The following is an 89,334-nucleotide window of genomic DNA, read 5'->3' on the forward strand; positions in this document are numbered from 1 at the left end:
ACTCATGTTCCACTCGGATCAGGGCAGCCAATATGCCAGCCGAGTGTTCCGGCAGCGGTTATGGCGCTATCGAATGCAGCAAAGCATGAGCCGGCGGGGCAACTGTTGGGACAATGCGCCAATGGAAAGGCTGTTCCGCAGCCTCAAATCAGAGTGGGTGCCTACGATGGGCTACCGCAACTTGCCCGAAGCAAAGAAAGATATCGGTGACTATCTGATGGGTTACTACAATTACCACAGGCCTCACAGCTACAACGGCGGGATCGCCCCTGCGGTGGCCGAAGAAAAACCTAAATCACTGTCCGGTATTAGTTGACCACTACAAACCTCCGAGACTTAAGCCCCACCAGGGCAGCAAGCCCACAGAAACATCCAGGCTAATCACCGCCAGACGACCAGAGAACAGCAAGGGGCCACCAACACAGCCTCCATCACCCTCAACCGAGCATCATCGCGGCAGACTCAGCTCTGAAATATGGTCAGCCCATCGCTGCAACCACACCCGGCACTCAGCCTCATAGCTGTGCAGGTCATAGGTCCCCTCAATACCCTTTCGTGAGTGCCCCAAGACAGCTTCAGCCACCTCGCTGGGGCACCTCATTCGGGCCAGGCCTGTCCTAACTGTGCGCCGCAGGTCGTGGGGGGACCAGTCAGGAATGGACGTTAGCCAGAGCTGAGCAGCCGTGTAACTCCGACCAGATTTGAGCTTTTCGGGGTTCTTCAGGTGCCATTTCGTCTCGGTTAGCGACTTTTGCTGGATTGGCTTCCTGGTGCGAGTTGACGGGAAAGGGTACTTATCCGTAGTCAGCTTCAACTGGCTCAGAAATTCGATGGCCTGTGTTGGCAACTGAACGTATCGCTCCGCTCCATTCTTTGAGTCACTCAAATGCCAAGTACCCGCCTCCAGGTCGATATCCTTCCACTCAGCGTTACACACCTCCCCTGTCCGGCAACCAGTCCAAAGAGTAAACCGCATGACATTCTTCTGAGTGGTGGAGTAGCCCGAGCCTGGCAACCAAGCCAGAACAGCCGCCAACTCTTTATCAGAGAGCACCCGCCGGCCCTTGTTGGGACTCATACGGATCCTGGCCGTCTTCAGACTAGCCTTAGCCAACCATGCAGGGTTCGGAAAGTCGTCTGGCAAGCGCTCAAGCCCAATGGCGTACTCATAGGCAGCGACGAACTCCCTGAGTACATTCCCCGCCTGAACGCGGGCCCCTCGATCCAAGATCTCCTTGATCAGGTCGACCACATCCTTGCGCTTCACCTCCGCCGCCGGCCTCTCCCCGAGCACCCGGACGACATCGTTGTACAAGGTTCTGCGGACCTCCCACTGCCCTTTTGGCTTTCTGGCACCAGGAACCCGCTTTTTCTCACCTGTTCTGGAATCAGTCACCGAACGGTCCTCGATCACCTCCGTCAGATACTGCTCAACCAGATCCGTCACCGTATAGGCAGCAACGGCTTCAGCCTCTGCCTGTGCAGCCTTGGCTTCTTTCTCCGCCTGGAGCTGACGGTCCCGTTCGGCTTTGGGGCAAATCCCTTTTGCCCTCAGCTCCTTCATTTTGGAAAGCTCAAGGCGAGCTTCGGCAAGCTTCACCCCAGGGAAGTTACCGATCTTGACCTGAACCAGCTTTCCCGTCTCCGGGCTTAGATAGCGATAAGTGAAGGTTTTCAGGCCCGACGAGCCGCAGCTGACCCGCAGTCCCGCGTTCTCAGCACCATCCGTTTTGACCTTGTCACCTGGCCGCATTGCCTCAATGGCACGGACCGATAGTTGCTTACTGCCTTGTTTGCTATGCTCCATCGCTTTGATCCACCAACACTAACGGTTTCAAGCAAATCCCCGCATCGCAGGCTCCGTCTGGCCTGCAAAGGATTTGGTGTAGGTTTTGAGCAGTATATCACCGGGGAATCGGCCCGGCACGAAAACCTACACTAAAATCTACACTTATTTTGCGGATTGGGGTGGATTACCATGGACAAGCACGGACACTACCGGAAATTACACGTTTCGCTAACCACCTGAATTTATAGCGAAATAACAGGAAAAAACGGGCTGAAACGTAGATATGACGCACAACGATTTATCCGCACACACACCTATGATGCAGCAATACCTGGCGATCAAGGCCGAACACCCGGATCAGCTGGTGTTCTACCGCATGGGGGATTTCTACGAGTTGTTCTTTGGCGATGCCCAGAAGGCCGCGCGGTTGCTGGACATTACCCTGACCCAGCGGGGCCAGAGTGCCGGCAAGCCAATTCCCATGGCCGGGATTCCCTACCATGCAGCAGAGAACTACCTGGCCAGGCTGGTGAAGCTGGGGGAGTCCGTGGCCATTGCCGAGCAGATCGGTGATCCGGCGCTGGCCAAGGGGCCGGTGGAGCGCAAGGTGGTGCGCATTGTCACGCCGGGCACGGTCAGCGATGAGGCCCTGCTGGAAGAGCGCCGCGACAACCTGCTTTGTGCCGTCTATGAGGACAAGGGCCAGTATGGCTGCGCCAGCCTGGATGTGGCGGCCGGACGCTTTGTAGTGACCCAGGTGGAAGGCAGCGAACAGCTGCAGGCGCTGCTGGAGCGCTGGTCACCCGCGGAGCTGCTCTATAGTGAAGACAAGTCTCTGCCCGGCCGCTGGGGCGAGAAGCCCGGCAGCCGCAAACGTCCGGACTGGGAGTTTGATGGGGAGTCCGCCCGCCGCCAGTTGTGTCAGCAGTTCCAGGTGCAGGACCTGGCCGGCTTCGGCGAACCGACGCCGGTGGCCATTGCCGCCGCGGGCGCGCTGCTCGGTTATGCCAAGGAAACCCAGCGCGGTGAATTGCCCCACGTGACCGGGCTGGTGGTGGAAAGCTTCGATGACACCGTGGCCATGGACGCCGCCACCCGCCGGAATCTGGAATTGACCGAAACCCTGGATGGCCAGGAGCAGCACACCCTGGCCTGGGTGCTGGACAGCACCAAGACCGCCATGGGCGCCCGCCAGCTGAAGCGCTGGGTGCATCAGCCGCTACGCAACCGCACCACCCTCAATCAGCGCCAGGACCAGATCGACGCGTTGCGTCAGGGCTGGTGTTTCGAGTCCACCCGCGATGTGCTCAACGACATCGGCGACATGGAGCGGATTCTCGGCCGGGTGGCCCTGCGCTCGGCGCGGCCCCGGGATCTGACTAGACTGCATGCCAGCCTCAAGGCCATGCCCGCCCTGATCGGCACTTTGCCCGCCTCCGATGCTTTCTATGAACTGATCGAGCGCATCGGCCAGTTCCCGGAGCAGGTGGACCTTCTCGGCCGGGCCGTCATCGAGAACCCGCCCATGCTGATCCGCGATGGCGGCGTGATTGCCCCCGGATACAGCGAGGAACTGGACGAGCTGCGCTCCATCAGCGAGAACGCCGGTCAGGTGCTGGTGGACATTGAAACCCGCGAGCGTGAGCGCACCGGCTTCTCCACCCTGCGGGTGAAGTACAACAAGGTCCACGGCTATTACATCGAGTTGTCCCGGCGAGAGGCCGATGATGCGCCGGTGGATTACCAGCGCCGCCAGACCCTGAAGAATGCCGAGCGCTTTATTACCCCGGAGCTGAAGGAATTCGAGGACAAGGCCCTGTCCGCGTCCAGCAAGGCGCTAACCCTGGAAAAGCGTCTCTATGAGGAGCTGCTGGAAAAAGTGGCCGCCGACCTGCACCCCCTGCAACGCTGCGCCGCTGCCGTGGCCGAACTGGATGTGCTGGCCGCCCTGGCAGAACGCGCCGAGGCATTGAACTGGGTACGCCCGCAACTGGTGGACGAGGAAGCCATCATCGAGATTGTCGATGGCCGCCACCCGGTGGTGGAGCAGGTGCTGGATGACGCCTTCGTGCCCAACAGCCTGCATCTGGACGATGCCCGCCGTATGGTGATCATCACTGGCCCGAACATGGGCGGTAAATCCACCTACATGCGCCAGACCGCGCTGATTGCCCTGCTCGCCCACCTGGGCAGCTGTGTGCCTGCCGCCAGCGCCCGCATCGGCAATCTGGACCGGATCTTTACCCGTATCGGTTCGTCTGATGACCTGGCCGGTGGCCGTTCCACCTTCATGGTGGAGATGTCGGAAACCGCCAACATCCTCAACAACGCCACCGCCCAGAGCCTGGTGTTGATGGACGAGATCGGCCGCGGCACCAGCACCTTCGATGGCCTGAGCCTGGCCTGGGCGGCGGCAGAGCATCTGGCTCGCAATCTCAAGGCCTTTACCCTGTTCGCTACCCACTACTTCGAGCTGACCCAGCTGCCGGCGCAGTTGCCGGGCATCTACAACGCCCATCTCACCGCCAGCGAACACGACAACCGCATCGTGTTCCTGCACCGGGTACAGGAAGGCCCGGCCAGCCGCAGCTATGGTCTGCAGGTGGCACAGCTGGCCGGGGTGCCGCAGAGTGTGATCCAGCAGGCCGGGGAAAAGCTTCGCGAGCTGGAGGCAGGCAAACCGCTGGCAGCCGCTGATCGCTCAACACCGCCAGCCGCCACACCGTCACCGGCTCCCGCCCAGGCGAGTCTGTTCGCCGAGCCCAGCGCCGTGGAGCACGCCCTCAAGGAACTGGACCCGGATGATCTGACCCCGAAGCAGGCGCTGGAGGCGCTGTATAAGCTGAGAGGGCTGCTTTAGGCCTTGTAGGAGCGCCGCTTGAGGCGCGAACCATTCAGTTATGAGAAGCGAGTTACGGAAACCACAGCGCCTGTCCATGGTTTTTCGCAACTCGCTTCTCGTGACTCAAGTCTCTGCACAAAGGCCGGTTCGCGCCTCAAGCGGCGCTCCTACAGACTATGGGGACGCCCAGTTGTCCTCCGGTAACACTCTGGGCTATTACCTTATATCAAGGCTTTGTTTGCCTGCCCTTGACCATATCGCTAGACTAGCGCCACCCCAAGCGAGACCGCACCGGATGCTGCTATAATTGGCAGTCTGGCGCTGTACAAAGATCAAGACACCTGGCGAGGACAGGCTATGACGTTCGTAGTAGGTGAGAACTGCATTAACTGCAAGCACACCGATTGTGTAGAAGTATGCCCGGTAGACTGTTTCTACGAAGGCCCCAACTTCCTGGTAATCCATCCGGACGAGTGCATCGACTGTGCACTGTGTGAGCCGGAGTGTCCGGTCAACGCGATTTTCTCTGAGGACGAGCTCCCCGAGGGCGAGCAGGAGTTCCTGGAAATCAATGCGGAACTGGCCGAGAAGTGGCCGAACATTACCGAAATGAAAGACGCCCCGGACGACGCGGAAGAGTGGGACGGTGTGCCCAACAAGCGTGAGAAGCTGGTGCGCGAGTGGGAAGGCTAACGCCTTTCCGCTGAGCCGGTGAGGCCACTCGCCGGACTCTGTTTTTCAGACAAAGAAAAAGGGCGGCATCCTGCCGCCCTTTTTTGCGTCGAGTCGTCCTGACCCTTTTGCGCTCACCGCAACTTCCCTGTGTGCTGTCCTTGCTTGTCCCTGTGCCCTTGTCCCTGAACACAAATCCACTATAGCAATGGCTCTCGGCCGTTTGGGTAAAATAAATATCAAAACTCTACTGCCAAAACACCCCGAAAAGCACAAAACCCTTATAAATCATTATCTTAGGAAAAATAAATCGCCTGAAACGGGTTAAATTCGCCTCAAAAAGACTGTTTTTTCCTACAGCTTTGTAAGAGATCTCTTACAAGCGACCACGGAGCACTCATTGATATCCTGGAAATAGCGCTGACCCGCGCAACATGGTGATGCCAAAAGACGCCTACGTTTTTACATTTTCTCACCCGTTTTTACAGCACCCACAGGCACTTACGGTTAGCATTGTTTCCATGAAGTGACGGGCCATTCTTGCCCGGCAGCACTTCAAACAGTATCCCCCCAAGGCGCTAGCAATAGCGCTCACAACCCCCCTCTTCCACCCCCTTATTCGGAAGAGGGTTTTTTTTGTCTGAAAGTCAGGAAAAGCGCTCGGCTCAGACCTTGCGCAGGGCGGTACAGGCTTGTTCAAACGCCCCCTGGAGTCGTGCCAGCAAGTCAGGCGCTTGTCCCAACTCCCCTTCCCGAGCCAGGCTTTCCAGCTGCATGCACAACTCGAATACCTGCACCGCGCCCAGATTCCCGCTACTTCCCTTGAAGCTGTGCGCCTGACGGCGCAGAACCTCCTGATCACCGGCGGCCTGGGCGGCCTGCAAGGCGGCAAGCCGTTGTGTCCCGTCCCGGTGAAAGGAGTCCACCAGCATCTGGAAATCCTGGCCCATCACGTCCTGTAGTTCCTTAACGACCTCGTCGTCGAGAATCGCTGAATTTTGCATACTGGCTCCGTCGTCCTTTACGGGAGGCAACCCTAACGATTAATCATGAAATCTTATGTGGACTACCACGAAAATCCAGAAGAATTTAGTAGAGATGCACACTGACTCTACCGGCTTCGCGCCACCGCCAATGCCGCATTCAGTCAACGGCTGGCGGTATCCTGGGCAAAACACCACAGCGCTGGGCACGGATTACGTCATCATGGGTATCCACGTCCCACAGGGTCGGCAGGCGTGCCACCCGCTCTCCCGGAAAACAGGCGACGCTGTCGGCCAGGGCATGCTCGCCGCCAAAACGAACCCCCCGGAAGCGCTGGCGTTGCCACAGATTCTGCCGGGAACTGCCAATTAACACGTAGCCGCCATCCTCGCTGGGACCGAATACCACCGGCGCCGTCTCCAGGGCAGTCAGCGCCTGTTCGAAATACTCCTGGCCCAGTACCGCGCAGTCACTGCCGATCAGTAACACCCGGTCCGCTTGCGACAAGCCCATATTGAGCGCGAGGGCCATCTTCTCGCCCAGGTCGTCACCCTGTTGCTGATGACAAGACCAGCCATTGCGCTCCGCCAGATTCTGTAGCTCCGTGTCCGGCTGATCCAGCCACAGCTCCACCCGCCCCGGAAAACGGCAGGCGGCGGCAATGGTGCGGGTCAACAGGAAGCGATACAGCTTCAGCGCGCCCTGTTCGCCGAACTGGGGAATCAGGCGGGTCTTTACCCGGCCGGCCTGCAATGCCCGGGCGAAGAGAATCAGCAACGGCTGCGACCGCGGCTCAGGGCTCACCATAATAATCCCGATACAGTTGTTCCGGCGGCGCCCCCCGCCAGTAGCGGTAACGAAGGGACCACATCAGCCAGATGGTCGGCCAGGCTCCCCGGGTATCCCAGCGCCGACTGCTGGTGATCAGCGGAGGGCGCAGGCAATGGGGTCGGCCCGTTTGCTGCTTCAACAAACGGCTCAGGGCGATATCTTCCATCAAGGGTTGGTCCGGGAAGCCACCGGCGGCAGCAAAGAGGTCGCGGCGGACAAAAATACCCTGGTCCCCGGTGGCAATAGCAGTGATCCGGGAACGCAGATTGATCATGGCGCCGATGACCCGGTAGAGGAAACGCCGACCGCTCAGACGCACATCAAAGCGGCCCCATCCGGCAGCTGCCGGCACACCTGCCAGTGATTGCCGCTGGGCAGGCCCCAGCTGGCTATCCGCATGCACAAACCACAGCCAGTGGCCATTGGCCTGTCGGGCACCGGCATTCATTTGCCGGGCCCGGCCCGGTTCACAGAAGACCACCCGGTCCGCCAGCCCACGGGCAATTTCCACACTGGCATCGGTACTGCCACCGTCTACCACCACCAGCTCATCACCAACCTGCAGGGCATCCCGGAGCATGGTCAGGGTAGCGGCCAGGCTGCCGGCTTCGTTGCGTACCGGCACGATCACAGTGACAGTGACTCCGGTCACCCCAGAGCACCACCGCAACTGCTGCCGGCACCGGCGGTGCAGCCAAAGCAATGGTCCGCCACATAAATGGGTTCCCCTTCCAGGTCATGGTCCAGCAACACGGAAAGATGTTGATGCCCATCATGATGCCCCTGGGGCATATCCAGCATCTGGTTGAAGTCGCAGTCGTACAGGTAACCCTGGTAGTCCACACTCACTGTGGCCCGGCACATCACTGCCGGCAGGGTGTCGCGGTTGAAACTGTCGCGCAGCAATTGCATGTAATCGTTGAACTGATTGTGGGCCAGCAGTACGGCACCGAAACGGCTGATGGGCATATTGGTGATGGTCAGCAGACTGTTGAAACGCAACCCGAACCGCTCATCCAGTTCCCGCTTGTAATCCGCTTCCAGCACCGCCTGGGGCGGCGGCAAAGAAGGGCCGGTAGGGTTGTAGACCAGATCCAGCAGCAGCCCATCGCTGCCATAGCCCAGGGCATTGAGCCGGCGAATCGCCTCGATGCTGCCCTGATAGACGCCTTTGCCACGCTGCTTGTTCACATTCTCTTCCAGGTAACAGGGCAGCGACGCCACCACATGCACCTTGTTGTCCGCCAGAAACTGCGGCAGATCTTCGTAACCCGGCTCCAGCAAAATGGTGAGATTGCAGCGATCAATGACCTCCACATCCATGGCTCTGGCCTGTTCCACCAGGTAGCGGAAATGGGGGTTCATCTCCGGTGCCCCACCGGTGAGATCCAGCACCTGGATATGGCGAAGGCGGATCACCTCCAGCACCATGTCCACGGTTTCCCGGTCCATCAATTCCGTGCGAGTGGGGCCCGCGTTCACATGACAATGCACGCAACTGAGGTTGCACAGATACCCCAGGTTCACCTGCAAGATGGACGTGGCATGGCGCCGCAACGCGGGAAAGTCGGTGCTGCTGCGCACCAGTAAATCGTGGGTATCCTGCATACATCACCTGTCTCAATTTCTTCAATGCTAGCAATTGGATGCGGCGTTGTCGCAAAGGTTACGTGAACGCAGCAAGCACCACGCGACATGTCAGACGTCAGACGTCAGACGTCTGACGGAATTTTGACTGTTTGCCCCCTCAGGACTGGCACCACGAGTCAAAGTCCTTACAATCGTCACTGCTTCAGCCCCGGTAGCTCAGTTGGGTGAGGTCGGGGGTTTCCAAAGCGTGCTTTGGCCGAACGAACGCGAAGCGGATATCGCCGCTTTGCCGGCGCCCGGAGGGCGAGTAAGCGCCGACAAAATAGCCGCTTGCGGCCCGGAAACTGGCACCGCCACTAAAAGTCCTTACAATCGTCACTGCTTCAGCCCCGGTAGCTCAGTTGGATAGAGCAAGCGCCTCCTAAGCGCTAGGTCACAGGTTCGATTCCTGTTCGGGGCGCCATTTCCTTTCTTTCCTGTTGAATACCGGATATTGCCTGCGTTAAGGGCCATAAGACCCTCTTTTACATATCAGTGATTTACCCGGTGGAACGGCTGCTCTAGATTGAGGGTTCCATTTGGGTACGAGAAGGATCTTGCTGATGAAACTCCTGGGATTGCTACAACTGGCCCTGGCAATTTATGCCATCGTGATGATCATTCAATCCAGCGCGGAAACCCTGCACAAGGTGCTGTGGGTGTTGCTGGTACTGATCTTGCCACTGGTCGGGCTGATTATCTGGGCGCTGATGGGGCCCGGTTCGCCGCTGAAGCGTTAGCAACTTCCTGCTTCTCTTCCGGCTCCTGCCAGCTCTTTGGAGTCTGGTAGTAGCCGTGGGAGATGCCCTGGAAACGCGGCAAATTCACCACCCGGCGCAGACGCCGCAGTGAAAAATACGGAACATCCCGCAAAATGATGTTGGCCAGCCAGGCCGGTATCGCCCCACCCGGATCCAGTATCACTTCAATGGTGACCTTCACTTCCCCCGGCGACAGCGGCTCGAACCGGTAATAGCCTTCCATCTGCGGCATACGCACATAATCGGACTGCTCGGGGAACGCCTTGGGATTGAGGGAAAACGGCATCACCAGGTCATAGCTATCCGGCTCCTGATAGAAGGTGACTCGCAGGGGCGCATCCCGATCCTTCACCGGCCAGGGCAAGCGCGTGGTCACATAGACATCCCGCTGGTACGGCGATGCCCGGTGCAGGTCGCGAATTTCCGAGACCATGTGCATGAAGGAGGCGACCGCCTGGTAATCATCCATCAGCGCACCAATGGCATTGAAATCCGCCACCGGTACGAGACCCACGCCTCGAAAGGTTTTCAGGCGCGAGGTGTCGTCGTCCTGCCGATACACCTGGATACCATCCCGATCGGTGACCAGTACCCATTTTGCCGTGTCCGCCATGGACAGGGCAGATCCGCCCAGCAGGAGCAGGCCGAGTAAATACCGTTTTATTATCATTCTGTTTCCCTGACGCATCCCCACCGCCGCACTTGAGACAGTCCGGCGAGTGATCACTTTATAACCTGCCAGACAGCGCCAGACCTGCCTGACGAAGAAAAATGTGACATAGACAACCCGAAAATGCGACTTGTCGCACAGCCGGTGCGCTGGAAACGCCGCTGACTGGTGCGTCATGGCACAGGTTCAGATCAAAGATAGGGTTCCATGAGATGCGAGAGGGCGTTGCGCAAACGACGCCAGGGCGCCATGTCGCGGAAATGCTCCGACTCCATGCGGGTAGACAGCAGGATATGGCGATCCAGCATCTTGTCCACCCGGGTGGTCAGGGTGGCGCTGTAACACTCCAGATCGAATTCGAAATTCAGGCGCAGGCTGCGCGCATCCCAGTTACCGGACCCGAGCATCAGCCAGTGCTGATCCACCGTCATCATCTTGCTGTGATCAAACGGCGGCGGCGACAGATACAGCTCGGCCCCCTCGCCCACCAACCACCGCAACGCATGCAGACTCGCCCAGTTCACCATGCGCAGGTTGCTCTTGCTCGGTATCACGATCTGCACCTGCACGCCTTTCAATATCGCCATTTGCAGGGTGGCCATAAGGGTCAGGTCCGGGACGAAATAGGGAGTCACAATGCGGATGCGCCGCTCCGCGCTGCCAATGGCCGCCAGCAAGGTAAGCCGGCGCTTATCAAAATCCGCATCCGGACCGGCGCTGATACCTCTCGCCTGCACATCGCCGACCAGGGCCGGACCACGATAGCTGGTTTCCAGCACTTCCCCGCAGGTGAATACCCAGTCGGCCGCGAAACTGCGCAACAGCTGACCCACCACCGGCCCTTCGACCCGGGCATGCAGATCGGTGGTGCGAGCGGGTTTGTGCAGGTAGCCGGCGCGAATATTCATGCCCCCGGTAAAGCCCAGAGCGCGATCCACAATCATGATCTTGCGGTGGTTTCGCAGATTGATATACGGCATGCGCCAGGGCGCCAGGGAGTACAGAAACCGCTGCACCGGCACCCCGCGCCGGCGCAGGCGCCAGACCACCGATGGCAGGGAGTAGTGGGCGCCCACGCCATCGATCAGCACCCGCACCTTTACCCCACGCTGGACGGCGGCAGCCAGGGCATCCACCAGGGGTTTGCCGGCCGCATCATTGCCGAAAATATAGGTGGCCAGATAGATGCTCTCGGTGGCGTTTTCAATGGCATCCAGCATGGCCTGATAGGTTTGCGGGGCATCCAGCAACGCCAATTCGTTGCCATCGGTAAGCGGCAGGTGCGTCAGGCGCCCTACCAGACGGCTGAGGACCTGCAGGTGTGGCACGGTGGGCACCGCCTCTGCGGCCACCCGCCAGCCGTCATCGCTGTCGATCAACCCGCCAGTCAGTTGCCGGGCGCGACGCTGAATACGATTGACCCCCAGCATGAAATACAGCACCGCACCCAGCACTGGCACCAGCCACACCAGGCCGGTCCAGGCGGCGGCGGCACGGGCATCGCGCTTGTTCTGGGCCACATGGGCGGTGACATAAATCGCCAGGAAAAGGCTGATGGCCGCAGCCAGATAGGGCCAGAACGGCTCCAGCACCGCCAGCCCCTGATCCCAACGGCTTTTCCAGAATGTCAGATCCAAAGGTTTTCAGCTCCGTATCCACCCGTAGCCTGCCGGGACCGCATGCCCCCAGGCTGGCAATATTGCGTCAACATAGCATATCCCCCCGGGCCCCGTTTCCGGGAAAAAACCCAGTCAGATCAGCGGTTTTGCGCTTTGCGGGCCAAGTCACTAAAATACGCCCTCTTTTGGAACGCCGGGTGGCCTCGCTGGCCCCACGCCTGCCCCGAAAATCGCTGGGTAGCGTCATGTTCCAGGTCCTCCGCGTCACCTCGTGGACGCACGTAACAGCGGGCACATGCCCAATTTCAGCGCCAGCCACCGCTGGCCATCAGCAGCAGTAGCACAAAGACAAGTCCTGCTGGTTTAGCAACCAGTGTACCGGTGTTGACGCCAGTGTCGTCATGCCGGCGCATGATGAGGAGCGATACCATGCCCGAAACCAATGCCGTCATTCCGCTGCATCAGAGCACGGAAACGCAGTTTGAAGAGCCGCGCCGTTTCAAGGTATTCACCGCGCGCCAGCTCGACAAGATCGAGCCACTCAAACGCCTTGACGACGAGACCCGCTTTGCCATGGAAGTCGTTGCCAATGTGCTGCCTTTCCGGGTCAACGAGTACGTCATCGACGAACTGATCGACTGGGACAAGGTGCCCAATGATCCCATCTACCAGCTTACCTTCCCGCAGAAAGGCATGCTGGCCCCGGAGCATTTCGACAAGGTGGCCGAGGCCATGCGCGGCGGTGACAAGGCGGAAATCAAGGCCGCCATCGCCGAAGTCCGTGACGCCCTGAACCCGCACCCCGCCGGGCAGATGGAACACAACATGCCGGAAGTGGACGGCGAGAAAATCGACGGCGTCCAGCACAAGTACAACGAGACCGTGCTGTTCTTCCCCAGCCAGGGGCAGGTGTGTCACAGCTACTGCACCTTCTGCTTCCGCTGGGCCCAGTTTATTGGTGACAACGATCTGAAAATCGCCACCAAGGAAGCCGGCCAGCTGAAGAAGTACATCCAGGCGCACCCGGAAATCACCGATGTGCTGATTACCGGTGGCGATCCGCTGGTCATGAAGACCAAGAACCTGCGCGCCCATATCGAGCCGCTGCTGGAACTGGAACAGATCCGCACCATCCGCATCGGTTCCAAGGCGCTGACCTTCTGGCCGCAACGTGTGGTATCCGACGACGACGCCCAGGATCTTCTGGATCTGTTCCGGGAAGTGCAGGCCAGCGGCAAACACCTGGCGCTGATGGCTCACTACAACCACTGGCAGGAACTGGAAACCGACATCGCCCGGGAAGCGGTACGCCGGGTCCGCGCCACCGGCGCCGTGATCCGCGCCCAGGGCCCGCTGCTGGCACACATCAACGACAATGCCGATGACTGGGCCCGCCTTTGGCAGACCCAGGTCGAGCTGGGCATCATCCCCTACTACATGTTTGTGGAACGGGACACCGGTGCCCGTCGTTACTTTGAAGTCCCGCTGGCCAAGGCCTGGCAGATCTACCGTGATGCCATGAAGCAGGTCTCCGGCATCGCCCGTACCGCCCGTGGCCCAAGCATGTCCAGCCACCCGGGCAAGGTGGAAATCCAGGGCGTTACCGAAATCAACGGCGAGAAAGTGTTCGCCCTGCGCTTCATCCAGGGGCGTAACCACGACTGGGTTCAGCGTCCCTTCTTCGCCAAGTACAACGAGGACGCCACGTGGCTGAATCATCTGGAACCGGCCTTCGGCGAAGAGAAATTCTTCTTTGAAGACGAGCTGGCAGAGATGGAAAGCGAGTAACGATCAGTGAATAGTTAACAATGAACAGTTAACAGCGACGCGGTTGAAGTGTCGTGCTGTTGTAGACGTAAGAGGCCGCGCCCGGACATCTAGCGCGGCCTCTTGCGTTGCGAAACAGGAAAGTCAGCGTCGCGAGCTGTTAACTGTTCATTGTTAACTATTCACTGCTTCCCCTTACCGCTAAATGACAGCAATAATGAATTCACTCAACTCAAGGAAAGTCCGATGAAAAAAATCTTCGCCAGCGCATCTGCCGCCGCCCTGCTGACCGGCTGTCTTGGTCAGAATGCCCTGTTCGATACCGTGCAGGACTGGAATGCCACTGCCACCAACAATAAATTCGTCAACCAGGGCATTTCCTTTGTGTTCTGGTGGGTACCGGTTTACGGCCTGTCTCTGCTGGGCGACATCATCATTTTCAACTCCATCGAGTTCTGGACCGGCACCAACCCGATCAGCAAGGAAGGCGCCAAGGTCGCCGGCACCACCGAAACCGTGACCGACGGGCTGGGCAATGAAGCCGAACTGACCTACCACGCAGACGGCTCCATCACCGTAGTGGCCGCTGAGGAAAGCTACACCCTGATCAAGCAAGGCGACCAGGTCATCAAAGTGCAGGACGACAAACGCGAAGTGCTTGGCTCGGTGATGATGTAACCCCCCCACAGGAGCCATGCCCCGCATGGCTCCTGACCTATCCAACACGCGATTAAAGCAACCGCGACAAGGTCACCAGCGCCTGTTCCACCCGGTTGTCCCACTTCACGGCGCAGTTCAGCCGCAGACAATTGGCGAATTTTCCGGAGGCGGAAAACAGCGAACCGGGCGCAAAACTCACCCCGGCTTCCAGTGCCTTTTCCATCAGCTCGGTGGTATCCACCTCCCCCGGCAATTCCACCCACAACACGAACCCTCCCGCAGGCCGGCTCACCCGGGTCTGCTGCGGAAACAGTTGCGTCACCCGCTCGGTCATTCGCACCACACCCCGGGCGTGCTCAGCGCACAGCTGGCGCAGGAACCGGTCGTAATGGCCCCGCTCCAGATAGCGTGCCAGCACCAGCTGTGAGGGTGTGGCCACCGATACCGTATTGATGAATTGCAGATGCTGGGCCTTTTCCCGATGACGCTCCGGCGCCACCAGCCACCCCACCCGCAGGCCCGCAGACAGGGTTTTTGACGAAGATGAACAGTAATACACCAACCCATTCTTGTCCCAGCTCTTCACCGGGCGGGGCCGGGGTCCGCTCAGCGGCAGATCCCCGTAGATATCATCTTCCACCAACGGCACCTTGTGCTTCGACAACAGCGCCAACAGGGCCTGTTTGCGTGCGTCGGAAAGCCTGACCCCAAGCGGGTTGGAAAAATTCGACACCACCACACAGGCCGATACCTTCCAGCGCTCCAACGCCAGGGTCAGGGCTTCTAGGGAAATCCCCTCCACCGGGTCGGTGGGAATTTCCAGTGCCTTCAGGCCCAGCGAATCGATCACCTGCAACAGGCCATAATAGGTGGGCGATTCAATCGCCACGGTGTCGCCGGGTTGGGTCGTCAGCTTGAGCGCAATGGCCACGGATTCCTGGCAGCTATTGGTAATCAGCACATCCTCCGGGCTCACCTCACACTGCAGCCCCGCCAGTCGCCGGGCAACCTGGGTGCACAGTTCCGGCGCCCCGGGCGGAAAGGCATAGCCCACACAGCGACGTCGCTCCTCGCGCAGCACGCTGTGAAACATCCTTTCCATGGTGGCCACCGGCATATATTCCGGCGCCGGCACCGCCGCTCCCAGGTTCACCACCGACGGGTTATTCACACTCTGCAGTATCTGCAGCACCCGCTCCTGGCCGGTAATCCGTCGCGGCCGCCGACTTGCCGTGGTCACCCGGGGGGCCTCGCGCACCACCGGCGGCTGGCGCACGTAGTAACCGGATCGTGGACGGGCTTCCAGCACACCACGCTGCTCCAGCTCCCGGCAGGCATTCACCGCCGTGGACACACTGACCTGTTGCTGTTCCGCCAGCACCCGCACCCCGGGCAGGCGACTGCCCACCGGGTACACCTGATCCCGGATCAGGACCTGCAGACGATCCGCCAGGCTTTGATACAACGTCATGAGCTCCACACCCGATACAGTTTTTCGCATAACAACCAGTACAGATTGCTCTTCTTACAATCTGTACCGCTTCAATATTATTTTCTTATATCTGTATTGATATGCGTTGTCCACCTAGTCTGTTGAACCATCTTCAGAAAAGAAGGATCGCGTCATGTCGACGGAACAGTTAGTGGCACTTATCGGCTTTGTTGCCGTGATGACCGGCACCCCCGGCCCCAACAACCTGATGCTTATGGCATCCGGTGCCAACGCAGGCTTCCGCCGTTCCTTGCCGCACATTCTGGGGATTGCCATCGGCTGTCAGGTAATACTGGTGTGCGTGGCGCTGGGACTCGGCCAGCTACTGACCCGCTTCCCGCAGGCCGTTACCGCACTGCGTGTGGGCGGCGCCTTGTACCTGCTGTATCTGGCCTGGCAGCTAGTGCGCACCCGCGACCTGAAAAGTGATGGCTACAACGCCAAACCGCTCACCTTCATGCAGGCCGCCCTGTTCCAGTGGGTCAATCCCAAAGCCTGGATGATGATTCTCACCGGGGTAGCCACCTTTACCCAACCACAGGAATTCACCTTGAGCGTGGCCATTGTGGCCGGCACCTTCCTGATCGTCGGATTACCGCTGATCAGCAGCTGGAACCTGTTTGGCGCGGTGCTGAAAAACTGGCTGCACCGGGGCCGGCGCCTGCGCGCCTTTAATCAGGCCATGGCGGTGCTGCTGGTAGCGTCGCTCTATCCCACTTTTGGCATCAAGCCCAGCCAGGCCAGTGAAGCCGATACCCCGCCAGCGCAAGAAAGACAGGAAACACCGCAACCGCAAAAGCGTGAACGACTTAACTGGTGGATGAGCGTGCTGTAGCGATTCAGTAGTGAGTGACGAGGAGCGAGTTGCGAAAGTCAAAACCTTCAACCGAAGAATGGTTTTTGCTTTTCGAGACTCGAAACTCGTTACTCGCCCCTGCCACCCAATTATTTCCCCACAACAAAACCTGGCCACCTTCGTGCTTTAGCATCCCCTCCTTTACCCCACATGTGGCTAGCTGTTGTAGCACGGCAAGCGCTTCTCCCTTAGGCTAGACCCTTTCGCACAAACGCAATTTCGCGCAAGGAATGTCCATGCAAAACGGGCTGATGGTGCTGCACGGCAACCGTCTGGAAACCCTCACCGAGCTGGTGGCCGACTGGCTGCAGCGTGAGCCACTGTCACCACTGGAAACGGAAACCTTCCTGGTGCAGTCCAACGGCATGGCCCAGTGGCTGAAACTGCAACTGGCGGATGCCCTGGGAATCAGCGCCGGTTTTCAGTTTCAGATGCCTGCCCGCTTTTTATGGAGTGCCTATCGCACCGTCCTTGGCGAAGACCAGGTGCCGCGCACCTCACCCTTCGATAAATCCCGGCTGCTATGGCGTCTGTACCGGTTATTGCCCACGCTTCTCAATAACGACCATTTCGGCCCATTGCGGCATTTTCTCGCCGACGATGTGGACGGTCGCAAACGCCATCAGCTGGCCGAGCGGCTGGCGGATCTGTTCGATGCCTATCAGGTCTATCGGGCGGACTGGCTGGCGGACTGGGAAAACGGCAACGACCGTCTGCGCAAGGCCCAGGATCGCGACGCTTTTGATGAGTTTCCCAGCAGCCAGCTGTGGCAGGCGCATCTGTGGCGCGCCCTGCTGGCGGACATGGATGACAGCAAACAGGGCCTCAGCCGCAGCGCCATCCATCGGGATTTTATCGCGGCACTCACGCAACAACAGCAACAGGGCACGCCACCGCCGGGCCTGCCCCGCCGCCTGATCATCTTCGGTATCAGTGCCCTGCCCCAGCAAGCCCTGGAAGCGTTGGCGGCGCTGAGTCAGCACTGCCAGATCCTGATGCTGGTACAGAACCCCTGCCAGCATTACTGGGCGGATATTGTCGAAGACAAACAACTGCTGCGCCGTCAACTGGACAACCGCAAACGCCACCTGACCGCCCTGCCGGAAAATCGCGTCAATCCACTGCTGGCCGCCTGGGGCAAACAGGGCCGGGACTTTATCGGCCTGCTCTACGACCACGACGACCCGGAGAGTTATCGCAGCGCCTTCCAGAATCAGATCGATCTGTTTGAACACCACGAACCGCAAACCTTGTTGCAACAGTTGCAGCAGGACATTCTCGATCTGGGACCCTTGCCGGCGCCGGACCAGCGCCCCTCTCTGGCGATCGATGGCTCGCTCAGTTTCCGCATCGGCCACAGCCCCCAGCGGGAAGTGGAAATTCTGCAGGATGAATTGCTGGACCGGTTCAGCAACGACCCGAGCCTGCAACCCCGGGACGTGATCGTGATGGTGCCGGACATCGAAGCCTATGCGCCGCACATTGATGCAGTGTTCGGCCGACTGGACCGGGACGATCCCCGCTATCTGCCCTACACCCTCAGCGACCGCAGTGCCGGGGCCGCGTCCCCCCTGGCCCAGGCGGTGGAATCCCTGCTGCACCTGCCCCAGTGGCGCTTCACCGCCACCGACATTCTCGACCTGCTGGATGTGCCCGCCGTGCGCGAACGTTTCGGCATCGACGAAGGCGACCTGCCGCAACTGGCCCGCTGGATCGACCAGGCGCGCATTCGCTGGGGCCTGAACAGCCAGCAGCGCAAGACCCTGGACGTGCCCGGCTTCGAACAGAACAGCTGGGCCTTCGGCCTGAAACGGATGCTGGCCGGCTACCTGCTCGGCGACGGCCCGGCCTGGATGGGCATCGAACCCCTGGACGAAGTGGCCGGGCTGGGCGCAGAGCTGGCCGGGCGCCTGTCGCGCCTGCTCGATACCCTGGAACACCACTGGCAACAATCCCGTCAGGACGCCAGCGCCAGGGAGTGGCAACAACGCTTCACCCGGTTACTGGATGACCTGTTCGCCCCGGTGGACGAAACCGACCAGACCCTGGATGCGGGCCTGCGCGACGCCCTCAACGACTGGTTGGCGGCCTGCGCCGAAGCGGATTTTGACAGCGTCCTGCCTCTCACCGTGGCCCGCCGCCCGCTGCTCGATGCCCTTAACGCGGAAAGCCTGTCGCAACGGTTCATGGCCGGGCGCATCAATGTCTGCACCCTGATGCCCATGCGCGCCATTCCCTTCCGCCATGTCTGCCTGCTCGGCATGAAGGACGGCGACTACCCCCGTCAGCAGCAGCCCATGGATTTCGATCTGATGCGGCAATGGGGCAACTATCGGCCCGGCGACCGATCCCGCCGAGATGACGACCGCTACCTGTTTCTGGAAGCCCTGCTCAGCGCCCGGGACAGCCTCTACATCAGCTGGACCGGCCGCAACGTGCGCGACAACAGCGAACGGCCGCCCTCGGTGCTGGTGGCGCAACTGCGCGACCACATCAACCAGCGCTGGCAGACCGATCAGGGCGAACCGGTGGATGCCCTCACCGTGGCCCATCCGCTGCAACCGTTCAGCGCCCGCTATTTCTTTAACACCGACCAGGATGGCGCGAACGATTCGCTACACACCTATGCCAACGAATGGCGCGCTCTCCACGATGGTCAGGCACCTGCTGTCAGCAATGATCAGCCCCTGCCGCCACTGGACAGCGACGAGCCGATTACCTGCGCCGCCCTGGGCCGTTTTCTCAAACAGCCGGTGGCGCATTTTTTCGAGCAGCGCCTGAAGGCCCGCCTGAAACAGCAACGCCAGGTACTGGATGACAGCGAACCCTTTGCCTTCGACAGCCTGCAACGTTTCCAGCTCCAGGACCAGTTGCTCAGCGAGGCCCTGCGTGCCGGTCCGGAGCATGCCGGCGACGCCATGGCCCACACCCTGGATCGCCTGTCCGGCAGTGGCGATCTGCCCCTGGCGCCCTTTGACGAAGGCAGCCGTGACAGCCTGCTGATGCCCCTGTCGCAGCCACTGGAACACTACTTTGCCCTGCTCGCCGAGTGCGGCACACCGCAACCGCAACAGGAAATCCGTCTTAACGCCGGGCCCCTGCAGATCGAAGACTGGCTCACGGACTTGCGTGGCTCCGCAGCGAATAGCCAGCGTCTGGTCCTGCACACCGGCAAGCTGAAAGAGCGCTTCGACAAACTCACCCGGGACTGGACTCTGCACCTGGCCGCCTGCGCCGCCGGGTTCCCGTTAACCACCCACGTCCAGGGCCAGGATGGCCGCATTACCCTGCCCCACCTGAACCGCAGCGACGCCCAGCACTGCCTGGATCAACTGGGCCATGCCTGGCAACAGGCCCTGTGCGAGCCCCTGCCCATCGCCTGTGCCACCGCCTTTGCCTGGCTGAAAGGGGAAGAAAAAGACAACGGCGACAACGAGGCACGCAAGGTGTTCGAATCCGGTTTCATGCACACCGGCGAACAGGACAAGGAACCGGCCCTTGCCCGCGCCTGGGCCGACTTCGATGACATGCTGGCTGTACGCCACGACGACGAGCGCGCTTTCGACTACTGGACCGGGCAACTCTATGCCCCGCTCTACCAGCACGCCCAATGGCGTGAACCGGGAGATGACGCATGACCATTGAACGTCCGCTCCCGATTACTTTCCCGCTGCACGGTACCCGGCTGATCGAAGCCAGCGCCGGCACCGGCAAGACCTTTACCCTGGCCGCGCTGTATCTGCGTCTGGTGCTCGGCCATGGCGACGACAATTCTTTCGCGCGCCCGCTCCTGCCGCCGGAAATTCTGGTGGTGACTTTCACCGAAGCGGCCACCGAGGAACTGCGCGAACGGATCCGCGATCGCCTGGCCGATGCGGCGCGCATCTTTGCCGATGCCAATGCAAAAGCCGACGACCCGGTACTGGCCGAATTGCTTAACGACTATAGCGATCCGCAAGACCGGGCCCGTTGTGCCCAGCGTCTGGATGCCGCCGCCCAGTGGATGGACGAAGCCGCCATCTACACCATCCACGGCTTCTGCAACCGCATGCTCAAACAGCACGCCTTCGATTCCGGCAGTCTGTTCAGCCTGGAGTTGCAGGAAGACGCCAGCGACGAACAACAAATGGCGGCGCGGGATTACTGGCGCTCCGTGATCGCCGATTTTCCGGTGAGCGCCGCCAATGCCCTGCAAAGCGATAACCTGGGCAACCCGGATGCGCTGCTGGAGGCCTGTCGCCCCCTGCTCGGTTTGAAAGAAGCGGACCCGGAAGCGTTACCGCAAAGCGTCACACACTGGCTGTCACAAACCGGCCCCCAGGCGGACAAGGACCAACACGCCCGCCAGCAACTGGCCGCCGAACTGCCGGACTTTCTCGAGTGGGTGCGCGCCGCTCGCGACAACAAATGGCTCAACGGCAACAGCTACCGCACCACCAGCCTGCCCGGCATGCTGCAAACCCTGCAACGCTACGCCAATGGCGAATGGCTTAACGGCAAGGCCTACGACACCCTGGCAAAGTTTTCCCATGAAGGCATGAAACTCACCAAGGCCGGCCAGGAACACCGCCCGGACTTTGCCTTCTGCCAGCAGCTGGATGCGGTCATGGAAGGGCGGGCAAATACACAGTTGCCCCGCACCGACCTGCTCGCCCATGCCGCCGCCTGGATCGACCGGCGCGTGGATCAGGTCCGTCGCCAGACCGCCACCATGGGCTTCGACGACATGCTCAGCCGGCTGCACGATGCCTTGAAAGGCGGCAACGGCGAGCGTCTGGCCCAGGTCATCCGCGACCAGTTCCCGGTGGCATTGATCGACGAATTTCAGGATACCGATCCGACCCAGTACGGGATTTTTTCCGCGCTTTATGAAGGGCAAGCCGGCACCGGCTGGTTCATGATCGGCGATCCCAAGCAGGCCATCTATGCCTTCCGTGGTGCCGACGTCTTTACCTATCTGAAAGCCCGCCGGGCCACCGCAGGCAACCACTACACCCTGGATAAAAACTTCCGTAGCGCCGACGCCATGGTCAAGGCGGTGAACCATCTGTTCACCTACAGCCAGACTACCTTTGGCGATGTGTTCATGATGGACAACGCCATCCCCTTTGAAGAGGTTGATGCCAACGGACGCAAGGACGTTCTGTTAGTCGACAACAACGAAAGATCCGGCATTACCCTGTGGGTAGACGAGCAGGAAAAACCGGTCAGCGCCGGCCAATATCGGGACGAGCAGGCGGCACGCTGCGCCAGTGAAATTGCCCATCTGCTTAACGGTGCCGTAAAAGGCGTCACCGGCTTCCAGAAAGCCGACAGCTTCCGGCCCCTGCATCCCAACGACATTGCCATCCTGGTACGCGATCGCACCGAGGCCAAAGCCATCCGCGATGCGCTGATGGAACGGCAGGTGCGCAGCGTCTATCTGTCTGACCAGGATTCCGTGTTTGCCCAGCCGGAAGCCCATGACCTGCTGCTGATCCTGCACGCCTGCGCCACCCCGGAATCCGACACCCGAGTGCGCAGCGCCCTGGCCTGTGCGGTGCTGGACCTGGCCTACGCGGAACTGGATACCCTTAATCAGGATGAAGTGCGCTGGGAAGAAACGGTCGAGCAGTTTCACGGCTATCGCCAACAATGGCAGACCCAGGGCGTGCTGCCCATGTTGCGCAGCCTGCTGATGGATTTTCATGTACCCGCCCGGCTCAGCCAAAGCCTGGACGGCGAACGGGCCCTGACCAACCTTCTGCATCTGGCAGAACTGTTGCAGCAGGCCGCCACCCAGCTGGACGGCGAACAATCATTGATTCGTTATCTGGAAGACACGGTTGAAGAAGGTCGCGGCAGTAGCAAGGAAAGTATCCTGCGACTGGAAAGTGACGACGACCGGGTCAAGGTGATCACCATCCACAAGTCCAAGGGCCTGGAATACCCGCTGGTGTACCTGCCCTTTATCTGCAGCTTCCGCCCGGCGGACAAGAACAAGCCGCCGCTGCGCTACCACGAAAACGATCATCTCAATGTGTCGCTGGAGCCGGATGACGATGTCGAAAACAAGGCGGACCACGAACGACTCGCCGAAGACATGCGTCTGCTCTACGTGGCCCTGACCCGCGCCTGCCACACCTGCACCCTGGGAATCGCGCCCTATATCAAGGGCCGCGGCAAACAGAACCAGCTGGAGAAAAGCGCCATCGGCCGTTTGCTGTTCGGCAACGGCGTGGCCAACGACGGCCTGCGTGACGCGCTGGTGCCGGTAGCCCATGAGGCGGTGTCCATCATCGCCGCACCGGACAGCAGCACAGAAAGCTATCAACCCCAGGCCGAAGCGCGGACCCTGCGCACGCCGCTGGTTCCTGTGGCCCGGCAACGGCAACCTTGGTGGATCGCCAGCTACAGTGCGCTCAAACAGGTACAGGAAATCCTGGCCCCGGCGGATCCGCGCGGCGATCAACTGGCCGAGCAGCAGGATGACACCGTTGTCGATGATGCCGAGCCCCTGCCAGACAGCATCCATGCCTTTCCCCGTGGCGCCGCACCGGGCACCCTGCTCCACGACATTCTCGAACAGGCCGCCAACCAGCGGTTCACAGAGACCCTGGCCGACCCGGCCGAGTTTGAAGCCAGCGTGGAAGAAAAACTGCAGGCCCGGGGCTGGCAGGATTTTGCGGGCGTGATTCGCCACTGGTGGAAGCAGGCAGTCACCACTGCCCTGCCGCTGGAGAACGACAAGATCGCCCTCAATTCCCTGCACACCTATGTGCCGGAACTGGAATTTCTGTTCCCCGCCCACCAGGTCAACGTGGCCGAGATGGACACCCTGATTCGCCAGCACATCCACCCACAGCACTCGCGCCCGCGACTGGAAGCGGACACCCTGAACGGCATGCTCAAGGGCTTTATCGATCTGGTGTTCGAACACGACGGCAAGTACTACGTGCTCGACTACAAATCCAACTGGCTGGGCGTGGATGACAGCGCCTACACCCTGGACGCCATGACCCACGCGGTGCTGGAAAAACGCTATGAAGTGCAATACGTCCTCTACCTGCTGGCCCTGCACCGCCTGCTGAAAAGCCGCCTGGCGGATTATGATCCCGACCAGCACCTGGGCGGCGCCGTGTATGTGTTTCTGCGCGGCCTGCAAGGGCCGGCGGCGGGCACGGTGTTTGATCGACCGGACACGGCATTGGTTGAAGCGCTGGATGCGATGTTTGGAGGGAACGAATGAGCGCGATGACAAACCATCTCAACGCATGGAGCGTCTCACCCTCTCCCCCAACCCCTCTCCCCTCAAGGGAGAGGGGAGCTAACCATGCCCCCTTCTGGAGGGTCCCCTCTCCCTTGAGGGGAGAGGGACAGGGAGAGGGTGACGCTACGAAGCGCATTGCTATCCGGCCTCTCAATCGGCCAATCGCCAGGAGAGTTCATGCAATCTGACCTGTTCTCCGCCCTCACCTGGGAAGACGCTCTTCTCCTGCTGCGCGACAACAATCTGCTGCGCGATCTGGACGTGGCCATTGCCCGTTTCCTTAAGCAGCAATGCCCGCAGGCAAGCTACGAAGTGCTGCTGCTCGCCGCCTTCACCAGCAATCAACAAGCCAGCGGCCATCTCTGTCTGGACCTGAAAAACCGGGAACTGGCCACCCAGCTGTGGGGCACCAGCCCACCGCCGGAGCTGGTCACCCTGCTGCCCGGCAAACCGGACGACTGGCTGCATGATCTGCAACACAGTCCGCTGGTCAGCCAGAACGGCAGCACGCCGTTGGTGCTGGATGGCAGCCGCCTTTACCTGCGCCGTAACTGGGCCCGGGAAGTGGCGGTGGCCGAGGCCATCGGCCAGCGACTGGCCACGGTCAGCCCCTTGCCTGCCGAGCGTCTGCGCGACGCCCTGGCCCGATTATTCCCGAACGCCGGCGAGCAGACCGACTGGCAACAGGTGGCCTGCGCCCTGGCCAGCCGCAGTGGTATTGGCATCATCACCGGCGGTCCGGGCACCGGCAAAACCACCACCGTGGTTCGCCTGCTGGGGCTGCTGCAAAGCCTGGCCATGGCGGACAACCAGCGTCTGCGGATCCGCCTTGCCGCTCCCACCGGCAAGGCGGCGGCACGACTCACCGAATCCATCGGCGAACAGGTGCAACAACTGGACGTGGACGTCGCGGTACGCGACGCCATCCCCACAGACGTGACCACCCTCCACCGCCTGCTCGGCACCCGCCCGGACAGCCGTCACTTCCGTCACCACGCTGACAATCCGCTGCATGCAGATCTGGTGGTGGTGGACGAAGCCAGCATGATCGACATGGACATGATGGCCAGCCTGCTGGAAGCCCTGAGCCCGCACACCCGGCTGATCCTGCTGGGCGACAAGGACCAGCTGGCCAGCGTGGAAGCCGGCGCGGTGATGGGCGATCTGTGTCGCCATGCCCACCAGGGCCGCTATCAACAACGCACCATCGATTTCATCAAGGACACCTGTGGCGCCGACATCAGCGACTATCAGGAAACCGACCAGGCGCCGGGCAACGCCCTGGCCCAGCAGACCGCCATGCTGCGCACCAACTGGCGCTCCAAGGACAGCCCCGGCATCGGCGAACTGGCGCGGGCGGTGAACGACGAAAACCTGCCCCAGGTACGCAAGGCGTTTCAAAAATACGGCGACAGCCTGCATCGCCACCCCCTGCGCAGTGATGACCGGCAACTGGAAACCCTGCTGCTGAACGGCAGTGGCAATCAGGAAGGTCTGCGAGCGCTGTTTCAGGCGGTGGCGACACCACCAGCGCAACGGCCAGCATTCGATGACTGGGCCGCCGGACTGCTCAAGCAACTCACCCACCAGCAATTGCTCAGTGGTTTGCGCAGCGGGCCATTCGGGGTGGAACAGTTGAACCAGCGCATCACCCGTCACCTGCAACAACAGGACCTGGCCCCGGAACGGGAGTGGTATCCGGGCCGCCCGGTAATGATGACCCGCAACGATTATCAGCTGGGGTTGATGAACGGCGATTTGGGTCTGACCCTGCCGCTGCTGGAAAAGAGAAATGGCAAACCGGAGTTACTGCTGCGCGTCGCCTTCCAGTTACCCGACGGCCGCATCAAGTGGGTTCTGCCCAGCCGCCTGGACGGGGTGGAAACCGTCTATGCCATGACCGTGCATAAATCCCAGGGCTCGGAATTCCGGCATACCCTGCTGGTGCTGCCTGATGCTCCCCATCCGCTGCTCACCCGTGAACTGATTTACACCGCCGTCACCCGTGCCCGCGATCGTTTCACCTTGCTGGAATTCGGCAAACCCACAGTGCTGGACAGCGCGGTGAAAAAACGCACCTGGCGAGCGTCGGGCTTGGCAGAGCGGCTAATGTAGGAGCGTCGCTTGCGGCGCGATTAACAACGCTGGAATCGCGCCGCAAGCGACGCTCCTACGGCAAACGACAACATTGGCTCAATGTATTTAATTGCCCGGTGAATAAATGCCTCGGGAGGAATATAGACTGTAGGAGCCATGCTCGTACCCCCAGGGGATCTACGACATGCGAACCGAGCCCTAGCGAGGAAAAAAGCAGTTAGCCGTTCGCCATGCAAGCATAGCGCCTACAAACAGAACCCTTGGTCGAAGAGTGGGCAGTAACCTTCACCGATGACCCTAAAAAAAACGGGATGCCGAAGCATCCCGTTTTTTGTTTCCCGAATCACGCGGTTACTTGAACTGCGCTTTCTTCTCTTCGGTTTCCACGATGATTTCCGCACGACGGTTCTTGGCGCGGCCTTCGCGGGTGCTGTTGTCCGCTACCGGCTTGTTCTCACCATAGCCTTCCGTGCTGATACGATCGCCGCTGACGTTGAAATCTTTCATCAGACGGTCTTTCACGGACTGGGCACGACGCTCGGAAAGGCCCTGGTTATAGTCCGCCGGGCCGGTGCTGTCAGCATGGCCTTCCACGCGGATATGGCCCTGCTCACCCCCGTTCAAACGCTCTGCCACACCGCGAATCTCATCAGTAAATTGTCCCTGAATCGTATCGCGGTCAAAACCAAAGTAGATCACCGAGGTTTCGCGCTGCTCCAGGCTCTCATAGACCTGACAACCATCCGCATCCACCACCGCACCGGAGGCGGTGTTCGGGCAACGGTCACGGTCATCGTTGACCCCATCACCATCGCTGTCACCGGTTACCACTTCAGCCGGGGTAGCCGCTACCACCTCATCGTCAGCGCTGTCGTCGCTGTCGTTACTGATACCAAACGCCAGATTAAGGCCCGCATACACCTGACCTTCCCAGTACTCGCGGTCGGTACTGTAGGCGTGACGGGTACCCAGATCCAGAATCACATGCTTGAAGAAGGCACGCTGAACACCCAACTCGACCCCCGTCATCAGCTCGTCATTCTTGTCACTGTTGGGGTTATTGAGACTCTCAATGTACTGCTCCCCCACATTGATACCCGCATAGGGCTCAAAACCGAGGAGACTGGTATCGTTAAAGTGATAACGACCGCTGACAAAGTAGTTGGTCATGTCCACACGACGACCGGAATCGTATTGGCTTTCCGCATCGCCTTCGACCTCGTCATACCAACCCTGCACAGACCAGTTGGGATGGAAACGCCAGCCCAGCTGACCGCCATAAAAAGGCACATCATCCAGACCGTCGACACCATTGCCGATCACGTCGTTATCGTAAAAAGTGTAATAACTGGCATGCCCACCAATATACCCATAACGGTCCGGAACATTTTCTCCGGCCATGGCGAGGGGGGATAGAAAAAGCGGGATCGCCGCACTAACACGCAAGATCGTTTTCATGGCAGAGTTCCTTCAAAGTTGCTCCCTGTTATTCTGCAAATGTAACCACAAGGTGAAGGAACCCATAGCCCAGAGAGGGCGCTGAGTGCTTGAATTTACTGAAATTTAACCACTCTCAGACAAAAGATTACCAATGGATTAGGGATTTCGTCTCAGTTAGAACGTTCGCTCCAATGCTGTTTATATAGAAATACTTTTTTATATTTTTATGGGAGATATCAAAACATTTCGGGAAGGATCCACTCATTCACATTGAGTGGATCACAATTCTTCCCTCCCGCTCCGGGCTCACTTTTCCGGTGAGAACGAGCCGGGATTCATCCCCCCGAGGAACACCGGTATTTACTTGGTGACCCACTGGCCATCGGGAGTCCGCACATAATCTCCAGCGTCGGTTTTATCGATGGCTTTCTGCCCGGCCAGTCGCGCCACCTGATCCAGGGTAATACCGTTCTGTTTGGCGATGCGTTCATAGGCATCACGGCGTTTCTGGTTGATATCCGCCACCAGCTCCACGGCGGCCGGGGTCGCCTTGACCACGCCCAGATACCCGTCCGGTTGTTCACCAACCATGCCCTGACTTTTCGCCGCATCCAGATCCAGTGCAAACGCTGCCATGCTCAACAGCAAGGCCAGGGTGGCCATCAGAGTTTTTACAATTTTCATCATCCCTACTCCTAAAACAGGTCGCTGTCTTCGCTGAACAACTGATCGATATCCTTTTCCACCTTGAGGCGGATTTCATGGTCGATCTTCACGTTCAGGTTGATGGTGATGGGTTCCTCCGGGGCTTTCAAAGCCACCGTCGGGGTGCAGGCAGGCAACAGGGTCACCGCCAGCAACAAACCCGGCGCGAGTGTTTTCATTGTGCATTCTCCGTGCGCAGTTTCTCGGTGATGTCATCGCCAATACGCAGGCTGCGCATCAGCACCAGCATGTTTTCCCGATGGGTGTAGTTAAACACCACCGGCAGATTATTTCTCTGTGGATTCACTCCCTTGATGGTCACCGCCGCTTCCAGCCAGCCCTCCCGGTCCATGTTCATGCGGGCCTGAAAATCCGGGATGGTCAGCACGCTCAGGCTTTCCAGTGCCAGTTTTACGGCCTGGTTGGAGCTGGCCATGGATTGCACACTGGACGACGGCGGGATACGCAGGGACAGGGTTTCCTCATTGGCCAGCCGGGCTCCGTCCACCACCATAAAATCCGTGCCCAGTTGCAGGGGCACATAGCCGCCAACACGCCCATCCAGAAACACCGCCGGCGGATTCTGCAAGGCGGCCACCTGCTCCAGATCAATGCGGGTAATCACCACCGGCTGGGGACGTGATGATGGCCAGTCCAGCGCCGGCGAACGCAGGGAGCCGCCCAGCAACTCCGCACGGATATCGGTGAACTGCCATTGGCTGAGATCGCTCTCCATCTGCAAGGACAGGTCGGTAATGGGCGTACCGATATCCAGGATACCCGCCGTCACCGGCCCCGCACTCTTCAGAGACACCGCCCCATCACGATAGTGCCCTTCCAGGGTGCCCTGAATTCCCCGGGCCGTGACGCTGCCCCAGTCCACTGCCGAATCGGCCAGACGCATTGTGCCCTGTGCAGACAGGGTATCGCCCCATTGCCAGTGACCTTCACCGGAGAGGGAGCCTTTACGGGGAGTCATGGCCAGGCCTTGGCCCATGGCCGGAATCAGTGGGCTATGGATCTGGAAACGGCCCTGGGGCGTCTCGCCGGCCAGGGAGGCCTGTGCCGTCAGCTCACTTTGCCAATCGGCAATCGCCAGCCTGGCGGTGACTTTTTTGCCTGTCAGCCGGGCGTTGCCTGACACCACCGGCAGCCGCCAGCGGGCAGCCAGCAAGCCGCCACTGCGCAGTTGTAACTGCCCATGGGCCCCGGCCGTGTCCACCGTTACCGGGCCACGGGTAGTCACGGTGAGCGGCCGCAACAGCACCTGCTCCACCAGCCCTTCGCTGATCGAAAGCCGGCTGCCATCCGCCAGCACCACAGCATCCTGCTGCAAATGCCACGGCACCTGCAGGGAAACCTGGCCACCCCGGTCGTAGTCGGGAAGGGACGAGGTGGCCGACAGGGTGCCCTGCCAACCGCTTTCCCCTTGCCGGAACGACAGGCTGCCATCAAGCGGGTAACCGGCGTACTGACCTTTCAGAGTTGCCCTGGCGCCATAGGGAGCCCGTTGCAGGGTTTTCAGGGGCAGCCGAAACGCCAGATGGTCGTCACCGTTCCGCGCGTCGAGGGTGATGGGTTTTCCCTGCAAACCCTTGCTGGCGGCCTGACCCTGCCAGTGGCCCTCCTGCTGAAACCCTTGCCATTGCCCCTGCAGTGCCAGCGCGCCCTGCCACTGCCAGTGCTTGCCCTGCCATTGAAGCCGGCTGGGGTTGGCCTGCAGGCGCAGATCCTGATAACCCAGCCACAGAGGCAGTTCCACGTCGCCATCCTCCGACATGGGCACTTGCAAGGGTTGCTCCCAGCGGGCGGAAACCTGTTCCGGCAATGTGAGGCTTGCCGGCGCCAGGGTCAGCCGTCGATCCTTCCACTGGAAATCCACTTGCCCATCCAGCTCTGGCCCCTCCAGCACGACCCGGCCAGCGCCCTGCTCCACGGAGTCCTCGTCACTGCCAGCGAACACATGAATCTGCCCTGGCGGTCCTTGCAGTTGCAACTGCCCCCGGGCTTGCCACAGATCAATGCCCTGCCCTTGCAGGGATAACGGTTCCGGGATCGCCAGCTGCCATTGTCCATGGACTGCCAATGGCTCCGTCAGACGCATCTCCGCCTGCCACTGCGCACCGGTAAAACGGGCCTTCATCGCCAGGTCCGCTTTTTGCGGCTGCGATTGCAGGCCCGCGTCCTCCAGGGTTGCACTCAGTGTGCCGGCGGGTTGTCCCTGCCAGACACCCTCACCGTCAAGCCGCCATCTGCCTTTCCCGTCCGCGAGCCATTCATTCAACGCACCGTTGCCGGACACCGACCACTGCCCGTCACCGCGCTCATAGTCCGCCTGCAGGTGACTGGCCGTGCTCTCCACCGTTAACGACCAGTGCTGTTGTTGCTGCCGGGCCGTTACCTGCAACGGTGGCGGCACCACTCCGCCGATTTCGGGAGCCTGCATCGCGTCGATGGAAAGCAGGAAGGGGGGCGTCCAGGGCAGGGATTCCGGCAACACAGCACCGTCATCGTCCGCGCCGCTGTCACAGGCGGCGACAGTGACCGTGCCCATGTGGACGGTGACAGGAAACAGATCGCTCAGGACCAGATCTGTACCGGCAAGGGGCGCGCAGCCGTCCGGTTGCCAGCGCCACTGCGCCAGGGTCAGGCCGTTATGCCAGCCCGGTTTCCCCACACGCAAGCCCTGGCTATACAGCCAGCCAGCGACAACCAGTGCCAGAATCAGCACCAGCAGCAATGCATAACCAAGGCCTCGAAAAACAGGCGGAAAAAATCGAACCATAACGGTTAGAGCCAGCGCAGCGATAATGGTTCGATAGTGGTGGCTTGGCGAGGTTGTGGCAACTGCCTACCCCCTCCCGTTGGAGTCTTGCTCGCAAGGCGAAGGGGTTGGAGTTGCTTCGGGGCTTCGCCTTGCGAGCAAGGCTCCAACGAGTGGCGTGCGGGGTTATGGTGTTGAAGAGGCGCCTTCCATCACCGCCTGATGCAGCACCAGCGCCATGGCGGCCACGCGACTGGTGGCATCCACGGACAGTGTGGCACCGGTGATGCCATCCACGTCGCCGGACAGGGTATCGTCATCATTGAGTGTCATGCCTCGATACTGACGACGGAAAAAGGCCTCATGCACTTCGCCGCCACGGGGCTCCCGGTACACCAGAATTTCCAGATCCACGATGCCCTTCGGCCCCACGGCCACGCCCACCGTCATGGGCATGTCCTTGCTTTTTTCGTCGATGATCCAGGCACTGGTGGTATCGGTATGCCAGTAGCGCAGGCGCAGGCCCCGGTAGGGGTGGCCCAGCACCTTTGTCACTCGCTGGCGCAGTTCGCCGCGCAAGGGCAGCAACCCCGGTTGTGGCGAAGCCGAGCCAAACACCTGCTGCAGAAAGTCCGGCTGACTGAGATGACGGATCTGTACCTCATAGGCCGGCAGAGTTGCCGCCAGCCCGAGCATCAGTAGCAGTGCGATGACTCTTGGCATCAGTTAACCAAGCGCTCCTTGTCCAGCAACGCTTCAATCAGGAACTGGTTGTAAGTGCCTACCCGTTTGCCTTCCAGCCGCGCATTGGCCTCGTGATAAAGCGGGTTACGCTCCAGGCTCTTTGGCAGCATCCATTGGGCCACCGTGGCACCGCTCATGATCCAGGCGTTGTTGAACTTCTGCCACCAGCCATACTTCATTTCAAATTCATCACGAATGCGCGGCGGCAGATTGGCGGCGGTGACCTGCTCCTGCACCCATAACGGGAAGATCATCCAGACGGAGCGCGGGTCGAACAGATCTTCCTTCAGGCGAATACCGTTTTCTTCCACGGTAAGCTGGGGGCTGGCCCACATGGCGCGGTTGTATTCCATGAAGGCATTCCAGTCTGCTGGCAGGGCCGGTTCCGGCACACCGAACAGCATGGCAAACAGCTTGGTTTCTTCGTAGAACTGGTCCTTCTCTTCCCGGGTCAACTCGCCTTCCATTTTCTCGTACATGTAGGCCAGGGTTTCCCACAGGGTGGCATGGACCCAGATCATGGCCGCCACTTCATTGGCCCGGTATTCGCTGCCCCGTTTGAAAGCCCCGGAATCCATGGGCACTTCGCCTTCGATTTCTTCGTGGATATCACGCACCTGATTGGCCGACGTCATCACCTGGGGCATGCTGCCGAACACCATGGTGCCCACATGCTGGAAGGTGCGACGGGCGCGGCCCAATGGGTCATCACGGACCACCGAATGTTCGTCGATACTGGCGGTGACCCAGGGGTGGGCCAGTTGAAGCAACAGCGCCCGGCCCGCACCAAAGGCGCCGGGCATGCCCGCCCGGGACAGTTTCCACATCATGGAGTCCGGCCCGTACAGGCCCACCCGGGCATCCGGTATCTTGCCGTGAATCTTCACCAGCTGCCGACAGAAAGCCGCTTCATCCACCCAGCGGGGGATGGGTGGGCTACCGTCGCTGGGTACCAGTTGGCGCACCGCGTCCTGTCCGGCGCTATTTTCCGGCTCTGCCTCAAGCTCGGTGGGCGACACATTCTGGCCGCAGGGATGAGTCAGGTAAGCCGTTTCAGCGCGTACCATGTTCAGCGTGAAGGAACCCGGCTCGCCCTTGAACGTCACTTCTGACGGCAACAGATAATTCTGCACCGCCATGTATTCCTGGTAGTCGATATCCCAACCGGCTTCCTCAATACGGTCCACCCGGTCCAGGTCTTCCTGATACACCACCGCATCGGCGGTGGCCGGCAAACCCCGCAACCAGTAAGACAGATTGCCGGCACGAATATGCGCCTGCAGATGTTCGGCCACTTTCATGGCCTCCGCCCCGCCGATCACATCCACCGTTTCACTGTCCGGCTCGTAGACGTTACCGTGAATGATGACTTTGGGTTCGCCCACCGGCTCATCCATCAGAATGGACAGGGCGTACTCCTCACCGATTTGCCGAAAGGCGAAATAGCTTTTGCTGACGGTACTGTCTGCCCGCAGAACAAAGCGGCCTTCCACTTCCCACTCGCGCATGTTTTCCGCCGATTCCGGCACGAAGTGGGATGCCTTGAACGCCGAGCAGCCCTGTAGGATCAGTAGCATGCCCAGCAGGATCACCTTGCTGTATTGCAGCGTTATTCTTGTCATGGTCGTGACCCTTTATCGTTATTGGTATGGTTTTTAAAAATCCTGCCACTTTTCCCGTAGGGTGCACTGAGCCTGAGGCGAACTGCACCATATAGGCTGTAGATCGGTGCAGTTCGCCTCAGGCTCAGTGCACCCTACGTTTCAAGCTAGGCGGTTTGTCGCAACGCTTTCTTGTCGATCTTGCCCACCGAGGTGAGCGGAATAGCATCCAGGAAGAACACTTCTTTCGGCACCTTGTAGGGCGACAGGTTTTCCCGGCAGAAACGGTCCAGCTCGGTCTTCAGGTCGGTGTCGCTCCTGTCGCAATCCGCGCTGCGCTCCACATAAAGCTGCACGATGTCATTCCCTGGCCGGTCGTTATCCGGGCGGCCCACCACCGCGCACATGGCGACCCAGGGCAGGCTCTGCACCTTGCCTTCCACTTCCACGGAAAACACCTTGTAGCCGCCCACAATCAGCATGTCCTTGCTGCGATCACAAACACGCACAAAGCCGTCGTTATCCATCACGCCGATATCGCCGGTGTGCATCCAGCGCTTGCCGCCGATTTCCTCCAGGGCCTTTTCCGTGGCCTCCGGCATGGCCAGATAGCCCTGCATCACCTGGGGACCGGCCGCGATGATTTCGCCGGGTTCGCCCAGTGGCATTTCCTTACCGGTGTCCACATCCACAATGCGCACCTCGGTGCCCGGCAGGGGAATACCCACATGGCCTTCCTTGAAATGAGAGGCCGGGTTGAGGGTGATCACCGGGCTGGTCTCGGTCATGCCATACACTTCGCAGAACTTGTTTTTGCCGATCACACTTTCCAGCCGTTGCACTTCTTCTTTGGCAAAAGGCGCAGCACCGGAAATGGCCATGCGCAGGCCGCTGAAATCCAGCCCCCTGAATGTCTCGTTGGCACACAGCATCTGGTACAGCGCCGGTACTGCCGCCAGCACGGTGGGCGTGCGCGCGGTCATTTCCGCCACGAAGTGATCAATGTCGCGGGGGTCGGGAATCAACAAAAAGGTGGAGGCGGTGCGCAGGGCGTTGAACACCACCGCCGCGCCGCCGATATGAAACAACGGAAACGCGGAAGCCACGGTTTCCTCGCCGGTGCGATACCCGTAAAACACATTGGCCTGCAGGTTATTCATAAACAGGTTGCGCGAAGTCAGCCGGGCCCCCTTGGGCAGGCCCGTGGTGCCGCCGGTGTACTGCAGGTACAGCACCGAATCCATATCCACCGGTGTGGTCACCGGTTCGGCGGTGTCCGGCAGATGATCGTGCAGGGAGATCACCGACACGCCTTCGTGTGTCTCTTCCAGGGCCTCCCCCTGCCCGGTGATCAGGTCCATGGGACCAGAGACGATCACCGTGCTCAGCGTCGCCACCTTGCCCAACACCGGTGGCACCGAGGTCTGCCAGAACGGCACCAGCGTGAGCAGGATTGTCACCTGGGCATCGTTGGCCTGGTGGATAATTTCCGGCGGCGTCATCAGCGGCGAAATGCTGGTGGTCACCATGCCCAGTCGGGCCGCCGCGATAAAGGCCACCACGTACTGGGGGGTGTTGGGCATCTGCAGCCCCAGCACATCCCCGGCCCTGGCGCCCCGGGCCACAAATAGCGCGGCCATGCGATCGGCCAGCTGATCCAGTTGCCGATAGGTGATTGCCTTGCCCAGGAACACCAGCGCCTCCCGGTCCGGAAACTGTTGGCCATGGTCCCGCACATAATCGCACAGGGTTTTCTCGGGCAACGCCGGCAGGGTGTGCCAGTCGTACCCCAGCGAGGCATAGGTGGACAGCCAGGGGCGGTTATCCGATGTCATAACGGGCACCTTCGGGAATGGTATTGATGTGATAAGCCTCGGGGTGTTGCCTGGCATCGCGGTAGGCCCGACGGGCCAGCGGAATCAGCCGCAGGCTTTTGGGCGTCAGGGCATGCAGCACCCGGTAAACGCCACACCAGGCACGGAACAGTCGCTGGTCCGTCTTGCTCCAGGGGATCTGGAATTTTTCCCGGAACGGATGCGGCAAGGTGGCGCGCAGATTGAAGCGCATGAAACGCCCCATCACCGCCAGAATCAGGCGCCAGACGCCATCGGGGATACGACTGCCCGGCGGCTTGGGAATGTCCAGATAATGGTCCGGGCGCATCAGGTCCTGCACTACCTCGCCCCACTCCAGGCGGTCGCGGATGATGCCGTGGAAATAATCCCAGTAATCGCTTTCCGTGGCGGGCAGATCCTGGTCGCGAATGCCCATCATCTTGCCCAGCTGCCGCCACTCCACAAACATGGCGTGGCGTTGTTCGGTGGTGGGCGACTTGCCCAGCATCTCGTGCATGCGGATGGTGGCGTCGTAACCGGTGATATGCACCCAGCTGTAGGCTTCCGGGTCCAGGGCGAAGTACTTGTTGCCGTGCTTGTCCACGCCCTTGATGGAACGATGCAGGTCGCGCAGCTTGATGCCCATTTCGATGGCTTTCTGCGGACGGGCATAGACGATGGGCCAGAGCAGTTCCGTGGAGCGTTTGGCGCGCCCCCAGGGATCCGTCTTGTAGACCGAATGCTCACCCACCCCGGCATCAATGATCGGGTGGGCCACCTGCAGCACGAAGGCCTGGGGCAGCATCAGGTGGAAACGCCAGGAACCGAAATCCTGCCAGGTATAGGAATCCGGACCCAGGGGTTGGGGGATTTCCCGCTGTGTTTGCGTGGCCGTCTGTGTCATGGCAAATCCTGTCGGTGGCATCCTTTATTGAGTCAAGTAGAAAAATACGTCTCAATCGGTCACACGAACAAGCGCATCACACAGATTTCGGATTTCTGTTTAGATCATTTTGGTCAGGCGGGGAAAGAAAATGTCAGGGGGTGAGCAGCGGCCGCAGGTAGTCATTGGCCCACTGGCGCACCCCGGCTTCGTTGGCGGGATTCATCAGGCCGTCCGGGGACAGCACCATGGACTGGGTGAGCCGCAGCATCAGCTCGGCCAGGGCCTCGGAGGACTGCTTGCGAATGGCCCCCTTCTTCTGCTCCTGGTCCAGTATGCCGGCCATATAGACGCGGAAGAATCCCATCATTTGCCACAGGCGCTGGGTGAGAATGGGCAGGATCGTTTCCGGTTCGGAGGTAAGCAGCCGCTGCAGCAGCGGGTGGCGATGGGCGCGTGTGGTCGCCAACACAAAGGATTCCAGCACCCGCTCCACACCGTTATCGATCTGCGCCAGGTCTGCTTCGATCCGGGCCAGCTCCCGCTGACACTCACGCAGGATCACCACCTGGATCAACTGGTCCTTGTCGGCAAAGCGGCGATAGGCCGTGGCCCGGCCGATACCGGCCTTGCTCGCCACGTCTTCCATGGTGGTACGGCGCAGGCCGAACTCAACGAATAACGCCAGCCCCGCATCCAGCACCTTCTCGTAGGTCTTGTCCCCTTCCGGCACTTGCAGGTTTTGCAGCAAGGTTTTCGATGCGGCGGCTTTGCGTGACATTCAGACTCCCGGTGGCTCCGTGGTGATGTCCATGGCTTATACCGTAAGGCCACCGTGGTGAGCAAATGGGTTTCCGGTTCCTGCCACCGCAACCGGCCCGTTAGGCCGAGCGGGCGATGGCCATCAGATGCACATCCGCATTGCCGAACAGGCCATCCACGCCGGTCACCCGCTTCACATAGTGGCCCACGCCCAGTTCGTCGGTCATGCCCATGCCGCCGTGGATCTGGATGGCTTCCTGGGCGATATTGCGCCCGGCCCGGCCCAGTTGCGCTTTCATGGCATGCACCGCCATGGCCGCATCGTCATGGCCTTCCACGGTTTTCAGGGTGGCGGCCAGCAGCAACGACCGGGTCTGCTCCATGGCGATGAACATGTCCGCCATGCGGAACTGCAGCACCTGGAACTTGCCAATGGGCATGCCGAACTGCTTGCGGGTCTTGCTGTATTCCACGGTTTCATTGAGCAGCACGGACAGGCTGCCCACGGACTCCGCCGACAGGGCCAGCAGGCCCTCATGGAGCACCTGCCGGGCGATGGCATAGCCGCCATGCAATGCACCGATGCGGGCCGCCTCGGCCACCTTTACCTGGTTGAAGCGGATCTCCGCACCCTGGCGACCGTCCACAGTACGGTGGGGCACCCGCTCCACCCCCGGTGCATTGACATCCACCAGAAACAGGCTGAGGCCATCCTGATCACCGGGCTTGCCAGCGGTACGCGCCAGCACCACCAGCAGGTCCGCCTGGTCACCGTTCATCACACAGCTCTTGGTGCCATTCAGTATCGCCTCATTGCCTTTCAGGTCGGCGACCATGGCGGTGTTTTCCAGCGTAAACACCCGCTCGTACTCTTCCGCGGCAAAGGCCACCTGTAGCTTGCCTTCCAGCAAGGCAGGAATTGTCTCCGCCTGCTGGGCCGCGCTGGCCTGGCGCAGAAAACCGCCGCCCAGCACCACGGTGGCAATATAGGGGGCCATGATCAGACCCTCCCCCAGAGCTTCCAGCAGCACCATGGTTTCCAGCGGCCCCATGCCCAGGCCGCCGTGCTCTTCCTCGAACGGCACCGCCAGCCAACCCAGGTCGGCAAATTGCTGCCAGGTGGCCGCATCCAGTGGCATCAGTTTCTTGTTCCGGCGATGGGTTTCCACATCACTGTTGTCACGCACAAACCGCTTGGCGCTGTCCGCCAGCATTTGCTGTTCTTCACTCAACTGAAAATTCATCGTTGTTCTCCATTCCCGGGCGGGGTCATCCCCCCCCTTACCGTTGGAGCCTTGCTCGCAAGGCTCCAACAATATTGTTTACAACCCCAATACCGCCTTGGCGATAATCCCGCGCTGCACCTCATTGGATCCGCCATAAATGGAACAGGCCCGCGAGTTCAGATAATGGGGCATGGCAGTGAGTGCATACTCCGGCCCGATCACCGGCTGTTCCTCGCCGGGCACCAGGGCCTGCGGTTGCCAGATCACACTCTGGCTACCCAGGGTTTCAATGCGCAGCTCGGTGACTTTCTGCAGCAACTCGGTGCCGAGAATCTTGGTCATGGAGGACAGGGCCCCGGGATCCTTGCCGGCAGACAGGGCGGACTTGATGCGCATCTCGGTGAATTCCAGCGCCAGCACATCCGCCTCCAGGGCGGCAAACTTGTGCTTCCATACCGGGTCTTTATTGAGCGGGCCAAAAGCGGTTTGTTGCTTCTCGGCCATCAGGCGGATCTTTTCCAGCATCACGTTCAGGCCCGGCGCATATTCCTGGCCACCACGCTCGAAGGTGAGCAGGTACTTGGCCACGGTCCAGCCGTCATTTTCCGCGCCCACCCGGTTCTTCTGCGGTACCCGCACATTGTCGAAGAACACCTGGCACTGCTCCGGCACTTCATCCAGGCCAACAATGGGCTCGATGGTGATGCCCGGCAGGTCCATGTCCAGCAGCAGGAAAGTAATGCCCTGCTGGGGCTTGCCGTCGCGGTTGGTGCGTACCAGCGCGAACATCTTGTTGGCGTAGTGGGCGTAGGTGGTCCAGATCTTGGTACCGTTGAGGATATAGTCGTCGCCATCCTTGTCGGCAAAGGTCTTCAGGGAGGCCAGATCGGAGCCGGAGCCCGGTTCGGAATAGCCCTGGCACCAGAAGTGTTCGCCGTTGAGAATCTTCGGCAGGTATTCCTGCTGCTGCTCCTCGGTGCCGCAACCGATCAGGCAGGGGCCACACATGTGCAGGCCCATGGGCACCAATGGCGGGGTCTCGGCTCGGACCAGCTCCTCCGCGAAGATGGCCCGCTGACTCACACTCCAGCCGGTGCCGCCGAATTCCTTCGGCCAGTGCGGCGCCGCCCAGCCCTTGTCGTTGAGAATGCGCTGCCAGGCCATGGCTTCCTTCACCGGCGCAAACACCGAGGTCACCAGCCTGCCCGCTTCCCGGATTTCCGGGGTCAGGCTCTCCTCCAGAAAGGTGCGCACCTCATCCCGAAACGCCTTCTCCTGCTCCGGCACCCGCAGATCCATACCCTACTCCGCTGTTATCAGATTCAGTGGACCCAGTGTACGGGAGACAAAATGAGACACTCATGACGATTCGTATCACGCCTCTGGCGAAAAGCGTCAAAGCGTCCAACCTTCCACCAACCCGTTGGAGCCTTGCTCGCAAGGCGAAGCTTGATGCGGAGCACGGACTTTCGCCTTGCGAGCAAGGCTCCAACGAGTCAACTCAGCTATAATGCGCCGATACTTCATGCAGACAGGCAACACCCGCTTATGAGCATCAACTGGTTCCCCGGCCACATGAACAAGGCCACCCGCGAAATCCGCGACATCCTGCCCAAGGTGGACCTGATCATCGAAATCGTCGACGCCCGCCTGCCCTACAGCAGCTCCAACCCGGTGATCGAGAATTTCCGTGCCGACAAGCCCTGCCTGAAACTGCTCAGCAAAAGCGACCTGGCCGACCCAGACATCACTCAGCAGTGGCTCGACCACCTGCAAAAAGACCCCACCGTCCGCGCCCTGGCCATCACCACCCACAAACCGGAATCCATCCGCAAGCTGGCGGACCTCTGCCAGCAGATGGTCCACAAAAAGCGGGACCGGGCCACTACCATCACCGCCCTGATCACCGGCATCCCCAACGTGGGCAAATCCACCTTCATCAACACCCTGGCCGGCCGCCAGGTCGCCCGGGCCGGCAACGAACCGGCGGTGACCCAGCGCCAGCAACGCATCGAACTGGGCGGCGGCCTGATCCTCATCGACTCCCCCGGCATCCTCTGGCCGAAAATCGAAAACCGTAACAGCGGCTACCGCCTGGCCCTCTCCGGCGCCATCAAAGCCACCGCCATGCAGGAAGACGACGTGGCCCTGTTCGCCGCCGAATACTTCATGCAGGCCTACCCGGAACAAATGAAAGAGCGCTTCAAACGCGATGACCTGCCCGAAGAAGGCGTGCCCTTCCTGGAAACCATCGGCAAACAACGGGGCTGCCTGGGCAGCGGCGGCCACGTGGACTTCGACCGCGCCGCCACCCTGCTGATCAGCGAATACCGCGGCGGCAGACTGGGCCAGCTCACCCTGGAAACCCCGGCCATGGCGGAGCAGGAGCATGTAAAGGTGGCGGAGATACGCCGGCTGAAAGAGGAGGAGAAGGAGGCGAAGAAGAGGGCCAGGAAGGCGGCGTATAAGGCGAAGGGGCAGAAGGGAAATCAGTAAGAGAGTGTCACCAATAAACTTGTCGTAGATAACTTCTAGCCCCGAGCAATCACACACCAGCGCAACAGAAGTAATTGCCCGCTCGGCATCAGACAATGCTTCGTCGTCTTCGATGTTCAGCCGGTTTTCAGGGCATCACTCTCGGGGTAACAATATCCATTCTGGACAGCCCCGTATTTATCTATTTCAGGCTTTCGCTTTAACCGGACGGCTGTGGGCAAGGACTGCTGCTTTGCGCGACGTAAATCTCACATCACCGTCCTTCACGGTGAAGCCTTCCAGGCGCAAGCTGGCCGCGTAGTTGGCCCGACGGACCCTGGCAAAATAAGCTTTTTTTGATTCCAACGAGGGAACAGGCATAAGCACCTTCAACCAATTAAGATACTGAAATTATCGCAAAAACAGACCGCCAGACTAAATTTTAGTCAAATGAAAGCTGACTTCTAGATTAATCACTAACTTTTATAAATAACGCTCGCTTCTTATCACTCTATTATCAAATAACGCAAACGAACTCCCCAACAACTCTGTAACTCAAGACCTCATCATCATTTAATATAATTGGATTAAAGCTTTCATCGTCAGAGTTGGGGCTTAATTCAATCCGTGAGTGTCTCCAACCTTCCTCATCTTCTACCTTGAAGCTTTCATATACCTTGATGGTGTACCTTGATCCAGTCTCTGCATCAACGCCATCAACACACTCAACCAATACCGTCTTTCCATTGCGCGATCCGCCCTGGTCTTGCTGGAACAAGCAGACGGCTCCATTCGGAATAACACGGTTCATGGATTCCCCCATGACTCGGCAGGCAAACATCCCCTCTTTCAGGATCACTCCATCCGGCACAGGCACCAAACTTTCATGCTGGACATTCTGCAGATCACTGAATTCACCAGCAGCAGCCTGGAGGTCAACTAATGGGACAGCATTCTCATAGAGGACAAGCGATTCGACATTATTATCCTGAGCAACAATCTTCCGGGGATAAGTGGGAATATATTGCTTTAAATATTCCTGGAGACCGGGATCACATGCATAAACAAATGTACCTCTTATCCCTCTAAGCATCACAGTTCTATAGATATTGATAATATACTGCTTCAGTTCTTCTGGATCCTTAATGCCTTGACTACCAGTACGATCAAAATAATTGGTTTTATCAATAACAATTGATTCACTCACCTTGTCATACCGAATCTCTTGACCAAAGATTATGCCTGCGTAGTTCAGGTCATATCCTTGTGTGGTATGAATACAACCGACCTCCTTGTATGAATCTTTTTTGTTAATCCAATCAGTATTGGTGCTATTCCAACGAAGGCTTACACCATCAATTTCAATATCAAATGCTTCATTATCTTTCTTTGAAGTCCATGGCCATGAATAACCGGCGACGATCCTGGAAAGCCCTGTCTCAATCTCCTTCCCCTTTATCACATCGACCATGTCACCTAAAGATTCAAAGAATTCGAACTCATAATTTTTATCGGAAAAGCGCTCCCCATGATCAAGGCGACAGTTAAGCAAGGCATCAATAAACTCAACATAAGGCTGACCAGCTTTGACTCTAAACTGGGAAAGCAGCTTGTGGGTTACCGACCCCTTAGCAGTTTTGAGGCGATCAAAGACAGAAGAATCAGCGTCTGACGGCTTGATGGATTGCCCCTTATCGTAGAAAAAAACCGCTTTATCAGACTGTTGACAAACCCAGTCCACCTCACTGCAGGCATACTTATCCATACCCAGTGCCTCACAGCTTTTATCAAAAGTGCCAAAATAGGCACCCAGATTCTTTCTTTTCCTCAAGCGATGCGATTCATCGACCAAGACGATATCGTAATGTTGTTTGGCAAGTTCAGCAGGACTAATCACCATCTTGGGACTCAAACCAGAGACATGCTTGAAAGCCTTCTTCAAGGTCGTCCTGAAGGATGTCATCGGAACAACAAGAGCCATACTAGGGTCAGGATTATTATTCTTGAAGTCATCGATAAGAGACTGAATCTCAGCCTCATCATCAGCAAAGTCACGAAGATCAATCTGTCTGTCGCCTTTGCTCAGTAATTTAAACAGGAATATTGCCAGAACAGACTTTCCTGTTCCCGCTCCGCCCTCAATAACAACATTCCTGACTTCAGGGTTAAGTAACTCATACAGGATGGTAAGCAAACCCTGGCGCTGATCAAAGGAGAGAGATTTATAAGGTGAATACTTGAACACATCAGAGTTATCGATATGGTTCAACGTTTTCGACGCCACGCCACAAGAGATCAGTGCATCCCAGACGTCCCGGAAAACCTTTTCGTAAAGATCATCTCTCTGATAATAGTTATGGTCGGACAACCCCAGATTACCATTGAGAAGTGAGTATTTCCCATCAGCAGCCATGTACTTGATCAGCAACGACTCAACATCCAATGTCGCTGATTTATTGAAGTATTCACTAGTTATTAAATGGACAGCCGTAAGCAGTTTCTTCTCATCATGTTTTAGGTGCGTACCCATTCTGGATAGCGCATCCGTTGTCTCTCCAATGTAGGCATGCAGCTTCTTCTCATCACTAAGAACATAAACCAGAGGCCACCCACCTACAGCAAACGCATTGCTACGCAGATCATTCAAAGATTTTCCGCTGAAAGGGTAGCGTTTTATGTCTACGAGGGAGTCACTACTCATAGGTCTGTATACTTCTTGGCTGTACCCTTCGCCTTGTTAACAGGGTATTTCAACTCATTCTTCCTGATTTTTTCCAACACGATCTCGCTGATGTCCAGGTCATAGCTATCTGCCAGCAGAAAGGCATAGGCCAACACATCTGCCAGCTCTTCTTTTACTTTCCCAACATCAGCATCTTCGGATGATTTCCATAGAAAAACTTCCAGTAACTCTGAAGCCTCAATACTGAGAGCCAAAGAAAGATCTTTTGGATTATGAAATTGCTTCCAATCCCTTTCATCACGAAATTGGCGCAGCTTCAAAATTACGTCTTTCATATTTAGTCCTCAATCTCCTTCGACTGGCCAAGCAAGTATGCAATCTGTCTTTACCAATCACTTTATGGGAAGCAATTCACAATAATGAACCAAGTTAGGTTCTACCTGCCTGCTTTTCACGAAAATGTTCTCTGTGATGATTTAGATACTGCTGGTGACTATCATCCAACTTGACCACCATATCCTTATGAATACCTAGCTTTCCTGGATCTTCCAGGTGACTGGAGATCAGGATGCGACCACCCCTGTCAAAGCTGATTAACTGCCGATCAAATACCTTATCCAAGTTCGGAACCAGCAACAGGCCATTGTAGGGATCCAGGCGCTCCTTGTTATCTGCCTCTCGCCAGGGCTTTATGTGAGAAGCGATGAGCAGGCGTACATCCGGATATTGGGTGATAGCGCAGCCGCGCCAGTAGCCCACCAGTCCCTCCCTGAACTTGCCGTGACCGAGACGAGTGGTCCGCAGCGTGCTGCGCTCGGTTTCTGACAAGGTCTTATCGTTATCCAGATCGGCCAGGTCGTTGGTCAGTTCATAATCCGTGGCGTCTTTCAAAAACTGGCCGTACAGACGCAGGGCAGCACTGTACATACCGTGGCCGGTATCATCTTTGACCTGGAAAGCAGGTTGGCTTTCGATGTGTTTACTGAGCTGCTGGTATTGTTCCACCGAGCCTACATCAAAGAAGGATTCGATCAGTGCCCCTTCGCTCTGCAGCAACTTCGGCAGGGTGTTATTCAGTGCCCCGGCGTAGCTTTTGATGGTGCGCTCGCTTTTGCCAATGGAGTCGGCCCAGTGGGAAAAGTGTTTGCGCCGATCCTGGAGATTGGCAAACAAGGCTGCTTCAATTTGCGGCTGCATGGCAGGATCCCGGAACAGGTTGAATAACGGTGTATCCAGCCACGCATAGTCGATCAACTGCGGTGTTGACCGGGGGCCCGGGGCTTTATGGTCTCTTACCCGCCGTTCGTACTCTTCTTCCTTTCCGGCGACAGGCTTGTGGTGCCAAAAGCCGGATGAGCGCAAATAAAAGTACGGAAACTCTGGGTTGTCCCGGTCATTGTCTTGCTTCAACCGCTCAAAGCGTTTTGTGAATGCCTGCCTGAGGGACTCATTGAAGAGAATCCGGTTCTCTTTCAGGGTGCCGGCACGGATCAGATCCAGCACCGCCAACAACAGGCACACCTTGTGAGGGCGCGGCCGGTCCTTGGTGCGATCCATACGCAGACTGCTGAGCTGGTCCAGGTACTGGGCGGGGGTCATTGTTCACTCCAGTAATCTGCCTGATCCGGCTTCACCCAACGCACACCTCCTCTGGGATCGTCGCTGTCCCCCTGATAGCGGGGAATGATATGGCAGTGCATGTGCGGGACGGTTTGGCCGGCTACTTCGCCGCAATTCATACCGATGTTGTAGGCATCCGGAGAATAGCGCTGGTCCAGCCAGGTTTTTGCCTGGTTGATCAGCTGCATGACGGCGGCCTGCTCCTGCTCGGTAAGGCAGAACCAGTCGTTGGCGTGGCGTTTGGGGATGACCAGCAGGTGGCCGGGGGAGACGGGGAATTTGTCCTCTCGGACATAGGCCAATTCGTTATGCATTGCTGTGCCATTTCCCAGTGCGTCTGGCACGGCACAAAATGGGCAATCCGGCATTAAGCTCCCCTGTTCTTTGCCCAGGTACTCCCTACCTGAAAGCTGTTCATTCTTATGTGAGAACCATATCACAAGACATAAACGCTACCAGATTATCTTACCCGCTTTTTCGTATTTGGCTGACTTAGATTGTCGCGATTTGCGCATGACAGGGGTGATTAAGGGAGAATGAGATCGCGCCGCGAGCGACGCTCCTACGACGAGGCTGGAAGCCGGCATGAGAGACACTTCACCCATAAGGCGGCGACCTCAGCAGCAATCAATGTCGAAAGAATGGCAAAATTTCGACATGGTCAGCCGGTATGTCGATTGAATCAACATCCGCTAAGCGCTTAGCTGTCGCAAATTCTGCGACAACCGGATCGAAGAGTTACGCATTTTTTAACGAAAACCGAGGCCTTTGCGGCCGATTTTGAGATTTTGCGGGGGAAATAATGAGGCTTTCTTAACGTGGGCGTTTCGCACCTCGAGAGGTGTTATTCGCTGCGCTCACCCTGTGGGCCGCACGGAACGACGCGCGTTACTCCGCTACGCTCCGTTCCTACAGCAGGATTAGCCTTTGGCGGAGCCGCCACATTTCCAGGCACAAAAAAGCCCGGCTGTTTCCAGCCGGGCTTTTTTGTATCTCGATTGGTCGGGACGGGAGGATTCGAACCTCCTACCCCTTGCACCCCATAAAGGTTACAGCTTGTCCGTCGCCGTCCAACAGAATCTACAAACCATTAAATATCAGTAAGTTAGTTAAAAATACATCTTTGCATTGTCCAACAACGTCCACTAGAATCCACCGAAAGCGATTGAGAAACGGTGACGGAACGGTGACGGAACGGTGACGAGATTTCGGAGCATACATGGGCATCATCACAGATAGACACCTCACTCCAAAAGAGCCCAAAGATGCCTGGCTAACCGAAGACGGCCCACGTGGGCATGGTCGATTCATGGTCAGACTTCAGCCAAACGGGAAGCATCTCTTCTACTTCCGTTACAGTGACCAGACAGGTAAACGCCAGTTTCACCCGCTTGGAGTTTACTCACGCACTGGCACCACCGGGCTCACTCTCAAGCAAGCCCGCACCCAAGCCAGCGAGTTATCGCGGCTCTACGTCTCAGGCATCAAGAACATTGGAGAGCACCTTAACTCAGAACGGGCCGCTCGAGAGGCCGCTAGGCAAGCAGAGCTATCACGCCTTGAGCAAGAAGCGGCACAAAAAGAGGCCGAGGCCGCTGCACTGGCTTCTCGGCAAACCGTTTCCCAGCTCTTTGAGCGATGGATGGAAATTGACGTGTCACACCGGAAAGACAAGGGTACAGAAGTCCGGCGCATGTTCGAGAAGGACGTTCTCCCCCTCATTGGCCAAGTCTTTGTCGCAGACATCCGTAAAGGGCACATCACTCAGGTGACAGATGCCATGGCGGCACGGGGTGTCACCCGCATGGTGAAAGTCGTATTCAGCCTGATGCGACAGATGTTCCGCTTTGCCGTGGACCGAGACATCATTGAATTCGACCCCAGCAGCAGTATTCGGAAAGCCAAAATCGGAGGTAAGGAGACTGAACGTGACCGAGTGCTATCCGAGGACGAGATTCGACAACTGACAAACGCCCTACCCTCTGCCAACCTGCTGAAAACCTCTGAATTGGCTGTCTGGATAGCACTTTCCACCTGTTGCCGCATTGGTGAACTTCTGGCGGCACGCTGGGAGTATATTGACCTAGAGCAAAGAACTTGGCTTATTCCTGCCGAAAACAGCAAGAACGGCAAGCCTCATCAAGTACACCTGTCAGCCTTTTCTGTCAGTTTCTTCCAACAGCTGCAGGAAATGACAGGCCTGTCCCCATGGTGCTACCCGAACAGAGCGGAAACCGGCCCTCTCTGCTCAAAAACCATAACCAAGCAGCTTTCTGACCGACAGCGCCCGTCAAATAGTGGCACCATGAGCAATCGCACTAACAACGCGCAAGCTCTTTGTTTACCCGGTGGCAAGTGGACACCTCACGACCTTCGCAGAACCGGCGCAACCATGATGACCGCTCTAGGCGTACTTCCTGAAGTCGCAGAACGCTGCCTGAACCACACCGAAGAAAATAGGGTTAAAAGGACCTATCAACGCCATAGCTATACCAAGGAATGCAGCGAGGCTTGGGAGAAATTGGGCTCCCGGCTCCAGGATCTGACAGAACCAAGATGATAGCTGATGCGTTAAATGAGAGTTTTCGCTCCAAGTGACATCTAGAGCTCAACTAAGCATTCAGGCTACCTACTCTTTCTATGAAGAATATACTCACATATTTGACCCACGCCTAAATAACACGCCTATTATTGAATTCTGACAGCCAGCAATCGACATTAGTCTAAACAGGATTGGGCTATTTTCCGCAAAATAGTCGCTTTCCTCACCATAGATCAATTCCCCAGCGTTTTACCAAGAAAGCAAGCAGAGCAAAACAAAACACGGTCAAAAAAGCTGACACTAATAAAGCCAGCCAAAATCCCCAGCGCTCAAGCATTGCTGGGAATAAGGCGAACATGGGCAGCGTTGGGAGCACATACCAAAAGGTATACCAAGCATGATTGGCCAGTTTGGCAGTGGGTTGGCCCTCAAAATAAAGCCACACCAAGACCATTAGTGTAACGACAGGCAGTGACGCCAATAGCGCCCCCACCCTATCACTCTGCTTAGCCAGCTCGGAAACCAAGACTATAATTGCTGCTGATACTAGGTATTTAATGACTAGCATTGACATAATTTTTCCTCTTGATTCCCTAGCTTAATATCAATCAATTCCTTTGAACTCACCAGTGAAGTTTACGTCGTACACATTACCCGTGTTGGTCATAAGTATATAAAGCGTTCGCTCCTCATCTTCATGATCCATAGCCACAATGTAATATCCGGGGCCAAATTTACTGATACCCACGCTCTCGTCGGGGATCTCTCTCCAGCTTTCGTCCAGTTTGCCAAATCCCATACCCCGATCTTCCTCGGTGAGCTCGACAGCCACATACCTGGCTACTTCCTCCGCCTGATCGGCGGTTACCGTGGCATGCCCTCCGCCGTGAGAAAACACCGGCGAGACAAAACTCAAGGCCATCATCGTCATCAAGGTTTTCATCCATCTCATAACATTTTCCTCATAAAAACAGATCAAATTTATTAATGTACATGGGCTTCGCCGTCACCATGGGCGTGAGGATTAGAGGCACTGTTTGGCAACTCCTCCGGCTCACGACCCTCTGTTTCAACCTCACCGTTAACACTATCCTCTGCATCCAAATCAAAGCGCTTCTCGTACCCGGACAGCGGAGAATTAGCAACCCCCATGTCTTCATGAGTATGCTGGTGATCATCCTTGTTCAGCGGAAATTCATCAGGATTGCTTGAGTGTAGATATCCATGCAGCTGCATCAACAGCAACAGCAACCCCAACACCATCAGCAGCCCATTGGTCGCTTGACTGAAGCGTTTGAACGATGCCATGCGGCGCCAACCAGACAATAAAAACAACATGATGGCCAGCGCAGCAATCTGCCCCAACTCTACGCCAACATTGAAAGCCAGGATGCGAAAAACCAAACCATCTTCTGCCAGAGGTAATTGCTGCAATCGCGTCGACAGTCCAAACCCGTGAATAAGACCGAAAGCGAAAACCATCCACATTAAGTTTGGTGACTTCATCTTCAGATAAGTCTTGAAACCGCCAAGGTTATCAAACGCCTTATAGCAGACAGTCAGAGCGATAACCGCATCCACTAAGTAGTAATTCGCCTGAATACTATAGAGGGTGGCAAACACCAGAGTAATCGAGTGGCCAATGGAAAACGCGGTTATAAAACGAACAATGTCACTGAAGCGGGTCAGAAAGAACACCACGCCGAACAGAAACAGTAAATGGTCATAGCCTGTGACCATGTGCATCGCTCCAAGCTCAATGTACTCCATGAAACCGGCATTGAGCGCCCTCGCCTTATCCTCTGCTGACATGCCATGCCCCATGGCGATGCTGCTTGCCAAAATGGATAGAAGACCAATCCAGTATTTCAATTTCACAACCTAAACTCCCTTGTTGTTGATTTGCTGCGCTGCCTTCCCATTGACCAGCCGGTACAGGGCTGGCAGGACAAATAGCGTTAGCAAGGTAGAAGAAATAATGCCGCCAATAACGACAGTCGCCAGTGGTCGCTGAACCTCAGACCCGATACCCGTATTCAGCGCCATCGGCACAAAACCCAATGATGCCACCAGTGCGGTGGTTATAATTGGCCGTAACCTGGTCACCGCGCCTTCAATAATCGCGTCATCCAGCGTTACACCTTCATGCATCAACTCACGGATAAACGACACCATTACCAACCCATTGAGGATGGCAATACCCGAGAGCGCGATGAAACCCACAGCTGCAGAAATGGAAAAGGGGATATCTCTGAGAAACAGCAAGCGGTCGGCTAAATCTGTCCTTTTGGCTGCACTTCTCGGCATGCTGGTCGATCATCCGTTCAATTTGCTGTCTAGTCAGGCGCTCTGCCCGCATCACAATGGCTGGGAAAAAACTGGTGGCAGGCGGCCGATTTGAAAATTGACCCGGTAAAAAACCATCCAACCGACCGCTGGGACTTGACGATCTATAATAAATGAATCTGGATATTAGTCGCTAATCAAAGGAAAAACTCCAATGAATAGAGCTTATCCAGCACTCACGGACAACCGTTTCATGGTCTTGGTAAATGTCTTGGCGCTGAACGTAGCCCCCGAATGCGTAGAGGACTTTACAGGCAATTGCTGTGCCGCTAGACTTCGCTTCCTTTTTGTTTGGGCATAACTGGCGTGGTTAGACGCAGATTCATAATGGCAATGATGCTCCTGATGGCTTTGCAGTCGGTGGTGTCTGTTGCTGATATGGGTCAGTTTTATAGTCCGGGAGTGGTTCACAACGATGCTGAACTTTTAACTGACCCCTCGGATATTGAGCCAGCCGACACGACCGGCAATCAGTCTCCCGCCGCGCCGGACGATTCCGGCCATTCATTCGTGCAATGTGATCTGTGCCATGGGCACTGCCATATGCTATCGATGGGTTACCTGCCGGACGCTTTGGGCAATATGCCGGACAAAAGCCTGACGGGCTACCAGGCCAGTTTTTCCTCTGTCGATCAATCCTCTCCTTTCCGCCCTCCTATCGTTTGATCCTGCGAGCAGCACCTTCCCCAGCTTGGGGAACTACTGTCATTTAGACTTTCGTAGGAGTAGTTTCATGCTTTTTGGAATGCCCATAAAAAATGGGCGGCGGGTAATACCGAGTCAATTTTTTAACACCTTGCTGTGTCTTCTCGTGCTAACCCTGACGGGCACTGTTGCGTACGCCGAGCAGGCACCTCTCACACTTGCCAATGCCCTCTCGCGGACCGTGGCGCAGAACCCCACCCTGCAGGTTTTCGATTTTCGCCTTCAGGGCCTTGAAGGCCGTCGTTTCACGGCGGATCAAAATCCTGCCCTGGAAGCCGGCCTGGAGGTGGAAAACGTCCTCGGCAGCGGCAACCGGCAGGGGAGCGACGCGGCAGAGTACACCCTGTCCTTGTCATCGGTTCTCGAACTTGGCGGCAAGCGTGAGGCCCGCGTCAGCGTCGTCGACTCGCGATACGCTCTGGTCGAGGCCGAGCGCCAGGCCGAAACCCTGGATGTGCTGGGACAGGTGGCCCAGCGTTTTGTCGCCACCTTGGCCCTGCAGGAAAAACTTGAACTGGCCGCTGACGCTGTGGCGCTGACCGAGGCCACCCACGAGATCGTCACCCGTCGCGCCGACCGGGGCGCGGCGCCCCAGGCCGAAGTCATGCGCGCCAGGGCCGCGCTCACCCGGAGTCGTATCGAGCAGTCCCGCGTGTTAAGCGAATACGAGAGCCGGAAAATAGCTCTGGCTTCGCTCTGGGGTGATACCCGTCCGGACTTTCAGAGTCTGGAGGGCGACCTGTTCCAGTTCGGGTCCTCCGACAGTTTCGAGATCCTGTACCAGCGGGTCAGTGAGAGCCCGGCCATTCAAATCTATGCCAGCGAGCGGCGCGTCCGTGAGGCGGAAGTCCAATTGGCACGGAGCCAGTCCGAGAGCGATATCCGCTGGCAGGTGGGTGTCCGGCAGTTCGAGGAGACGGATGACTCGGCGCTGGTCGGCGGGTTTTCCGTACCGCTGTTTTCCGGACGGCGCAATCGCGGCGAAGTGCAAGCCGCTCTGGCGGCGCGGGATGAAGTCCGGTACCGCCGGGAGGACACCCTGCTTCGCCTCCACTCGCGCCTGTTCGAGGCTTACCGACAGCGGCAGCAAAACATCGAGGCGGTTGAGCAGATTCGCGGCCAAGTGCTTCCCGATCTGAGTGATGCCCTCAGCCAGACCCGCGAGGCCTACGAGAAAGGTCGCTACAGCTATGTGGAGTGGACCGCCGCGCAGCGGGAATTGCTCTCCGCCCGGCAGGCGCTGGTCGACGCCGCCACCACGGCGCTGCTCAACCAGTCGCTGATCGAACAACTGACGGCGCAGCCTCTGGCTGGCCGCTGAACAAGGATTACTACCATGAAAGTCGTTAACTATTTACTCATACTTGCCAGCGTTTATGTGCTGACGGCCGGACCGACTCATGCCGCGGAAGATGATCACAGTGATGATTCGCATGCGCACGGTGACGTCAACGAAGAGCGCGGCGAGCACGAGGAGTCGGAGAGCACTCACGCGGAAATCTCCGCCGAGATGGCGGAGCAAGCCGGTATCCGAAGCAAGGCCGCAGGTGCCGGCATCCTGGAGCGCACCATCAGCAGTTATGGCCGCCTTGTTCCCAATCCCGACGGGATTGCCCTGATCAGGGCACGCTTCCCGGGTCAGGTTACGAAAATCAATGCCAGTCTCGGTGACGCGGTCAAGGCTGGCGAGCCACTGGCCAGCATCGAATCCAACGACAGCCTCCAACCCTACACCTTGCGTGCGCCTTTCGCCGGTACCGTTATCCAGCGCAATATCAACGTCGGCGAGCTGGCCGGGGAGCAGGCGCTGTTCACCATCGCCAAGCTCGACCCGCTATGGGTGGAATTGAAAATCTTCCCGGGGCAGCGCCGCGAAATCGCACCAGGACAGCTGGTGCGAATTGACACCGGAGATGCCCAGCACGAGTCCAGGATCAGTCATATCGTGCCGCAGAACAGCGGCTCGCCCTACGTCATTGCCCGGGCAGAAATTGCCAACGCAGAGGAGCTGCTTTCACCGGGCCGGCTGGTTTCGGCGAGCATCGTGGTAGAGCGTATCGAAGTGCCGCTGGTGATAGAAAATCGGGCCCTGCAGTTGCTCGACGAATCCCAGGTCGTGTTTGTGCAAGAAGGCAATAGCTTTGAGCCCCGGCCTGTCGAGTTGGGCCGCACGGATGGCCAGTTCACCGAAATACTTTCTGGCCTGAAGCCCGGCGAACGCTACGTGGTGGAGAACAGCTATCTCATCAAGGCGGATATCGAAAAATCCAGCGTGTCAGACGACGATTAACAGGAGGCCACTATGATCGACGCTATCGTGCGCCTCTCTGTAGAACGGCGCTATCTCATGCTTTCGCTGATTCTGGTGCTGATCGGTGTCGGTGTCTGGAGTTTCCAGCGCCTGCCCATCGACGCGGTACCTGATATCACCAATGTCCAGGTGCAGATCAACACCGAGGCACCCGGTTATTCACCCCTGGAGACAGAGCAGCGCATCACGTTCCCGGTGGAGACGGCGCTGTACGGCCTGCCCAGCCTGTCCTACACCCGATCCCTGTCCCGTTACGGCCTGTCCCAGGTGACCGTGGTGTTCGAAGAAGGCACGGACATCTATTTCGCCCGCAACTTGATCAACGAGCGCCTTGGCGCCATCAAAAGCGTCCTTCCGCCTGGGCTGGAGCCGGAGATGGGCCCCATCGCCACCGGGTTGGGCGAGATTTTCATGTACACCGTGGATGCGGCGCCCGGCGCCACCCGGGAAAATGGTGAGCCCTGGGATGCCACTGCCCTGCGGGAAGTGCAGGACTGGATCATCAAACCTCAACTGGCCCAGGTGCCCGGGGTGATCGAAATCAATTCCATCGGCGGCTACGACAAGCAGTATCACGTCACGCCCTCCCCGAAAAAATTGTTGGAGCTCGGCGTCAGCCTCGAGGACTTGGTGGCGGCACTGAGGGCCAACAACGCCAACCGTGGCGCTGGCTATATCGAACGCAATGGCCAGCAGCTGCTGGTGCGCTCCCCCGGCCAACTGAAGACCATCGGCGACATCGAACAAGTAGTGATCGCCAACCGCGATGGCGTGCCCCTCCGGGTGAAGGATGTCGCGGAAGTGGCCATTGGCAAGGAGCTGCGCACCGGGGCTGCCACCCGCGACGGCGTGGAAACGGTGATCGGCACCGCCATGATGTTGATGGGAGAAAATTCCCGTAGTGTCGCCCGGGCCGTTAGCGAGCGGCTGGAGGATATCCGGCCATCCCTGCCCGAGGGCATTCGCGTGGAAGCCGTCTATGACCGCACCACTCTGGTGGACAAGGCCATCGCCACGGTGGAGAAGAATCTGCTTGAGGGTGCGCTGCTGGTGATCGTGGTGCTGTTCCTGCTGCTGGGCAACCTGCGGGCCGCCCTTATTACCGCGGCGGTGATCCCCCTGTCGATGCTCGCCACCATCACTGGCATGGTGAGGACCGGCGTTTCCGCCAACCTGATGAGCCTGGGGGCACTCGACTTCGGGCTGATTGTCGATGGCGCGGTGATTATCGTGGAGAACTGCATCCGGCGCCTGGCCGGGTCTCAGCAGGCTACGGGTGCGCGCCTGCCGCTCAAGGAACGGCTGCAGGTCGTCTATGAAGCCACGACCGAGGTGATACGTCCGAGCCTGTTCGGGGTGGCGATCATTACCGTAGTTTACATCCCCATCTTCTCCCTCACAGGGGTAGAGGGCAAGATGTTCCATCCCATGGCCGCCACCGTGGTCATGGCCCTGGTGTCAGCCATGGTGTTTTCGCTCACCATCGTCCCCGCCGCCGTTGCGGTGTTCCTCACAGGCAGGATCCGCGAAAAGGAAAGTGCCGCCATCAGTGCGGCCAAAGGGATCTATCGCCCGGCGCTGGAGCTGGCCCTGAAATTCCGCTGGCCGGTACTGGGGGGCGCCGGCGCCCTACTGGCGGTCTGTATCTGGCTAGCAACCACCCTGGGGTCGGAATTCATCCCCCAGCTCAGCGAGGGTGATATGACTGTGCAAGCCCTGCGCATTCCCGGCACAGGTCTGGAGCAATCCATTGCGATGCAGAAACCTTTGGAGCGGCGCATCAAGGCCTTCCCCGAGGTAGACAAGGTATTCTCGCGAATCGGGACACCGGAGGTGGCCACCGACCCCATGCCACCGAATATCGCGGACAGTTTCGTGATTCTCAAGCCGCGCGAGCAATGGCCGAACCCGGACAAACCGCGAGATGAGCTGATTGCCGAGATTCAGGCGGCGGTCGGGCAATTGCCCGGGAACAACTACGAGTTCACCCAACCCATCGAGATGCGCTTCAACGAACTGATCTCCGGTGTGCGGGCGGACCTGGGCATCAAGGTATTCGGGGACGACCTAGACCAGATGCTCAATGCCGCCAATGTGGTGCTCGAAGTCGTGGAGTCAGTGGAAGGGGCCACCGATGCCCGGGTGGAGCAAATCACCGGGCTGCCCATGCTGTCGGTGCACCCCAAACGCATGGCGCTATCCCGCTACGGCCTGACCGTGGATGATCTTCAGGATCTGGTGGCAGCGGGTGTAGGTGGCGAAAACGCCGGCCTGATCTACGAAGGGGATCGCCGCTTCCAACTGGTGGTGCGCCTGCCCGAGGTCATCCGCCGGGATGTGGACAGCCTGGCGGATCTGCCGGTGCCCCTGCCGGGAGGCGGCTATGTGCCACTGTCAGAAGTGGCGGCGCTGGAGTTGGCTCCGGCCCCCAACCAGATCAGCCGGGAGAACGGCAAGCGACGGGTGGTGGTCACCGCCAATGTCCGGGATCGCGATCTGGGCGGCTTTGTGGAGGAGATCAAAGGAAGAGTTCGACAGGAAGTGGATCTGCCCGCCGGGTACTGGCTGGATTACGGCGGTACCTTCGAGCAACTGGAATCCGCCAGCCAGCGCCTTGCCATTGTCGTGCCCGTGACCCTGGCGATCATCATTGCCCTGCTGGTGATGGCATTCAGATCGCTGAAAGATGCGCTGATCATCTTCAGCGGCGTCCCCCTGGCCCTGACCGGTGGCGTGCTGCTACTGTGGCTGCGGGACATGCCGCTGTCGATCTCCGCCGGTGTGGGCTTTATAGCCCTGTCGGGGGTGGCGGTACTCAATGGTCTGGTGATGGTGGCGTTTATTCGGGATCTTTGGCACAACCAGGGTGATCTGGTTTCCGCCGTGGTGGAAGGTGCTCTTATTCGTTTGCGTCCGGTCCTGATGACCGCACTGGTCGCCAGTCTTGGCTTCGTGCCCATGGCCCTCAATACGGGTACCGGCGCTGAGGTTCAAAGGCCGCTGGCCACAGTGGTGATAGGCGGGATTATCTCATCGACGCTACTGACGCTGTTTGTACTGCCAATTCTGTACACATTGCTGCACCGCCAGGATGAAAAGGTGTAATTGCATCCGGGTAGCCCGCTCTTGGCCGCCATTTGGCCGGGAGCGGGTCGTTTTCGAGAAACAAGTTCGGCATTGATTGCCGGCCAGGAAATGCAGCCTTACCGACTGGCAAGCACGGTCAAACCGAGCGCATTTTTAAGGCTTTTTTCCGCTAAGGTTTCAGGAAGATCCATCCAACTCGGCATTGGGATTTTCTTTTCGCAGTAAGCCTACGAAAACGAGAAGCAATGCACCGAGGACAATTGCAATATCGGCAAGGTTGAAGGCTGGCCAGTGCCAGTCTCGCCAATAGAAATCGAAGGCATCTACAACATAGCCGCGAAAGATCCGGTCAATCAGATTGCCCATGGCGCCACCGAGGATAAGACTGTAAGCGATGGCGTCTCCATTATGACCTTTTTCACGAATCAGCTTGATCAGCACGACCGAGACCACTACCGCGATTCCGATAAAAAAATAGCGCTGCCAGCCCCCAGCATTTGCGAACAGACTGAATGCGGCACCGGTGTTCCATACGTGCACCCAGTTAAAGAACGGGGTCACCGCGATCGACTCGCCATAAGCCATTGTTTGTTGAACCAGCCATTTTACAGTTTGGTCCGATGCTGCTATCAGGCCGGATATGGAAAACAGGACATACGGCGAGAGATTGTTGCCAATAAAGGGCATGCTTTAACCCTTGAGCGCCAGAATGCGCCTGGCACCGTTAAGCACGACGAGCCCCGCGATGCTACCGATAACCAGATCCGGATAATTGGAGCCGGTCCACGCGACCAGAACGCCGGCGGTAATGACCCCCAGGTTGATCACCACGTCGTTGGCCGAGAATATCCAGCTTGCCTTCATGTGCGCTCCGCCCTCCCGGTGTTTGGCTATCAGCAGCAGACAACTGGTATTGGCAATCAACGCGACGAATGCGATAGCCATCATCACCAGCGATTCAGGCTCACTACCGAATACAAAGCGTCTCACCACCTCTATGAGTACGCCAACAGCCAAGATCAGTTGCAGGACACCAGCAAGATGCGCGGCACGTACCTGCATTTTCACGCTATGTCCAACCGCATAAAGGGCAAGCCCGTACACCGCCGCATCGGCAAAATTGTCCAGGGATTCTCCAATCAGGCCGGTGGACTGGGCGATCAGACCGGCAGTCATTTCCACCACGAACAGAAGTGCATTGATGCCGAGCAACCAGCGCAGGGTCCCGGATTCTTGCTTAGCAGAAGCTGCCGAAAACTCGGCGGCCTTGATGGTCTCCGGATTTGCAGCGACGGTTTCCTGAAGCGAGGCGCCTAGCCCCAAGGTCTTCAGTTTCGAGGTGACGGGCTCGACCTCGCCGTCATGCACGACCTTCAGCCGGCGGTTCGACAAGTCGAAGGACAGCGCCCGAATCTCCTCAAAGCCGTTCAGGGCTAGGCGAATCATTCGTTCTTCTGATGGACAGTCCATCTTCGGCACGGCATAAACACTGACCCATCTCCCTGGCGCCTCGGAGGAGGCCTGTATATCGGTATCCGCTGCGGACGTTGCATCACCGCCACAGGCGCCACCACAGGATTTGCTCATGATACGACTCCACTTGAACAATGTTGTGGTACCATTTAAAACTATAAAGCTACTATAAGGTCAATAGAGTAAAGAATCCGTTGGGGAGGAGGCTGATGCGCATTGGTCAGTTGGCGCAGTTGGTAGGGGTCGAAACACAGACGATCCGCTTCTATGAACAGCAGGGCTTGTTGCCGCCGCCTGATCGGCAGGACAACGGTTACCGTGTCTATACCGAGAAGCATGGTGAGGGGCTGGCCTTCATCCGTCGCTGCAGAATCCTGGGCCTGTCACTGGCTGAGATTCACGAACTACAGAGCTATCAGGACGACCCTCATCAGCCTTGTACCGCCGTCAACGCCTTGCTCGATGATCACATCTCTCATGTGCGGTCGCAGATAACCGCTCTGCAAGCGCTTGAGAAACAACTCGTTTCACTGAGAGCGAGTTGCAACGATGACCGGGAAGTTGAGGCGTGTGGGGTTCTTGCTGGAATTAGCGAAGGAAACATGCACCAGCAGTAGGTGAAGCATCAACCAGATAATCCGATGAGATGCCGGTCTGTCTCACTCTCATGCAAAGGTAAGATCAACCATTTAATCCGCTTACCCTCTTGAACAATTGATCCAGCGTGCTCTGGATAGTATTCAAGGTACCTCCGCGCTGCTTCTCGAAATGCGCATAGACAGATTTTGCGTCTGCCGTGCGCCCCTTCCAGAAGTATTGCAAGACTTGCTTTTCTAGTTCACCCAGCTGCATGAATCCTGACCACTTAGAGATTATCAATCTGGCAATCAGACTGACACACATAAAACCGATCGTCAATCGGCTTTTGTATGGCTAGCCCCCCCCTCCCAGCATCACACGGAAAAATTTTGTCTTTAACACCTGTAACCCCCGCCGATTATTAGTGTCAGATCAGTGCTGATCTGACACTAAGCAGGGTGCCAAGACCAAAAGATTGCGATCCTTATGTGCTCTATTTACTTATTCACAATCGCAACCACCCAAGCTTTAAGCTTGGTTAACCCGGATTCCTGTTGCGTCGTTGCATCAGCAGATAGGCTGCGGGCAGCACGAAAAGTGATAACAAAGGTGCTGTTACCATCCCTCCTACCATGGGCGCAGCAATGCGGCTCATGATCTCGCTACCTGTGCCTCCCCCCCAGAAAATCGGAAGAAGACCGGCAATAATAACAGCTACAGTCATCGCCTTAGGTCGAACACGTAATACCGCGCCATCACGGATAGCACCCATCAAGGCAGCTTCATCCTTTTGGCCCTGCTCCTGCCTCTCCTGCCACGCCTGCTTTAGGTACAGCAACATGATCACGCCAAACTCGGCAGCGACACCCGCCAGGGCGATGAAGCCGACACCAGTAGCCACTGACAGGTTGTAGTCCAGCAGATACAAGAACCAGATACCACCGGTCACCGCGAACGGTAACGTCGCCATAATCAGCAAGGCTTCACCGACACGGCGAAAGGTCAGGAATAACAGTACGAAAATAATCAGTAAGGTCGCCGGCACCACCACTTTCAGTCTCGCATTGGCCCGCTCCAGGAACTCAAACTGACCGGCAAAGGACAAGCTGACGCCCTCTGGCAGCCTGACTCCATCATTCACTGAGGCACGTAGATCATCCACTACCGAGGCTAGGTCACGCCCCCGAACATCGATATACACCCACCCAGACAGTCGGCCATTCTCACTTTTCAACATCGGTGGCCCATCGGTAATCTTGATATCCGCCACGGTTCCGAGGGTAATTTGTTTTCCTTCGGGAGTGACTATGGGCAAATCGCGTAAGCGATGCACCGTGTCGCGCCACTCGCGAGGATATCGAAGGCTGATCGGGTAACGCTCCAGCCCTTCCACTGTCTCACCGATGTTTTCACCACCAATCAAACCACTGACAACCGACTGAATATCCGCGATGTTGAGGCCATACTGAGCCGCAATGCCACGCCGAATATCGATATCCACATAACGACCACCAGTCAACCGTTCAGCCAATGCTGAGGAAACACCGGGTACTTGTTTGGCTACCTGTTCGATTTGACGACTCACCTGGTCAATGATCTCTAGGTCATTACCCGCTACTTTGATGCCAATTGGGCTCTTGATGCCAGTGGCAAGCATGTCGATACGATTGCGTATCGGAGGAATCCAGATATTTGCCAGTCCAGGCACGCGTACAATACGGTCCAGCTCCTCGACAAGCTTCTCCGTTGTCATGCCTTCACGCCATTGGTCCTTGGGTTTGAAACGGATGGTGGTTTCAAACATCGTCAATGGTGCAGGGTCAGTCGCTGTCCGCGCACGCCCCGCCTTGCCGAACACCTGCTCCACCTCAGGCACCGTTTTGATCAACCTATCGGTCTGCTGTAGAAGCTCGGTAGCTTTTTGTGCTGACAAGCCTGGTAAGGCACTTGGCATATACAGCAAATCGCCCTCATCCAGCGGTGGCAAAAATTCACCACCAAGCTGACTTAGCGGCCAAAAGGCGGTAACAAAAACTAAACCGGCAACCAGCAAGGTGGTTTTCGGCCACGCCAAGACTCGCTCTAGTACGGGTTGATAACAACTAATCAAAAAGCGACTGATTGGATTACTTTCCTCGGAAGGTATCTTTCCCCGAATCCAGTACCCCATTAACAGTGGAACCAATGTCACCGATAGGCCGGCTGCCGCCGCCATAGCCCAGGTTTTGGTAAATGCCAGTGGGCCAAATAGCCGCCCTTCCTGTGCTTCCAAGGTAAAGACAGGAATAAACGACAAGGTAATAATTAGCAACGAGAAGAACAGCGCTGGCCCCACTTCGACAGCTGCTTGCTCTATGACTCGCCAATGCGCATTACCAGTCAGAGATTGCCCTGGGTTATCCCGATGCCAAATCTCAATTTTCTTGTGAGCGTTCTCGATTAACACCACTGCTGCATCCACCATAGCGCCGATAGCGATAGCAATGCCGCCAAGCGACATGATATTGGCATTGATGCCCTGGTAACGCATCACAATAAAGGCAGCAAGGATTCCCAGCGGTAGGGAAATGATGGCCACCAGTGACGAACGCAAATGGCCAAGAAACAATACGCACACCAGTGCAACTACAATGAACTCTTCAATCAATTTGTAACTGAGGTTTGTTACCGCTCGATCAATCAGCTCACTTCGATCATAGGTGGTGACGATCTCAACCCCTTCCGGCAAGCTTTCCCGCAGTGTCTCAAGTCGCTCATGCACGGCAGATAGCACGGCGCGGGCGTTCTTGCCTGAACGCAGAATGACGACCCCGCCGACGACTTCCCCTTCACCGTCCAGCTCGGCAATACCACGCCGCATCTCCGGACCAAGGCGAATCTGCGCCACATCTCCAAGCTGTACTGGCACTCCATCAACCAGTTTTAGTGGGATTTTTCGGAAATCCTCGAGTGACTGAAGGTAGCCACTGGAGCGCACCATGAACTCCGCTTCGCCCAGCGTCAGCACTGCTCCCCCGGTTTCCTGGTTAGCTTGTTCTATCGCCTTGCGTACTTGTTGATGACTGATCCCATGGCTGGCGAGTTTGACCGGGTCAGGGACTACCTGATACTCACGTACCATGCCGCCTATGGTTGCCACTTCTGCAACGTCAGGCAGAGTCTGCAGCTCGTATTTTAGAAACCAGTCCTGTATCGAGGTTAGCTGCGATAGATCATGCTGGCCGGTGCGATCGATCAATGCGTACTGATAAATCCAGCCGACACCGGTAGCGTCTGGCCCAAGTGATGGTCGTGCTGTACGCGGCAATTCAGACTGGACCTGACTAAGGTATTCCAACACCCGTGAGCGTGCCCAATACAAGTCGGTACCATCTTCAAACAACACGTAAACATAACTATCACCGAAGAACGAGTAACCACGTACTGTGCGCGCACCTGGCACGGCCAGCATGGTGGTGGCAAGTGGATAGGTAACCTGTTTTTCCACCAGCTGCGGTGCCTGACCTGGGTAACTGGTGCGGATAATCACCTGTACATCGGACAGATCCGGTAAAGCATCTACGGGGGTATTGTTGATAGACCAGATTCCCCACGCACTCATGAACAGCGTCGCCAGCAGCACCAAAAATCGGTTAGCCAACGACCAGCGAATCAGGGTAGCGATCATGGTGCAACCTCCTGTTTGTCGAGAGACACCACAGTCAAGCCATTATCGGTATCTTTGACGCCGACGCGCACACGATCGCCCACTGCTATATCGCTGGCCACCTGTTCGCTGGCAAGACGAAAGCGCATGGTCATGCCAGGCATACCGAGCGTCTTAAAAGGACCGTGTTTAAGCTTGACCTTGCCGTCGGATAGCCCCTCGATAACCCCCTCGGCGTAATGCAACGAATTCACTTGGGTGTCTTTTTGTTCCGCCACCTGCTTTTCTAGGCGCTCCACAATCAACCCTTTGTCTGTATCACGAATGCCAATGCGCACGCGATCACCTACCGATATCCCTTTGCCTACTTGTTCATTCGCCAGGTTAAAACGCATGGTCATGGCAGGCATGGACAAGCTCTTGAAAGGGCCATGGTCCAGCATTATTTTGCTGCCATTCAGTTGCTCGACAACACCTTCGGCATAGTGCAGTGCGTTCATCATTTCCGTCTCATCTGACATAGCCAGCTCCTGAACGGCAATGCCTTGCAGGCTGGCTTCGGAATCGAGCAGGAACTGACCACTGACAACCACCTTCTGGTCTTCCTTCAGCCCTGCCAGGATCAGCGTTTGGTCTCCCAGCTCGCCCCCCGGCAACACTGCCTGCGGACGATATCGACCCTCCCCCTCATCAAGCATCACCAGGCTGCGCTTTCCTGTATGCAATAAGGCTGCGGTTGGTACGGCCAATGCTTTCTGTGTGGCTTCGCCATGAATGCGTACCTGAGCGCTCATGCCCGGACGCAGATCACCCTCGTCATTGGACAAGGTCACTCGCACCGGCACAGTTCGGCTGGACTGATCCACCAGAGGCAGAATGTCGGCAACTTGCCCCTCACGCAGTGCTGGCTTCACTCCTTGAACGGTCACGTCAACAGCGTTACCACTACTGACTTGCCCCAATTGGCGTTCCGGGACTGCTATCTCCACCCACACGGGGTTGAGTGACTGAATCTCCGCCACGGGAGCACCGGCCGACAGCGTCATGCCAGCACGAGCATTGAGACTGCGTATCACGCCATCATGCGGAGCTGTCACCGTCCAGGTTTCCAGCGGTTTACGTTGGCGTTCAATACTTCGGATCAGGGATGCAGGCATGCCCAATGACAACAGGCGCTCCCGCCCGGCGACGATCAGTTCGTTGTTGCCGCTGCCGAGCACGGCCAGCCATTCATGCTGAGCTCCAGTCCAGGCCGGAACTCTCAATTGCATCAGCGGCTGACCACTGGAGATGGTGTCGCCCTCAGCCAGAGGCCAGACCTTGTCTACGAAGGAAGGCGCGGGGCTTTGCAGGCGTGTCAGGGCGCGGTCGTTGTAAGCAATCAACCCCGTGACATCAAGCTGAGATTGTGACTGAGCCACGACCACCGAGGCACTGCGAATTCCCAGATTTTGTACCATGGCTGCATCAATACGGACCGTTGGCTGATCGCTATCATTCTCTGGATGAAATCTATTCCATACCCAGTCGTGTTGTGCAAGGGGCTCCGGCATTGGCGCACTGGCTCAAAACGCAAAGCAACCTACTGTTGGTAGGGCCCGACAGCGAAAGCGAGCAATGGGTTGATGAGATTGCTGCCTTTAGTCAACATCCTTTTGTGATTGGAGAAAAGCAGCGCTTCGGGGATCGCCAAGTCGAAGTGATGCTGCCCGACATCAACGAATTCAGGGATAGAACGGCAGTGATTATCGACGACGTTATTTCCAGCGGGCAAACAATCCTGGAATGCGTTAAAACACTTCGGTCCAAAGGTATCGACAACATTCAGTGCGTGGCGGTGCACGGCATATTTGCCGATCACTCCGATAAAACCTTACTGGCCTCAGGCCTGAGCCAACTGGTCACATCCAATACCATCCCCCATCCTTCCAACGCTATTGATATTACGTCGCAACTGATTGCGCCCGTTATAAGCATGCTTAAATTGCCAGGAAAATCATTATGAAAATTACCTTTGTCGGCGGCACCGAGACCGTTACCGGCTCAAAATTTCTGCTGGAAACTGAAACGACAACCGTATTAGTCGATTGCGGTTTGTTCCAGGGCTACAAGTGGCTGCGGGAACGCAACTGGCAAACCTTGCCCCTGGACATCGACAAACTGGATGCGGTGCTGCTCACTCACGCACATCTGGATCACTCCGGTTATATCCCGGTGCTATACAAGCGCGGCTTTCGCGGCCCGGTGTTCACCCATCACGCCACTAAGGCCCTGTGTCAGATTTTATTGGCCGACAGCGGCCATATCCAGGAGGAAGACGCTAAGTATTACAGCAAACATAAATTGGGCAAGCACGCGCACCCTGAGCCGCTTTACGACCGTCAAACGGCGGAAGCCAGCATGAGGCTATTTCAGTCTGTGGAGTTTGATGAACAGATCGAGGTCGGGGATATCCGTTTTTATTTACAGCCTGCCGGTCATATTCTCGGCGCCGCCAGCATTATCGTTGAAGCGGAAGGGAAACGAATCGGCTTTTCTGGTGATGTCGGTCGCTTCGATGATGTGCTGATGACCCCCCCTCGACCATTGCCGGAGCTGGATCTGCTGTTGATGGAGTCCACCTACGGCAACCGCCGGCACGACACCCAAGATCCGTTTCAGCAGTTGGCGGAAATTGTTAACCGTGTCGCCAAAAGCGGCGGCGTGCTGCTAGTCCCGGCCTTTGCGGTAGGGCGGGCGCAGGCCTTGCAACATCTGTTGGCGACCCTGATGGATCAGGGCGATATCCCCAAAATGCCCATCTATCTCGACAGCCCCATGGCGATCAAAGTATCGGATATTTTCTGCCAGTTCAGTGATCAGCACCGGTTGAGTCACGAGCAATGCTACCGCCTATGCGATGGCGTGACCTATACCCGCACGGTGGACGAATCGAAGGCGATTGCCGGACAGGCTTTCCCCCATATTGTTATCGCTGGCAGCGGCATGGCTACCGGGGGTCGTATTCTCCACCACTTCAAACGCCTGTTAGGCAGTTCTAAAACCACGGTACTGTTTACCGGTTATCAGGCGGGCGGCACTCGCGGCGCAAAAATGCTGGAGGGTGTTGATGCGGTGAAAATCCACGGAGGCTGGGTACCGTTGAGAGCCACTGTGAAAGTCATCTCCGGTTTGTCGGGGCACGCAGACTACCTCGAACTGATCCAGTGGTTACAGCAGTCAGCGCTGACCGATACTACTCGAATTCAACTGATTCACGGTGACCCGGAAGCCCTTGAAGGCCTTCGGGTGCACTTGCAGGAGCACACCACGTTTGCGGTGAATGTGGCGGGTTATCGCGATATTTTGCGCCTGTAATCGAAGAGATAATCCACAGCGGAGAAAAAGTTATGCAAATTGAAACCTTAAAAGATGTGCTGCACTGGACCCGGGAATTTCACCAACACCTCAGCCAGTGTTTATCCCACTGTGCGGACAAGAATATGGATGAACGGGCCCGGATGATCCTTGCGTATCTGTCCGATCATGAGAAGGCACTGACCAAGGTAGTCAGCGGGTTTGAAACCTCAGGCGACGAGCATGCACTGAATACCTGGTGTTACGAATATGTGGCAAAGCACCCCATCGTTCGGCATGCGCATTGCGACGCGCCCTTTGCCGAACTGGATGCCACGCAAATCATGGAGGTGATAGTCGATCAACACCAGCAGGTGATTGAACTGTATCGCTATCTCGCCTCCAGGGCGGATATCCCCTCTGCCAAAGAGTTGATGGAATCGCTCCGGTCGCTGGAAGAGCACGAAATGATGCGTATGGCGCAGTCTGCCAACCGGTTCGGGGATTTGTAGAGACACTAATTTCTCACAGATACACCACCATAAACGGAGGAATAATCATGACACTTAATGCGTTCAAATTCGGGATGGCCAGCGCGATTACCGCGGCGATACTGTGGCTGGCTTGCAGTCTGCTGGTGATGTTAATGCCTTCCATGATGTTGTCCATGTCCGGAGAAATGGTGCATATGCAACTGAATGAGATGGGTTGGCACTTGACTCTCACTGGTGTCGTTATCGGGCTGGTGGCCTGGTTCGTGGTAGCGGGTATCGCCGGGTGGTTGCTGGCGGCCATTTATAACCGCTTGCAGTCATCCGACTGATTATCCAGCTGATGAGCAGTTTGCCGCGCTATGACAAACCGGTTCTGTTGGTGTTGAATCCGGGTAGTTCATCCATCAAGTGGAGCACGCATAACGTCTCGGCGCTTGAATATGCGGGTGCAACGGTGCCTGTTGCTATTGGGCAAGCAGGTGTCGGCCAATCAGCTGCGCAGACTTATCCTGGCGCGCCCCCTTGGCTGACCGATGTGCTGACAAATCATGATGTTCGCGCGGTGATTATCAGAGTCGTACACGGGGGCTCTGAATATCTTAAACCTCTCCCCATCAACGACGATAACTTTCGGCAACTGCAAACCCTGATACCACTGGCGCCACTGCACAATAAGGCGGCCATTGAACTGATTGAGCAGCTTCGGAATACCCGATTTTCCATTCCCGTTTTTGCGGTTTTCGATAGTGAGTTTTTCAGCGACCTGCCGGTGCTGTCACAGATTTATGGACTATCCGTCGCACTCACTGAGAAATATCGATTACGCCGTTACGGGTTTCACGGTTTTGCTCATGAGTCCATGGTCAAACACTGGGAGGCAGTGAAGCCCAAGGCCGAACACTACACCCTGGTGACTGCGCAACTGGGAAGCGGCTGTTCCATGGCCGCCATCCGCGACGGCAAACCAGTCGATACCACCATGGGCTTTACGCCCAATGAGGGGTTGTTGATGCGCACGCGCAGCGGAGATATCGATCCCGGTTTGCTGACCTGGTTGCAGTGGCAGGAGGGTTGGACGCCCGAGGATACCGACAGGGTTCTCAATTGCGAATCCGGCTGGCGGGGTCTGTCCGGCGGAATCGATAACATGGCGGATTTGTTTGCGAGTGAACAGCAGGAACACCAACTGGCGTTTGATTTTTTCCGTTATCGATTCCAGAAAACACTGGGCGCGTATTTCGCCATTCTGGGCGGGCTGGACGGTGTCGTTCTTAGCGGCGGTATTGCGGAAAACAACATCGATATTTGCCGTCGTTTGTTGTCCGGTCTTTCCCACTTAGGCATCGCGTTAAAAGATCCCCTGGCTCGCTCCCCTTTACCACTACTTTTATCGTCACCGGCATCGCCGGTGCAGTGTTGGGTAGTGGTCGCCGATGAGGCAGCGGCCATGTTGCGATCCGTACAACACCACTTGTCTTTTGAGAATGAATTTCAGTCGTTGGCTGATTGAGGAATTTCTATGTATGCCATAGATCAACAAAACGATCATCGGACACAACAGCGGGCAAAGTTATATCGCGATACATATCCTGCCTTTGCGCGCTGGTCGGAAGGTTATGGCGTGATCCAACACCGGGATGAAACACAGGTGAGAGTGTTCGATCTTTGCCAGCAACTGCTGTGTACAGGACGGTTTAGACAGATCGATGAAGTGTTGGAGATACTATCTGCCGCTGACCGCCTGGCGACTGCGGCCATGTGGTTGGTGGTGCATATGACCTACACCAACAAAGTGAATTTCAACGGCAGCGCACTCGATGCAGACGACTTTAAATCCAACCCACAGGGGCATACCGGCGGTTCCCTGAATATGGTGCCTGCCTATGCGGGCTATATGGTTGCCAATCGCCTGGCCGGTATCACCCGCAGCTGGTTGATGGGACAGGGGCACTGTGTGGCCGCCATCGATGCGGTCAATGTGCTGTTGCAAAATCTTTATCCGGAACAGGCCGAACGCTATCCGTTGAGTGAGCAGGGTTTGACGCAGTTGGCGCGGGATTTTTACAGCTATGCCATGGCGGATGATGGTCGTCCTGGTGTTCCATTGGGTAGTCACGTAAACCCGCAGACCGCTGGCGGATTGATTGAAGGCGGCTATCTGGGTTTTGCCGAACTGCAATATGTGCATATGCCGCTGCCCGGGGAACGGCTAGTGGCGTTTTTAAGTGACGGTGCTTTTGAAGAACAGCGCGGTAGCGACTGGGCCAGTCGCTGGTGGCGCGCCGAGGATTGCGGGCTGGTGACACCGGTGATGATTGCCAATGGCAGGCGAATTGACCAGCGCTCCACCATGTACCAGCAAGGCGGTTTGTCCTGGTTCTACGAGCACCTGGAACAGAATGATTTTCACCCCATCGCCATCGACGGGCGTGATCCGGCGGCGTTTATCTGGGGAATTTTTGAATCCGAAGCGCGGCTCGAAGCCTGCAGTGCGCACATCCGTGAAGGCCATATGCACTATCCGGTGAAACTGCCATATCTGATTGCTGAAACGGAAAAAGGCTACGGATTCTACGGCGCCGGTACCAATGCTGCTCATGGCACACCGCTACCGGGTAACCCCAGTAGCGATGAACGCTCCCGCAACCTATTTAACGAACACGCGGCCAAATTATTTCTTCCACGAAGTGAGTTGGAACTGGCTATCTCACAAATTGCGCAGCATGAGGCGGATAATCGAGTGCCGGAAAAACACCATGCCCTGTGTATGCGCAACGTCAGGCTTCAATCTCCCACAGAGCCACAATGGCATACCGAGGGTGACCCGACATCCCCGATGGCAGCGGTGGACACACGCTTTTGTGAATGGCACCTCGCTAATCCCGATAGGCGGGTGCGGATCGGCAACCCGGATGAGCTGCGCAGTAATCGCATGGGCAAGACGCTTGATCTGCTTAAGCACCGGGTGCTGAAGCCGGAACAGGGTGTGGCCGAATCCATTCACGGCTCGGTGATTACCGCACTCAATGAAGAGGCGGTCGTAAATGCGGCGCTGGGAAACAAAGGCGGTCTGAACCTGGTGGTGAGCTATGAAGCCTTCGCCATGAAAATGATCGGTGCGCTGCGCCAGGAAATCATTTTTGCGCGCCATCAAAAAGCGCTGGGGCGCCCGCCGGGCTGGCTGTCGGTGCCGGTGATTGCCACTTCGCACTTATGGGAGAACGGCAAGAATGAACAATCCCATCAGGATTCCGCCTTTGGCGAGGTGTTGCTGGGGGAAATGAGCGATATGACGAGAGTTGTGTATCCCGCCGATGCCAATAGTGCGGTCGCCTGCCTCGATGCCTGTTACCAGACCCAGGGTCAAATCTGGGGGATGACGATTCCCAAAAATGACGTTGTTACAGCATTCACACCCAAGCAGGCAGCCCAGTTGGCAGAACAGGGCGCATTGACTTTGGATAAGACTGACGGTGCACCGGTACAACTTGTCGCGGTAGGTGCCTATCAATTAGGCGTTTGTCAGGAAGTAAAACGCACTTTATCTAAACAAGGTATTCAATGCCACATAACGTACCTGTTAGAACCGGGTCGCTTCCGGCAGCCGCGAGATCCCTATGAGAAGACTTATGTCTGCGATGTGGCTACCCGCATAAACCTGTTTCCCGATGACATTCGTTTGCGCATTTTTGTATCGCACCTGCGACCGGAAATATTGCTCGGTGTCTGCCGCCCTTTGGATCTTGGCGTTGATCGATGTATCGCTTTTGGTTACCGCAATCAAGGCGGTACCTTGGATACGCCAGGTTTATTACGGGCGAATCAGTCTGATGCGCAGTCCATTGCCACAGTGGTTATGCAGAAAATAGGCAGAGGAGAGGCATGAAATGACTGAAGTGAATGAACCTCGGCGCCGGTTTCTGATAGGAGCCACCTCCTTTGTTGCAGGTGCGGGTGTGGTCGGAGTCGCCACGCCCTTTGTTCAATCCTGGAATCCCAGTGCCAAGGCCAAATCTGTCGGAGCTCCGGTACAGGTGGATATCAGCAAAATTGACCCAGGTGCCATGATTACCGTGGCGTGGCAGGGAAAACCTGTGTGGGTCGTTCGGCGCACTGCCGAAAATTTAAAAAAACCTGGCTCTGGAAGAGCATAGCGGCGAATTAAGAGATCCCGATTCCGACGTTAATCAACAACCGGATTACGCCAGGAATGCCGTTCGCAGTATCCGGGACGATATCTTTGTGGCGGTGGGTATTTGTACCCATTTGGGGTGTGTCCCCAACACGCAGGCATTCCGAAAATCCTCAAGCGCAGCTTGCAGATCGTCTGCGCTGCTTAACTGGATGAGTTGCCGCGTGCCGTCAATCTCAATAATGGAAATGTTTTGTGCCATCGTCTGGGGGAGCAGGGTTTTACAGGCATTGTGGGTCGGATCGGCATAGAGGCACAACACCCTGGCAGTTTGTAACTGATGGATTGTACCCGCAGGGATCAATAGACTCGCCCCGGTATAACTCGCATGGCCAACGCGCACCTCAACCGGGTTGCCCAGACCCACAACAATCTGATGCGCCCAATGTTTGTGGGGCTTGTTATCGCCAGCTTCACCCCGAAAGGCGATGAGCCCCGGCACCATGGCCACCTCACCTCGCCACGATTGGGCCTGGCGTGTTTTGCTGGACACGCTCATGCTCAGGCGCTTCGCTCTTCCGGGACGGGCAGAAACAGGGTGAAGCTGGTGGCGTGCCGGTCGGAGCTTGCCTCGACACGACCACCATGGGCCTCAACAATGGAACGAACGATGGCCAATCCGAGTCCGGCACCCTCACTCTGGCGCCATCTGGAAGGATCGGCGCGGTAAAAGCGATCAAACACGCTTGGCAGGTGCTGTGCAGGAATTTCGGAGTCGGGGTTGATCACACTCAGCGATACTGAGTCATTCTCCGCTTTACTCAATCGAACCTTTATCCATTTGCCCGCTAGGGTGTGCCGAATGGCGTTCGACAGCAGGTTGGAGATGGCCCTGCGTAGCATGGCGCGATCACCCATTACCCCCGGTGCCTGACCCTCCAAAGACAGGGTGATATGTTTTTCCTCCGCCAGCGCCCCGAAGAAGTCGAACAGCTCCCTGACCTCGGTGGCCAGATCCAGCGTTACCTGCACCGGTTTGAGCAGGTCGTGGTCGCTCTTGGCCAGCCAGAGCATGTCGTTAACCATCTTGGCCAGGCGTTCTTGCTCTTCCAGATTGGAGTACAGGAGCTCACGATATTCGTCCAGTGTTCTGGCCCTGCCCAACGCCACTTGAGTCTGGGTGATGAGATTGGTCAGCGGGGTTCGTAGTTCGTGGGCAATATCCGCCGAGAAATGCGACAGCCGCGTGAAGCTGTCTTCCAGTCGCTCAATCATCTGATTAAAGGCGGAGGCCAGGTCCCGTAGCTCCAGAGGCATGCTGCGAAAATCAAGTCGCATATTCAATCGGTCGGCCTGAATACTGCGCATCTCGTCCGAGAGACCGCGTAAAGGCGCGTGTCCCTGGTGTACCCCAAACCACGCCGCTAGCAAAGTCACACCGCCAGTAAGCAACATGATAATCCAGAGACTGCGGCGAAACCCTTGCAGAAAATGCAGGTGGAAGTCCATGCCGATCGCCGTGGCAATGCGATATTCCCGGCTGTCGCTGACAAACCGTGTGACGACACCCCGATAGGCATTTCCGTCAAAGTGCCAAGTAGCCAGGTTATCGGCATGGATCCGCTTAACGGGGGAAAAAGCTACTATAGCCTGCGCGAAGTCAGCCCCCGGTGTAGCGAACACCAACTGGCCACGGCCATTCCACACCTGAAAATAAACACCGTGGTGTCCCGACACCGCCTGCGACAACGCCACCGGTAACCGGAGCGGATCATCCACCCTTTGCAGGGTCTGCGCTACCGCCTGGTTGATCACGACCAACTCGTCCGCGTCCTGCTCGGCGAAATGGCGCTCGACGGCACCGAGCACCAGATTGCCGATCAATACCAGGCTGATGCCGATGGCCAACGCGACAAAGACCATGACCCTGGCGGTTAGCGAAAGCGGACGCCGCTCAGTCGCCATCATCTTCAGCTTCCACATTGAGCTTGTAACCCATGCCACGCACCGTGTGGATCAGCCTGGTCTCGAAGTCGTCGTCGATTTTGGCGCGCAATCGACGGATGGCCACGTCGATCACGTTGGTGTCGGAATCAAAATTCATGTCCCAGACCTGCGAGGCGATCAGCGAGCGCGGCAACACCTCACCCTGACGGCGCACCAGCAGTTCCAGCAGGCAGAATTCCTTGTGGCTGAGATTGATTTTTCGGCCGGCGCGCGTGACCCGGTGCCCAGGCAGATCTAGGACAAGATCGGCCACCCTGAGCTGATCCGACAGGGGTGATGCCGAGCCTCGGCGCAACAGGGTGCGCACCCGTGCCAGCAACTCGGCAAAGGCGAAGGGTTTTACCAGATAATCATCGGCGCCCAGCTCCAATCCCTTGACACGGTCATCCACGCTGTCACGAGCACTAAGAAACAACACCGGCGTCTGACGTCCCGCTTCACGCAGCGACTGCACAATGCGCCAGCCATCCACGTCGGGCAGCATGACATCCAGCACGATCAAGTCGAAGGACTCGGTCATCGCCAGATGGTGGCCATCGAGACCATTGCGCACCAGACTAACCTGAAATCCAGCTTCAGCCAGTCCTTGGCGCGAATAGTCGCCTGTTTTGATTTCGTCCTCGACCACGAGTAGTCGCATCTATGTCTCGCCCTCCACATTTTGTTTCAACCTAACGGGTTATTCCCCACAGCAAGATTACACACAGATTACATTAATGTAATGTTTGGGTCATCTGGCTGACAGGGGGGGGCAGTTAACTTGATTACACTAGGCATTACTTATGTTGATGCAGTCGGCATTCCGGTCGCTATTGCCGGCCTGTCAGATCGGGCGTGACTCGAAAACGACAGTATCATCAACAAGCACTTCGCCACGGTTGATGTGATCGAGGGCAAGGTTATGAAAAACGATATCGCTGAATTGGAGCATTGATGAAAACGTTTAGTGCGACACGCCGTCACTTCGTACAGGGGCTGGTGGCTGGCGGTGTGCTGGCAAGCTTTCCAGCCCTGCTGCACGCAGGGGGCCGTCTGGAGAACCAGACACACACCGGTACCGCGCCCGTGCTGAGCGGCCAATCGATTGATCTGGTCGTCGCCGAAACACCGGTCAACTTTACCGGCGTGATCCGTATGGCGACCACCATCAACGGCTCCATTCCGGCACCGACCCTGAGGTTGCGTGAGGGGGATGAGGTCACCATCCGGGTAACCAACCGGCTCAAGGTCCCCACTTCCATCCACTGGCACGGGATCATCCTGCCCTTTCAGATGGACGGCGTGCCCGGCATCAGCTTCCGGGGCATAGCACCGGGCGAGACCTTCGTCTACCGCTTCAAACTGCAACAGAGCGGCACCTACTGGTATCACTCCCACAGCGGTTTTCAGGAAATGACCGGCATGTATGGCGCCCTCATCGTCGAGCCGCGCGAGGGCCGCGGTAGCCGTGAGGGAGATAGGATCCGCGCCGATCGCGACTACGTGGTGCAGCTCTCCGACTGGACCGACGAGGATCCGATGTCGGTGTTTGCCAAACTAAAGGTTCAGAGTGACGTCTACAACTTCAACCAGCCCACGGTTGGCGATTTCTTTCGCGACGTTTCCACACAGGGGTTTTCCGGTGCCCTGGACAAACGCCAGATGTGGAATCAGATGCGCATGAATCCCACCGATCTGGCCGACCTTTCCGCCGCTACCTTGACCTATCTGATGAACGGCCGAACGCCAGCGGGCAACTGGACGGGTTTGTTCACACCCGGTGAGCGCGTGCGCTTGCGTTTTATCAATGCAGCCAGTAACAGTTTTTACGACGTTCGCATTCCTGGCCTGACGATGGCCGTAGTGCAGGCCGATGGGCAGAATATTGAGCCTGTCGAGGTCGATGAATTCCGATTTGGGCCGGGCGAGACCTACGACGTGCTGGTGGAACCGAAGGATGAGGCCCACACAATTTTTGCCCAAAGCATGGAGCGGACCGGTTTTGCGCGCGGCACCCTGGCGGTAGGTGACGGTTTGAGCGCGCCGGTGCCGGCGTTGGATCCTGTCGAGTGGTTGACCATGGCTGACATGATGGGCCAGATGGATCACGGCAAAATGGATCGCGGAGCCATGGGACACGACGCGGCGCAGAACAAGGATCACGCCGGGATGGAGCATGGCTCAATGCACCACGGCAGCATGGCCATGGATCACAGTCAGCATGGTATGCCGCAGAATTCATTGGCCAAGCCGTCGCAAACAGTGAACCACGCTCGCACGGAATACGGCCCATCGGTAGACATGCGGGTCGATAGGCCGCGCACCAACCTGGATGACCCGGGTATTGGCCTCCGCAACAATGGCCGACGGGTGCTCACCCTGGCTGATCTGAAATCACTCGACGGGGTGCTGGATGACAGTCGCCTCCCCGTCAGAGAAATCGAGCTGCACCTGACCGGCAATATGGAGCGCTACAGTTGGTCCTTCGACGGGCTGGAATTCGGCAAGAGCACGCCGGTGGCCATGAAACACGGCGAGCGTGTTCGGGTTATCTTGCAAAATGACACCATGATGACCCACCCCATGCACCTGCACGGCATGTGGAGCGATCTGGAGGACGATCAGGGCAGCTTGCGAGTCCGCCGACACACTATCCCGGTACAACCGGCACAACGCATCAGCTTTCTGACCACCCCGCATGATCTGGGGCGCTGGGCGTGGCACTGTCATCTGTTATTCCATATGGATGCGGGGATGTTCCGCGAGGTGGTGGTGTCATGAGTGTGAAGGAATTTGCCCGATTCTGTTTGGGTGCAGGCGTTATTGGCGGGCTGTTGTTCTCGGCCTCTGTCTTTGCCCAACAGGATGATCCCCATGCGATGCACGCAAAGGATGCCGATGTGCCGTCCCAAGAGCACACTGATGACCGTTCGGCTGCTCGCGCCATGGGCCACGCCACCATGGAGCATGCCACCTCGAACCATGGCGACATGCAAATGCAGGGCGGAGATGCCCGCGATCCTCACGCATATTCCGATGGCTACACGCTGACGGAAGGCCCCTATGCGCTGCCGGGTCCACGGCAACTGAAACTGGCCGATGAGCATCGATTCTGGTCGCTGCTGGGCGATCGCCTCGAATACGACGCCGATAATGACGTCACGACCTTTGACCTGCAGGGCTGGTATGGCACCACCTATGACCGCTTGGTGATCAAGCTCGAAGGCGATGCCGTGGACGGGCGCCTGGCGGAAAGTCAGACTGATCTGCTCTGGGGCCACGCACTCAATGCCTATTTCGACACCCAGCTGGGCGTTCGTCTTGATCAATACGATGAAGGCACGGGCCGCGAGTGGCTCGCGTTCGGTATTCAGGGCCTTGCCCCCTACTGGTTTGAACTGGATCTGACCGCCTACCTGGGCGAGGGCGGACGTACAGCTCTGTCGTTGGAAGCGGAATACGAATTGCTACTCACCCAGCGCCTGATTTTACAGCCTCGGGCTGAACTGACCGCCTATGGCAAAGACGATGCGGTTAACGGACTGGGTAGCGGTTTGTCCGATGTCGCCCTGGGACTGCGATTGCGCTACGAGTTTTCACGCCAGTTCGCCCCTTATGTCGGTATCGAGTGGAACGGCACCTTTGGCGCCACCGCCGATCAGGCGCGGGCCAACGGCGATGCCACCAAGGATACCCGGTACGTCGCCGGGATCCGGTTCTGGTTTTAATCAAACGACTTATGTTTTTAACACAACCTAGGAGTCACATTATGAAACGCCAATCACTCAGCTATTTCGTCGCCCTGCCGGCATTATTGCTTGCCCTGTCAGCCCAAGCCCACGATCCCAAGGAGCACATGAAGGAGGCGCAGGCGCCGGACTGTGCGGCCATGAAAGACATGGATCATTCCAAAATGGACATGAAAGATCCGGTCATGCAGGCCATGATGAAAAAATGCATGAAGGCCATGCACAAGGATGAAGAAGGATCGCATGAAGCTCATGGGGACAAAGGCCATACCGATCACGGTAACCATGACGAAAAATCCGATGAAAAAAAGCCGGCCAAACACCAGCACAAAAAATAACGGGTAGCCATTCCTGAGGAGATAACATGACGTCCTTTAAGTTTTTATCCTGCTTTAAATGCCTCGCCGTTGCGGCAGGCGTGGCGGCGGTGACCGGTGTGGGGTTCCTCTATTCGGGTCTCTATCCGATGGGAGCCGATGACCATCACAACGACTTGACTTATTGGGCGCTGGAAACCCTGCGCGAGCGATCCATCGCCCGCGCATCAAACGACATCGAGGTGCCGACCGACCTGAATTCGTCCGAGCGCTTGCTGGCAGGCGGCGCCGACTACAACGACATGTGCACCGGCTGCCATCTCAAACCGGGCAAGACCGAAAGTGATTTTACCCTGGGGCTGTATCCCGCGCCGCCCAATCTAACACTGACGGGTGATAGGCATGGGCATGAGCATGCCGGTGACACTGATAATGATGACGAGGCCATTAAGCGACAATTCTGGATTATTAAACATGGCATCAAGGCTTCCGGGATGCCGGCCTGGGGGCCGGGTCATGACGATCAGCGCATCTGGAACATGGTGGCGTTCCTGCAGCGCCTACCCGAGTTGTCGCCGCAGCAATACCAGATCCTGACCGCGCGCGGCGCGGATGACGCCGGGCACCATTAAGGCTGGCTTCAGGAGGATACCCATGTCGCATGCCCGTGACGACCACCGACCCCGTCAGCGCGGCGAGTCCAACAGCACTGAATTGACCGACCCCGTGTGCGGGATGTCGGTCATGAAGACATCCTTCCACAAGGCCGAGTTTCAGGGCAGGCTGTACTCCTTTTGCAGCGCGCATTGCCGAAGCCAATTTATGAATAATCCACAACGCTATCTGACAAGATCCGAACGCGCCGAGGGCGATGCCAACACCGAGTACAGTTGTCCTATGCATCCGGAAGTGAGGCAACTGGGCCCGGGCACCTGCCCGAAATGCGGCATGGCGCTGGAACCGGTGATGCCCAGTAGCGAGGCCAGGGACAACCCGGAACTCGCGGATTTCAGGCGTCGTTTCTGGTACACCTTACCACTGACTATCATGGTGACTCTGATCGCTATGTCGGGTGGGGCATTTGACAGTCTGCTGGGGACGGCACGCCCCTGGATGGAGCTGGCGCTGGCCACTCCGGTGGTGCTCTGGTCCGGCTGGCCTTTCTTTGTCCGCTGGATCCAGTCCCTCAAGCAACGTTCGCCCAATATGTGGACCCTGATCGGTACTGGCACCGGCGCAGCTTATCTGTACAGCGTTATCGCAACCGTCGCGCCCGGCATTTTCCCGACTTCGTTCCGTCTCGATGGCGACGTTGCGGTATATTTTGAGGCGGCTGCGGTGATCATTTCACTGACCTTGCTCGGTCAGGTGCTAGAACTGAAGGCCCGCTCGGAGACCGGTGCCGCCATCCGCGGCGTGATGGATTGGTGAGAGGCTTTTTTGTGCGACCTGGTGCATGGGTAATATGGCTGCTGCTGGTGACGCTCCTTGCGAGGAGCGCGTTTGCGGCTTCGTCAGACTTCTGCACCATGCCTGCCAATCAACCGGCACCGGTCGGCCTATTCCAGGGTGAGCATGCGCATCTGAACTACGCTCAGTTGGAGCATGATGCCATGCAGCATGACGCCGGTGAAGTCCAGGATCGACACGGCTGCTGTGCCGGTGATAAGGGCGACGCTGACTGTATGATGAGCGGTTGCCTGTCAATGATGCCGCCCGTTGCTCACTTCGCTTCCCCCATTCATGCAGGTTCCATCGCAATTGTTTTTCATGTGCCCGCCTTCCCGCGACCGCCCAATTTTCCTCTATTGAGACCTCCGATCGCCTGATTGATAGGTAAAAACCGTTTTCTCGAACTGTGATACAAGGCGCTTCGCCTGCACGACTGAAGTCTGCTCGTTACCTTGTCATCCATTACTTAATGTTCTATTCAATTGTCTTCGGAGGCAACTATGTATCGATTTAAATTAACGGGCTTGGTGTTGGGGCTGTTGACGCTGCCCTTGATCGCGGCCTGTAATGATGGGCCTAAAAACCCAAAAAAATCTGACCCATCCGCTGGTGCAGTTGAAACGCTTACCGTCTACAAAAGCCCTACCTGTGGCTGCTGTAAAAAATGGATAGGTCACCTTGAAGACGAGGGCTTTGAGGCCAGTGTCGAACACCCGGCTAATCTGGACGCCATCAAGGATCGCTATCGAATCGCAAACAACCTGCGTTCCTGCCACACAGCGGTGTCGTCACAAGGCTATGCCTTTGAGGGGCACATCCCGGCCCGCTATATTCATCAGTTTCTGGCTAATCCGCCAGCCGACGGGATTGGGCTGACAGTGCCCGCCATGCCCGTTGGCAGTCCGGGTATGGAGGTGGGTGACAAGTTCATGCCATACCGGGTTCTGCTGATGAAAAAAGACGGCAGCACTGAAGTGTTTGCCAGTGTCGAGAGCGCGGCTCAACAGGTTCAGCCACTCCAACAACCGGAAGCGCAGCCATGAAAATATTCGTCACCATGCTTTTTATCCTGCCGCTCGGTATAGGCAGTGTCATAGCCTTTGCGCAATCCCTTCCCGAGACCCTGACGCTGGACGAGGCGATAACCCTCGCCATAGATACCGATCCCTGGCTCACCGGTAGCCAGTACACTCAGCAGGCCCTTACCGACGAAGCGACTGCCGCGGCGACTTTGCCGGATCCCCGAATGAGCCTGATGGCCGGCAGTTTCCCTGTTGATTCTTTTGACATCAATCAGGAAGGCATGACTCAGTTGTCGGTGGGGATCAGCCAAATGTTTCCCCGGGGTGACAGTCTGTCGCTCACCCGCCGACAAAAGCAGCAGCTAGCCGAGCAGCATCCCTTACTAAGGCTGGATCGTCGGGCCAAGGTAGGCGCTACGGTCAGCCAGTTGTGGTTGGAAGCCTTCAAGGCGCAGGAGAGTATCCGGCTGATCGAACAGGATCGCGCACTGTTTGAGCAGTTGGTGGATGCCGCCAAAGCGGGTTACTCCTCGGCGCTGGGCAGGGCACGTCAGCAGGACGTAATTCGCGCGCAGTTGGAGCTGATTCGTCTTGAAGACAGACTGACGATGCTCAGGCAGCAACAGCAAGCCGCACAAAAGCGTCTGACCGAATGGATCGGTGCGCCTGCCACTGTCCCTCTGGCTCCGGTACTACCGACACAGTCTCTTTCCAGGCCACTGTCGGTACCGACCATTAAGCAGGCCAGCGAGCATACGCGCTACGAATGGATCCGCCATCATCCCGCGCTACGGGCACTGGACCAGCGTATCGACGCAACGCAAACCGGTGTGGATCTGGCAAAACAGAAATACAAGCCCGAATGGGGCCTGACCGCCCAATACGGCTATCGCGACAGCGATCCCATGGGGCGCGACCGGGCCGATCTGTTCTCCGTTGGCGTCACCTTCGATCTGCCCCTTTTCACCGGTAACCGGCAGGACAAGGAAGTCAGCGCCGCCGTAAATCGAACCGAGGCCATCAAAACCGAAAAGTACTTGCTTGGTCGTCGGCTAATGGCGGAACTGGAAACCGCGAGCGTACAACTGGCACGTCTCGATGAACGCCAGGCGTTATACACCGATCAGCTGCTGCCGCAAATGGCTGAGCAGGCAGAAGCTTCGCTGACCGCCTACAACAACGACGACGGCGACTTCGCCGAAGCCGTGCGTGCCCGCATTGCCGAATTGAATGCCAAGGTCGACGCGCTCGCCATTGCCGTGGATCGGCAGAAGACCATCGCCCAAATCAATTACCTGCTCGCCGAGGCGTCGTTCGACGATGCACGGCCGGCGAAACCGTTTTAAAGGAGTTCAACATGAATACATTCACCAAAACCTTGCTGGGCACGGCCGTCGGCGCGCTGCTCGGCGCATCCGGCGTCTGGCTACTCGGCAACCCCGATGAGGGGGATATGACAGCAACCGGCGGTGAACGCAAGCCACTTTACTGGGTGGCGCCCATGGATCCCAACTACAAGCGCGACAAGCCTGGCAAATCGCCCATGGGCATGGATCTGATCCCTGTGTACGAGAAATCCGCCGGAGAGGATGAAGCCGGCACCGTCAAGATATCGCCCGAGGTCGTCAACAATCTCGGCGTGCGCACCGCCACGGTTGAGTCCGGGTCTCTGAATCTGGATGTCAAAACCGTCGGTTACGTGCAATACGATGAGAACCGGCTGGTGCATATCAGCCCGCGCGTGGAAGGCTGGATCGAGACGCTCCATGTCAAGGCCGCCGGGGATCCGGTCAGACAGGGCGACCCCCTGTACACCCTCTATTCACCCACCCTGGTCAACGCCCAGGAGGAATTGTTGTTGGCGTTGAAACGCGACAATCCGGTGTTGATCGGCGCTGCCGTGGAACGGTTATTGGCATTGCAGGTGCCGCGGGCAGATATCGACCGGCTGCGTAAAACCCGCAAGGTCAGCCAGACCATCACCGTTGCCGCGCCGCAGTCCGGGGTACTGGACAATCTCGCGGTGCGTGAGGGCATGTTCGTCAAGCCTGGCTTGAGTCTGATGAGCATCGGCCAACTGGAGCATATCTGGGTGATCGGTGAGGTGTTCGAACGACAGGCAAGCCTGGTCAAGACCGGCGACCAGGTGCGGATGCGGCTCGATTACCTGCCCGGTCGGGATTGGTTGGGCCAGGTGGACTATGTCTATCCGTCTTTGAATGCCAAGACACGTACCGCGCAAATCCGGGTGCATTTCGACAACCCGGACGACTTCCTCAAGCCGGGCATGTTCGCGCAGATGGTCATTGAGACCCAGGCGGGGGCTGAAGCACTGTTAATCCCGCGAGAAGCGCTGATCCGTACCGGCAGCCAGGCGCGCGTGGTGTTGGCGCTGGGTGATGGCAAATTCAAATCGGTGGCCGTTGAGGTCGGGCGTGTGGGCGAACGGCAGGTGGAAATTCAGTCGGGACTCAAAGAAGGGGAACGCATTGTGACCTCTGCTCAGTTCCTGATCGACTCGGAATCCAGCAAGACGTCGGACTTCAAGCGCATGGCCAAGCGCGATCAGCAAGGCGAATCAATGGATGTAAAGGCAGACGCTGATTCCCGCTCAGTCTGGGTGGCCGCACGTATCGACAGCCTGATGCCGGATCACCGCATGGTGACCCTGGAGCACGAGGCCATCCCGGACTGGCAATGGCCCACCATGACCATGGATTTCACCGTCGCTGAGGCTGTGGACATGGATGCGCTCAAACAGGGAATGCGCCTGCATGTGCAGATCACCAATAACAACAGTGGTGGATACCAGATTACCCAAGTGCATATTCCCAATGAGCAAGGCAATGATGCCATGCCTGCAGGAATGGATCACGGTCAGCACGAGGGTATGGATCACGGTGATATGTCGATGCCGGAGCACAGCGAACACCAGGGCATGAACCACGACGCTCACGATCAAAAGGAGCACAATCATGATTGAATCGATAATCCGTTGGTCCGTCGGTAACCGTTTCTTCGTGCTGCTGGCTACTTTGATGCTGGTGGGGATGGGTCTCTATTCGCTGAAAAACACCCCGGTGGACGCCATTCCCGATCTGTCCGATGTACAGGTCATTATTAAGACCAGTTTTCCTGGGCAGGCACCGCAGGTGGTGGAGGACCAGGTCACGTATCCACTGACTACTGCCATGTTGTCGGTACCCGGTGCGGTTACCGTGCGCGGTTATTCCTTTTTTGGCGATTCCTTTGTGTATGTCATTTTCGACGAGGATACCGATGCCTACTGGGCACGTTCCCGGGTGCTGGAGTACCTGTCTCAGGTCGCGCCCACATTACCGCCCAGCGCCCGGCCGCAACTGGGACCGGACGCCACCGGTGTCGGCTGGGTCTACCTCTATGCCTTGGTGGATCGCAGCGGTCAGCATGACATCAGTCAGCTGCGCAGCCTGCAGGACTGGTTCCTGAAATACGAGCTGCAAACCGTGCCGGGTGTTTCCGAAGTCTCGGCGCTCGGTGGCATGGTCAAGCAGTATCAAGTGAAGGTAAACCCGGAGAAACTGCGCGCCTTCGGTATTCCCCTGTCTCTTATCCAGATGGCTATCCAGCGCGGCAACCAGGAAGTGGGCGCCTCGGTGGTGGAAATGGCCGAAGCCGAGTACATGGTGCGCGCCAGCGGCTACATCCAGGGTATCGATGATCTGGCCAACATTCCGTTAGGGTTGGATGTTAACGGTACGCCGCTGTTGCTCAAGGATGTGGCGGATATCGAGTTGGGGCCGCAAATGCGCCGTGGCATCGCCGAGTTGAACGGCGAAGGTGAAGTGGTGGGCGGTATTGTGGTGATGCGTTTCGGTGAGAACGCCCAGAAAACCATTGATGGGGTCAAGGCCAAGCTGGAAAAACTCAAGGCGGGTTTGCCCGATGGCGTGGAGATCGTAACCGTTTATGATCGTTCAGGGCTGATATCTCGCGCCATTGACAGTTTGTGGAAAAGTCTGGCCGAAGAACTCGCCATTGTGGCGTTGATCTGTGTCATTTTCCTGTTTCATGTCAGGTCCTCACTGGTGGCGGTCTTCAGTCTGCCGCTAGGTATACTCACGGCTTTTACCGTGATGTATTGGCAAGGTCTCAATGCCAATATCATGTCATTAGGCGGTATAGCGATTGCGATAGGCGCCATGATTGATGGCGCGATTGTCATGATCGAAAACATGCATAAGCATATGGAACGTACGCCCTTGACGCCAGAGAACCGTTGGAAAATCGTGGCGGCGTCAGCCAGTGAAGTCGGTCCGGCGCTGTTTTTCAGTTTGCTTATTATCACTGTGAGCTTTGTACCAGTATTCACCCTGGAAGCCCAGGAGGGCCGGATGTTCAGCCCGTTGGCCTTTACCAAAACCTATGCCATGGCAGCCAGTGCGGCGCTTGCTATCACAGTGGTGCCGGTTTTGATGGGATATTTCATCAGAGGCAAGGTGGTAGCGGAAAACAAGAATCCCGTTAATCGATTACTGATTGCCGGGTACATGCCCCTGCTGAAAACCGTATTGCGTTTTCCGAAAATTACACTTGCCATTGCGGTTGTGATTTTCCTCGTTGGGATCTGGCCGGTTAACAAGATTGGTAGTGAATTCATCCCCGATCTGGATGAAGGTGATCTGATGTATATGCCGACCACTTATCCGGGGATCTCGATAGGCAAAGCCAGGGAATTGTTGCAGCAGACCGACAAGCTGATCGCGACAGTGCCTGAGGTAAAAACCGTGTTTGGCAAAATCGGCCGTGCCGAGACAGCCACGGATCCCGCTCCGCTGACCATGATCGAGACCTTTATTCAGCTCAAGCCCAAAGAGGAATGGCGCGAGGGCATGACCACGGAGAAGCTCAAGAAGGAGCTGGATGCGCTAGTGAAATTCCCCGGTTTGACCAACGCTTGGGTGATGCCGATCAAGACTCGCATCGACATGCTGGCCACCGGCATCAAGACGCCGGTAGGCATCAAGGTGGCGGGCGAGGATCTGCGAGAAATTCAGAAGATTGGTCAGCGACTAGAGCAGATCCTCAAGGATGTACCCGGCACAGCCTCGGTGTATTCCGAAAGGGTGGCCGGTGGGCGTTACATCAAGGTGGATATTCAGCGTGCACAGGCGGCGCGCTATGGCCTCAATATTGCTGATGTGCAGCAGGTAATAGCCACGGCCATTGGGGGAATGAATGTGGCGCAGACCATTGAGGGGCTGGAGCGTTATCCGATCAATCTGCGCTACCCGCAGGACTATCGAGACTCGCCAGAACAGCTGGCGCTGCTGCCCATCGTTACGCCCAGCGGCCAACGCATTGCGCTCGCCGATGTGGCCAATGTCTATGTGGAGGACGGCCCGCCAGCGATCAAGAGCGAGAACGCCAGGCTGAATGGCTGGACCTTTGTAGATATCGATGGGGTGGACGTGGGCAGCTATGTACAAGCGGCCATGGCAACGGTCGAGCAGCAGTTGGATTTACCGGCCGGTTACTCGGTGGCCTGGTCCGGTCAGTACGAATACATGCTGCGCGCCAAAGAGAAACTGACCTATGTGGTTCCTTTGACGCTTGCCATCATTATCATTCTGTTATACATGAATTTTCGTAACTTCACTGAAATAGCCATTATTCTGGGAACACTACCACTGGCGGTAATTGGTTCAATCTGGCTGATGTACCTGCTTGGCTATAATTTTTCTGTCGCGGTTGCGGTTGGTTTTATTGCACTGGCGGGGGTTACGGTGGAAATAGGTATCATCATGTTAACTTATCTTAACCAAGCATATCACCAATTGATAGATACCTGTCGTGAGCGTGGAGTGCAACCATTAAAAGAAGATTTGCTCGAAGCCGTGACACAGGGCGCGGGACTTCGTGTAAGACCCGTAATGATGACTACGGCCTCCACTATCGCTGGATTGCTGCCCATTATGTTCAGTTCCGGAACAGGTGCGGAAGTTGTTAGCCGGATTGCGGCGCCTATGGTGGGCGGAATGGTGAGTGCTGTGATTTTAACGTTGTTGGTATTACCCGTCGTGTATTACCTATGGCGCACCCGCTCGCTGAAAGCATAAGAGCCTGTAAACCAAATTGTGTAACTGCCCACGACTGAGTAACCTTTTTAAAAGGATGCCATCGTGGGTATGCAATTGGACCAAGAAAAACTCAAAGCCATGGCCGCCGAGTTGGCCAAAGACATTAAGTCTGAAAAAGATCTCGGAGCTCTTACTCAACAGTTGATCAAAATGACTGTTGAAACCGCCCTCAATGCCGAACTGGACGAGCACCTCGGATACGAGAAACATGCTCCTGAAGGCCGTGGCACTGGCAATAGCCGTAACGGCTATTCAGCCAAGCGCCTGAAAGGGCAGCACGGCGAAGTATCGATACAGGCTCCGCGAGACCGGAACGGTTCTTTCGAACCTCAATTCATCCGTAAAGGCCAGTCCCGTCTGACCCAGATGGATGACCAAATCCTCGCACTTTACGCCAAGGGTCTGAGCACCCGGGATATCGTGGATGCCTTCAAGGAAATGTATGACGCGGATATATCGGCCACGCTCGTCTCTAAGGTGACAGAGCGAGTTATCGAGCAGGTTCACGAGTGGCAGAACCGCCCGCTGGATCCGATCTATCCTATCGTCTATCTGGACTGCATTGTTCTGAAAATTCGACAGGATAAACGCGTCATCAACAAATCCCTGTACCTGGCTCTGGCTATCAACATGGAAGACCAGAAGGAGCTTCTTGGCCTTTGGCTGGCTGAAACGGAAGGCGCGAAGTTCTGGCTATCGGTACTGACGGAACTGAAAAACCGTGGTCTGGAGGACATCCTTATCGCCTGTGTGGACGGCCTGAAAGGGTTCCCAGATGCGATTGCTGCAGAGTATCCGCAGACCAAGATACAGCTGTGTATCGTGCATATGATTCGCAACTCGCTGGGCTACGTGTCCTGGAAGGACTACAAGGCCGTGACGGCCGATCTGAAGCAGATCTACCAGTCTGCCACCGAACGTGAAGCCCGGCAGGCGCTGGATGCCTTTGGCGAACGCTGGGACAGCCAATACCCGCAGATCTCTCGATCCTGGAACAGCCACTGGGACAATCTGATTACGCTGTTCGAGTACCCTCCGGCGATTCGCAAGGTGATCTATACCACGAATGCCATCGAGTCGCTGAACAGTGTGATTCGTAAAGCGACCAAGCGCAGAAAGTTATTCCCCAGCGATGACTCGGCACTGAAAGTGGCTTTCCTGGCGATCCAGCAGGCTTCGAAGAAATGGACCATGCCGATCCGTGATTGGAGGCCGGCATTGAATCGCTTTATTATCGAATTTGGTGACCGCCTGAACGGTCACCTGTAATGGGGTGGGCAGTTACACAGATTTATTTACAGGCTCAGCATTTTTTCTTTTTTGGCAGTAATGCATACGCTATTTGCATGAACGGAGATCAAAATGACTTCGTTGGCCCGTCAACCCCGACAGAGGATTTTTTAACGCATCCCGATGGCACCGCTATCCACTTGGTTACCGGGCTGATGTGGAAAAGATGTGCTGAGGGGCAGACCTGGAATTCTGGAAGTTGCACAGAGTCAGGCTGGGCATCAATGTTTACCTGGATGAGCGCATTGCAGCATGCTCATGCTGAGTCAGCCTTTGCTGGCTATGATGATTGGAGGCTTCCAAACATAAAAGAGCTAGGAACAATAGTGGAAATTAGCTGCAGCGCGCCGGCGATTAACGCAGCAGTGTTCCCCGGCGCTCCAGGTGGTTTGTTTTGGTCTTCTTCTCCCAACTTTTCGGATAGTGGAAAAGCTTGGCCCATCCAGTTTACCCATGGAATTTCCTATCCTGCCGAGAAAAGTTCAATGGCATCAGTAAGACTCGTTCGAAGTGTTGGGGGAAATTAGCAGGCTAACCCTCTACTCATACGGCGGTTAAAAATGGGGGACTACAAAACGGTCTATGGAGTTTAAGAGACAGCAGTCGATACGATGAGACGGCCTACTTCGACTGATAACACTGAGAAATGACATGGCTAAACGAACCGAGTACACGCGGGCTCAAGCCATCGCGCTGATCTCCAGGCAAGCAGCCAGGATCTTGGGTAGCCAGGATAACGCAACGGAGTGGCTGAATACGCCGAACCAGGCACTGGGAATGGCCAAACCGATTGACCTGCTTGGTACGGGGTCTGGCGCCACCCAGGTCCGCAGCGTACTGAGCGCGATTGAGCATGGTGGGCCGGTGTAGGGCTGAAACCCGGAGCCCACATTTCCCACTATTTCGCTAGCCGAGCTTTCAGACCGCTACCGAGGCACCTCAATCAGGCGTTACCGGGGCAGGCAAAATAGGTTGACTGATCAACTATATGGCAATATGGTAACCATATTGCCATATAGGATGAAAGCCATGCCCCCAGTAATCCGGATCTCCGAATCCCTTTACCAGCGCCTCTCCGCCCATGCCGAAGGATTCGACACCCCCGCCAATGTAATCGAGCGACTACTTGACCAGGTTGAAGGGGTTTCCCCCGGCTCCGATGATCATCGCCAGAGCCGTCTTCAGCGGCCGGAGCTTCACTTCTTCCCCAGCGAAGACCGCTTCCGGCAGGGCCTTATCGACGGCAGAACCGGCCAAGTCGTGCTTCACTTTGCGGACGGCAGCAAAGAGAAAAAGCCCTGGCAGTCAAGCCGCTTTACCGAGCGCTCGAACCTCCGTGCGAACATCTGGTCCGGGCTGCTCCGAGGCTGGGAAGAAAAGCAGATTGTCTCTGCCGAATTTCACATGAAATAGCCCGCCCATCACGAAGGAGAACAGCATGTCTCTTCAGCAGGTTAACCAGGTCAAAGCCCGTCTGGATTCCCTTGCCTCTCCATCACATGAGTCATGCGGTGTGTTCTGCAGTACTTGTGGAGGATACGCAAGGCGCCTTCCGCCACTGCTCACCTCTGGGGACCACGACGCCATCAAAGCGATGCTGGAGAGCTCAACGCTGAGCGAGCTAAAGCAGCTTGGCATGTGGCTGGAGTTTCTTCCTGTAGTGCAAGGTGCGGCTTTTCGTCGCTGGATCATGCAGACCTTGGAGGAGCTACCTGGTGCAGACGTGCAGGCAGTCGATGCATTTATCTTTGAAGCCAGGCATTGGACGAGCAGCCCCCAGCTCCTTGCTTACAGCAAGCTGCGAGAGCTGGCTTTGCAGTACGTCGAGCAGGCCCTTCTCCCGGAAAACTGGTCTCTACTGGAAACCATCCTGCTGACCTTGAAAGTCGAAGATATTCCAACCGACCTGATCGATCAGGCTATCGAGATTGCCGAAACCGACCATCAGATTGCTCGCGCGCTCTATAACCGACTCAGAGAAATGGACCCCAGAGTTCGCCAGTTTTCTAGCGACTTAAAGTCTTGATATGTTACGGGCATATCAAGTCTCAGGCAGCGTATCAGCCCGTTGGGATTCGGGAAAAGCGGGCTACTTCGACGATCGACTCTGCGCGTGTACCGGACAGAGAATAAACCAGGCATAATCTCGCTCACATGGCTCGCCCGGCGCGCCACACTCCTCGCAGGTACGCGAGGCCAGCTGCGACGCCATATAGATCATGCCTTTCTGGAAGCTATCGCCACCACCTGCATAAAAACGCAGCTGGGCAAACTTGGCCTTCACTTGATAGGCTTTGACCTGCGCCCCTCTGCCATTATCCGTCAGATGCTGGAGATCACGGCACAACGTATCCACCAGGGTAAACCACCCGTCAGCAATTCCCAGGCCTTCTTGCTGGCAACCCTCAAGAATCTTGGGGTACCGGCTGAATAACAGTTCTTCCAGTTCACGCTTCATGGCTCTCTCCTTTAGTTTTCGTAGTACACGCAACGGGTTTTGCCTGGCAGAGGGTGGGTGGGCATCCGGATTCCGTCACCTCCGATTCCATCACTGCCCATAGGCGATCGACCTGATTACTTCCCGCCTGACCTTTCTCCTGAAGCCCCTCCCGACAGGAATGTAAATACTGTTTCTGGTTTCGATCGGACGCCCAATCGACGAGCCCGTAACCAATACCGAGCTGCAAAGGCAGTTGCCTGCCTTAAAGCCCCCACTGAAGTCATGAATAACCCAATGGGCATAGAGGACAGCAGGCATGAAACCATCGGTATCAAGCTTTTCAGCCTCTTTCTGATTCACCTTGACGTCCAGCCAGATCCAATTCTGGACAATACGGATATTTTTATGCGGTGACGTTTTATAAAGCCCGATAGCCAGCTCCCAAGCATGGCTTTTGGGCGGCGCTTCATGGCAATCGCCCATGTCGCTACGCAGGGCTATCATCATCTCATCCAGAGTCGCGAACACGATGAAATCCTCCAACAGAGACAGGAAAATCAGTTCCGAGAACAATGATCCAAACCTTTGATCAGACTCGTGAAGACATCAGGAGCCCGCGGTATGAGTAGGGCAAAGAGTTCGCCAATGATCCTGCTGCTCGACTCGCTCGCCCGGTGAACCACATACTTCACACGTGCGCATGCTTATCAGGCTGGCCATGTGGATCATCCCCGCCTGGAAATAATCTGCGCCTTCCGCGTAAAAACATAACTCGCCAAATTTCTGCTTCACCTGCAGTGCGCGAACTTGAGGACCTGCGCCGCTATCCGTCAGGTGTTGAAGGCCCAGACAAAGCGTGTCGACAAGGACAAACCATCCGTCACCAATACAAAGCTCCCTGTAGTCACATTGCCCGAGTATTTTCTCGTGCTGCTCGAACAAGCTATCTTCAAGATCCTTTCTCATAGCACCCGCCTCGGTTGATCACGATATTTTGTAGCCCAATGTCCTACTGTAGTGCTCCGACACCAGCACGGACCTTTTCCTCGTCAATAAACGGTAATAGCCGAGCAATGTTTCGGGCATCATCAATACCCCGGTGGTGTACACCCCCGAATTCAAGTTTGTGAAATGCCAGAGCAGACCGAAGTCCTGTACGACGTTGGCGTGTGGTCGCCCTCCAGGCTTTCTTCAGGTTCACATGCGGTCGCTTGAGAAATGCTGAGCCACTGGCGAACCGGCGCTCCATGGACGCGAATTCCCGAAAATCGTAGCCGCCCCACGACCCCCAGATACCGGGTCTTTGGTCAGCCGGTAATCACCCCGAAATTTAGCCCTGCTCAAAAGTAGAATTTTCTCGTAACCTAGCACGAAGGAGATTCTGCATGAAGAAGTCACGATTTTCGGACAGCCAGATCCTGGCGATCCTCAAGCAAGCGGAGAATGGCGTCCCTGTTCCCGAGCTGTGCCGGGAGCATGGCATGAGCAGCGCCAGCTTCTACAAGTGGCGCGCCAAGTACGGCGGTATGGACGCGTCCTTGATGGCTCGCCTGAAGGAGCTTGAGGACGAGAACCGCAGGCTCAAGAAAATGTATGCCGAGGAGCGCCTCAAGGCCGAGATTGTCCAGGAGGCACTCACAAAAAAGTGGTAA

General features: G+C 57.2%; 75 protein-coding genes, 1 tRNA gene and 3 pseudogenes. 40 read left to right on the top strand and 39 right to left on the bottom strand.

Annotated elements, in window-relative coordinates; translation table 11 throughout:
- Positions 1-316, top strand: a 316-nt coding sequence (locus tag C4S63_RS15740) for an integrase core domain-containing protein (protein WP_146063398.1), incomplete at its 5' end; no start/stop codon positions are given.
- A 132-nt stretch (positions 317-448) separates the two neighbouring features.
- Here the strand turns inward: C4S63_RS15740 and C4S63_RS15745 are convergent.
- Complete coding sequence (locus C4S63_RS15745; protein WP_103918150.1) at positions 449-1,807, bottom strand: site-specific integrase; 1,359 nt, start codon at positions 1,805-1,807, stop codon at positions 449-451.
- A 298-nt stretch (positions 1,808-2,105) separates the two neighbouring features.
- Between C4S63_RS15745 and mutS the strand changes: the two genes are divergently transcribed.
- On the top strand, positions 2,106-4,649 hold the full coding sequence (mutS, locus tag C4S63_RS15750) for a DNA mismatch repair protein MutS (protein WP_290498308.1): 2,544 nt from the start codon (positions 2,106-2,108) through the stop codon (positions 4,647-4,649).
- A gap of 339 nt (positions 4,650-4,988) precedes the next feature.
- A complete protein-coding gene (gene fdxA, locus C4S63_RS15755; RefSeq protein WP_062817514.1) occupies positions 4,989-5,324 on the top strand; it encodes a ferredoxin FdxA in 336 nt (111 codons plus the stop codon).
- 644 nt (positions 5,325-5,968) lie between these two features.
- On the opposite strand, the gene C4S63_RS15760 is transcribed toward fdxA, so the two are convergent.
- The 4 genes from C4S63_RS15760 to arsS all read right to left on the bottom strand — a co-directional run bounded on the left by C4S63_RS15760 (position 5,969) and on the right by arsS (position 8,726).
- Positions 5,969-6,307 carry an Hpt domain-containing protein gene (locus C4S63_RS15760; protein WP_200819553.1) on the bottom strand — a complete coding sequence of 113 codons (339 nt, stop codon included), beginning with the start codon at positions 6,305-6,307 and terminating at the stop codon, positions 5,969-5,971.
- A 139-nt stretch (positions 6,308-6,446) separates the two neighbouring features.
- Complete coding sequence (locus C4S63_RS15765) at positions 6,447-7,091, bottom strand: TIGR04282 family arsenosugar biosynthesis glycosyltransferase (RefSeq protein ID WP_235000051.1); 645 nt, start codon at positions 7,089-7,091, stop codon at positions 6,447-6,449.
- The gene (locus C4S63_RS15770; RefSeq protein WP_235000052.1) at positions 7,081-7,770 is read right to left on the bottom strand and encodes a TIGR04283 family arsenosugar biosynthesis glycosyltransferase; all 690 of its coding nucleotides are present in this window, start codon (positions 7,768-7,770) and stop codon (positions 7,081-7,083) included. Before C4S63_RS15770 ends, C4S63_RS15765 begins: the two co-directional genes overlap by 11 nt.
- On the bottom strand, positions 7,767-8,726 hold the full coding sequence (gene arsS / locus C4S63_RS15775; protein WP_063508481.1) for an arsenosugar biosynthesis radical SAM (seleno)protein ArsS: 960 nt from the start codon (positions 8,724-8,726) through the stop codon (positions 7,767-7,769). Before arsS ends, C4S63_RS15770 begins: the two co-directional genes overlap by 4 nt.
- Positions 8,727-9,094: 368 nt before the next feature.
- Between arsS and C4S63_RS15780 the strand changes: the two genes are divergently transcribed.
- Together C4S63_RS15780 and C4S63_RS15785 are read left to right on the top strand one after the other, a co-directional pair.
- Positions 9,095-9,171: transfer RNA gene (locus C4S63_RS15780), tRNA-Arg, on the top strand.
- Positions 9,172-9,310: 139 nt separating this feature from the next.
- Positions 9,311-9,487: a PLDc N-terminal domain-containing protein gene (locus C4S63_RS15785; RefSeq protein ID WP_082810913.1), complete on the top strand. Its 177-nt coding sequence runs from the start codon at positions 9,311-9,313 to the stop codon at positions 9,485-9,487.
- On the opposite strand, the gene C4S63_RS15790 is transcribed toward C4S63_RS15785, so the two are convergent.
- Complete coding sequence (locus C4S63_RS15790; protein ID WP_103918154.1) at positions 9,444-10,178, bottom strand: START domain-containing protein; 735 nt, start codon at positions 10,176-10,178, stop codon at positions 9,444-9,446. The genes C4S63_RS15785 and C4S63_RS15790 overlap by 44 nt on opposite strands.
- Before the next feature lie 191 nt (positions 10,179-10,369).
- Complete coding sequence (locus C4S63_RS15795) at positions 10,370-11,815, bottom strand: phospholipase D-like domain-containing protein (RefSeq protein ID WP_062817520.1); 1,446 nt, start codon at positions 11,813-11,815, stop codon at positions 10,370-10,372.
- A 411-nt stretch (positions 11,816-12,226) separates the two neighbouring features.
- Here C4S63_RS15795 and C4S63_RS15800 point away from each other — a divergent pair, with 411 nt between their 5' ends.
- Positions 12,227-13,585 carry a KamA family radical SAM protein gene (locus C4S63_RS15800; protein WP_062817521.1) on the top strand — a complete coding sequence of 453 codons (1,359 nt, stop codon included), beginning with the start codon at positions 12,227-12,229 and terminating at the stop codon, positions 13,583-13,585.
- 225 nt (positions 13,586-13,810) lie between these two features.
- The gene (locus tag C4S63_RS15805; protein WP_063508849.1) at positions 13,811-14,242 is read left to right on the top strand and encodes a DUF3332 family protein; all 432 of its coding nucleotides are present in this window, start codon (positions 13,811-13,813) and stop codon (positions 14,240-14,242) included.
- A gap of 52 nt (positions 14,243-14,294) precedes the next feature.
- Here C4S63_RS15805 and C4S63_RS15810 read toward each other — a convergent pair whose 3' ends face one another.
- Complete coding sequence (locus tag C4S63_RS15810; protein WP_103918155.1) at positions 14,295-15,695, bottom strand: PLP-dependent aminotransferase family protein; 1,401 nt, start codon at positions 15,693-15,695, stop codon at positions 14,295-14,297.
- Between the two features lie 154 nt (positions 15,696-15,849).
- Here C4S63_RS15810 and C4S63_RS15815 point away from each other — a divergent pair, with 154 nt between their 5' ends.
- The 4 genes from C4S63_RS15815 to recD all read left to right on the top strand — a co-directional run bounded on the left by C4S63_RS15815 (position 15,850) and on the right by recD (position 25,936).
- The gene (locus C4S63_RS15815) at positions 15,850-16,551 is read left to right on the top strand and encodes a LysE family translocator (RefSeq protein ID WP_103918156.1); all 702 of its coding nucleotides are present in this window, start codon (positions 15,850-15,852) and stop codon (positions 16,549-16,551) included.
- 257 nt (positions 16,552-16,808) lie between these two features.
- Positions 16,809-20,210: an exodeoxyribonuclease V subunit gamma gene (gene recC, locus C4S63_RS15820; protein WP_103918157.1), complete on the top strand. Its 3,402-nt coding sequence runs from the start codon at positions 16,809-16,811 to the stop codon at positions 20,208-20,210.
- The gene (gene recB, locus C4S63_RS15825; protein ID WP_103918158.1) at positions 20,207-23,800 is read left to right on the top strand and encodes an exodeoxyribonuclease V subunit beta; all 3,594 of its coding nucleotides are present in this window, start codon (positions 20,207-20,209) and stop codon (positions 23,798-23,800) included. The genes recC and recB overlap by 4 nt, the downstream gene beginning before the upstream one ends.
- Before the next feature lie 198 nt (positions 23,801-23,998).
- On the top strand, positions 23,999-25,936 hold the full coding sequence (gene recD / locus C4S63_RS15830; RefSeq protein WP_103918159.1) for an exodeoxyribonuclease V subunit alpha: 1,938 nt from the start codon (positions 23,999-24,001) through the stop codon (positions 25,934-25,936).
- A gap of 333 nt (positions 25,937-26,269) precedes the next feature.
- On the opposite strand, the gene C4S63_RS15835 is transcribed toward recD, so the two are convergent.
- From C4S63_RS15835 to C4S63_RS15885, 11 genes are all read right to left on the bottom strand, one after another.
- The gene (locus C4S63_RS15835) at positions 26,270-27,376 is read right to left on the bottom strand and encodes an OmpA family protein (protein WP_103918160.1); all 1,107 of its coding nucleotides are present in this window, start codon (positions 27,374-27,376) and stop codon (positions 26,270-26,272) included.
- 342 nt (positions 27,377-27,718) lie between these two features.
- Entirely contained in the window at positions 27,719-28,045 is a 327-nt protein-coding gene (locus C4S63_RS15840) for a YdbL family protein (protein ID WP_235000053.1), read from the bottom strand.
- An 8-nt stretch (positions 28,046-28,053) separates the two neighbouring features.
- Positions 28,054-28,242, bottom strand: a complete 189-nt coding sequence (locus tag C4S63_RS15845) for a YnbE family lipoprotein (protein WP_062817528.1) — start codon at positions 28,240-28,242, stop codon at positions 28,054-28,056.
- Positions 28,239-30,794: a YdbH domain-containing protein gene (locus C4S63_RS15850; RefSeq protein ID WP_235000059.1), complete on the bottom strand. Its 2,556-nt coding sequence runs from the start codon at positions 30,792-30,794 to the stop codon at positions 28,239-28,241. The genes C4S63_RS15845 and C4S63_RS15850 overlap by 4 nt, the downstream gene beginning before the upstream one ends.
- Before the next feature lie 219 nt (positions 30,795-31,013).
- Positions 31,014-31,550, bottom strand: a complete 537-nt coding sequence (locus C4S63_RS15855) for an FMN-binding protein (RefSeq protein ID WP_062817530.1) — start codon at positions 31,548-31,550, stop codon at positions 31,014-31,016.
- Positions 31,550-33,193, bottom strand: a complete 1,644-nt coding sequence (locus C4S63_RS15860; protein WP_103918162.1) for a lipoprotein insertase outer membrane protein LolB — start codon at positions 33,191-33,193, stop codon at positions 31,550-31,552. Before C4S63_RS15860 ends, C4S63_RS15855 begins: the two co-directional genes overlap by 1 nt.
- A gap of 146 nt (positions 33,194-33,339) precedes the next feature.
- A complete protein-coding gene (locus C4S63_RS15865; RefSeq protein WP_200819554.1) occupies positions 33,340-35,007 on the bottom strand; it encodes an AMP-binding protein in 1,668 nt (555 codons plus the stop codon).
- On the bottom strand, positions 34,994-35,911 hold the full coding sequence (locus C4S63_RS15870) for an oxygenase MpaB family protein (RefSeq protein WP_235000054.1): 918 nt from the start codon (positions 35,909-35,911) through the stop codon (positions 34,994-34,996). The genes C4S63_RS15865 and C4S63_RS15870 overlap by 14 nt, the downstream gene beginning before the upstream one ends.
- A gap of 133 nt (positions 35,912-36,044) precedes the next feature.
- A complete protein-coding gene (locus C4S63_RS15875) occupies positions 36,045-36,671 on the bottom strand; it encodes a TetR/AcrR family transcriptional regulator (RefSeq protein WP_103918164.1) in 627 nt (208 codons plus the stop codon).
- A gap of 100 nt (positions 36,672-36,771) precedes the next feature.
- Entirely contained in the window at positions 36,772-37,896 is a 1,125-nt protein-coding gene (locus C4S63_RS15880) for an acyl-CoA dehydrogenase family protein (RefSeq protein ID WP_103918165.1), read from the bottom strand.
- Positions 37,897-37,974: 78 nt separating this feature from the next.
- Entirely contained in the window at positions 37,975-39,177 is a 1,203-nt protein-coding gene (locus tag C4S63_RS15885) for an acyl-CoA dehydrogenase family protein (RefSeq protein ID WP_103918166.1), read from the bottom strand.
- Between the two features lie 249 nt (positions 39,178-39,426).
- Here C4S63_RS15885 and ylqF point away from each other — a divergent pair, with 249 nt between their 5' ends.
- Complete coding sequence (gene ylqF, locus C4S63_RS15890; protein ID WP_103918167.1) at positions 39,427-40,374, top strand: ribosome biogenesis GTPase YlqF; 948 nt, start codon at positions 39,427-39,429, stop codon at positions 40,372-40,374.
- A 186-nt stretch (positions 40,375-40,560) separates the two neighbouring features.
- Here the strand turns inward: ylqF and C4S63_RS17670 are convergent, their stop codons facing one another.
- From C4S63_RS17670 to C4S63_RS15915, 5 genes are all read right to left on the bottom strand, one after another.
- Positions 40,561-40,734 (bottom strand): YhfG family protein, encoded by a 174-nt coding sequence (locus tag C4S63_RS17670; RefSeq protein ID WP_103918168.1) that lies wholly within the window; start codon positions 40,732-40,734, stop codon positions 40,561-40,563.
- Between the two features lie 136 nt (positions 40,735-40,870).
- A complete protein-coding gene (locus tag C4S63_RS15900; protein WP_235000055.1) occupies positions 40,871-43,000 on the bottom strand; it encodes a DNA/RNA helicase domain-containing protein in 2,130 nt (709 codons plus the stop codon).
- 50 nt (positions 43,001-43,050) lie between these two features.
- Positions 43,051-43,371, bottom strand: a complete 321-nt coding sequence (locus C4S63_RS15905; RefSeq protein ID WP_062817539.1) for a nucleotide pyrophosphohydrolase — start codon at positions 43,369-43,371, stop codon at positions 43,051-43,053.
- Positions 43,372-43,465: 94 nt separating this feature from the next.
- On the bottom strand, positions 43,466-44,593 hold the full coding sequence (locus C4S63_RS15910; RefSeq protein WP_160052784.1) for an HNH endonuclease: 1,128 nt from the start codon (positions 44,591-44,593) through the stop codon (positions 43,466-43,468).
- Positions 44,594-44,631: 38 nt separating this feature from the next.
- Positions 44,632-44,970: an HIT family protein gene (locus C4S63_RS15915; RefSeq protein WP_200819555.1), complete on the bottom strand. Its 339-nt coding sequence runs from the start codon at positions 44,968-44,970 to the stop codon at positions 44,632-44,634.
- Between the two features lie 905 nt (positions 44,971-45,875).
- On the opposite strand from C4S63_RS15915, the gene C4S63_RS15920 reads away from it, so the two are divergent.
- Positions 45,876-47,216 carry a site-specific integrase gene (locus tag C4S63_RS15920; protein ID WP_062817548.1) on the top strand — a complete coding sequence of 447 codons (1,341 nt, stop codon included), beginning with the start codon at positions 45,876-45,878 and terminating at the stop codon, positions 47,214-47,216.
- A 205-nt stretch (positions 47,217-47,421) separates the two neighbouring features.
- Here C4S63_RS15920 and C4S63_RS15925 read toward each other — a convergent pair whose 3' ends face one another.
- The 4 genes and pseudogenes from C4S63_RS15925 to C4S63_RS15940 form a co-directional block, all read right to left on the bottom strand.
- Complete coding sequence (locus tag C4S63_RS15925; RefSeq protein WP_035246388.1) at positions 47,422-47,772, bottom strand: DUF3147 family protein; 351 nt, start codon at positions 47,770-47,772, stop codon at positions 47,422-47,424.
- Positions 47,773-47,802: 30 nt separating this feature from the next.
- Entirely contained in the window at positions 47,803-48,150 is a 348-nt protein-coding gene (locus tag C4S63_RS15930; protein WP_103918172.1) for a DUF6488 family protein, read from the bottom strand.
- 32 nt (positions 48,151-48,182) lie between these two features.
- A complete protein-coding gene (locus C4S63_RS15935) occupies positions 48,183-49,076 on the bottom strand; it encodes a HupE/UreJ family protein (protein ID WP_062817550.1) in 894 nt (297 codons plus the stop codon).
- 3 nt (positions 49,077-49,079) lie between these two features.
- Positions 49,080-49,460: pseudogene (locus C4S63_RS15940) on the bottom strand (efflux RND transporter permease subunit); the annotation flags it as partial.
- Positions 49,461-49,871: 411 nt separating this feature from the next.
- Between C4S63_RS15940 and C4S63_RS15945 the strand changes: the two are divergent.
- The 4 genes from C4S63_RS15945 to C4S63_RS15960 all read left to right on the top strand — a co-directional run bounded on the left by C4S63_RS15945 (position 49,872) and on the right by C4S63_RS15960 (position 55,665).
- Entirely contained in the window at positions 49,872-50,210 is a 339-nt protein-coding gene (locus C4S63_RS15945; RefSeq protein ID WP_103918173.1) for a hypothetical protein, read from the top strand.
- Between the two features lie 145 nt (positions 50,211-50,355).
- Positions 50,356-51,570, top strand: a complete 1,215-nt coding sequence (locus C4S63_RS15950; RefSeq protein WP_231866137.1) for a TolC family protein — start codon at positions 50,356-50,358, stop codon at positions 51,568-51,570.
- A gap of 15 nt (positions 51,571-51,585) precedes the next feature.
- Positions 51,586-52,539, top strand: coding sequence for an efflux RND transporter periplasmic adaptor subunit (locus C4S63_RS15955; protein ID WP_062817554.1), 954 nt, complete (start codon positions 51,586-51,588; stop codon positions 52,537-52,539).
- Positions 52,540-52,551: 12 nt separating this feature from the next.
- A complete protein-coding gene (locus C4S63_RS15960) occupies positions 52,552-55,665 on the top strand; it encodes an efflux RND transporter permease subunit (protein WP_062817555.1) in 3,114 nt (1,037 codons plus the stop codon).
- A gap of 159 nt (positions 55,666-55,824) precedes the next feature.
- On the opposite strand, the gene lspA is transcribed toward C4S63_RS15960, so the two are convergent.
- On the bottom strand, positions 55,825-56,334 hold the full coding sequence (gene lspA, locus C4S63_RS15965; RefSeq protein WP_063508760.1) for a signal peptidase II: 510 nt from the start codon (positions 56,332-56,334) through the stop codon (positions 55,825-55,827).
- A gap of 3 nt (positions 56,335-56,337) precedes the next feature.
- Positions 56,338-57,234: a cation transporter gene (locus C4S63_RS15970; protein ID WP_103918174.1), complete on the bottom strand. Its 897-nt coding sequence runs from the start codon at positions 57,232-57,234 to the stop codon at positions 56,338-56,340.
- Positions 57,235-57,329: 95 nt separating this feature from the next.
- Between C4S63_RS15970 and cadR the strand changes: the two genes are divergently transcribed.
- Positions 57,330-57,737, top strand: coding sequence for a Cd(II)/Pb(II)-responsive transcriptional regulator (cadR, locus tag C4S63_RS15975; RefSeq protein WP_004364961.1), 408 nt, complete (start codon positions 57,330-57,332; stop codon positions 57,735-57,737).
- 64 nt (positions 57,738-57,801) lie between these two features.
- On the opposite strand, the gene C4S63_RS15980 is transcribed toward cadR, so the two are convergent.
- From C4S63_RS15980 to C4S63_RS15990, 3 genes are all read right to left on the bottom strand, one after another.
- Complete coding sequence (locus C4S63_RS15980; RefSeq protein WP_369826454.1) at positions 57,802-58,023, bottom strand: BlaI/MecI/CopY family transcriptional regulator; 222 nt, start codon at positions 58,021-58,023, stop codon at positions 57,802-57,804.
- Between the two features lie 214 nt (positions 58,024-58,237).
- Positions 58,238-61,366 carry an efflux RND transporter permease subunit gene (locus C4S63_RS15985; RefSeq protein WP_103918175.1) on the bottom strand — a complete coding sequence of 1,043 codons (3,129 nt, stop codon included), beginning with the start codon at positions 61,364-61,366 and terminating at the stop codon, positions 58,238-58,240.
- Entirely contained in the window at positions 61,363-62,898 is a 1,536-nt protein-coding gene (locus tag C4S63_RS15990; RefSeq protein WP_235000057.1) for an efflux RND transporter periplasmic adaptor subunit, read from the bottom strand. Before C4S63_RS15990 ends, C4S63_RS15985 begins: the two co-directional genes overlap by 4 nt.
- Between C4S63_RS15990 and C4S63_RS15995 the strand changes: the two genes are divergently transcribed.
- The 7 genes from C4S63_RS15995 to C4S63_RS17550 are packed head-to-tail and all read left to right on the top strand — an operon-like array spanning position 62,898 to position 69,329.
- A complete protein-coding gene (locus C4S63_RS15995; RefSeq protein WP_235000058.1) occupies positions 62,898-63,350 on the top strand; it encodes a phosphoribosyltransferase family protein in 453 nt (150 codons plus the stop codon). The two genes, C4S63_RS15990 and C4S63_RS15995, sit on opposite strands and share 1 nt — an antisense overlap.
- Positions 63,347-64,702, top strand: a complete 1,356-nt coding sequence (locus C4S63_RS16000) for an MBL fold metallo-hydrolase (RefSeq protein WP_062817559.1) — start codon at positions 63,347-63,349, stop codon at positions 64,700-64,702. The genes C4S63_RS15995 and C4S63_RS16000 overlap by 4 nt, the downstream gene beginning before the upstream one ends.
- 32 nt (positions 64,703-64,734) lie before the next feature.
- Complete coding sequence (locus C4S63_RS16005) at positions 64,735-65,193, top strand: hypothetical protein (protein ID WP_035230286.1); 459 nt, start codon at positions 64,735-64,737, stop codon at positions 65,191-65,193.
- A 47-nt stretch (positions 65,194-65,240) separates the two neighbouring features.
- Positions 65,241-65,504, top strand: a complete 264-nt coding sequence (locus C4S63_RS16010; protein ID WP_052041364.1) for a DUF5676 family membrane protein — start codon at positions 65,241-65,243, stop codon at positions 65,502-65,504.
- Between the two features lie 11 nt (positions 65,505-65,515).
- Entirely contained in the window at positions 65,516-66,685 is a 1,170-nt protein-coding gene (locus tag C4S63_RS16015) for a hypothetical protein (protein ID WP_082810916.1), read from the top strand.
- Positions 66,686-66,694: 9 nt separating this feature from the next.
- Positions 66,695-69,061: a xylulose 5-phosphate 3-epimerase gene (locus C4S63_RS16020; protein ID WP_062817561.1), complete on the top strand. Its 2,367-nt coding sequence runs from the start codon at positions 66,695-66,697 to the stop codon at positions 69,059-69,061.
- A gap of 1 nt (position 69,062) precedes the next feature.
- Positions 69,063-69,329, top strand: coding sequence for a ubiquinol-cytochrome c reductase iron-sulfur subunit N-terminal domain-containing protein (locus tag C4S63_RS17550; RefSeq protein WP_062817562.1), 267 nt, complete (start codon positions 69,063-69,065; stop codon positions 69,327-69,329).
- A 45-nt stretch (positions 69,330-69,374) separates the two neighbouring features.
- Here the strand turns inward: C4S63_RS17550 and C4S63_RS17555 are convergent, their stop codons facing one another.
- The 3 genes from C4S63_RS17555 to C4S63_RS16035 are packed head-to-tail and all read right to left on the bottom strand — an operon-like array spanning position 69,375 to position 71,954.
- Positions 69,375-69,866: a hypothetical protein gene (locus tag C4S63_RS17555; protein WP_062817563.1), complete on the bottom strand. Its 492-nt coding sequence runs from the start codon at positions 69,864-69,866 to the stop codon at positions 69,375-69,377.
- A gap of 2 nt (positions 69,867-69,868) precedes the next feature.
- Entirely contained in the window at positions 69,869-71,290 is a 1,422-nt protein-coding gene (locus tag C4S63_RS16030; RefSeq protein ID WP_231874254.1) for a heavy metal sensor histidine kinase, read from the bottom strand.
- Positions 71,262-71,954, bottom strand: coding sequence for a heavy metal response regulator transcription factor (locus tag C4S63_RS16035; protein ID WP_062817564.1), 693 nt, complete (start codon positions 71,952-71,954; stop codon positions 71,262-71,264). The genes C4S63_RS16030 and C4S63_RS16035 overlap by 29 nt, the downstream gene beginning before the upstream one ends.
- Before the next feature lie 293 nt (positions 71,955-72,247).
- Here C4S63_RS16035 and C4S63_RS16040 point away from each other — a divergent pair, with 293 nt between their 5' ends.
- From C4S63_RS16040 to C4S63_RS16110, 14 genes and pseudogenes are all read left to right on the top strand, one after another.
- Positions 72,248-74,074 (top strand): copper resistance system multicopper oxidase, encoded by a 1,827-nt coding sequence (locus tag C4S63_RS16040; protein ID WP_062817565.1) that lies wholly within the window; start codon positions 72,248-72,250, stop codon positions 74,072-74,074.
- The gene (locus C4S63_RS16045; protein WP_231874255.1) at positions 74,071-75,021 is read left to right on the top strand and encodes a copper resistance protein B; all 951 of its coding nucleotides are present in this window, start codon (positions 74,071-74,073) and stop codon (positions 75,019-75,021) included. The genes C4S63_RS16040 and C4S63_RS16045 overlap by 4 nt, the downstream gene beginning before the upstream one ends.
- Positions 75,022-75,062: 41 nt before the next feature.
- A complete protein-coding gene (locus C4S63_RS16050) occupies positions 75,063-75,380 on the top strand; it encodes a hypothetical protein (protein WP_062817566.1) in 318 nt (105 codons plus the stop codon).
- Positions 75,381-75,406: 26 nt separating this feature from the next.
- A complete protein-coding gene (locus C4S63_RS16055) occupies positions 75,407-75,991 on the top strand; it encodes a cytochrome c (RefSeq protein WP_062383556.1) in 585 nt (194 codons plus the stop codon).
- 85 nt (positions 75,992-76,076) lie between these two features.
- Positions 76,077-76,781, top strand: a pseudogene (locus tag C4S63_RS16060) (YHS domain-containing protein); the annotation flags it as partial.
- A gap of 530 nt (positions 76,782-77,311) precedes the next feature.
- Positions 77,312-77,854 carry a DUF411 domain-containing protein gene (locus C4S63_RS16070; protein WP_062817569.1) on the top strand — a complete coding sequence of 181 codons (543 nt, stop codon included), beginning with the start codon at positions 77,312-77,314 and terminating at the stop codon, positions 77,852-77,854.
- Positions 77,851-79,179: a TolC family protein gene (locus C4S63_RS16075; RefSeq protein ID WP_197461954.1), complete on the top strand. Its 1,329-nt coding sequence runs from the start codon at positions 77,851-77,853 to the stop codon at positions 79,177-79,179. The genes C4S63_RS16070 and C4S63_RS16075 overlap by 4 nt, the downstream gene beginning before the upstream one ends.
- A gap of 11 nt (positions 79,180-79,190) precedes the next feature.
- A complete protein-coding gene (locus C4S63_RS16080; protein ID WP_062817570.1) occupies positions 79,191-80,816 on the top strand; it encodes an efflux RND transporter periplasmic adaptor subunit in 1,626 nt (541 codons plus the stop codon).
- Positions 80,809-83,931, top strand: a complete 3,123-nt coding sequence (locus tag C4S63_RS16085; RefSeq protein ID WP_062817571.1) for an efflux RND transporter permease subunit — start codon at positions 80,809-80,811, stop codon at positions 83,929-83,931. Before C4S63_RS16080 ends, C4S63_RS16085 begins: the two co-directional genes overlap by 8 nt.
- A 75-nt stretch (positions 83,932-84,006) precedes the next feature.
- Complete coding sequence (locus C4S63_RS16090; protein WP_062817585.1) at positions 84,007-85,221, top strand: IS256 family transposase; 1,215 nt, start codon at positions 84,007-84,009, stop codon at positions 85,219-85,221.
- Positions 85,221-85,769 (top strand): DUF1566 domain-containing protein, encoded by a 549-nt coding sequence (locus C4S63_RS16095; protein ID WP_082810917.1) that lies wholly within the window; start codon positions 85,221-85,223, stop codon positions 85,767-85,769. The genes C4S63_RS16090 and C4S63_RS16095 overlap by 1 nt, the downstream gene beginning before the upstream one ends.
- Before the next feature lie 124 nt (positions 85,770-85,893).
- Positions 85,894-86,112, top strand: a complete 219-nt coding sequence (locus C4S63_RS16100) for an MbcA/ParS/Xre antitoxin family protein (RefSeq protein ID WP_062817572.1) — start codon at positions 85,894-85,896, stop codon at positions 86,110-86,112.
- Positions 86,113-86,271: 159 nt separating this feature from the next.
- Entirely contained in the window at positions 86,272-86,655 is a 384-nt protein-coding gene (locus tag C4S63_RS16105; protein WP_062817573.1) for a hypothetical protein, read from the top strand.
- A 25-nt stretch (positions 86,656-86,680) separates the two neighbouring features.
- Positions 86,681-87,268 carry a hypothetical protein gene (locus C4S63_RS16110; RefSeq protein WP_062817574.1) on the top strand — a complete coding sequence of 196 codons (588 nt, stop codon included), beginning with the start codon at positions 86,681-86,683 and terminating at the stop codon, positions 87,266-87,268.
- A 63-nt stretch (positions 87,269-87,331) separates the two neighbouring features.
- On the opposite strand, the gene C4S63_RS16115 is transcribed toward C4S63_RS16110, so the two are convergent.
- The 3 genes from C4S63_RS16115 to C4S63_RS16125 form a co-directional block, all read right to left on the bottom strand.
- The gene (locus tag C4S63_RS16115) at positions 87,332-87,700 is read right to left on the bottom strand and encodes a hypothetical protein (protein WP_062817575.1); all 369 of its coding nucleotides are present in this window, start codon (positions 87,698-87,700) and stop codon (positions 87,332-87,334) included.
- Between the two features lie 90 nt (positions 87,701-87,790).
- On the bottom strand, positions 87,791-88,210 hold the full coding sequence (locus C4S63_RS16120) for a hypothetical protein (protein WP_146063399.1): 420 nt from the start codon (positions 88,208-88,210) through the stop codon (positions 87,791-87,793).
- 78 nt (positions 88,211-88,288) lie between these two features.
- Entirely contained in the window at positions 88,289-88,648 is a 360-nt protein-coding gene (locus tag C4S63_RS16125; RefSeq protein WP_062817577.1) for a hypothetical protein, read from the bottom strand.
- A gap of 419 nt (positions 88,649-89,067) precedes the next feature.
- Between C4S63_RS16125 and C4S63_RS16130 the strand changes: the two are divergent.
- Positions 89,068-89,328 (top strand): annotated as a pseudogene (locus tag C4S63_RS16130) (transposase); the annotation flags it as partial.
- Between the last annotated feature and the right edge of the window lie 6 nt (positions 89,329-89,334).

Origin of the sequence: Alcanivorax sp. DSM 26293 (assembly GCF_900107995.1) — a bacterium.
Classification (GTDB): Bacteria; Pseudomonadota; Gammaproteobacteria; order Pseudomonadales; family Alcanivoracaceae; genus Alcanivorax.

Excerpts from the sequence above, each read along its gene's own strand:
- C4S63_RS15745 (WP_103918150.1), bottom strand. The coding sequence starts at position 1,807 with ATGGAGCATAGCAAACAAGGCAGTAAGCAACTATCGGTCCGTGCCATT.
- mutS (WP_290498308.1), top strand. The coding sequence starts at position 2,106 with ATGATGCAGCAATACCTGGCGATCAAGGCCGAACACCCGGATCAGCTG.
- fdxA (WP_062817514.1), top strand. The coding sequence starts at position 4,989 with ATGACGTTCGTAGTAGGTGAGAACTGCATTAACTGCAAGCACACCGAT.
- C4S63_RS15760 (WP_200819553.1), bottom strand. The coding sequence starts at position 6,307 with ATGCAAAATTCAGCGATTCTCGACGACGAGGTCGTTAAGGAACTACAG.
- arsS (WP_063508481.1), bottom strand. The coding sequence starts at position 8,726 with ATGCAGGATACCCACGATTTACTGGTGCGCAGCAGCACCGACTTTCCC.
- C4S63_RS15785 (WP_082810913.1), top strand. The coding sequence starts at position 9,311 with ATGAAACTCCTGGGATTGCTACAACTGGCCCTGGCAATTTATGCCATC.
- C4S63_RS15790 (WP_103918154.1), bottom strand. The coding sequence starts at position 10,178 with ATGATAATAAAACGGTATTTACTCGGCCTGCTCCTGCTGGGCGGATCT.
- C4S63_RS15800 (WP_062817521.1), top strand. The coding sequence starts at position 12,227 with ATGCCCGAAACCAATGCCGTCATTCCGCTGCATCAGAGCACGGAAACG.
- C4S63_RS15805 (WP_063508849.1), top strand. The coding sequence starts at position 13,811 with ATGAAAAAAATCTTCGCCAGCGCATCTGCCGCCGCCCTGCTGACCGGC.
- C4S63_RS15810 (WP_103918155.1), bottom strand. The coding sequence starts at position 15,695 with ATGACGTTGTATCAAAGCCTGGCGGATCGTCTGCAGGTCCTGATCCGG.
- C4S63_RS15815 (WP_103918156.1), top strand. The coding sequence starts at position 15,850 with ATGTCGACGGAACAGTTAGTGGCACTTATCGGCTTTGTTGCCGTGATG.
- recC (WP_103918157.1), top strand. The coding sequence starts at position 16,809 with ATGCAAAACGGGCTGATGGTGCTGCACGGCAACCGTCTGGAAACCCTC.
- recB (WP_103918158.1), top strand. The coding sequence starts at position 20,207 with ATGACCATTGAACGTCCGCTCCCGATTACTTTCCCGCTGCACGGTACC.
- recD (WP_103918159.1), top strand. The coding sequence starts at position 23,999 with ATGCAATCTGACCTGTTCTCCGCCCTCACCTGGGAAGACGCTCTTCTC.
- C4S63_RS15835 (WP_103918160.1), bottom strand. The coding sequence starts at position 27,376 with ATGAAAACGATCTTGCGTGTTAGTGCGGCGATCCCGCTTTTTCTATCC.
- C4S63_RS15840 (WP_235000053.1), bottom strand. The coding sequence starts at position 28,045 with ATGATGAAAATTGTAAAAACTCTGATGGCCACCCTGGCCTTGCTGTTG.
- C4S63_RS15845 (WP_062817528.1), bottom strand. The coding sequence starts at position 28,242 with ATGAAAACACTCGCGCCGGGTTTGTTGCTGGCGGTGACCCTGTTGCCT.
- C4S63_RS15855 (WP_062817530.1), bottom strand. The coding sequence starts at position 31,550 with ATGCCAAGAGTCATCGCACTGCTACTGATGCTCGGGCTGGCGGCAACT.
- C4S63_RS15860 (WP_103918162.1), bottom strand. The coding sequence starts at position 33,193 with ATGACAAGAATAACGCTGCAATACAGCAAGGTGATCCTGCTGGGCATG.
- C4S63_RS15865 (WP_200819554.1), bottom strand. The coding sequence starts at position 35,007 with ATGACATCGGATAACCGCCCCTGGCTGTCCACCTATGCCTCGCTGGGG.
- C4S63_RS15870 (WP_235000054.1), bottom strand. The coding sequence starts at position 35,911 with ATGACACAGACGGCCACGCAAACACAGCGGGAAATCCCCCAACCCCTG.
- C4S63_RS15875 (WP_103918164.1), bottom strand. The coding sequence starts at position 36,671 with ATGTCACGCAAAGCCGCCGCATCGAAAACCTTGCTGCAAAACCTGCAA.
- C4S63_RS15880 (WP_103918165.1), bottom strand. The coding sequence starts at position 37,896 with ATGAATTTTCAGTTGAGTGAAGAACAGCAAATGCTGGCGGACAGCGCC.
- C4S63_RS15885 (WP_103918166.1), bottom strand. The coding sequence starts at position 39,177 with ATGGATCTGCGGGTGCCGGAGCAGGAGAAGGCGTTTCGGGATGAGGTG.
- ylqF (WP_103918167.1), top strand. The coding sequence starts at position 39,427 with ATGAGCATCAACTGGTTCCCCGGCCACATGAACAAGGCCACCCGCGAA.
- C4S63_RS17670 (WP_103918168.1), bottom strand. The coding sequence starts at position 40,734 with ATGCCTGTTCCCTCGTTGGAATCAAAAAAAGCTTATTTTGCCAGGGTC.
- C4S63_RS15905 (WP_062817539.1), bottom strand. The coding sequence starts at position 43,371 with ATGAAAGACGTAATTTTGAAGCTGCGCCAATTTCGTGATGAAAGGGAT.
- C4S63_RS15910 (WP_160052784.1), bottom strand. The coding sequence starts at position 44,593 with ATGGATCGCACCAAGGACCGGCCGCGCCCTCACAAGGTGTGCCTGTTG.
- C4S63_RS15915 (WP_200819555.1), bottom strand. The coding sequence starts at position 44,970 with ATGCATAACGAATTGGCCTATGTCCGAGAGGACAAATTCCCCGTCTCC.
- C4S63_RS15920 (WP_062817548.1), top strand. The coding sequence starts at position 45,876 with ATGGGCATCATCACAGATAGACACCTCACTCCAAAAGAGCCCAAAGAT.
- C4S63_RS15925 (WP_035246388.1), bottom strand. The coding sequence starts at position 47,772 with ATGTCAATGCTAGTCATTAAATACCTAGTATCAGCAGCAATTATAGTC.
- C4S63_RS15930 (WP_103918172.1), bottom strand. The coding sequence starts at position 48,150 with ATGAGATGGATGAAAACCTTGATGACGATGATGGCCTTGAGTTTTGTC.
- C4S63_RS15945 (WP_103918173.1), top strand. The coding sequence starts at position 49,872 with ATGGCAATGATGCTCCTGATGGCTTTGCAGTCGGTGGTGTCTGTTGCT.
- C4S63_RS15955 (WP_062817554.1), top strand. The coding sequence starts at position 51,586 with ATGAAAGTCGTTAACTATTTACTCATACTTGCCAGCGTTTATGTGCTG.
- C4S63_RS15960 (WP_062817555.1), top strand. The coding sequence starts at position 52,552 with ATGATCGACGCTATCGTGCGCCTCTCTGTAGAACGGCGCTATCTCATG.
- lspA (WP_063508760.1), bottom strand. The coding sequence starts at position 56,334 with ATGCCCTTTATTGGCAACAATCTCTCGCCGTATGTCCTGTTTTCCATA.
- C4S63_RS15970 (WP_103918174.1), bottom strand. The coding sequence starts at position 57,234 with ATGAGCAAATCCTGTGGTGGCGCCTGTGGCGGTGATGCAACGTCCGCA.
- cadR (WP_004364961.1), top strand. The coding sequence starts at position 57,330 with ATGCGCATTGGTCAGTTGGCGCAGTTGGTAGGGGTCGAAACACAGACG.
- C4S63_RS15980 (WP_369826454.1), bottom strand. The coding sequence starts at position 58,023 with ATGTGTGTCAGTCTGATTGCCAGATTGATAATCTCTAAGTGGTCAGGA.
- C4S63_RS15985 (WP_103918175.1), bottom strand. The coding sequence starts at position 61,366 with ATGATCGCTACCCTGATTCGCTGGTCGTTGGCTAACCGATTTTTGGTG.
- C4S63_RS15990 (WP_235000057.1), bottom strand. The coding sequence starts at position 62,898 with ATGCCGGAGCCCCTTGCACAACACGACTGGGTATGGAATAGATTTCAT.
- C4S63_RS16000 (WP_062817559.1), top strand. The coding sequence starts at position 63,347 with ATGAAAATTACCTTTGTCGGCGGCACCGAGACCGTTACCGGCTCAAAA.
- C4S63_RS16005 (WP_035230286.1), top strand. The coding sequence starts at position 64,735 with ATGCAAATTGAAACCTTAAAAGATGTGCTGCACTGGACCCGGGAATTT.
- C4S63_RS16010 (WP_052041364.1), top strand. The coding sequence starts at position 65,241 with ATGACACTTAATGCGTTCAAATTCGGGATGGCCAGCGCGATTACCGCG.
- C4S63_RS16015 (WP_082810916.1), top strand. The coding sequence starts at position 65,516 with ATGAGCAGTTTGCCGCGCTATGACAAACCGGTTCTGTTGGTGTTGAAT.
- C4S63_RS16020 (WP_062817561.1), top strand. The coding sequence starts at position 66,695 with ATGTATGCCATAGATCAACAAAACGATCATCGGACACAACAGCGGGCA.
- C4S63_RS17550 (WP_062817562.1), top strand. The coding sequence starts at position 69,063 with ATGACTGAAGTGAATGAACCTCGGCGCCGGTTTCTGATAGGAGCCACC.
- C4S63_RS17555 (WP_062817563.1), bottom strand. The coding sequence starts at position 69,866 with ATGAGCGTGTCCAGCAAAACACGCCAGGCCCAATCGTGGCGAGGTGAG.
- C4S63_RS16030 (WP_231874254.1), bottom strand. The coding sequence starts at position 71,290 with ATGTGGAAGCTGAAGATGATGGCGACTGAGCGGCGTCCGCTTTCGCTA.
- C4S63_RS16035 (WP_062817564.1), bottom strand. The coding sequence starts at position 71,954 with ATGCGACTACTCGTGGTCGAGGACGAAATCAAAACAGGCGACTATTCG.
- C4S63_RS16040 (WP_062817565.1), top strand. The coding sequence starts at position 72,248 with ATGAAAACGTTTAGTGCGACACGCCGTCACTTCGTACAGGGGCTGGTG.
- C4S63_RS16045 (WP_231874255.1), top strand. The coding sequence starts at position 74,071 with ATGAGTGTGAAGGAATTTGCCCGATTCTGTTTGGGTGCAGGCGTTATT.
- C4S63_RS16050 (WP_062817566.1), top strand. The coding sequence starts at position 75,063 with ATGAAACGCCAATCACTCAGCTATTTCGTCGCCCTGCCGGCATTATTG.
- C4S63_RS16055 (WP_062383556.1), top strand. The coding sequence starts at position 75,407 with ATGACGTCCTTTAAGTTTTTATCCTGCTTTAAATGCCTCGCCGTTGCG.
- C4S63_RS16070 (WP_062817569.1), top strand. The coding sequence starts at position 77,312 with ATGTATCGATTTAAATTAACGGGCTTGGTGTTGGGGCTGTTGACGCTG.
- C4S63_RS16075 (WP_197461954.1), top strand. The coding sequence starts at position 77,851 with ATGAAAATATTCGTCACCATGCTTTTTATCCTGCCGCTCGGTATAGGC.
- C4S63_RS16080 (WP_062817570.1), top strand. The coding sequence starts at position 79,191 with ATGAATACATTCACCAAAACCTTGCTGGGCACGGCCGTCGGCGCGCTG.
- C4S63_RS16085 (WP_062817571.1), top strand. The coding sequence starts at position 80,809 with ATGATTGAATCGATAATCCGTTGGTCCGTCGGTAACCGTTTCTTCGTG.
- C4S63_RS16095 (WP_082810917.1), top strand. The coding sequence starts at position 85,221 with ATGGGGTGGGCAGTTACACAGATTTATTTACAGGCTCAGCATTTTTTC.
- C4S63_RS16100 (WP_062817572.1), top strand. The coding sequence starts at position 85,894 with ATGGCTAAACGAACCGAGTACACGCGGGCTCAAGCCATCGCGCTGATC.
- C4S63_RS16105 (WP_062817573.1), top strand. The coding sequence starts at position 86,272 with ATGCCCCCAGTAATCCGGATCTCCGAATCCCTTTACCAGCGCCTCTCC.
- C4S63_RS16110 (WP_062817574.1), top strand. The coding sequence starts at position 86,681 with ATGTCTCTTCAGCAGGTTAACCAGGTCAAAGCCCGTCTGGATTCCCTT.
- C4S63_RS16115 (WP_062817575.1), bottom strand. The coding sequence starts at position 87,700 with ATGAAGCGTGAACTGGAAGAACTGTTATTCAGCCGGTACCCCAAGATT.
- C4S63_RS16125 (WP_062817577.1), bottom strand. The coding sequence starts at position 88,648 with ATGAGAAAGGATCTTGAAGATAGCTTGTTCGAGCAGCACGAGAAAATA.